The sequence below is a fragment of the Micromonospora sp. NBC_01412 genome (genome assembly GCF_045040215.1).
Lineage (GTDB): Bacteria > Actinomycetota > Actinomycetes > Mycobacteriales > Micromonosporaceae > Micromonospora > Micromonospora rubida.
Genome location: NZ_CP109528.1, coordinates 5722411 through 5836857, shown reverse-complemented (window position 1 = coordinate 5836857; position 114447 = coordinate 5722411). Strand labels below are relative to the sequence as shown.

Annotated in this window: 101 protein-coding genes, 3 rRNA genes and 1 pseudogene (1 of these 105 only partly in view); 19 read left to right on the top strand and 86 right to left on the bottom strand. The window is 72.7% G+C overall.

The genetic code is table 11. The features are described 5' to 3' along the window. From rrf to tyrS, 4 genes are all read right to left on the bottom strand, one after another. Nucleotides 1–16 (bottom strand): 5S ribosomal RNA (gene rrf, locus OG617_RS25800) (it extends 101 nt beyond the left edge of the window). Nucleotides 17–99: 83 nt separating this feature from the next. Beyond that, nucleotides 100–3207, bottom strand: a 23S ribosomal RNA gene (locus tag OG617_RS25795). Nucleotides 3208–3586: 379 nt separating this feature from the next. Then, nucleotides 3587–5103, bottom strand: a 16S ribosomal RNA gene (locus tag OG617_RS25790). The 16S, 23S and 5S rRNA genes sit together here, the layout of an rRNA operon. Before the next feature lie 625 nt (nt 5104–5728). Further along, nucleotides 5729–7036 carry a tyrosine--tRNA ligase gene (tyrS, locus tag OG617_RS25785; protein WP_405103960.1) on the bottom strand — a complete coding sequence of 436 codons (1308 nt, stop codon included), beginning with the start codon at nt 7034–7036 and terminating at the stop codon, nt 5729–5731. Between the two features lie 107 nt (nt 7037–7143). Here tyrS and OG617_RS25780 point away from each other — a divergent pair, with 107 nt between their 5' ends. The 4 genes from OG617_RS25780 (at nt 7144) to OG617_RS25765 (ending at nt 9528) form a co-directional block, all read left to right on the top strand. Further along, nucleotides 7144–7527, top strand: a complete 384-nt coding sequence (locus OG617_RS25780; RefSeq protein ID WP_405103958.1) for a PaaI family thioesterase — start codon at nt 7144–7146, stop codon at nt 7525–7527. Nucleotides 7528–7615: 88 nt separating this feature from the next. Continuing rightward, complete coding sequence (locus OG617_RS25775; RefSeq protein WP_405095526.1) at nt 7616–8842, top strand: NRAMP family divalent metal transporter; 1227 nt, start codon at nt 7616–7618, stop codon at nt 8840–8842. A 10-nt stretch (nt 8843–8852) separates the two neighbouring features. Further along, nucleotides 8853–9233 carry a hypothetical protein gene (locus OG617_RS25770; protein WP_405095525.1) on the top strand — a complete coding sequence of 127 codons (381 nt, stop codon included), beginning with the start codon at nt 8853–8855 and terminating at the stop codon, nt 9231–9233. Then, nucleotides 9220–9528, top strand: coding sequence for a PRC-barrel domain-containing protein (locus tag OG617_RS25765; RefSeq protein WP_405095524.1), 309 nt, complete (start codon nt 9220–9222; stop codon nt 9526–9528). The genes OG617_RS25770 and OG617_RS25765 overlap by 14 nt, the downstream gene beginning before the upstream one ends. 94 nt (nt 9529–9622) lie before the next feature. Here OG617_RS25765 and OG617_RS25760 read toward each other — a convergent pair whose 3' ends face one another. From OG617_RS25760 to OG617_RS25750, 3 genes are all read right to left on the bottom strand, one after another. Continuing rightward, nucleotides 9623–10960, bottom strand: coding sequence for a hemolysin family protein (locus tag OG617_RS25760; protein ID WP_396684026.1), 1338 nt, complete (start codon nt 10958–10960; stop codon nt 9623–9625). Between the two features lie 174 nt (nt 10961–11134). Next, nucleotides 11135–11776 (bottom strand): YgjV family protein, encoded by a 642-nt coding sequence (locus tag OG617_RS25755; protein ID WP_161691563.1) that lies wholly within the window; start codon nt 11774–11776, stop codon nt 11135–11137. A gap of 67 nt (nt 11777–11843) precedes the next feature. Then, nucleotides 11844–12326, bottom strand: coding sequence for a GNAT family N-acetyltransferase (locus tag OG617_RS25750; RefSeq protein WP_405095523.1), 483 nt, complete (start codon nt 12324–12326; stop codon nt 11844–11846). Nucleotides 12327–12507: 181 nt separating this feature from the next. Here OG617_RS25750 and OG617_RS25745 point away from each other — a divergent pair, with 181 nt between their 5' ends. Beyond that, the gene (locus OG617_RS25745; protein ID WP_405095522.1) at nt 12508–12813 is read left to right on the top strand and encodes a hypothetical protein; all 306 of its coding nucleotides are present in this window, start codon (nt 12508–12510) and stop codon (nt 12811–12813) included. A gap of 54 nt (nt 12814–12867) precedes the next feature. On the opposite strand, the gene OG617_RS25740 is transcribed toward OG617_RS25745, so the two are convergent. Beyond that, nucleotides 12868–13344, bottom strand: coding sequence for a cyclic nucleotide-binding domain-containing protein (locus tag OG617_RS25740; protein ID WP_405095521.1), 477 nt, complete (start codon nt 13342–13344; stop codon nt 12868–12870). A 273-nt stretch (nt 13345–13617) separates the two neighbouring features. Between OG617_RS25740 and OG617_RS25735 the strand changes: the two genes are divergently transcribed. From OG617_RS25735 to OG617_RS25725, 3 genes are all read left to right on the top strand, one after another. Then, nucleotides 13618–16401, top strand: coding sequence for a cation-translocating P-type ATPase (locus OG617_RS25735; RefSeq protein ID WP_405095520.1), 2784 nt, complete (start codon nt 13618–13620; stop codon nt 16399–16401). Continuing rightward, on the top strand, nt 16398–17294 hold the full coding sequence (locus OG617_RS25730; protein ID WP_405095519.1) for a universal stress protein: 897 nt from the start codon (nt 16398–16400) through the stop codon (nt 17292–17294). The genes OG617_RS25735 and OG617_RS25730 overlap by 4 nt, the downstream gene beginning before the upstream one ends. Nucleotides 17295–17511: 217 nt before the next feature. Beyond that, entirely contained in the window at nt 17512–18396 is an 885-nt protein-coding gene (locus OG617_RS25725; RefSeq protein ID WP_405095518.1) for a universal stress protein, read from the top strand. A gap of 118 nt (nt 18397–18514) precedes the next feature. Here the strand turns inward: OG617_RS25725 and OG617_RS25720 are convergent, their stop codons facing one another. The 8 genes from OG617_RS25720 to OG617_RS25685 all read right to left on the bottom strand — a co-directional run bounded on the left by OG617_RS25720 (nt 18515) and on the right by OG617_RS25685 (nt 24988). Further along, nucleotides 18515–19138, bottom strand: coding sequence for an FMN reductase (locus tag OG617_RS25720; RefSeq protein ID WP_405095517.1), 624 nt, complete (start codon nt 19136–19138; stop codon nt 18515–18517). Continuing rightward, the gene (locus OG617_RS25715; RefSeq protein ID WP_405095516.1) at nt 19135–20316 is read right to left on the bottom strand and encodes an LLM class flavin-dependent oxidoreductase; all 1182 of its coding nucleotides are present in this window, start codon (nt 20314–20316) and stop codon (nt 19135–19137) included. The genes OG617_RS25720 and OG617_RS25715 overlap by 4 nt, the downstream gene beginning before the upstream one ends. A 128-nt stretch (nt 20317–20444) precedes the next feature. Next, nucleotides 20445–21086, bottom strand: a complete 642-nt coding sequence (locus OG617_RS25710; protein WP_405095515.1) for a DNA-3-methyladenine glycosylase — start codon at nt 21084–21086, stop codon at nt 20445–20447. Nucleotides 21087–21340: 254 nt separating this feature from the next. Beyond that, on the bottom strand, nt 21341–22558 hold the full coding sequence (locus tag OG617_RS25705; RefSeq protein WP_405103956.1) for an MFS transporter: 1218 nt from the start codon (nt 22556–22558) through the stop codon (nt 21341–21343). A gap of 477 nt (nt 22559–23035) precedes the next feature. Then, complete coding sequence (locus OG617_RS25700) at nt 23036–23428, bottom strand: VOC family protein (protein WP_405103954.1); 393 nt, start codon at nt 23426–23428, stop codon at nt 23036–23038. Between the two features lie 158 nt (nt 23429–23586). Further along, on the bottom strand, nt 23587–23784 hold the full coding sequence (locus OG617_RS25695) for a DUF397 domain-containing protein (protein WP_405095514.1): 198 nt from the start codon (nt 23782–23784) through the stop codon (nt 23587–23589). Continuing rightward, nucleotides 23777–24091, bottom strand: coding sequence for a Scr1 family TA system antitoxin-like transcriptional regulator (locus OG617_RS25690; RefSeq protein ID WP_405095513.1), 315 nt, complete (start codon nt 24089–24091; stop codon nt 23777–23779). Before OG617_RS25690 ends, OG617_RS25695 begins: the two co-directional genes overlap by 8 nt. A 399-nt stretch (nt 24092–24490) precedes the next feature. Then, nucleotides 24491–24988, bottom strand: coding sequence for a GNAT family N-acetyltransferase (locus tag OG617_RS25685; protein ID WP_405095512.1), 498 nt, complete (start codon nt 24986–24988; stop codon nt 24491–24493). Between the two features lie 123 nt (nt 24989–25111). On the opposite strand from OG617_RS25685, the gene OG617_RS25680 reads away from it, so the two are divergent. Together OG617_RS25680 and OG617_RS25675 are read left to right on the top strand one after the other, a co-directional pair. Beyond that, complete coding sequence (locus OG617_RS25680; protein WP_405095511.1) at nt 25112–25645, top strand: DNA-binding protein; 534 nt, start codon at nt 25112–25114, stop codon at nt 25643–25645. Beyond that, a complete protein-coding gene (locus OG617_RS25675) occupies nt 25642–25998 on the top strand; it encodes an MmcQ/YjbR family DNA-binding protein (RefSeq protein ID WP_405095510.1) in 357 nt (118 codons plus the stop codon). Before OG617_RS25680 ends, OG617_RS25675 begins: the two co-directional genes overlap by 4 nt. A 90-nt stretch (nt 25999–26088) precedes the next feature. On the opposite strand, the gene argH is transcribed toward OG617_RS25675, so the two are convergent. From argH to OG617_RS25620, 11 genes are all read right to left on the bottom strand, one after another. Beyond that, a complete protein-coding gene (gene argH, locus OG617_RS25670) occupies nt 26089–27552 on the bottom strand; it encodes an argininosuccinate lyase (RefSeq protein ID WP_405095509.1) in 1464 nt (487 codons plus the stop codon). 14 nt (nt 27553–27566) lie between these two features. Next, nucleotides 27567–28772, bottom strand: a complete 1206-nt coding sequence (locus OG617_RS25665) for an argininosuccinate synthase (protein WP_405095508.1) — start codon at nt 28770–28772, stop codon at nt 27567–27569. Continuing rightward, entirely contained in the window at nt 28769–29284 is a 516-nt protein-coding gene (locus OG617_RS25660; RefSeq protein ID WP_161691541.1) for an arginine repressor, read from the bottom strand. Before OG617_RS25660 ends, OG617_RS25665 begins: the two co-directional genes overlap by 4 nt. Beyond that, nucleotides 29281–30207: an ornithine carbamoyltransferase gene (gene argF / locus OG617_RS25655; protein WP_405095507.1), complete on the bottom strand. Its 927-nt coding sequence runs from the start codon at nt 30205–30207 to the stop codon at nt 29281–29283. Before argF ends, OG617_RS25660 begins: the two co-directional genes overlap by 4 nt. After that, nucleotides 30204–31388, bottom strand: coding sequence for an acetylornithine transaminase (locus OG617_RS25650; protein WP_405095506.1), 1185 nt, complete (start codon nt 31386–31388; stop codon nt 30204–30206). Before OG617_RS25650 ends, argF begins: the two co-directional genes overlap by 4 nt. Further along, entirely contained in the window at nt 31385–32272 is an 888-nt protein-coding gene (argB, locus tag OG617_RS25645) for an acetylglutamate kinase (protein ID WP_405095505.1), read from the bottom strand. Before argB ends, OG617_RS25650 begins: the two co-directional genes overlap by 4 nt. Then, the gene (gene argJ, locus OG617_RS25640) at nt 32269–33441 is read right to left on the bottom strand and encodes a bifunctional glutamate N-acetyltransferase/amino-acid acetyltransferase ArgJ (protein WP_405095504.1); all 1173 of its coding nucleotides are present in this window, start codon (nt 33439–33441) and stop codon (nt 32269–32271) included. Before argJ ends, argB begins: the two co-directional genes overlap by 4 nt. After that, nucleotides 33438–34439, bottom strand: coding sequence for an N-acetyl-gamma-glutamyl-phosphate reductase (gene argC, locus OG617_RS25635; RefSeq protein ID WP_405095503.1), 1002 nt, complete (start codon nt 34437–34439; stop codon nt 33438–33440). The genes argJ and argC overlap by 4 nt, the downstream gene beginning before the upstream one ends. 197 nt (nt 34440–34636) lie before the next feature. After that, nucleotides 34637–35473: a hypothetical protein gene (locus tag OG617_RS25630; protein ID WP_405095502.1), complete on the bottom strand. Its 837-nt coding sequence runs from the start codon at nt 35471–35473 to the stop codon at nt 34637–34639. Further along, nucleotides 35470–37863, bottom strand: a complete 2394-nt coding sequence (locus OG617_RS25625; protein WP_405095501.1) for a hypothetical protein — start codon at nt 37861–37863, stop codon at nt 35470–35472. The genes OG617_RS25630 and OG617_RS25625 overlap by 4 nt, the downstream gene beginning before the upstream one ends. Beyond that, nucleotides 37860–38657 carry a hypothetical protein gene (locus OG617_RS25620; protein WP_405103952.1) on the bottom strand — a complete coding sequence of 266 codons (798 nt, stop codon included), beginning with the start codon at nt 38655–38657 and terminating at the stop codon, nt 37860–37862. The genes OG617_RS25625 and OG617_RS25620 overlap by 4 nt, the downstream gene beginning before the upstream one ends. 215 nt (nt 38658–38872) lie before the next feature. Here OG617_RS25620 and OG617_RS25615 point away from each other — a divergent pair, with 215 nt between their 5' ends. Further along, the gene (locus OG617_RS25615) at nt 38873–39757 is read left to right on the top strand and encodes a Crp/Fnr family transcriptional regulator (RefSeq protein ID WP_405095500.1); all 885 of its coding nucleotides are present in this window, start codon (nt 38873–38875) and stop codon (nt 39755–39757) included. Nucleotides 39758–39825: 68 nt separating this feature from the next. Here OG617_RS25615 and pheT read toward each other — a convergent pair whose 3' ends face one another. From pheT to OG617_RS25565, 10 genes are all read right to left on the bottom strand, one after another. Further along, on the bottom strand, nt 39826–42375 hold the full coding sequence (pheT, locus tag OG617_RS25610) for a phenylalanine--tRNA ligase subunit beta (protein WP_405095499.1): 2550 nt from the start codon (nt 42373–42375) through the stop codon (nt 39826–39828). 39 nt (nt 42376–42414) lie between these two features. Next, nucleotides 42415–43494, bottom strand: coding sequence for a phenylalanine--tRNA ligase subunit alpha (pheS, locus tag OG617_RS25605; protein ID WP_405095498.1), 1080 nt, complete (start codon nt 43492–43494; stop codon nt 42415–42417). 249 nt (nt 43495–43743) lie between these two features. Then, on the bottom strand, nt 43744–44541 hold the full coding sequence (locus OG617_RS25600) for a TrmH family RNA methyltransferase (protein ID WP_405095497.1): 798 nt from the start codon (nt 44539–44541) through the stop codon (nt 43744–43746). An 83-nt stretch (nt 44542–44624) separates the two neighbouring features. Then, entirely contained in the window at nt 44625–45017 is a 393-nt protein-coding gene (rplT, locus tag OG617_RS25595) for a 50S ribosomal protein L20 (protein ID WP_396683974.1), read from the bottom strand. Between the two features lie 33 nt (nt 45018–45050). Next, on the bottom strand, nt 45051–45245 hold the full coding sequence (gene rpmI, locus OG617_RS25590) for a 50S ribosomal protein L35 (RefSeq protein WP_161691510.1): 195 nt from the start codon (nt 45243–45245) through the stop codon (nt 45051–45053). An 18-nt stretch (nt 45246–45263) separates the two neighbouring features. Beyond that, nucleotides 45264–45914, bottom strand: a complete 651-nt coding sequence (gene infC, locus OG617_RS25585; protein ID WP_396683971.1) for a translation initiation factor IF-3 — start codon at nt 45912–45914, stop codon at nt 45264–45266. A 400-nt stretch (nt 45915–46314) separates the two neighbouring features. Beyond that, entirely contained in the window at nt 46315–46776 is a 462-nt protein-coding gene (locus tag OG617_RS25580) for a PH domain-containing protein (protein WP_396683969.1), read from the bottom strand. A gap of 84 nt (nt 46777–46860) precedes the next feature. Further along, entirely contained in the window at nt 46861–47970 is a 1110-nt protein-coding gene (locus OG617_RS25575; protein ID WP_405095496.1) for a DMT family transporter, read from the bottom strand. Beyond that, complete coding sequence (gene hisG / locus OG617_RS25570) at nt 47967–48812, bottom strand: ATP phosphoribosyltransferase (RefSeq protein WP_396683965.1); 846 nt, start codon at nt 48810–48812, stop codon at nt 47967–47969. Before hisG ends, OG617_RS25575 begins: the two co-directional genes overlap by 4 nt. A gap of 47 nt (nt 48813–48859) precedes the next feature. After that, a complete protein-coding gene (locus tag OG617_RS25565) occupies nt 48860–49123 on the bottom strand; it encodes a phosphoribosyl-ATP diphosphatase (RefSeq protein WP_036375234.1) in 264 nt (87 codons plus the stop codon). Nucleotides 49124–49270: 147 nt separating this feature from the next. On the opposite strand from OG617_RS25565, the gene OG617_RS25560 reads away from it, so the two are divergent. The 3 genes from OG617_RS25560 to OG617_RS25550 are packed head-to-tail and all read left to right on the top strand — an operon-like array spanning nt 49271 to nt 51733. Further along, complete coding sequence (locus OG617_RS25560) at nt 49271–50146, top strand: ABC transporter substrate-binding protein (protein WP_405095495.1); 876 nt, start codon at nt 49271–49273, stop codon at nt 50144–50146. Next, nucleotides 50143–50988, top strand: coding sequence for an amino acid ABC transporter permease (locus OG617_RS25555; protein WP_405095494.1), 846 nt, complete (start codon nt 50143–50145; stop codon nt 50986–50988). The genes OG617_RS25560 and OG617_RS25555 overlap by 4 nt, the downstream gene beginning before the upstream one ends. A gap of 1 nt (nt 50989) precedes the next feature. Next, entirely contained in the window at nt 50990–51733 is a 744-nt protein-coding gene (locus tag OG617_RS25550; protein ID WP_405095493.1) for an amino acid ABC transporter ATP-binding protein, read from the top strand. A 262-nt stretch (nt 51734–51995) separates the two neighbouring features. Here the strand turns inward: OG617_RS25550 and OG617_RS25545 are convergent, their stop codons facing one another. The 8 genes from OG617_RS25545 to rpe form a co-directional block, all read right to left on the bottom strand. Continuing rightward, nucleotides 51996–52508, bottom strand: coding sequence for a hypothetical protein (locus OG617_RS25545; RefSeq protein ID WP_405095492.1), 513 nt, complete (start codon nt 52506–52508; stop codon nt 51996–51998). A 395-nt stretch (nt 52509–52903) separates the two neighbouring features. Further along, on the bottom strand, nt 52904–53401 hold the full coding sequence (gene ribH / locus OG617_RS25540; RefSeq protein WP_396683955.1) for a 6,7-dimethyl-8-ribityllumazine synthase: 498 nt from the start codon (nt 53399–53401) through the stop codon (nt 52904–52906). Between the two features lie 2 nt (nt 53402–53403). Beyond that, nucleotides 53404–54669: a bifunctional 3,4-dihydroxy-2-butanone-4-phosphate synthase/GTP cyclohydrolase II gene (locus OG617_RS25535; protein ID WP_405095491.1), complete on the bottom strand. Its 1266-nt coding sequence runs from the start codon at nt 54667–54669 to the stop codon at nt 53404–53406. Next, a complete protein-coding gene (pnuC, locus tag OG617_RS25530) occupies nt 54666–55364 on the bottom strand; it encodes a nicotinamide riboside transporter PnuC (RefSeq protein WP_405103950.1) in 699 nt (232 codons plus the stop codon). The genes OG617_RS25535 and pnuC overlap by 4 nt, the downstream gene beginning before the upstream one ends. After that, entirely contained in the window at nt 55364–55978 is a 615-nt protein-coding gene (locus OG617_RS25525) for a riboflavin synthase (RefSeq protein WP_405095490.1), read from the bottom strand. Before OG617_RS25525 ends, pnuC begins: the two co-directional genes overlap by 1 nt. A 1-nt stretch (nt 55979) precedes the next feature. Then, a complete protein-coding gene (gene ribD, locus OG617_RS25520; protein ID WP_405095488.1) occupies nt 55980–57041 on the bottom strand; it encodes a bifunctional diaminohydroxyphosphoribosylaminopyrimidine deaminase/5-amino-6-(5-phosphoribosylamino)uracil reductase RibD in 1062 nt (353 codons plus the stop codon). A 398-nt stretch (nt 57042–57439) separates the two neighbouring features. Further along, nucleotides 57440–58396: a response regulator gene (locus tag OG617_RS25515; RefSeq protein ID WP_396683947.1), complete on the bottom strand. Its 957-nt coding sequence runs from the start codon at nt 58394–58396 to the stop codon at nt 57440–57442. A 1-nt stretch (nt 58397) separates the two neighbouring features. Then, entirely contained in the window at nt 58398–59078 is a 681-nt protein-coding gene (gene rpe, locus OG617_RS25510; RefSeq protein ID WP_405095487.1) for a ribulose-phosphate 3-epimerase, read from the bottom strand. Nucleotides 59079–59501: 423 nt separating this feature from the next. Between rpe and OG617_RS25505 the strand changes: the two genes are divergently transcribed. Further along, the gene (locus tag OG617_RS25505; RefSeq protein ID WP_405095486.1) at nt 59502–60389 is read left to right on the top strand and encodes a septum formation family protein; all 888 of its coding nucleotides are present in this window, start codon (nt 59502–59504) and stop codon (nt 60387–60389) included. Between the two features lie 79 nt (nt 60390–60468). Here the strand turns inward: OG617_RS25505 and OG617_RS25500 are convergent, their stop codons facing one another. From OG617_RS25500 to pyrR, 18 genes are all read right to left on the bottom strand, one after another. Continuing rightward, nucleotides 60469–62007, bottom strand: a complete 1539-nt coding sequence (locus OG617_RS25500; RefSeq protein ID WP_405095485.1) for an RsmB/NOP family class I SAM-dependent RNA methyltransferase — start codon at nt 62005–62007, stop codon at nt 60469–60471. Then, the gene (gene fmt / locus OG617_RS25495) at nt 62004–62930 is read right to left on the bottom strand and encodes a methionyl-tRNA formyltransferase (protein WP_396684042.1); all 927 of its coding nucleotides are present in this window, start codon (nt 62928–62930) and stop codon (nt 62004–62006) included. Before fmt ends, OG617_RS25500 begins: the two co-directional genes overlap by 4 nt. Before the next feature lie 5 nt (nt 62931–62935). Further along, nucleotides 62936–63496, bottom strand: a complete 561-nt coding sequence (gene def, locus OG617_RS25490; RefSeq protein ID WP_405095484.1) for a peptide deformylase — start codon at nt 63494–63496, stop codon at nt 62936–62938. A 199-nt stretch (nt 63497–63695) separates the two neighbouring features. Beyond that, entirely contained in the window at nt 63696–64679 is a 984-nt protein-coding gene (locus OG617_RS25485; protein ID WP_405095482.1) for an AAA family ATPase, read from the bottom strand. A 197-nt stretch (nt 64680–64876) separates the two neighbouring features. Next, on the bottom strand, nt 64877–66787 hold the full coding sequence (locus OG617_RS25480) for a primosomal protein N' (RefSeq protein WP_405095481.1): 1911 nt from the start codon (nt 66785–66787) through the stop codon (nt 64877–64879). 59 nt (nt 66788–66846) lie between these two features. After that, entirely contained in the window at nt 66847–68040 is a 1194-nt protein-coding gene (metK, locus tag OG617_RS25475; RefSeq protein ID WP_405095480.1) for a methionine adenosyltransferase, read from the bottom strand. A gap of 70 nt (nt 68041–68110) precedes the next feature. After that, nucleotides 68111–69334, bottom strand: coding sequence for a bifunctional phosphopantothenoylcysteine decarboxylase/phosphopantothenate--cysteine ligase CoaBC (gene coaBC / locus OG617_RS25470; RefSeq protein ID WP_405095479.1), 1224 nt, complete (start codon nt 69332–69334; stop codon nt 68111–68113). A 15-nt stretch (nt 69335–69349) separates the two neighbouring features. Next, nucleotides 69350–69613, bottom strand: a complete 264-nt coding sequence (gene rpoZ / locus OG617_RS25465) for a DNA-directed RNA polymerase subunit omega (RefSeq protein WP_074318577.1) — start codon at nt 69611–69613, stop codon at nt 69350–69352. Between the two features lie 46 nt (nt 69614–69659). Next, a complete protein-coding gene (locus tag OG617_RS25460; RefSeq protein WP_405095478.1) occupies nt 69660–70193 on the bottom strand; it encodes a guanylate kinase in 534 nt (177 codons plus the stop codon). 50 nt (nt 70194–70243) lie between these two features. Next, nucleotides 70244–70561 carry an integration host factor, actinobacterial type gene (mihF, locus tag OG617_RS25455; RefSeq protein ID WP_161691465.1) on the bottom strand — a complete coding sequence of 106 codons (318 nt, stop codon included), beginning with the start codon at nt 70559–70561 and terminating at the stop codon, nt 70244–70246. A gap of 179 nt (nt 70562–70740) precedes the next feature. Then, the gene (gene pyrF / locus OG617_RS25450; protein WP_405095477.1) at nt 70741–71577 is read right to left on the bottom strand and encodes an orotidine-5'-phosphate decarboxylase; all 837 of its coding nucleotides are present in this window, start codon (nt 71575–71577) and stop codon (nt 70741–70743) included. A 126-nt stretch (nt 71578–71703) separates the two neighbouring features. Continuing rightward, nucleotides 71704–72978: an adenosylmethionine--8-amino-7-oxononanoate transaminase gene (locus tag OG617_RS25445; RefSeq protein ID WP_405095476.1), complete on the bottom strand. Its 1275-nt coding sequence runs from the start codon at nt 72976–72978 to the stop codon at nt 71704–71706. Nucleotides 72979–73153: 175 nt separating this feature from the next. Beyond that, nucleotides 73154–74191: a quinone-dependent dihydroorotate dehydrogenase gene (locus tag OG617_RS25440; RefSeq protein ID WP_405095475.1), complete on the bottom strand. Its 1038-nt coding sequence runs from the start codon at nt 74189–74191 to the stop codon at nt 73154–73156. 157 nt (nt 74192–74348) lie between these two features. Beyond that, nucleotides 74349–77696, bottom strand: coding sequence for a carbamoyl-phosphate synthase large subunit (gene carB, locus OG617_RS25435; protein WP_405095474.1), 3348 nt, complete (start codon nt 77694–77696; stop codon nt 74349–74351). Then, entirely contained in the window at nt 77689–78873 is a 1185-nt protein-coding gene (gene carA / locus OG617_RS25430; RefSeq protein WP_405095473.1) for a glutamine-hydrolyzing carbamoyl-phosphate synthase small subunit, read from the bottom strand. The genes carB and carA overlap by 8 nt, the downstream gene beginning before the upstream one ends. Beyond that, nucleotides 78870–80255 carry a dihydroorotase gene (locus OG617_RS25425; protein WP_405095472.1) on the bottom strand — a complete coding sequence of 462 codons (1386 nt, stop codon included), beginning with the start codon at nt 80253–80255 and terminating at the stop codon, nt 78870–78872. Before OG617_RS25425 ends, carA begins: the two co-directional genes overlap by 4 nt. After that, complete coding sequence (locus OG617_RS25420) at nt 80252–81178, bottom strand: aspartate carbamoyltransferase catalytic subunit (RefSeq protein WP_387019148.1); 927 nt, start codon at nt 81176–81178, stop codon at nt 80252–80254. The genes OG617_RS25425 and OG617_RS25420 overlap by 4 nt, the downstream gene beginning before the upstream one ends. Then, entirely contained in the window at nt 81175–81759 is a 585-nt protein-coding gene (pyrR, locus tag OG617_RS25415) for a bifunctional pyr operon transcriptional regulator/uracil phosphoribosyltransferase PyrR (protein ID WP_405095471.1), read from the bottom strand. Before pyrR ends, OG617_RS25420 begins: the two co-directional genes overlap by 4 nt. Nucleotides 81760–82042: 283 nt before the next feature. Between pyrR and OG617_RS25410 the strand changes: the two genes are divergently transcribed. Further along, nucleotides 82043–82531, top strand: coding sequence for a transcriptional regulator (locus OG617_RS25410; protein WP_091436620.1), 489 nt, complete (start codon nt 82043–82045; stop codon nt 82529–82531). Between the two features lie 80 nt (nt 82532–82611). On the opposite strand, the gene nusB is transcribed toward OG617_RS25410, so the two are convergent. The 5 genes from nusB to OG617_RS25385 all read right to left on the bottom strand — a co-directional run bounded on the left by nusB (nt 82612) and on the right by OG617_RS25385 (nt 85473). Further along, nucleotides 82612–83022: a transcription antitermination factor NusB gene (gene nusB / locus OG617_RS25405; RefSeq protein ID WP_405103948.1), complete on the bottom strand. Its 411-nt coding sequence runs from the start codon at nt 83020–83022 to the stop codon at nt 82612–82614. Nucleotides 83023–83045: 23 nt separating this feature from the next. Further along, nucleotides 83046–83603, bottom strand: coding sequence for an elongation factor P (gene efp, locus OG617_RS25400; protein WP_387019143.1), 558 nt, complete (start codon nt 83601–83603; stop codon nt 83046–83048). Nucleotides 83604–83676: 73 nt separating this feature from the next. Continuing rightward, nucleotides 83677–84126 (bottom strand): type II 3-dehydroquinate dehydratase, encoded by a 450-nt coding sequence (aroQ, locus tag OG617_RS25395; RefSeq protein WP_405095470.1) that lies wholly within the window; start codon nt 84124–84126, stop codon nt 83677–83679. A gap of 56 nt (nt 84127–84182) precedes the next feature. Next, the gene (gene aroB / locus OG617_RS25390; RefSeq protein WP_405095469.1) at nt 84183–85259 is read right to left on the bottom strand and encodes a 3-dehydroquinate synthase; all 1077 of its coding nucleotides are present in this window, start codon (nt 85257–85259) and stop codon (nt 84183–84185) included. Between the two features lie 91 nt (nt 85260–85350). After that, entirely contained in the window at nt 85351–85473 is a 123-nt protein-coding gene (locus tag OG617_RS25385) for a hypothetical protein (protein WP_405095468.1), read from the bottom strand. A 221-nt stretch (nt 85474–85694) separates the two neighbouring features. Between OG617_RS25385 and OG617_RS25380 the strand changes: the two are divergent. The 3 genes and pseudogenes from OG617_RS25380 to OG617_RS25370 form a co-directional block, all read left to right on the top strand. Next, nucleotides 85695–86065: pseudogene (locus OG617_RS25380) on the top strand (integrase core domain-containing protein); the annotation flags it as partial. A gap of 90 nt (nt 86066–86155) precedes the next feature. Further along, nucleotides 86156–86710 (top strand): DUF2243 domain-containing protein, encoded by a 555-nt coding sequence (locus OG617_RS25375; protein WP_405095467.1) that lies wholly within the window; start codon nt 86156–86158, stop codon nt 86708–86710. Further along, nucleotides 86707–87507 carry a cytochrome c oxidase assembly protein gene (locus OG617_RS25370; protein WP_405095466.1) on the top strand — a complete coding sequence of 267 codons (801 nt, stop codon included), beginning with the start codon at nt 86707–86709 and terminating at the stop codon, nt 87505–87507. Before OG617_RS25375 ends, OG617_RS25370 begins: the two co-directional genes overlap by 4 nt. Nucleotides 87508–87534: 27 nt before the next feature. Here OG617_RS25370 and OG617_RS25365 read toward each other — a convergent pair whose 3' ends face one another. The 18 genes from OG617_RS25365 to aspS form a co-directional block, all read right to left on the bottom strand. Continuing rightward, nucleotides 87535–88047 carry a shikimate kinase gene (locus tag OG617_RS25365; protein ID WP_396684038.1) on the bottom strand — a complete coding sequence of 171 codons (513 nt, stop codon included), beginning with the start codon at nt 88045–88047 and terminating at the stop codon, nt 87535–87537. Beyond that, nucleotides 88044–89222, bottom strand: coding sequence for a chorismate synthase (gene aroC, locus OG617_RS25360; RefSeq protein ID WP_405095465.1), 1179 nt, complete (start codon nt 89220–89222; stop codon nt 88044–88046). The genes OG617_RS25365 and aroC overlap by 4 nt, the downstream gene beginning before the upstream one ends. 129 nt (nt 89223–89351) lie before the next feature. Further along, nucleotides 89352–89846, bottom strand: coding sequence for a hypothetical protein (locus tag OG617_RS25355; protein WP_405095464.1), 495 nt, complete (start codon nt 89844–89846; stop codon nt 89352–89354). 62 nt (nt 89847–89908) lie between these two features. Continuing rightward, complete coding sequence (locus OG617_RS25350; RefSeq protein WP_405095463.1) at nt 89909–95992, bottom strand: RHS repeat-associated core domain-containing protein; 6084 nt, start codon at nt 95990–95992, stop codon at nt 89909–89911. Between the two features lie 377 nt (nt 95993–96369). Continuing rightward, a complete protein-coding gene (locus OG617_RS25345) occupies nt 96370–98250 on the bottom strand; it encodes a glycerophosphodiester phosphodiesterase family protein (RefSeq protein WP_405095462.1) in 1881 nt (626 codons plus the stop codon). Between the two features lie 131 nt (nt 98251–98381). After that, the gene (locus tag OG617_RS25340) at nt 98382–99224 is read right to left on the bottom strand and encodes a shikimate dehydrogenase (protein ID WP_405095461.1); all 843 of its coding nucleotides are present in this window, start codon (nt 99222–99224) and stop codon (nt 98382–98384) included. Continuing rightward, the gene (mltG, locus tag OG617_RS25335) at nt 99224–100426 is read right to left on the bottom strand and encodes an endolytic transglycosylase MltG (protein ID WP_405095460.1); all 1203 of its coding nucleotides are present in this window, start codon (nt 100424–100426) and stop codon (nt 99224–99226) included. Before mltG ends, OG617_RS25340 begins: the two co-directional genes overlap by 1 nt. Next, nucleotides 100423–100884: a Holliday junction resolvase RuvX gene (gene ruvX, locus OG617_RS25330; RefSeq protein WP_396683894.1), complete on the bottom strand. Its 462-nt coding sequence runs from the start codon at nt 100882–100884 to the stop codon at nt 100423–100425. Before ruvX ends, mltG begins: the two co-directional genes overlap by 4 nt. A gap of 73 nt (nt 100885–100957) precedes the next feature. Next, entirely contained in the window at nt 100958–103636 is a 2679-nt protein-coding gene (gene alaS / locus OG617_RS25325) for an alanine--tRNA ligase (protein WP_405095459.1), read from the bottom strand. Beyond that, a complete protein-coding gene (locus OG617_RS25320) occupies nt 103633–103938 on the bottom strand; it encodes a hypothetical protein (protein ID WP_405095458.1) in 306 nt (101 codons plus the stop codon). Before OG617_RS25320 ends, alaS begins: the two co-directional genes overlap by 4 nt. A gap of 27 nt (nt 103939–103965) precedes the next feature. Beyond that, on the bottom strand, nt 103966–104427 hold the full coding sequence (locus tag OG617_RS25315; protein WP_161691421.1) for a DUF948 domain-containing protein: 462 nt from the start codon (nt 104425–104427) through the stop codon (nt 103966–103968). A 149-nt stretch (nt 104428–104576) separates the two neighbouring features. Beyond that, nucleotides 104577–105194, bottom strand: coding sequence for a hypothetical protein (locus OG617_RS25310; protein ID WP_405103946.1), 618 nt, complete (start codon nt 105192–105194; stop codon nt 104577–104579). Nucleotides 105195–107638: 2444 nt separating this feature from the next. Further along, nucleotides 107639–109135 (bottom strand): replication-associated recombination protein A, encoded by a 1497-nt coding sequence (locus tag OG617_RS25305; RefSeq protein ID WP_405095457.1) that lies wholly within the window; start codon nt 109133–109135, stop codon nt 107639–107641. Between the two features lie 75 nt (nt 109136–109210). Further along, entirely contained in the window at nt 109211–109435 is a 225-nt protein-coding gene (locus OG617_RS25300) for a hypothetical protein (protein WP_396683886.1), read from the bottom strand. Nucleotides 109436–109644: 209 nt separating this feature from the next. Then, on the bottom strand, nt 109645–110964 hold the full coding sequence (locus OG617_RS25295; RefSeq protein ID WP_405095456.1) for an MFS transporter: 1320 nt from the start codon (nt 110962–110964) through the stop codon (nt 109645–109647). Further along, nucleotides 110961–111554: a helix-turn-helix domain-containing protein gene (locus tag OG617_RS25290; RefSeq protein WP_405095455.1), complete on the bottom strand. Its 594-nt coding sequence runs from the start codon at nt 111552–111554 to the stop codon at nt 110961–110963. Before OG617_RS25290 ends, OG617_RS25295 begins: the two co-directional genes overlap by 4 nt. An 85-nt stretch (nt 111555–111639) precedes the next feature. Continuing rightward, nucleotides 111640–112455 (bottom strand): sugar nucleotide-binding protein, encoded by an 816-nt coding sequence (locus tag OG617_RS25285; protein WP_405095454.1) that lies wholly within the window; start codon nt 112453–112455, stop codon nt 111640–111642. Nucleotides 112456–112524: 69 nt separating this feature from the next. After that, entirely contained in the window at nt 112525–114330 is a 1806-nt protein-coding gene (gene aspS, locus OG617_RS25280; RefSeq protein WP_405095453.1) for an aspartate--tRNA ligase, read from the bottom strand. Nucleotides 114331–114447 lie beyond the last annotated feature (117 nt).

Below are 114447 nucleotides of genomic sequence, written 5' to 3'. Positions count from 1 at the left end.
CGCCATGACCGCCGTAACTCTATCGACATATCAAACAACACCAGCAACTGGTCTGTTGTTCATTTGTCGAGAGTTGCACAGTGGACGCGTAGCAGCTTAGTAGTCAAGTCCTCGGCCTATTAGTACCGGTCAACTCAACCCGTTACCGAGCTTACATTTCCGGCCTATCAACCCAGTAGTCTAGCTGGGGGCCTTACCCCACAAAAGTGGGTGGGATACCTCATCTTGAAGCAGGCTTCCCGCTTAGATGCTTTCAGCGGTTATCCCTTCCGAACGTAGCTAACCAGCCGTGCCCCTGGCGGGACAACTGGCACACCAGAGGTTCGTCCGTCCCGGTCCTCTCGTACTAGGGACAGCCCTTCTCAAGTATCCTACGCGCACGGCGGATAGGGACCGAACTGTCTCACGACGTTCTAAACCCAGCTCGCGTACCGCTTTAATGGGCGAACAGCCCAACCCTTGGGACCTGCTACAGCCCCAGGATGCGACGAGCCGACATCGAGGTGCCAAACCATCCCGTCGATATGGACTCTTGGGGAAGATCAGCCTGTTATCCCCGGGGTACCTTTTATCCGTTGAGCGACACCGCTTCCACTCGCAAGTGCCGGATCACTAGTCCCGACTTTCGTCCCTGCTCGACCTGTCAGTCTCACAGTCAAGCTCCCTTGTGTACTTGCACTCAACACCTGATTGCCAACCAGGCTGAGGGAACCTTTGGGCGCCTCCGTTACCTTTTAGGAGGCAACCGCCCCAGTTAAACTACCCACCAGACACTGTCCCTGAACCGGATAACGGCCCGAAGTTAGAAACCCAAATCAACCAGAGTGGTATTTCAAGATTGCCTCCACCCATACTGGCGTATGGACTTCACCGGCTCCCACCTATCCTACACAAGCTAATTCGGATACCAATGTCAAGCTATAGTAAAGGTCCCGGGGTCTTTCCGTCCTGCCGCGCGTAACGAGCATCTTTACTCGTAATGCAATTTCGCCGGGCCTGTGGTTGAGACAGTGGGGAAGTCGTTACGCCATTCGTGCAGGTCGGAACTTACCCGACAAGGAATTTCGCTACCTTAGGATGGTTATAGTTACCACCGCCGTTTACTGGCGCTTAAGTTCTCCGCTTCGCCCCGAAGAGCTAACAGGTCCCCTTAACGTTCCAGCACCGGGCAGGCGTCAGTCCATATACATCGAATTACTTCTTCGCATGGACCTGTGTTTTTAGTAAACAGTCGCTTCCCCCTGCTCTCTGCGGCCATACAACGCTCCACCCGCAAGGGGCTTCACGTCTCCGGCCCCCCTTCTCCCTAAGTTACGGGGGCAATTTGCCGAGTTCCTTAACCACAGTTCGCCCGATCGCCTCGGTATTCTCTACCTGACCACCTGTGTCGGTTTGGGGTACGGGCCGCTAAGAACTCGCTAGAGGCTTTTCTCGGCAGCATAGGATCACTGACTTCACCTGAATCGGCTCGGCATCACGTCTCAGCCTTAATGCACCGCGGATTTGCCTACGGTACGGCCTACACGCTTACCCCGGCACAACCACCGGCCGGGCTCAGCTACCTTCCTGCGTCACCCCATCGCTTGACTACTACCCGCCAGGTTCCCACACTCACCCAGTTAAGTCCGAAGACCGCCCCAAGATCACATGGTTAGCACAACAAGGTTCATCATGGGCGTTCTTTCGCGGGTACGGGAATATCAACCCGTTGTCCATCGACTACGCCTCTCGGCCTCGCCTTAGGTCCCGACTCACCCAGGGCGGATTAGCCTGGCCCTGGAACCCTTGGTCATCCGGCGGAAGGGTTTCTCACCCTTCTTTCGCTACTCATGCCTGCATTCTCACTCGTGCCGCGTCCACAACTGGGTCACCCCGCTGCTTCACCCCCGGCACGACGCTCCCCTACCCATCCACACACCTGCACAAGGAATCAAGTCCAAGCGAGGATAAAATATGAATGCCACAGCTTCGGCGGTGTGCTTGAGCCCCGCTACATTGTCGGCGCGGAACCACTTGACCAGTGAGCTATTACGCACTCTTTAAAGGGTGGCTGCTTCTAAGCCAACCTCCTGGTTGTCTATGCGACCCCACATCCTTTTCCACTTAGCACACGCTTAGGGGCCTTAGCTGGTGATCTGGGCTGTTTCCCTCTCGACTACGAAGCTTATCCCCCGCAGTCTCACTGCCGCGCTCTCACTTACCGGCATTCGGAGTTTGGCTGATTTCGGTAAGCTTGTGGGCCCCCTAGACCATCCAGTGCTCTACCTCCGGCAAGAAACACGCGACGCTGCACCTAAATGCATTTCGGGGAGAACCAGCTATCACGGAGTTTGATTGGCCTTTCACCCCTAACCACAGGTCATCCCCCAACTTTTCAACGTTGGTGGGTTCGGCCCTCCACGCGGTCTTACCCGCGCTTCAGCCTGCCCATGGCTAGATCACTCCGCTTCGGGTCTAGGACACGCGACTGAATCGCCCTATTCAGACTCGCTTTCGCTACGGCTCCCCCACACGGGTTAACCTCGCCACATGCCACTAACTCGCAGGCTCATTCTTCAAAAGGCACGCCGTCACCCCGCAAGGCTCCGACGGATTGTAGGCGAACGGTTTCAGGTACTATTTCACTCCCCTCCCGGGGTACTTTTCACCATTCCCTCACGGTACTTGTCCGCTATCGGTCACCAGGAAGTATTTAGGCTTACCAGGTGGTCCTGGCAGATTCACGGCAGATTACAGGGGTCCGCCGCTACTCGGGAACACCCACAGAAGACCAGCCACTTTCACCTACCGGACTCTCACCGCCTACGGTCAGCCATTCCAGACTGTTCGGCTAGCAACTGGTTTTATAACTTCTCGAACAAGTGTCAGCTCATTCAGCAAGGTCCCACAACCCCAACCACGCAACCCCTGACAGGTATCACACGCAGCCGGTTTAGCCTAGATCCGCTTTCGCTCGCCACTACTCACGGAATCACTCTTGTTTTCTCTTCCTACGGGTACTGAGATGTTTCACTTCCCCGCGTTCCCTCCACACACCCTATGTATTCAGGTGCGGGTGACATCACATGACTGATGCCAGGTTTCCCCATTCGGACACCCTGGGATCACAGCTTGGTTGACAGCTCCCCCAGGCCTATCGCGGCCTCCCACGTCCTTCATCGGCTCCTGGTGCCAAGGCATCCACCGTTCGCCCTTGACAACTTGACCACAAAGATGCTCGCGTCCACTGTGCAATTCTCAACAAACGACCAACCCACAACCCACAGCCCCACACCAAACCCGACAACCGCCGACGGTATGCGAGACCAGGCCATGCCTGGCAACCAACCCCCACCCACAGGCGAGGCAATGGCTCCGAAGAAAACAACCACAACGGTTGTTCCTTCAGGACCCAACAGGGTGCTCTCCGCCCTCCCCCAGCCGCACCAGAAGGAACCATTCCCACCACCCCAAAAGGGCAGCTGTACTAGGTCCCCCGGCCGTTGCCAGGGCAAAACTCACCAGTGTCTCCGCCATCTGAGCACCCCAACCCGACATACGCAGGTCGCGGGCTCCATACCGCCTTTCGACGGATGGTGCTCCTTAGAAAGGAGGTGATCCAGCCGCACCTTCCGGTACGGCTACCTTGTTACGACTTCGTCCCAATCGCCAGCCCCACCTTCGACGGCTCCCTCCCACAAGGGGTTGGGCCACCGGCTTCGGGTGTTGCCGACTTTCGTGACGTGACGGGCGGTGTGTACAAGGCCCGGGAACGTATTCACCGCAGCGTTGCTGATCTGCGATTACTAGCGACTCCGACTTCACGGGGTCGAGTTGCAGACCCCGATCCGAACTGAGACCGGCTTTTTGGGATTCGCTCCACCTTACGGTATCGCAGCCCATTGTACCGGCCATTGTAGCATGCGTGAAGCCCTGGACATAAGGGGCATGATGACTTGACGTCATCCCCACCTTCCTCCGAGTTGACCCCGGCAGTCTTCGATGAGTCCCCGCCATAACGCGCTGGCAACATCGAACGAGGGTTGCGCTCGTTGCGGGACTTAACCCAACATCTCACGACACGAGCTGACGACAGCCATGCACCACCTGTGACCGCCCCCGAAGGACCTCACATCTCTGCGAGTTTTGCGGCCATGTCAAACCCAGGTAAGGTTCTTCGCGTTGCATCGAATTAATCCGCATGCTCCGCCGCTTGTGCGGGCCCCCGTCAATTCCTTTGAGTTTTAGCCTTGCGGCCGTACTCCCCAGGCGGGGCGCTTAATGCGTTAGCTGCGGCACAGGAAACCGGAGAGGTCCCCCACACCTAGCGCCCAACGTTTACAGCGTGGACTACCAGGGTATCTAATCCTGTTCGCTCCCCACGCTTTCGCTCCTCAGCGTCAGTATCGGCCCAGAGACCTGCCTTCGCCATCGGTGTTCCTCCTGATATCTGCGCATTTCACCGCTACACCAGGAATTCCAGTCTCCCCTACCGAACTCTAGCCTGCCCGTATCGACTGCAGGCCCGCAGTTGAGCTGCGGGTTTTCACAGTCGACGCGACAAGCCGCCTACGAGCTCTTTACGCCCAATAATTCCGGACAACGCTCGCACCCTACGTCTTACCGCGGCTGCTGGCACGTAGTTGGCCGGTGCTTCTTCTGCAGGTACCGTCACTTTCGCTTCGTCCCTGCTGAAAGAGGTTTACAACCCGAAGGCCGTCATCCCTCACGCGGCGTCGCTGCATCAGGCTTCCGCCCATTGTGCAATATTCCCCACTGCTGCCTCCCGTAGGAGTCTGGGCCGTGTCTCAGTCCCAGTGTGGCCGGTCGCCCTCTCAGGCCGGCTACCCGTCGTCGCCTTGGTAGGCCATTACCCCACCAACAAGCTGATAGGCCGCGAGCCCATCCCAGGCCGAAAAACTTTACACCACCAGCCATGCGGCCAGCAGTCATATTCGGTATTAGCCCCCGTTTCCGAGGGTTATCCCAAAGCCTAGGGCAGGTTGCTCACGTGTTACTCACCCGTTCGCCGCTCGAGTACCCCGAAGGGCCTTTCCGCTCGACTTGCATGTGTTAAGCACGCCGCCAGCGTTCGTCCTGAGCCAGGATCAAACTCTCCAACAAAAACTTGTTGAAAAACTGTCCCGACAACAAAAAGTGTTGCCAAAGGAATCCCAACCAGCCGAAACCCTAAAGTCCGACCAGTACGGGGTATAAATCATAATTGGCACTGGCTTATCAAGCACCCTGTTGAGTTCTCAAAGAACAACCACACACCATCCGAGCACCCCCACCAGGAGGGCCCCGTCCGGGGCATTCAATCCGTACCCGCACCCGCCGCTCTCGCGCCGGGCACTTTTACTACGTTACCCGCCGATTTCCGCTGTGTCAAACCGGTGCAACCCGATCCGACCCGCTTCCACCCAATTGACGGGCACCACGCATTCGCCGGCCTGCGCCGACTCGTCCGTGATTTCCGGCAGGCCGGCCGCTGCGGTGAACCGCTGCTTGCCCGGTGCCCTACCGGCGATGAACCATACCCGGTCGGTCTCGCCTCACCAAATCCGCCCTGCGGCAGATCCGGGGCCCCGCCCGGCCCGGGCTCCGAGGATTGTCACCCTCGCGGCCCGAAGCTCACTCCCGCGCTCCGGCCTACCGGGCTTCCGCCCGTTTCGTCCGTTCCGCGCTGGCAGAGAGAAAGTTACGCCCCCGGCTGATCGCTCGTCAAATCCGCCGGGGGCGTCCCGCGTCACACTCTCGACGTACTCGGCTGGTCGAGCAGCTCGACGCCGGCGAAGGACTTCTTGCCCCGGCGCAGCACCAGGTACCGGCCATGCAGCAGATCCTCGGTCACCACCGTCGCGTCGACCTCGGTGATCCGGTTGTTGTTGACGTACGCACCGCCCTCGGCGATCACCCGCCGGGCCTCCTTCATGCTCGGCACCAGGCCCGACTCCTTGAGCAGGCCGGCGACGTCGGGCAGCTCGGTCAGGTGGACGAGCCCGGCCTCGGTCAGCGCCGCCCGCAGCGTCTCCGGGGTCAGCTCGTCCAGCGACCCCCGGCCGAACAGCGCCTGGCTGGCGGCGACCGCCTGGGCCATCTCCCGCTCGCCGTGTACCAGGGTGGTCAGCTCCTCGGCGAGGGCCCGCTGGGCGAGCCGGGCCGCCGGCCGCTCCGCCGTGTCCTTCTCCAACTGCTCGATCTCCTCGCGGGGTCGGAAGCTGAAGTAGCGCAGGTAGCGGACCACGTCCCGGTCGTCGGCGTTGAGCCAGAACTGGTAGAACGCATACGGGCTGGTCAGCTCCGGGTCGAGCCAGACGGCGCCGCCCTCGGTCTTGCCGAACTTCGTACCGTCGGCCTTGGTCACCAGCGGGGTGACGAAGGCCTGCACAGGCCCCGCCCCCCGGCGCCGGACGTAGTCCACTCCGGCGGTGATGTTGCCCCACTGGTCGGAGCCGCCGAACTGGAGCTGGCAGCCGTGCCGGCGGTGCAGCTCGTAGAAGTCGTTGGCCTGGAGCAGCTGGTAGCTGAACTCGGTGAAGCTGATGCCGCTCTCCAACCGGGCCTTGACCACCTCCCGGGCCAGCATCTTGTTCACCGGGAAGTGCTTGCCGACGTCGCGGAGGAACTCGACCACCGACATCTCGCCGGTCCAGTCCAGGTTGTTGACCAGTCGCGCCGCGTTGTCCCCGGTGTACGACACGAAGGGCGAGAGCTGGTCGCGGATGCGGCCCACCCAGCCGGCGACCACCTCGGGCGGGTTCAGGGAGCGTTCGGCGTTCTCCTTGGGGTCGCCGATCTGGCCGGTGGCCCCGCCGACGAGCAGCAGCGGCCGGTGCCCGGCGAGCTGGAGCCGGCGGGCCGTGGCGACCTGCATGAGGTGGCCCACGTGCAGGCTCGCCGCCGTCGGGTCGAAGCCCACATAGAAGGTGGCCGGCCCGCCGTCGAGCAGCGCGCGCAGCTCGTCGGGGCCGGTCGAGTCCTGGATGAGGCCTCGCCACTGCAGGTCTTCGGTCAGGGGGTCCCGCCGGGTCGGCGGGGGGCTGCTGTCGGTCACGGTCACCGATTCTCCCCCATCCCCGGGGTCGAGCCGTACCGGGTTTGCCTCTGATCACGGTTGGCTAGGCTGGCCCCTTCCGTACGCGAGGAGGAGCCGTCGTGGAGATGCCCGACCCGACCGGGGGCTTCGTGGCCCTGCTCGGCCTGGAGTTCGACGAGGTGAGCGGGGACCGGGTGGTCATCCGGTGGCGGGTCCGCCCCGAGCTGCACCAGCCCCACGGCATCCAGCACGGCGGGGTGTACTGCGCGGTGGTGGAGACGGCGGCGAGCATCGGTGGCTCGCTGTGGCTGGGCGAGCGGGGCCGGGTGGTCGGGGTGTCGAACCAGACGGACTTCCTCCGGGCGGTGCGCGGCGGCGAGCTGACGGCCGTCGGCACGCCGGTGCACCGGGGCCGCAGCCAGCAGCTCTGGCAGGTGGAGATCTCCGACGACGCCGGGCGGCTGGTCTCCCGGGGACAGGTCCGGTTGCAGAACCTGACCGCGGACTGAGCCACCCGCCGGATGCCCGGTTCGGGGCATAAGGGGCCGTACGCCCGGTTATCGTCGCGGCGATGGCACCCGCTGACCCGTACCCGAGGTGAAGAAGCTTCTCGCCGCCACGCTCGGCGTGCTCTCCGCCGTCGGTGGGTTCGTGGACATCGGCGACCTGGTGGCGGCGAGCCAGGCGGGGGCGCGCTTCGGCATGGCGCACTCCTGGGTGCTGCTGCTCGGGGTGGTCGGCATCTGCGCGTACGCGGAGATGGCCGGACGGATCGCGGCGGTCAGCGGTCGGGCGGTGTTCGACCTGGTCCGGGAGCGGCTCGGGCCGCGGGTGGCGCTGCTCAACCTGGTGGCCTCCTACCTGGTGACCGTGCTGACCCTCGCCGCCGAGCTGGGCGGCGTGGCGCTGGCTCTGCAACTCGCCTCCGGGCTGAGCTACCTGATCTGGGTGCCGGTCGCCGCCCTGGCCGTCTGGCTGGTGCTGTGGCGGATGCGGTTCCAGCTGATGGAGCGGGTGTTCGGGCTGGCCGGGCTGGCCCTGGTGGTGTTCGCGGTGGCGCTGTTCTGGCTGTCGACCGACTGGGCGGCGCTCGGCCGGGGCGCGCTGCACGGCGGGGCGGCGGGGCACGGCTGGGGGGCGTACTGGTTCGTGGCGGTGGCCCTGTTCGCCTCGACGGTCAGCCCGTACGAGGTGTTCTTCTTCTCCTCGGGCGGGGTGGAGGAGAACTGGAGCGGCGCGGACCTGGTCGACGCCCGGACCAGCGTGCTGATCGGCTTCCCGGTCGGCGGGTTCCTCGCCCTGTCGCTGATCGCCACGGCGACCGTGGTGTACCACCCGGGCGGGACGTCCCTGGACTCCCTCGGCCAGGTGGCGCAGCCGGTGGTGCTCGCGTTCGGGGGCGTGGGGCTGGCGGTGGCGGTGCTGGCGTTCTTCGCGGTGACCTTCGGCGCCGCGCTGGAGACCGGGCTGGGCGCCGCGTACGCCGCCGCGCAGTACTTCGGCTGGCAGTGGGGCAAGCGGGTGAGCCCGCGGGAGGCGGCCCGGTTCCACGGCGTGCTGCTGGTCAGCGTGCTGCTCGGGGTGCTGGTGCTGCTGACCACGGTCGACCCGGTGACGCTGACCGAGTACATGCTGATCATCAGCGCGGTGGCGCTGCCGCTGACGTACCTGCCGATCCTGATCGTCGCGAACGACCGGACGTACCTGGGCGACCGGGTGAACGGGCCGGTGCTGAACCTGCTGGGGGCGGTGTTCCTGCTGCTCATCGTCGCCGCGTCGGTGGCGGCGATCCCGCTGGCGGTGATGACGAGGATGGGGCGGTGAGGACGGGCCGATGAGGATGCAGCTCGGCCGGCAGCTGCTCGACCGGCAGATCGTCGACCGGGACGGGCGGCTGGTCGGCAAGGTCGACGACGTGGAGTTCGGGGTCGACACCGACGGGGTGCCGTACGTGGCCGCCCTGCTGAGCGGGCATGGGGCGCTCGCGCAGCGGATCGGCGGCCTGGCCGGGCGGCTCCTCCTCGCGGTGGCGGACCGGTTGGTCGACGAGCCGCCGGTGACGCCGCTGCGCGTCCCGTACCGGCTGGTGGAGCGGGTGGACAGCGCGGTCCGGCTGCGGGTCGGCCTCGACGAGCTGCCCGGTTCCCCGATGGAGCAGTGGCTGCGGCGGCACCTGATCGACCGAATCCCGGGATCGAACCGTGCGAGCGGGTGAGCTGCTCGGCCGGACCGTGTACGACCTGCGCGGGCGGCGATTGGGCCGGGTGGTGGACGTGGTGGTGCGCGGGGGCGGCCCGGACGGGCGGCTGCGGCTTACCGACGTGGTCGTCGCGAGGCGCTGGTACACCCGGGTGGTCGGCCGGTTGATCGGCCCCGAGCGGCACCCGTCGGGGCCGTGGCTGATCCGCTGGGTGGCCCGGCTGCTCAGCCGGAACAGCCAACAGGTGCCGACCGACACGATCCGGTTGGTCCCGCCGGTGCCCGGCTTCCCGTTCGGGGACCCGCCCTGAGCCCTGGTGGTGCGGGCCGGGCCCGCATGCCGAGGCGTCGAGCCCGGCCGGCACGTCGAGGTGTCGGGTCCGGCCCGCACGCCGGGGTGTCGGGTCAGCCGCGCGCCGGGTCGAGGGCGGGTTCGGCGTCCGGGGTCCCGTCGGCGTCCTGCTCGGCCGGTGCGGCCGCCCGGCGCAGCCGTACCGCGGTGATGGCCCGGTGGTCGATGTCGGCGACCTCCAGCTCCCAGCCGTCGCTGGTGACGTCCTCGCCGGCGACGGTGGGGATGTGCCCAAGCAGGGTGAGCACCAGTCCGGCGACCGTGGTGTAGTCGCCGGCCGGCCGGCCGGGCAGGTCGACTCCGATGTCGGGCAGGTCGTGCACCGGGAAGGTGCCGGGCAGCAGCATCGCGCCGTCGGCCTCGGTGCGGACGCCGTGCACGTCCCGGTCGGTCTCGTCGTAGATCTCGCCGACGATCTCCTCCAGGATGTCCTCCAGGGTGACGATCCCGTCGGCCGCGCCGCGCTCGTCGACGACCAGGGCGATGTGCTGGCGTTCGGCCTTGAACTGGCGCAACGCGTCGACCACCGACAGCGAGTCGGGCAGCAGCATCGGCGGGCGGGCGCACTCGTCGACGGGGCGGTCGTCGGGCACGCCGACCAGGTCGCGCAGGTGGATGACGCCGACCGCGTCGTCGAGGCCGCCGTGGCGCACCACCGGCGCGCGGGAGTGCCCGGTGGCGGCCAGCACCAGCCGCGCGGCCTCCGCGGTGGTCCCGCTGTCGAGCGTGAAGACCTGCAACCGGGGTACGAGCACCGCGCGCAGCCGCCGGTCGGCGATCTCCACCGCGCCGGCGATGATGGTCCGCTGCTCCTTGGTGAAGCCGTGGTTGCCGGCGACGATGTCGCGCAGCTCGTCGGGGCCGATCTCGTCCGGCTCGTGCTTCGGGTTGAGCCCGACGAGGCGTACCACCAGGTCGCTGGTGGCGCCGAGCACCCAGACGGCCGGCCGGGTGAGGGTGGCCAGCAGGTCCAGCGGGCGGGCGACCAGCAGCGCCCAGCGCTCGGCGGCCTGCATGGCGATCCGCTTGGGGGCCAGCTCGCCGAAGACCAGGGTGACGAAGGTCAGGGCCAGGGTGACCACCACGATGGCGACGGTCTCGGCGGCGCTGCCGAACATCCCGAGCAGCGGCACGAGTGGCTTGGCCAGGGAGACCGCCGCGGCGGCCGAGGCCAGGAAGCCGGCCAGGGTGATGCCGATCTGGATCGTGGCGAGGAAGCGGTTGGGGTCCTTGGCGAGGCGGGCCAGCACCCGCCCGGCCCGGCTGGTGCGCTCCAGCCGCTGGATCTGGCTGTCCCGCAGCGAGACCAGCGCCATCTCACTACCGGCGAAGATCGCGTTGAGGACGACCAGGACTCCGACCAGGGCCAGTTGGCTCCAGTAGCTCTGCACGCCCGGTTCTCTCCCTCACGAGGACGACCCGGTCGGGTAGGACCGGCGGCGCCGCCCGAGGACCCGGCCGGCGTAGGGCTGTCTGTGCCCCGTGCGAGGGTCCGCGAACCCTGCCCCCGCGAACGGGCCGGTCAGTCCGGGCCGCGCGGCTGGTCAGGGCCCGCGAGCGATGCGTCAGACCCGGTCGGCGACGGGCGGGGCGGGCAGGTCGAGCACGTACGAGCCGCCCACGGGGCGGAAGCCGAGCCGAGGGTAGTAAGGGGCGACCATGCCGGGCGGGCTGACCACCCGGCGAAATCCGCGGTCCGTGAAGAGGCTGCTGCGCCGGTAGACGAACTCCCCGGGGGTGAAGTCACGGAACCGCTGGGTGACGTAGTCCAGGTCGACCTGGGCGACGTCGTCGCCCTCGGCGTGCGACAGCACCACCCCGACCACCTCGTCGGCCCGGACCACCAGGAACGCCGAACGCCGGGCGGCGTGCCCGCCCCAGCGGAAGCCGGGGTTGAACCGGGCGATGTCGGCGGCGTGCACCCGCAGGGTGTGGGCCAGGAACTGGTCGTCGACCCCGACCTCCACCACCTGGTACGTCTGCTCGTCGTGCCGGGTGGCGAGCATCTTTCGCAGGTACCACACGTTGATCACGGTGAGCACCACGTTGAGCCCGACCATCGGCCAGACGGCGAGGGCTGCGTTGTAGCCGATCAGCACGAGGCAGCCGACGAGGTTGAGTGCGCGCAGCCGGAGGACGCGCGCCTGCAGCAGCGACCAGACCAGCAGCGCGGAGCCGATCCAGCCGATCAAGTCCAGCCAGTTCACCCTGCGAGACTAGTGGTAACCAGCTCAGCCCGCCTGCTGGGCCGCCGCCCGGTTGCCGCGCCCCGGGTCAGCCGGCGAGTTCCAGGACCCATTCCTCGACCTCGGCGCCGCGACCGTTGGCGTACCCCCGGTCCTCGCCGCTGACGACGAAGCCGCACTTGCGCAGCACGGCGAGGGAGGCGGCGTTGTCCTTGGCGGCGCGGGCGTGCACCGGTCGCTGCGGCAGCTCGGCCAGCAGCGCGGCGAGGGCCCGGGTGGCGTACCCGCGACCCCAGCGGGCCCGGTCGATCCAGTAGCTGACCTCGGTCTGCTCCTCGACGGGGAAGGCGACCACGTGACCCACGACCGCGCCGTCGACGGTGACGGTGCGATTGACGATGGCCGGGTCGGCGCGGATGCGCCGCCAGTGCGCGTCGAACGCCGCCCGGTCGGCCGGGTCGGCGGGGCCGAAGGCGGCCACCCGGTTGGCCTCCGGGTCCTGCTCGAAGGCGAAGAGGTGGGGCAGGTCGTCGTCGCGCACCGGTCGCAGGCGCAGATCCTCGGCGGTCACCGGGGCAGGCTAGCGCCCGCCGGGCCGCCCACCCACCGCCCCGCCCGCCCCGGTGATCAAGAGGTTTACGTCACGCCAAGCCCGGAATCTGACACAAACCTCTTGATCACCGGGACGAGGGCGGGGGCGGGGGCGGGGGCACGGTACGAACCGGACGCCGTGGCCGTGGCAGGATCAGGACATGAACGGATCAGGGACGTCCCGCTGGCGCCGGACCCGGGTGGCACCGGCGCACGCCACGGGCGCGGTCGCCACCGGTGCCCTCGCGGTCGGGGCGCGGGCGGTGGGCGCGGCCGCGACCGGCTCGCTCGCCGTCGCGGCGCTGGCCGGTGGGGCCGTCGCCGTGGCCGTCGTCGCGATCGGTCGGCTGACGATCCGCCGGGCGGTCATCCGGGAGCTGCGCATCGGCCGGCTGGAGGTCGACGAGCTGATCGTGCACCGGCGCGTCGACGGCGCTGCCGTCCGGGGGTCCACCCACGACGGGTGACGGAGAGTCCTCCGGGGAGCTGCCGCCCTTCGCCCCGCCCGCGGGACGGGGCGGTCAGCCCGTCGGGGGCAGGGCCGCGGGGTAGCCGTACAGGTCCAGCAGGCGCACCCGGGCCGCCTGGAGACGGTCCACCACCACGCTCATGAACCGGGCGGTGAGCTGCCGGCCGAACGCGTCGTCGGACTCCATCAGCCGGCGCACTCCGACGGCGGTGAACTCGACGGCGGTGCTGCGCCGCACGGCCACCGCCCCGAACTGCCAGCGGTACGGCGGGAAGAGCCAGGACCAGCCGAGCACCCCGCCCGGGCCGATCGCCTCGATCCCCACGTCACCGCGTCCGGGCACCGGAAAGTCCAGGGCCACCTCCCCGCCCCGGACCAGCCAGAACCGCTCGGCGGGCTGACCGGCCTGGAACAGCCGGTGGCCGGGATGCCAGACGACGGGTCGGGCGTACCCGGTCAGTCGGGTCAGCCAGGGCTCGGGGACGTCGGCCAGGAACGGGTGGTCGCGGAGCATGTCCAGCGGGGTCATGGCGCCTCTTCTCGCCTCGGCGCGAGGCCCGGCGCGTCACCCCCGAACCTCGCAACGGTGGACAGCCTCGACCTCCTGTCGATCGTCCACTCCCATCCGACTCCGCGCAAACCGCCCGCGGCAGGGCCGTTGGTCCCGGGCCGGTCGGGCGCAACGCCCCTGCCGCCGGCTGCGCGCGCGGGCGACGGTGGAGGGGGATGGCGTGCCCGGTGACGCGCCGCGGGGACAACAGGGGACCGGCGGCGGCGGGATCAGTCGGACGGGAGCGGACGGATGCACACTGAGACCAGGACCCGCCCTGGCGGGCTGGGCGAACCGGGTGGGCTGGGGTCAGCCGAGGCCGCCGCCCGGCTGCGCGCCGACGGCCCGAACAGCGTCGCCCCGCCGGCCCGCCGGCACCTGGCCGCCCGCGTCCTGCACCAGCTCACCGACCCGCTGGTGGCCCTGCTGCTGGCCGCGGCCGTGGTCACCGCCGCGCTCGGCGACTGGCCGGACACCGCGGTCATCGCCCTGGTCGTGCTGGTGAACACCGCGATCGGCGTGGTGCAGGAGGTCCGGGCGGACCGGGCGATCGCCGCGCTCGACCAGCTCGCGGCCCCGACCGCCCGGGTGGTCCGCGACGGCCAGGACATGATCGTGCCGGCCACCGAGGTGGTCCGCGACGACCTGGTACGCGTCGAGGCCGGCGACGTCGTCCCGGCGGACCTACGGCTGGTCGAGGCGAGCCGGTTGCGCCTGGACGAGTCGGCGCTGACCGGCGAGTCGGTGCCGGTCGGCCGGGACGTCGGCGACGAGGTGTCCGCCGGCACGGTGGTGACCGTCGGCCGGGCGGTGGGCACGGTGGTCCGTACCGGGACGGCGAGCGCGCTGGGCCGGATCAGCGCCCTGGTCTCCGCCACCCGGCCCGGGGCCACCCCGTTGCAGCGCCGGCTCGCCGGCCTGGGCCGGATGCTCGGGTTGGTCGCGGTGGCGCTGTCCGGGCTCGTGTTCGGCATCGGCGTTTTCAGCGGACGGCCGGTGGTGGACATGGCGGTCACCGCCGTCAGCCTCGTCGTCGCGGCGGTGCCGGAGTCGCTGCCGGCCGTGGTGACCCTGGCCTTGGCGCTCGGGGCCCGTCGGATGGCCGCGGCACGGGCCATCCCCCGGCGGCTGCACGCCGTGGAGACGCTGGGCTCGGTGACCGTGATCGCGTCCGACAAGACGGGCACCCTGACCGAGGGCCGGATGGCGGTGCAGCGGGCGGTGACCGTCGACGGGTCCGCGTACGACGTCACCGGCACGGGCTACGAGCCGCGCGGGACGGTGCGACGCGACGGCGCCGCGGTGGCCGTACCGGACGGGCTGCGCCGCCTGGCGCGGGCCGGGCTGCTCTGCAACGACGCCGCGCTCTCCCCACCGACGGACGAGCGGCCGGGCTGGGACGCGGTGGGCGACCCGCTGGAGGCGGCGCTGGTGGCCTTCGCCGCCCGGTGCGGACTGGACCCGGCGACCACCCGGGCCGCCTGGCCACGGGTCGCCGAGCACCCGTTCGACCAGGCGAACCGCCGGATGACCACGGTGCACCGATCCTGCGACGGTCGCTGGCTGGTGGTGTGCAAGGGGGCCCCGGAGAACGTCCTCACCACGCCGCTGCTCGACGCGGACGACGCGGAGGTCGCCGCGCTGACCGCCCGGGCGCACGAGCTGGCCGGCGCGGGGCTGCGGGTGCTCGCGGTCGCGACGGCGCTGGTGGAGACCCTGCCCGACCCGGCCGCGCCGACCGGGCTACGCCTCGCGGGGCTGGTCGCTGTCGGCGATCCGCTGCGGGCCGGCGCCGCCGACCTCGCGGCGAGCTTCGACGCGGCCGGGGTCCGGTTGCTGCTGGTCACCGGGGACCACCCGGCGACGGCCGCCGCGATCGGCGGTCAGCTCGGCCTCTGGCGCGACGGTGACCCGCTGGTCCGGGGCGACGACGGCGAGCTGGCCGACGCGCACCCGGCGGCCCGGGTGTACGCGCGCACCCAGCCGGAGCAGAAGCTCGACATCATCGCCGGGTTGCAGTCCCGGGGTCACGTGGTGGCGATGACCGGCGACGGGGTCAACGACGCCCCGGCGCTGCGTCGCGCCGACATCGGGGTGGCGATGGGCGGGGGCACGGAGGTGGCCCGGCAGGCCGCCGACCTGGTGCTGGTCGACGACGAGCTGTCCACCGTGGCCGCCGCGATCGGCGAGGGCCGGCGCATCTACGACAACATCCGCCGGTTCCTGCGCTACGCCCTCTCCGGCGGGCTCGCCGAGATCGCGGTGATGCTGCTCGGCCCGCTGTTCGGGCTGCCCGTACCGCTGCTGCCGGCGCAGATCCTCTGGATCAACCTGCTCACCCACGGGGTGCCGGGCGTGGCGCTCGGGGCGGAGCCCGCCGAGCCGGGGACGCTACGCCGTGGGCCGCGCTCGCCGCAGGAGTCGGTGCTGGGCGCCGGCCTGGGCCGGGACGTCCTGGTCACCGGCGGGCTGATCGCGGCCGTGGTGCTCGGCGCCGGGGTGGCCGCCGCCCGGTGGGACCGCCCCTGGCAGTCGGTGGTGTTCGTGGTCCTGGGCCTGGCGCAGCTCGGGGTGGCGCTGGCGGTCCGGGCGCCCCGGCCGGCTGGCGTGCGGGCGGGCAATCCGGCGCTGCTGGTCGCCGTGGCCGGCTCGGCGTTGCTCCAGGTCGGCGGGGTGCTGGTCGAGCCGCTGCGGATGCTGCTCGGCACCGACCCGCTCGGGGCGACCGAGCTGGCGGCGTGCGCGGCGGTCGCCGTGCTGCCAGGGCTGGCGCTGCGCCTGCTGCGCCCGCGCCTCGGCATGCCTACGAGGCGTCCCTACGACCGCCGGGCGACCCCCCGCACCGGACCGGGCCCCACGTCGGCGGAGCCTCACGCGGACCCCGACCTCGCCGCCCCGGCTCCCCGCCTCGCCGGCAACGGTGGCGTCGCCGGCAACGGTGGTTCGGGACCAACGGCCCAGGGTTCGGGTCCGGCGGCCCTGACCGGCGAGCCCGCGCCGGAGCAGGCTGAAACCGGACGAAGGAGGATGCGATGACCAACAGGTCCGGTGCCCCGGTAGTGGTGGGTGTGGACGGTTCCGCCTCAGCCCTGGACGCGGTCCGGGCGGCGACCCGGGAGGCGACGGCGCGCAACCGCCCGCTGCGGGTGGTGCACGCCTTCATCTGGCCGCTGATCGGCACCCCGCTCGGGCCGGTGCCCGGTGTTCCACCCGAGGCGGGGCTGCGCAACCTCGCGGAGGAGGTCATCGCCGAGGCGGTCGCCGAGGCGAGGAAGATCTCCGCCGAGGTGGACGTGACCGGCGAACTCGTCGACGGCTCCCCCATCCCGGTGCTGCTGCGGGAGTCCCGCGACGCGGCGCTGGTGGTGCTCGGCTCCCGCGGCCTCGGCGGCTTCGCCGAGCTGCTGGTCGGCTCGGCGGCGGTCCAGGTGTCGGCGCGGGCCGACTGCCCGGTGCTCGTGGTGCGCGGCGAGCCCCGTGCCGACGGGCCGGTGGTGGTGGGTGTCGACGGCTCGGCGCTGTCCACCGAGGCGGTCGGCTTCGCCTTCGAGGAGGCGGCGCTGCGGGGCACCGGCCTGGTGGCGGTGCACACCTGGCTCTACCCCGCGCCGGTCGGCCCCGGCGACATCCTGCCCGTGGCGTACGACCTCGACTCGCTGATCGAGGAGGAGGAGCGGGCGCTCGCCGAGACGGTCGCCGGCTGGTCGGAGCGGTACCCGCAGGTGCCGGTGCGGCAACGGCTGGTCCGGGGCGCGCCGGCCCCGGTGCTGGTCGAGGAGTCCGCGGCCGCCCAGCTGACCGTCGTCGGCGGGCACGGCCGGGGCGCGTGGGGCGGGTTGCTCCTCGGCTCGGTCAGCCACGCCGTGCTGCACCACGCCCGCTCCCCGCTGGCGATCGTGCGGCACCGCCGGGGCGCCGACCACGGCTGAGCCCGTGTCGTGCCCGTGTCGTGCCCGCGTCAGCCGCTCCCCCGGCCGGCGCGGGCACGACGGGCGTCCGGGTGCAGGCACCGGGCGGGTGCTGCCGCCCGGTGCCGCCACCGGCGTCCCTCCCCGCGAGGGGTAGCCGGCGGCGTGTCAGGGCAAATGCCGGTGACCGGCGGTGGGCCCGTCGACAATGGCCTCTGATCGAGTCCCGGGAGAGCTGATGAACCGACCTGTCGTGGTGGGCGTGGACGGATCGCCGTCGAGCCTGGTCGCCGTCGAGCACGCGGCGCGGGAGGCCGCGTGGCGGTCCCGGCCCCTGCTGCTGGTGCACGGCTACCTGCACCCGCTCGGCTACGGCGTGCCGATCAACCCGTACGACCTCGGGGTGCCCGCGCCGACCGACGAGTCCCGACGGATGCTCGACCGGATGGCGTCCGAGCTGCGCGGGCGCTGGCCCGGCGTCGACGTCGAGGTGCGGGAGGTGGCCGGCGGCCCCGCGGCGAGCCTGGTCGAGGAGTCCCGCCGGGCGGAGCTGGTGGTGGTCGGCAGCCGAGGGCTGGGCGGCTTCACCGGCCTGCTGGTCGGCTCGGTCAGCGCCCAGGTGGCCGGGCACGGGCACTGCCCGGTGCTGGTCGTCCGTCCCGAGGAGCAGCCGATCCCGGTCGACGGCCCGGTGGTCGTCGGGGTGGACGGGTCGGAGCCGGGGCGGCTCGCCGTCGCCCTCGCCGCCGCCGAGGCGGCCCACCGGGGCACCGGCCTGGTGCTGGCGCACGTCACGACGGCCGACGACGCCCGCCCGGCGCCCGACGAGGTCGCGGAGTCGGGGGCGGCGGCCCGGGCCGACTCGACAGACCTGCTCGCCGGGGCCGCCGCCGAGGTGGAGGCGGCGCACCCGGGCCTGACCGTCGAGCGACGGTCGCTGCGGGCGGCCAAGCCCGAGCAGGCGCTGATCGAGGCGAGCGGGGACGCGGCCCTGGTGGTGGTCGGCTCTCGTGGGCGCGGCGGCTTCGCCGGGCTGCTGCTCGGCTCGGTCAGCCAGACGCTGGTGCAGCACGCGCACTGCCCGGTGCTGATCGCCCACCCGTACCCGACCGACGCCGGCTGAGCGGCCCGGCGGCCAGCCCGGCCCCGGTCACGTCGGCCCCGGTCACGTCGGCTCCGATCACGTCGGCCGGGGACCGGCGCTGCCGGCGGGGTTCCGGGCCAGTGCCGGTCAGGGCCGGTCAGGGTCGGTCGCGGCCGGCGAGCAGGTCGTCGAAGCTGGTGGTGAGCGCGAACGGGTCGGGCGGGGCGCCGGTGGCCCGCCGCCGCACCTGGTCGGCCAGCTCCCCGCCCGCGCGGACGATGCGAGCGCGCAGGGCGCCCTCGGCGGTCCCCCCGGACCAGTCCTCCGGCGCGGCGAAGACCGCCGTGGGCACGACCACCGCCCGCAGGTACGCGAACATCGGCCGGAGGGCGTGCTCCAGGGCCAGGGAGTGCCGGGCCGTGCCGGCGGTGGCGGCGATCAGCACCGGCCGGTCCACCAGCGCTCCCGAGTCGAGCACGTCGAAGAACGACTTGAACAGCCCGTTGTACGACCCGTTGAAGATCGGGGTGACCGCGACGACGCCGTCGGCCCCGGCGACCGCGTCGAGGGCCTGCCGCAGCGCCGGCGACGGGAAGCCGGTGAGCAGGTTGTTCACCACGTCGTGGGCATGTTCGCGCAGGTCGACCGGGCGCAGCTCGACCTCGACGCCCGCCCGGACCAGCTCGTCGCGGGTGGCCGCAGCGAGCTGGTCGGCGAGCAGTCGGGTGGACGAGGGCTGGGAGAGCCCGGCGGACACCACGGCCAGGGTGCGGCGGCTCATCGGCCGGTCTCCGTCCCCGCACCGGCGGCGGCCGGCTCGGCGGTGTGCCCGGCGGCGGCGTGCCCGGCGGCGGCCGACTCCGGGGCCCGGGCGGCGGCCGACTCGGCGGCCCGGGCGGCGACGAGCGAGGCGTGGGTGGGAGCCTCGGGCACGTGCGCGGGACGCAGCGCGTCGAACTCCCGGCGCAACACCGGAACCACCTCCTCGCCGAGGATGTCGAGCTGCTCCAGCACGGTCTTCAGCGGCAGGCCCGCGTGGTCGAGCAGGAAGAGCTGGCGTTGGTAGTCGCCGACGTAGTCGCGGAAGCCGAGGGTCCGGTCGATGACCTGCTGCGGGCTGCCCACGGTCAGCGGGGTCTGCGCCGTGAACTCCTCCAGCGACGGCCCGTGGCCGTAGACGGGGGCGTTGTCGAAGTACGGGCGGAACTCCCGGACGGCGTCCTGCGAGTTGCGCCGCATGAACACCTGGCCACCGAGGCCGACGATCGCCTGGTCGGGTGAGCCGTGCCCGTAGTGGGCGAAGCGCTCCCGGTACAGACCGACCATCCGCTGGGTGTGCTCCTTGGGCCAGAAGATGTGGTTGGCGAAGTAGCCGTCGCCGTAGTACGCGGCCTGCTCCGCGATCTCCGGGCTGCGGATCGAGCCGTGCCAGACGAACGGCGGCACCCCGTCCAGGGGGCGTGGGGTCGACGTGAACGACTGCAACGGGGTGCGGAACTTGCCGGACCAGTCGACCACGTCCTCCCGCCACAACCGGCGCAGCAGGTCGTAGTTCTCGATGGCCAGCGGGATGCCGTTGCGGATGTCCTGGCCGAACCACGGGTAGACCGGGCCGGTGTTGCCCCGGCCGAGCATCAGGTCGACCCGTCCGTCGGCGAGGTGCTGGAGCATCGCGAAGTCCTCGGCGATCTTCACCGGGTCGTTGGTGGTGATCAGCGTGGTCGCGGTGGAGAGCAGCAGCCGCTCGGTGCGGGCCGCGATCCAGCCCAGCATGGTGGTCGGCGACGACGGCACGAACGGCGGATTGTGGTGCTCGCCGGTGGCGAAGACGTCGAGCCCGACCTCCTCGGCCTTGCGGGCGATGGTCACCATCGCCTTGATCCGCTCGTGCTCCGACGGCTCCCGCCCGCTGGTCGGGTCGACGGTGACGTCGCCGACGGTGAAGATCCCGAACTGCATGACCGCTCCTCGGCTGGCTACCGGGGCCGTTCCCGGCCCCCGGACGTAGCGCACAACCTATTTGACGAGTCAACTATTCCGGGAGTCGGGGCCCACGCGGGGGTGAGGGTCGGGGCCGGGGATCGAGTTCAGCGGCGGGAGCGGGGCACATGCCGGCGGTAATCGCTCACCGTCGGGTCGCCGGCGATCCAGAACCGCCAGGGCACGTCGTGCGCGCCGGTCACCCCGACCCGGGGGCCGGCCGCGATCGCCGCGTCGGGCACCGGCCCGGCGGCCGGGCGCAGCCGCACGGGTCCGTCGCCGAGCAGGTGGCACCCGTACGCCGCCTTGTCGATGCCGAGGGCGGCGCAGAGCCGGGCCGGCCCGCGGGCCAGGTCCACGTCCCGGCGTACGGCGGCGCGCCGGGCCCGGGCCACGTCGAGGCCGTCGACCACCTCGCCGGCCCGCAGCAGCACCGCCGACGCCTCACCGTCCGGCCCGGTCACCACGTTCACGCACCAGTGCATGCCGTAGGTGAAGTAGACGTAGGCGTGCCCGGCCGGGCCGAACATCACGGCGTTGCGCGGGGTACGGCCCCGGTACGCGTGCGAGGCCGGGTCGCCGGCCGTGCCGGCGTACGCCTCGACCTCGGTGATCCGGACGGTGACCCCGTCGGTCGAGAGCCGGCACCCGAGCAGGCCCCGGGCGGCCGGCACGACCGGCCCGGCCAGCAGCTCGGCCAGCGCGGCGAGGCCGACGTCGCGCACCAGCGCATCGGAGGGCGGCACCATGGCCCGAGCCTATCCGGGGCCGGCCCGGCGCACCCGGCGACCGTGTCGTCCGTGGTGTCGGGCTCCCGAGGGCCCGGCCGCCGGGCGGCTCAGAGACTGTCGGGTAGCCAGATGGTGGCGAGGTGTCACGCTGAGACACGTTGAGTACGGTCTCGAAAGCGTCGTCGTACGACCCCTTGACCATGAACCACCTCGGCCCCCACCACCGCCCCCACGGAGCACGTATTACCCGTGCAAGGCTGCATGACGAGGCACTAGCTAGGGGCTGCCAGCGGCTCCTCGGCAGCTTGGCCCTCGGCCACCGGCGACGACGTGGCTCGGGCGGCGGCGATCGCGGCCTGCCCGGACGGCACCATGATCGCCACGATCATCACGGCGATCGTGACCAGGCCAGCCACGATCAGCAGGGTCTGGACGCTGATCACGTCGGCCAGCGGGCCGAACACCACCATGCCGATCGGGGTGGCCAGGGCCATCACGATGCCGACGTAGCTGAACACCCGGCCGTGCTTCTCCGGCTCCACCGTCTCCTGGATCAAGGTCATGAACGGGGTGGAGAACAGGGGGACCGCGAGCCCGAACAAGAACATGAATCCGTAGAAGACCCACAGGTTGGTGCTGAGGCCCATCGCCACGGTGAGGATCGCGAAGCTGAAGGTGGAGATCAGGATGAGTCCGATCCGGCTGCGCTTGGCCAGCCAGGTGGAGATCAACGCTCCGCCGAGCAACATTCCCACGCTGAACGCGATCTCCAGTACGGCCAGCATCCACTCTTCGCTACCGAAGGTGCGGGCCACCATCAGCGGCGTGACGAACGACGGCGCGACGGTGAGCATGAAGATGATCGCGAAGACCAGCAGTAGCCAGCGGACGATCCGGTGGGTCCAGATGTACCGCATGCCCTCGACCAGGTCCTGTCGATAGGTGGTCGCAGTCTCGGTCACCCGATCCAGGGTGGGCACCGCGACCAGGGCCAGCAGCCCGATGCCGAGCACGGCGGTGATCACGTCCAGGAAGAAGACCGGCACCACTCCGAAACCGGCGTAGATGGCGGCAGCCACCGCCGGAGCCAGCAGGGCCATGGCGGAGCTGATGGTCTGGAACATGCCGTTGACCCGCATCAGCTGGTCGGCCGGCACGATCTGCGGAATGATCGCCTGCACCGCCGGTGTCTGCACCCCGGCCCCGAACGAGCGGACCGCGACCGCCAGCAGGATCACCCACAGGTCCGTGATGCCGTTCAACATCAACAGGGCCAGGACCAGGGTCGCCGCCGCAATGCCCGCGTCGGCGACGATCGTCAGCGTCTTGCGGTTCATCCGGTCGGCCAGCACCCCGCCGAAGATCGACACGACACCTTGGGGGGCGAACGCGCAGACGGCGTAGAGCGCGATCGCCAGGCCGGACTTGGTCTCCAGCGTGACGTACCACATGACCACGTACTGAACGATCATTGAACCGAACAGCGACACGGTCTGGCCGGACAGGAAGAGTGCGACGTTGCGTTTCCAGTGTGTGGGTGCCGGCGCGGGACTGCTCTCGGGGACAAGGCTTGTCTCGGGCACGGTTTCCTCAATCAGGGCAGTTCGTCAGCGGCGACGGCAGACAACCGCAGGGTGTGACGCCATCGGGGCACTGGCGAACGGCCCAGCTCGGTTCGGGAGGCCGGTTGACCCGTACGTCGGTGAGCACTCGCCCGATCAACCCAACCCGGCAACCGCCGGGCTGAGCCGGGGTTACGCCTGGTGCGGCAGTTGATTTCCGACAGCGTGAACGCTCCCGCGGCACGCCCAAGACCATACCGGTGCCAGGGTGGCCGTGGCTCGCAATTTAACCGGGAACGGCACTGGCCGCCGCCCACCTCTACACAGAGTACTTCCTCGCTCGATGACGCGATCACAGCCCTCGAACAGTGTTCTCGGCGCTGTCTCGCCTTCGCAGCCGGCTGTTCAGCCGAGCGGCTGCTGGAGGCTGACCAGGTTGCCGCAGGTGTCGTCCAGGACCGCCGAGAGGACCGGCCCGGTCGGGGCTGGCGGGGCGGTGAACGTGACGCCGAGGCCGGCGAGCCGCTCGTACTCCTGCGCCAGGTCGGCAACAGCGAAGATGATCACCGGAAGCCCCATCTCGCGAACGCCCCGCTGGTACGCCTGCGCCACCGGCGAGCCGTTCGGCTCCAGCAGCAGGTGGACGCCGTCGGGGTCGGCCGGCGAGACGACGGTGAGCCACCGGGCACCACCGCCGAGCGGGACGTCGTGCCCCACCGCGAAGCCCAGCACGTCCGTGTAGAAGCGCTTCGCCTTCTCCTGGTCGTCGACGAAGACGCTGGTCACAGCCACTCTGATCACAGGTATGCCCTTTCCTCTCGCACCGAGAACCTCGGCGACCAAGCCCATCCTCATCCACCTGTACGACAAAAAGGGCACCCTCCGCAACGGACGGGTGCCCTTTCCTTTCCCGAAGTTGTTTGCAGAACACCCAAGGATGTTCCACTCCAGTGGGGTCAGCTCAGGGCATCCACCCGCACGCCGTCCACGAAGGTCGACCAGGACGCGGGAGCGAAGACGAGAGCTGGCCCCGCCACGTCCTTGCTGTCCCGCACGCCGACCATGCCAGTCAGGTTGTCGGCCACCTCCACACAGTTACCCTGCGCACTGCTCCTCGTGCTCTTGCGCCAGGCCGCGCCGGTCAGATCAATCATGGTGCCTCTCCTTGATTTCCTGCATCCGCTGCCGGGATTCCTCAACGCTCAACGCCTGAGCGGTGAGGGCGTTCCACACCTCCGCGTACGTCCTGACCTCATCAAGCCGATCGAGGTAGAGCGCACCCGAAATGCCTTCGCTGTAAACCGTTGTGGGCTCGGCGGACCTGGCACCGTTCGTCGGGAAGTCGAGGATGACAAAGCCGCCGGACACCACCACCTGAGTGATCGTGCCGTTGAGTGGCAGCACCCTGACGGACACGTTGGGCGCGCCGCCGGCCGCTTCCGGGTCAGCAGTCCGCTCCACTCGCAGCTCGACTCGGCGTGGGTGAGAGCGGGGTGGGGTTCGCCGGTCCCGGCCCGTTCCGGGCGTTCAGGTTTGCTCCCTGCGCGGGCGGAACCCCTGACGCGTGGTCTGGGCCCGTACGAGCGCACACGAGCACGCTGGCACAGGAACAAGATCGTGCTCGATCAGGGAAGGTGTGGCCTCGTTGCGGGTAGGAGGCCACACCTTCCGGGATCGAGCACGATCTTGCGCGCCTGGCCGATCGCCGGCGGTTCCCGGTAGGCCGCCCGGCCCCGGAACGCTCCGGAACTGGTAGATCTCCGCTGATCGTCAGGGCAGCGGTCGGTCTCGGTTTGCGGCGATCGCGCTTGACTGCCGCCGGAGACGTCGCCGTGCGTCTCCCACACCTCGACACACGCCCTAACGCACCACGTCGAGGACGTACAGCTGCTCAAGCTTGCCGCTGCGCGGATGCGGCGCCGGCGCCCCCTGGACACGCCAGCCGAGGCCTTCGTACAACCGCACGGCCCGCGTGTTGTCGGTGTACACCGTCAGCACCGCCTGCTCGTACCCTGCCTTCGCCAGTACGTCCGGGACCGCCACCATCAGCTGTCGTCCGACACCTTCACCCCAGACACGCGGGCTGACCCCGACATACCGGACCTCAGCGATCACTTGATCCTCACCACCCGGCCCCCACGGCTCCATCGCCGCAAATCCGATTGTCAGCCCACCGTCGTCAGCCACGAGCAGCACCGACCGCGGTGAACCGTCCAGCACGGCCCGGATCAGCGGACGAGCCAACTCAAGCGGCGCGACGTCCTCATCACCGTCCCGCGCCGCCGTGGTCTCGGCCCAGATCTGCGCGGCAGCGTCCACGCGCTCCGGGCTAACGGTGACCGTGATCTGCAATGCCATCCCGCGAGCCTACGACCCGCGCCCAGCAACAATGATCAACAATTGGCGAAGGGCCGGGGCACGAAGCACAAGGCCTTTGAACGTTTCGTTGACAACTGTTCGTTTGCATGCTGGACTCGGCGCATGACCGCAGCGGAGCAGGATCTCTTCACCGCGCCCGATCCGGCGCACGCCCGGGCGCACCGCACCTATGCCGCGCTGACCCGGATCGCCGAGCGGCACGCGTCCGACGACGCGCGCCGCCGACGCCACACCAACCCGTACGTGCCGGACCCGTACGAGGCGGTGGCCCTGGTGACCGCGCTGGCCGCCGGCGGGGCCGAGCTGGCCGCCGATGAGGAGCCGGTCGACTCCGCCGACCTGGTGGCCGCGCTCACCCTCGTGCCGCACGTGCGGGCGGAACTGGACGCGCTGGAGGCCGGGCTGCTCCGGCTCGCCCGCGACCGGGGGCTGACCTGGCAGTCGATCGCCTACGGGCTGGGCCTCGGCACACCCCAGGCCGCCCGGCAGCGCTACGAGCGGCTCACGGGCCGGGTCGGCGCCGAGACCGGGAGTGACACCCGGGGCCAGAGCGACGAGTCAGGCCAGAGCGACACCCGGGCCGAGAACAGCGGGCGGGGCGACCGCGAGGGCCACAGCGGCGGGCGGGCGAGGTGACGGAGCGCGCGGAACTGCTGGCGTACTGCCTGGCGAAGCCGGGGGCGTGGCTGGACCGGCCGTGGGATGACAACGAGGTGGTGAAGGTGCGCGGGCGCATCTTCGCCTTCCTCGGCCCCGAGTCGGGCGAGCGGGTAGGCGTCAAGTGCGGCCCGACCCGGGACGTGGCCGACGAGTGGCTGCACCGGTTCCCCGACGACGCGGTCCCCTCCCCCTACCTCGGCCGGTCGGGGTGGAACAGCCTGCGGCTGGCCGGCGCGATCGACGGCGACGAGCTGCGCGAGGCGGTGGACGCCTCGTACGAGGCGGTGGTGGCGAAGCTGCCGAAGCGGGACCGCCCGGCGGCGGGCTGAGGCCGGGACCGCCCGGCGGCCGGCTGAGCGCGGCACGACGACCGACGCGGCGCGCGGGAAGCTCCCGCGCGCCGCGTCAGGACGGCGTCGTCAGCGGGGCACGACCTGCTCGGCGGCCCACTCCCGCCAGCCGGCGAGCTGGTCGACGGCGGCGGCGAGCTGGTCGGCGACCGGGCCGGGGCCGGTGGAGCCGGGGGTGGTCCGCGCGGCCAGGGCCGAGGAGACCGACAGCACGTCGCGCACCGACGGGTCGAGGTGCTCGCTGACCGTCGCCAGATCGGCGTCGGAGACCTCGTCGAGGGCGCAGTCGCGGACCGCGCAGAGCGCGACCAGCCTGCCGGTGATCTCGTGCGCGTCCCGGAAGGGCACGTTGCGGCGGACCAGCCAGTCGGCGACCTCGGTGGCCAGGGAGAAGCCGACGGGGGCGGCGGCCACCAGGCGGTCGACCCGGACGGTCATCGTGGAGATCATCCCGGCGAGGGCCGGCAGCAGCAGCTCCAGGGTGTCGACCGCGTCGAAGGCCGGCTCCTTGTCCTCCTGCATGTCCCGGTCGTACGCCATCGGCAGGCCCTTGAGCATGGTCAGCACGCTCACCAGGCCGCCGATGAGCCGACCGGACTTACCCCGGGCCAGCTCGGCGACGTCCGCGTTCTTCTTCTGCGGCATGATCGACGAGCCGGTGGCGAAGGCGTCGTCCAGCTCGACCCAGCCGAACTCGTGCGACGTCCACAGCACCACCTCCTCGCCGAGGCGGGACAGGTGCACCCCGATCATCGCGGTGATGAAGAGGAACTCGGCGACGAAGTCCCGGTCGGCCACGGCGTCCATCGAGTTGGCGAAGGACGTGCGGAAGCCCAGCTCCTTCGAGACCGCCACCGGGTCCAGCGGCAGGCCGGAGCCGGCGAGCGCGCCCGCGCCGAGCGGGCTGACCGAGGCCCGGTGGTCCCAGTCCCGCATCCGGTCCAGGTCGCGCAGCAGCGGCTGCACGTGGGCCAGCAGCCAGTGGCCGAAGGTGACCGGCTGGGCGTGCTGAAGGTGGGTCATCCCCGGCGCGGCCGTGTCGACGTGCCGCTCGGCCTGCTCGGCGAGGGCCTCGGCCAGCTCGACCAGCCGGGCGGCCACGCCCCGGGCGTGGTCGCGCAGGTAGAGCCGCAGGTCGGTGGCGACCTGGTCGTTGCGGGACCGGCCGGCACGCAGCTTGCCGCCGAGGCTGCCGAGGCGCTCCAGCAGCCCGCGTTCCAGGGCGGTGTGCACGTCCTCGTCGTCCACGGTGGGGCGGAACGACCCGGAGGCGCAGGCGGCCTCCAGGTCGTCCAGAGCGGCGAGAATGCGGCCCAGCTCCTCCGGGTCGAGCAGGCCCGCGCCCGCCAGGACCCGGGCGTGCGCCCGGGACCCGGCGATGTCGTACGGGGCGAGGCGCCAGTCGAACTGCACGCTGACCGACAGCCGGGCCAGGGCCTCGGAGGGGCCGCCGGCGAACCGGCCGCCCCACAGGCTCGTACGGTTGGTCGCGGCGCTGTTCTCGGTGAGGCTCTTGTCGTCCACGCCGCTCATTGTGGTTCCCACGGTCAGGAGCCGCTCAACCGGGCGTCCCGTGCGGCGGCCATCTTGCTGGGCAGGCCCCACAACTGCACGAAGCCCTTGGCGAGGGACTGGTCGAACGTGTCGCCGGTGTCGTAGGTGGCCATGCCGAAGTCGTACAGGCTGGCCTCGGAGCGCCGGCCGGTGACGGTGGCCCGGCCGCCGTGCAGGGTGAGCCGCACCTCGCCGGAGACGTGCTGCTGGGCGTCGTCGATGAAGGCGTCCAGGGCCTTCTTCAGCGGCGAGAACCAGAGGCCGTCGTAGACCAGCTCGCCCCAGCGCTGGTCGATGCCCTTCTTGAACCGGGCCAGGTCCCGCTCGACGGTGACCGCCTCCAGCTCCTGGTGGGCGGCGATCAGCGCGATCGCGCCGGGTGCCTCGTACACCTCGCGGCTCTTGATGCCGACCAGGCGGTCCTCGACCATGTCGAGCCGGCCGACGCCCTGCGCGCCCGCCCGCCGGTTCAGCTCCAGGATCGCCTGGTACGGGGTGACGGTCTCGCCGTCGATCGCGACCGGCACGCCGGCGTCGAAGGTGATGACCACCTCGTCGGCGTCGCGCTCCTGCGCCGGGTCGGACGTGTACGAGTACAGGTCCTCGATGGGGGCGTTCCAGATGTCCTCCAGGAAGCCGGTCTCCACGGCCCGGCCCCACAGGTTCTGGTCGATCGAGTACGGCGACTTGGCCGACACGTCGATCGGCAGCCCCTTCTCCTCGGCGAAGGCGATCGCCTTGTCCCGGGTCCAGGCGAAGTCCCGGGCCGGGGCGATGATCTTCAGGTCGGAGGCGAGCGCGGCCAGGCCGACCTCGAAGCGGACCTGGTCGTTGCCCTTGCCGGTGCAGCCGTGCGACACGATGGTGCCGCCGTGCTTGCGGGCCGCGGCCACCAGGTGCTTGACGATCAGCGGCCGGGACAGCGCCGAGACCAGCGGATACCGGTCCATGTAGAGGGCGTTGGCCCGCATCGCCGGCAGGCAGTACTCGGCGGCGAACTCGTCGCGCGCGTCCACCACCTCGGACTCGACGGCCCCGCAGTCCAGGGCGCGCTGCCGGATGGCGTCGAGGTCCTCACCGCCCTGCCCGACGTCCACCGCCACCGCGATGATCTCGGCGCCGGTCTGCTCGGCCAGGTACGGAATCGCGACGGAGGTGTCCAACCCCCCGGAGTACGCAAGGACGACCCGCTCGGTCATGGTGTGTTGCTCCCTTCAACGTTCTCTTCCCGGCGGGACCACGCGGCGAGCTTCTCGCCCAACGCGGCACCGCCGACGGCCTCGCGGGCCACGACGAGGATGGTGTCGTCGCCGGCGATGGTGCCGACAACCTCGGGCAGGCCCGCTCGGTCCAACGCGCTGGCCAGGTATTGGGCTGCGCCCGGCGGGGTGCGCAGCACGGCGATGTTGCCGCTGGAGTCGACCTCGTTGAGCAGCTCCCGAAGCAGCCGGATCAGCCGGGCCGGGGCGGCCTCGGCGTCGCGCAGCGGCCGGTGGCCGTCCTCGGGGATGACGTACACGGGGCGCCCGTCGCCGCCCCGGGCGGTGACCGCGCCCAGCTCCTTGAGGTCCCGCGACAGGGTGGCCTGGGTGACTCCCACGCCGTCGCCGGCAAGCAGGTCGGCCAGCTCCGTCTGCGAACGGACCGCCTTGTCGCGGATCAGCTCGACGATGCGGGCGTGCCGGGCGGCGCGGGTCAGCGGGGCGGTCATTCCCGGCTCTCCAGCAGGTACGCCAGCAGCGCCTTCTGCGCGTGCAGCCGGTTCTCCGCCTGGTCGAACACCGCGCTCTGCGGGCCGTCGAGCACCTCGTCGGTGATCTCCTCACCCCGGTGCGCGGGCAGGCAGTGCAGCACGATCGCGCCCGGCGCGGCATGCCCGAGCAGCTCCTTGTTGAGCTGGTACGGCAGGAACGGGGTGGTCCGGTCCAGCCCGTCGGACTCCTGCCCCATCGAGGTCCAGGTGTCGGTGGCCAGCACGTCGGCGTCCCGGACCGCCTCCACCGGGTCGCGCAGCACCCGCGCCGACCCGCCGGTGCCGGCGGCGATCTCCGCAGCCCGGGCGACCACCTCGGGGTCGGGGGCGAACCCGTCCGGCCCGGCGACCCGCACGTGCATCCCGGCGGTCGCCCCGGCCAGCAGGTACGAGTGCGCCATGTTGTTCGCCGCGTCCCCGACGTACGCCAGGGTGCGGCCCCGAGTGCCGCCGAACCGCTCGCGGACGGTGAGCAGGTCGGCCAGGAGCTGGCAGGGGTGGAAGCCGTCGGTGAGGGCGTTGATCACCGGCACGCTCGCCCCGGCGGCGACCTCGGCGATCCGGTCGTCGCCGTGGGTGCGCAGCACGATCGCGGCCACGTACCGGGACAGCACCCGGCCGGCGTCGGCGAGGGTCTCGCCCCGGCCGAAGTGGGTGACCTGGGTGTCCACCACGAGCGGGTGGCCGCCCAGCTCGGCGATGCCGGCGTCGAACGAGATCCGGGTGCGCAGGCTCTGCTTGTCGAACAGCACCGCCACCGACCTCGGGCCGGCCAGCGGCTTGTGGGTGTACCGCTCGGCCTTCATCCGGGCGGCCAGGTCCAGCACGGCCGACTGCTCGGCCGGCGAGAGGTCGTCGTCGCGCAGCAGGTGGCGGGTCATGCGGTGGCCTCCGGGGTGGTGGCGGCGTCGAGGGCGGCGGGCAGGGCGGCCAGGAAGGCGTCGACCTGGTCGGTGGTCAGGATCAGCGGCGGGGCGAGCCGGACCACGCCGGGCTGCACCGGGTTGGCCAGGAACCCGGCCTCCCGCAGCGCGGTCACCAGCGCGCCGGACACGTCGGCGGTGAGCACGATCCCGAGCAGCAGGCCCGCGCCGCGCACCTCGGCCACGAGGGGATGGCCGAGCGCCTCGACGCCCCGGCGCAGCCGCTCGCCGACCCGCTTGACGTGGTCGAGCAGCCCCTCGCTGGCGATGGTCGACACCACCGCGAGGGCGGCGGCGCAGCTCACCGGGTTGCCGCCGAAGGTGGTGCCGTGGGAGCCGGCCCTGAGCAGGTCGGCGGCCGGGCCGAAGGCCAGGCAGGCGCCGATGGGCAGGCCGCCGCCGAGGCCCTTGGCGAGGGTGACGATGTCGGGCTCGACGCCCTCCGCCTGGTGGGCGAACCAGTGCCCGGTGCGGCCGACACCGGTCTGCACCTCGTCGAGGACCAGCAGGGCGCCGTGCCGGGCGGTGATCCGCCGGGCCTCGGTGAGGTAGCCGGGGGGCGGGACGACGACGCCGTTCTCGCCCTGGATCGGCTCCAGGATGACCATGGCGGTCGCGTCGGTCACCGCCTCGGCGAGGGCCGCCGCGTCGCCGTACGGGACGTGGGTGACGTCGCCGGGCAGCGGGCGGAACGGGTCGGCCTTGGCGGGCTGGCCGGTGAGCGCGAGCGCGCCCATGGTCCGGCCGTGGAAGCCCCCGACGGTCGCCACCACCTGCGTACGCCCGGTGAGCCGGGACAGCTTGAACGCGGCCTCGTTGGCCTCGGCGCCCGAGTTGGCGAAGAAGACCCGGCCACGCCGGCCCGCGAGGGCCAGCAGCAGCTCGGCCAGGGCCACCGGCGGCTCGGCGACGAACAGGTTCGACACGTGCCCGAGGGTGGCGACCTGCCGGGACACGGCGGCCACCACGGCCGGGTGGGCGTGGCCGAGGGCGTTGACCGCGATGCCGCCGAGCAGGTCGACGTACTCCCGGCCGGCCTCGTCGACGACGACCGCGCCGGAGCCGGACACCAGGGCGAGCGGCGGGGTGCCGTAGTTGTCCATCAGCGACTGCCGCCAGCGGTCCACCAGCGTGCTCATGACGGAATCACCATCGTTCCGAACCCTTCCGAGGTGAAGACCTCAAGCAGCGTGGAGTGGGCGACCCGGCCGTCGACGACGTGCGCGGCGGGCACACCCTGCCGCACCGCCCGCAGGCAGGCCTCCATCTTCGGGACCATCCCCGATTCCAGGGACGGCAGCAGCTTCGCCAGGTCGTCGGTGGTGATCTCGCTGACCAGGCTGTCGGTGTCGGGCCAGTTCGCGTAGAGGCCGGGGACGTCGGTGAGGACGACCAACTTGCGGGCCTCGAGCGCGATCGCGAGCGCGGCGGCGGCGGTGTCGGCGTTGAGGTTGTGCAGCACCCCGTCGACGTCCGGCGCGACGGTGGAGATCACCGGGATGCGGCCGGCCGCGATCAGGTCGGTCACCGCCGACGGGTCGACCGACTCGACGTCGCCGACCTGACCGACGTCCACCGGCTCCCCGTCGACGTACGCCGGGCGGCGCACGGCGGTGAACAGGCCGGCGTCCTCGCCGGAGAGGCCGACGGCGTACGGGCCGTGCGCGTTGATCAGCCCGACCAGCTCCCGGCCGACCTGGCCGACCAGCACCATCCGGACGACGTCCATCGCCTCGGGGGTGGTGACCCGCAGGCCGCCCTTGAACTCGCTGTCGATGCCGAGCCGGCCGAGCATGGCGGAGATCTGCGGCCCGCCGCCGTGCACGACGACCGGCTTGAGGCCGGCGTAGCGCAGGAACACCATGTCGGCGGCGAAGGCCCGCTTGAGGTCGGGGTCGACCATCGCGTTGCCGCCGAACTTGACCACGACGGTGGCGCCGGCGAGGCGGGCCAGCCAGGGCAGCGCCTCGATCAGGGTCTCGGCCTTCGCCTGGGCCCGGGTGAGATCCGCGGAGAGACTCATGACGAGTACGCCGAGTTCTCGTGCACGTACGCGTGCGACAGGTCGTTGGTCCACACGGTGGCCTCCGCGTCGCCGGCGTGCAGGTCGATCCGGATCGTCACGTCCCGCCCGGCGAGGTCGACCTTGGAGCGGTCCTCGGCGGCGGCGCCGGAGCGGCACACCCAGATCCCGTTCACGGCGACGTCGACGGCGTCCGGCTCGAACGCGGCGGCGGTGGTGCCGACGGCGGCGAGGATCCGGCCCCAGTTCGGGTCGTTGCCGAACAGCGCCGTCTTGACCAGGTTGTTGCGGGCCACCGACCGGCCCACCTCGACCGCGTCGTCCTCGCTCGCGGCGCCGACCACGTCGATGGTGATCTGCTTGGTGGCGCCCTCGGCGTCGGCGATGAGCTGCTGGGCCAGGTCGTGGCAGGCGGCGGTGACGGCGGCGGTCAGCTCCGCCGGCGTCGGCTCGATGCCGGACGAGCCGCTGGACAGCAGCAGCACGGTGTCGTTGGTGGACATGCAGCCATCGGAGTCGATCCGGTCGAAGGTGACCCGGCAGGCGGCGCGCAGCGCGGTGTCGAGCGCCTCCGGCCCGGCCACCGCGTCGGTGGTCAGCACGCAGAGCATCGTCGCCATGGCCGGGGCGAGCATGCCGGCGCCCTTGGCCATGCCGCCGACGGTCCAGCCGCTGCCTGCGGCCACGGTGGTCTTCGGCCGGGTGTCGGTGGTCATGATCGCCTCGGCCGCGGCGGCGCCGCCGCCGCGGGACAGGCCCCGGATCGCCGCCCGCACGCCGGGCAGCAGCTTCGACATCGGCAGCCGCTCGCCGATCAGGCCGGTGGAGCAGACCGCGACGTCGGCGGCGCCGAGCCGCAGCCGAGGGCTGGACGAGGTCAGCGCGGCGGCCGTGTGCTCGGCGGTGGCATGGGTGTCCTGGAACCCGGCCGGCCCCGTGCAGGCGTTCGCGCCACCGGAGTTCAGCACCACGGCGCGGGCCACTCCGCCGCGCACCACCTGCTGGGTCCACAGCACGGGCGCGGCCTTGACCCGGTTGGCGGTGAAGACGCCGGCGACCCCGGCGTCCGGGCCGTCGTTGACGACGAGGGCCACGTCGCTGGCGCCGCTGCCCTTGAGCCCGGCGGCGACCCCGGCAGCCCGGAACCCCTTCGGTGTGGTGACACTCATGGTGCGATCCCCCAGACGGACAGGCCCATGGTCTCCGGCAGGCCGAGCATCAGGTTGGCGCACTGCACGGCCTGGCCGGCGGCGCCCTTGCCGAGGTTGTCGATCGCGCTGACCACGATCACCCGACCGGAGTCGACGTCGACACCCGCCTGGAGGTGGCAGGAGTTCGAGCCGAGGGTGGCGGCGGTGTGCGGCCAGGCCCCCTCGGGCAGCACGTGCACGAACGGCGCGTCGGCGTACGCCCGCGCGAGCACCGCCCGGGGGTCGGCGTCGCCGGTCGGCACGGCGGTGACCGTGGCGAGGATGCCGCGCGGCATCGGCGCGAGGACCGGGGTGAGGGAGAGGCTGGTCGCGCCGGTGGCCTGCTTGATCTCCGGCACGTGCTGGTGGGCCCCGACCTTGTACGGCGACAGGTCGCCCATCACCTCGCTGCCGAGCAGGTTGGTCTTGGCGGCCCGGCCGGCACCGGAGGTGCCGGAGGCGGCGACCACCACCACGTCGGCGGGGGCGACCGCGCCGGCCGCGACCAGCGGGGCGAGCGCGAGCGTGGTGGCCACCGCGTAGCAGCCGGTGTTGGCGACCCGGGTCGCGGCGGCGATCGCGGCACGCTGGCCGGGCAGTTCGGGCAGGCCATAGGTCCAGGTCCCGGCGTGCTCGCCCCCGTAGTACCGCGTCCAGGCGGCGGCGTCGCGCAGCCGGTGGTCCGCGCCCAGGTCGACCACCCGGACCGTCTCCGGCAGGGCGGCGGCCAGGGCCGCCGACTCGCCGTGCGGAAGGGCCAGGAAGACCAGGTCCGCGTCGGCCAGCGTCGCCGGCTCGGTCGCCGCGAACACCAGGTCCAGCCCGACGAGCTGCGGGTGTACGGCGGTGACCGGCGCACCGGCCTGGCGGTGCGCGGTGGCGGCGACCAGGTCGAGCTCGGGGTGGCCGGCGATCAGGCGCAGCAGCTCGCCCCCGGCGTAGCCGCTCGCCCCCGCCACCGCAACTCGGATACCCATTCCTACCTCCGCATGACTATGCAGCGAAGGCTACCCGGTCCGGACGACGCGCTGCAAGTTCATACGGACCATCGCATGGACATGACACGGTGACCGTCGTCACCTCCACACGATCGGGGCCGAACCGGGCAGGCCGCCTGGACGGACACCGCACGGCGGGTCCCTTCCCGGCGGGGAACGCCGGGAAGGGACCCGGGTCAGTTCGCCCGCGGGCCGATCCCGTTCTGCCGCTCGTACGTCCGCAGCGCCGCGTCCCACGCCTCGGTGTACTCCGACGGGCCGAGGCCGAGGTCGTTGTGCCCGCGCACCGCCTCCCGCAGCAACGTGAGCAGCTCCGGCACCGTTCCCCGGCGCTCCTCGGCGTAGCGGCGGAACACCTCGGCGAACTGCTCCCCCGTCAGCCGGGCCGCGTGTGCGGTGACCGGGTCGTCCTCCAAGGCCTGCAGCACCGCGCCCCACCTGCGAGTCAGGTCATCGGCCTGGCTGGCCCGAATCTTCTGCAGCTCGTGGTCGCACTCCAGCTTGATCCGCTCCTCCCAGTACGGCCGCAACCGCTCCCGGATCCGCTCGTCGGGGCTCACCCGCACCTGGACCGTGAAGTGCGGCCGGGTCTCGTCGCGGGGCCAGCGCTGACCGAGCAGGACGTTGTTCAGCGCCCGCTCCAGGTCGCGCGAACAGTGCGGCTCGTGCTCGCGGGCCAGATCGATCGCCTGTTCCCGGACGACCCCGCCTGCCCAACCGAGATAGCCCTCGGCACGCAGGCGCAACTCCTCGACGCTCATGTGCCGTGCGCGCCAGGTGTAGACGACGTGCAGGCGAAAGTCGAAGGCGTCCCCCTTTGCCGGCACGAGGATCGGGTGCGGCACGTCCTGGCGGTAGGTGACCACCGGGGGCAGCGGCGGCGGGGGTGGCGGCCCCACGGGGACCGGCTTTGGCGGGAAGAAGAGACGCAAGAGCAGGTGCCAGAGAGGCTGCCACCAGCGGCGACTCCGCTGGGCCAACGGCCGCGTGGTGGGGTAGTGGTGGATGCTCATGTGGGGTCCTCATCGATCAGTCGTCGTACGTCGTTCAGCAGGGCGTTGCCGGGCATCAGGGGGCCCCAGACGTACCGGAGCTGGTGGTCCAGCCGATGGCGTAGCGGTTCCCGGCCCGCCACCACCAGGTCGAGCAGACGCCGGCAATACGCGGCCACCTCGGGGTGGCCGTCGGCACGGCTGAGCCAGAAGCCGAGCGTGCGCCACGCCCGGTACGCGGTTCCGGGAAGGCAGAGCGCGGTCGCCCAGCAAGTGGCCAGGTCCCGCAGCTCCACGGTGCCGGCGCCGACCAGATCGAGCAGCTCCGGCCAGTGCTCCCGGGGCGCGGGGGCCCACCGGTCGGCGAGCACCCGCAGCGCCCGGCCGGCGTGCAGCCGCACCTCCGGGTCGTCGGCGGTGGCCCATTCGGCCAGCGCCGGCAGCACGCTCGCCGCATGGCCCGCGACGTACACCTCCTCCAGACCACGCACCACCGAGTTGTGCCACCGCTGCATGCGCGCCTCGGCCACCCGGCGCAGCTGCACCAGGGCCGTCTCCGGCCAGAGCCAGGCAAGGCCTGACGCGTACGCCCGCGCGACGGTGTCGCGCAGGTGCGCCGCGCCGCCGGCCGCCCACCCGTCCAACTCCACCCGGACGCGCCGGCGCAGCTCCGGCTGCATGGCCATGCCGACCAGTGCGATGGCGGCTGCCTGCCGGACCCCGGCGCGACGTTCCCGGGCCAACTGGTCGACCGTGCGCAGCGCGGCGTGCACCCCGTGGACGGCGGACCAACTGATCGCCCCAGCGGCGGCCTGCCTGACCCCGGGCGTGCCGTCCCGCACGAGGTCGGCCAGCCAGCCGAGCAACTGCTCCGGCAACCACCAGTCCGTCCAGGCGACCTCCAGCAGGCTCGCCCGCAGCTGGTCGTTGCCTGGGGCGAACTCGATCCGCCGCCCGCCCGGAGCCCGGTCGTCGCCGACCAGCAGCACCGCCTGCCGCAGGACCGGACCGAGCAACGTGTCGAGCACCCCACCCGCACCCGCCCCAGTCAACAGGCCGGGCGGCCCACCATCGGCGACCGGGAATCCCGGCACTCCGCCGCCGGGGGATGACAGCCCCTGCGCGGTGTCGCCGGCCGGCGACAGCCACAGCCCGGCACCGCCGAGGCCCGGCGCGGCCAGCGCTCCGGCCGCGGCGTGGATCTCGGCTACCGGCTGCCCGGCGAGCACCGCACAGGACAGCCGGAACGCGCGGCGCCGGTCGGCGCCCCAGGCGATCGCGTCGCCGCCATCGTCTGCGGCGAGGACACGGGCTGCCCGCTCGCGTAGCTGGCGGGGCAGCAACCGCTCCAGCCGTTCGGTGAGTTCGACGTCCCGCGGGACGAAGCGGGCCAGCAGTTGCGCCAGGTGGACCACCTCGCCGGGGCGGGAACTCCCGGCCAGGTGGGCCGCCAGCAGCGGGTGGACAACGCACTCCTCGTCGACGTACTCGTCGACGCAATCGCCGGCGCAGCCGGGGCCGCACGAACCGACGCAGCGGCCCCGCAGATGGCGACGCAGCTGGGCCCGGAACACGTCGGCCGCGGCGGCGCTCCGGTGTTCGACCAGGTGGCCCGCAAACTCGTGATCTCGGCGGCCGAAGTCGCCGACGAGGATCAGGGTGGCCCCGGTAGCCTCGGCGCGGGCGGCCAGACCGACCAGGGCCATGCCGTCCAGTTGCCGCACCACCGCCTCCGAGAGCGGCCACACGTAGCCATGCCCCTCACGCAGCAATGCGTCGCGGCGTAGCAGGTCGGCCGGCTGTTCCGCGTGCAGTAGAGCGACCCGGTCGAAGTCGTGCCGGCGGGCCGAGGCCAGATACGCCGCAGTGTGCCGCCCGGTGCCCTCGGCCGCCGACAGACAGACCAGGTGGCGCTGCTTGAGGTTCCGATCGAGTTCCGGATCGCTTGGTGTGTGGGCATACCCGTCGGCCAACTGCCGTACCCAGGTCCCGCTGCGCGTCTCGGTCCAGCTCAGGCCGTCCTCCGTCCGCGCCGTGGTGATGTTCAGCTGCGTACCGATCGCCGTCGCACCTGGGCCGGTGGCGTTCTGACCTCGCACCCGCACATCGCCCACGTCGATCGCGGACGCGGGTCCGAGCAGGGACGCGAGCCGGGCGAGGACGTCCTCGGGGTCCAGCGCCTCCTCCGGTTCGTCGGTCAGGTCGGCGTCGTCGGGCTCCCCGACCTCGGTCGGATCCGCCGGGAGACCCGCCGAGCCGTCCTCGACGCCGCCTCGCCACCCCTCGGCGTCGGCGAACGACGCACTGTCGCGGGCCTCACCGGCGACGTCGTCGGGAGCCGGCGACGACCCGTTCGAACCGTCTTCGTTCCCGGCCCGCCGAGGGCCCGGCCACGGCTCGGACTCGTTCACCGTTGGCCCCCACCCCTGCCGAACGCGTCGCGGCCGACCGAACCGATCGCCATCGCGCCCGGCCCCACCGCGTTCTGCCCGCGCACCCGGATGTCGCCGGTGCGGATGCCGTCACCCGGTACGGTGCGCCCGCCGGTGTCGGGACGGGACGGCCCTGGCGGCGGAACGGCCGGTGAGTCCGCCGTCCCCGCCTCCGTATCGGTCTGTGGTATTGCCGGTCCGTCCCCGTCCAGCGGCGGCACGGAGGACAGGTCCTCGTCCACCACGCAGAGCCAGGCATGCTCGTCGAAGCCCTTGTCGGGTTTGCTGACCCGCACCCGCCGGAACCGTTCCGGACGCATCTCCTCCGGGTACTCGGACACCACATCGCGGAAGATGTCGGTCGAGACGACCAACGCGACGCCCGCGTGGGGAAAGGCCGACAGCGCGCGCCGGACCGGTTCGGCGTCGCAGAGCCGGCTGACGAACACGACGGCGTTTCCGGGAAAGCCGTTCGCACCGTCGAGGTGGACGAGGCCTTGGTGGACCGCGATGCGCAGCCGGATCCTCGCCGCCGTCACCCGACTGCCGTTGTACGCCCGCAGCCGCCGATTCAGCTCCGGCACGAACCGGCCGACCACCCGCGCCTCGGGAACGTCCCGGGGCAGGATGGCCAGTTCGCCGTCCCCGGCCTGCTGGGTGCTCCAGGCCACCCGGTCCAGTCCGACGTCGCGGGCGGCCTCGTGCAGCAGACGTCGGAAGTCCTGCTGGGCCTCGTATTGCTGAAGGTTGCTGCGCCGGCTGTACCGCTCCATGTCCACGGAGACCAACAGCCTTCGCTCGGGATGGTGCATGAGCGTGCCGCCCTTTCGTCACCCGGCCCGCCCCCGTCGGGTGGGCCGCCGGAGACATCGAACCCGCGCGCGCCGACCGGGACCCCGTAGAAGTACGGCTTCCCGCGCGCTGTCGGCCACCGGTCATCCCGCCCAGGTCCGGTATCCCCAACGGCCGGCCGGGGTGTGCTGGGGACATGACGAAAGACGTGGCCGAACTGCTGCTGACCATCGGCTGGTCACCCGCGCAGGTGCTGACGGTGCTGGCCCTGCAGACGGTGGCGACCGCCCTGCTCCGGGCAGGTACGTCGCGCTACGCGCAGGGTCGGCTACGCTTCGACGGTTTCCGTGGCTTGGGGAAGGCGAGAATGTCGATGCACCGCGAGCCCTCCGGCGTCGAGTGGCCGTACGGAACCTTCCTGCGGCGGCTGGAGCCGTCGGTCCGCACGGTCCTGCTCGATCTGGGCGTGCGACGCCGGGTGCCGACCGGGCAGATCCTGATCCACGAGGGCGCCCATGAGTCGCACCTGGTGCTCCTGGAGGAGGGGCTGACGAAGGTCACGGCGAGCCTGCCCGACGGGCGTTCCGCGCTGCTGTCGCTGCGGGTGGGCGGTGACCTGGTCGGCGAGATGTCCGCCCTCAACGACAAGCCCCGCTCGGCGACGGTGACGGCCTGTGGGTCCATCCGCTACAGCGTCATCCCGCGGGAGCGGTTCAACCGGTTCCTGCGGGATCATCCACAGGCTGCGGTCGAGCTCGCGGCGATGGTGTCCGACCGGCTGCGCTGGTCGAACCGGCGCCGGATCGACTTCACCTCGTACGCGGTGAAGATCAGGGTGGCCCGGGTGGTCGCCGAGTTGTGCCGCACCCACGGCCGGCGCAGCCGGGACGGGGTGGTCATCGACGTGCGGCTCACCCAGCCGGAGCTGGCCACCATCTGCGGGGCCGCGGAGACGTCGATCCAGAAGACGCTACGCGAGCTGCGGGCCGACGGCCTGCTGGACACCGACTACCGGAGGATCACCGTTCGCGACCTGCCCCGGCTACGCGCTCTCGGCAAGCTGGACCCGCACGAGGGTTGACCGACCCAGGCGAGTTGGCAGGGCCCCTTCCCGGAGCGGAAGCGTCGGGAAGGGGCCCTGCTCGCACCTCAGGCGCCGCGCAGGGTGGCGCCGAAGCGCTCCGCCGCGCGCGCGACGGCCCCGTCGCGGGCCGCCACCGCCTCCTCGACCGTCAGCGTCCGGTCGGGGGCGCGGAAGGTCAGCTTGTACGCCAACGACCGGCGCCCCGCGCCGAGCTGCTCGGAGGCGTACACGTCGAACAGCCGGACGCCCTCCAGCAGCTCGCCGGCGCCCTCGACGAGGGCCCGCTGCACCTCGGCGGCGGGCACCCGCTCGTCCACCACCAGCGCCACGTCGATCAGCGCCGGCGGGAAGCCGGAGATCGTCGGGGCCGGGGCGACCGGGGCGGGCGGCAGCGCGTCCAGGTTCAGCTCCATGGCGCTGGTGCGCCGGGGCAGCTCCAGCGCGGCCACCACGGTCGGGTGCAGCTCACCGGCGTGGCCGACGACGGTCCCGTCGACCAGCAGCTCGGCGCAGCGGCCGGGGTGCCAGGGCGCGTACTCGGCGGCCCGCACCTCGACCAGGTCGGCGGGGATGTCGGCGGCGGCGAGCACCGCCCGGCCGGCCTCGACCGCGTCCGCCCAGCCGGCCGGCCGGCCGGCGCCCCACCAGCCGGTCGGCTCGATGTCACCGGTCAGCGCCACGGCGACGTGCCGGGGCTGGTCGGGCACGACCGCGTCGGCGGCGGCGAACTCGGCGGCGGTGGGCCGTCGGTCCACGCCCATCGCGGGCGGGGCACCGACGCCGGGGCGCGGGTGGAAGACCGTCCCGATCTCGTAGACGGCGACGTCGCGGTGGCCCCGGCCGAGGTTGCGCTTGAGGATGCCGAGCAGCGGGCCGAGCAACGCGGTGCGCAGCAGCGGCTCCTCCTCCGACAGCGGGTTGGCCACCCGCACCGCCGGCCGGCGCGAATCGTCGGCGGGCAGGCCGAGCAGGTCGGCCAGCTCACCGGCGACGAACGGGTGGGCGAGCACCTCGACGTACCCGCGCTCGGCGAGCGAGCGGGCCACGGCCCGGCGGCGACGCTGCTGCCAGGTCAGCCCCCGGCCGGGCGGCGCGGTGGGCAGCACCGACGGGACCCGGTCGTACCCGTCGAGGCGGACCACCTCCTCGACCAGGTCGGCGGGGTCGGTGAGGTCCGGACGCCAGGTCGGCGGGACGACGGTGAGCACGTCGGCGCCCCCGGCGGCCGGGACCCCGGCGGCGCCCGGGTCCTCGCCCAGCCGGTCGGCGCCCCGGGTCACGTGGCAGCCGACCTGCTCCAGCAGGGACACCACCCGCTCCGGGGAGTAGGCGACCCCGACCCGTCGGCTCGGCAGGTCCGCCGGCAGGGTGACCGGGGTACGCGGCCGGACGTGGTCCAGGTCGAGGATCTCCGCCCCGGCGGTGCCACCGGCGTGCTCGGTGAGCAGCCGGACCGCCCGCTCGACGGCGACCAGCGCCAGGGCCGGGTCGACGCCCCGCTCCCAGCGCTTCGCCGCCTCGCTGAACAGCTTGTGCCGGCGGGCGGTGCGCCCGACCATCACCGGGTCCCAGTGCGCGGCCTCGAACAGCACGTCCGTGGTGGACGCGAGGACCTCGCTGGTCTCGCCGCCCATCACCGCGGCGAGCGAGATGGGCCCGCTGTCGTCGCAGATCACCATGTCCTCGGCGGTCAGGGTGCGGGCCACCCCGTCGAGGGTGGTCAGCTTCTCCCCCGCCTCGGCCCGGCGCACCACCAGCGGCCCGGAGATCCGGTCGGCGTCGAAGGCGTGCATCGGCTGGCCCAGTTCGAGCATCACGTAGTTGGTGACGTCGACCGGCAGCGAGATGCTGCGGACGCCGGCCACGGTGAGCCGCTGCCGCATCCAGCCCGGGGTCGACACGGTCGGGTCGATCCCGCGCACCATCCGGGCGGTGAACCGGTCGCAGCCGACGGTGTCCCGCACCTCGACCGGGTACGCCGGCTCGGCCGTCCCGGCCGGGGCGGGCACCAGGCCCGGGTCGCGGAACGGCACGCCGAGGGCGTGCGCCAGCTCCCGGGCGATGCCACGGACGCTCAGGGCGTACCCCCGGTCCGGGGTGATCTCCACCTCGACGACCACGTCGTCGAGCCCGACCACCGGGCGGGCGTCGTCGCCGGGCAGCGCCTTGACGTCCTCGGGCAGCACGATGATGCCCGAGTGGTCGTCGCCCAGGCCCAGCTCCTTCGCGGAGCAGATCATGCCGTGGGAGTTGCGCCCGTACGTCTTGCGCGCGCCGATGGCGAAGCCGCCGGGCAGCACGCCGCCGGGGAGGATCACCACCACCCGGTCGCCGGGGGCGAAGTTGCGCGCCCCGCACACGATCTCCTGCGGCTCACCGGTGCCGTTGGCCGCGCCGACGTCGACCCGGCAGAACCGGATCGGCTTCTTGAAGCCGGTGAGCTCCTCGATCTCCAGGACCTCGCCGACGACCAGGGCGCCGGTGACCGTGGCCCGCAGGTCCACGATCGACTCGACCTCGATGCCGAGGTCGACAAGCGCCTGCTCCAGGTCCTCGGCGGGCAGGTCGGCCGGGAGGTCGACGCACTCCCGCAGCCAGCTGACAGAAACTCGCATGACTCAGATCACCGTTTCCGTTACTCGTGCCCGCACCGTCTACGCCCCGGCCCCGAACGCGCGGGTGAACCGCACGTCGCCCTCGGCCATGTCCCGCATGTCGCTGACCCCGTGGCGGAACATCACGGTCCGGTCGATGCCCATGCCGAAGGCGAATCCGGAGTAGGCCTCCGGGTCGATCCCGCAGGCGCGCAGCACCCGGGGGTTGACCATGCCGCAGCCGCCCCACTCGACCCAGCGCGGCCCGTCGCGGTGCTCCGGGAACCACACGTCGAACTCGGCGGACGGCTCCGTGAACGGGAAGTAGTGCGGCCGCCAGCGGGTCTTCGCGCCCTCGCCGAACATGGCCCGGGCGAAGTGGTCGAGGGTGCCGCGCAGGTGCGCCATGGTGATCCCCCTGTCCACCACCAGGCCCTCGACCTGGTGGAACACGGGGGCGTGGGTGGCGTCCAGCTCGTCGGTGCGGTACACCCGGCCGGGCACCACCACGTAGATCGGCGGCTTACGGGTCAGCATGGTGCGCGCCTGCACCGGTGAGGTGTGGGTGCGCAGCACCAGGCCGGAGCTCTCCGCGCCCGGCGGCGGTGCGATGTGGAAGGTGTCCATCAGGCCGCGCGCCGGGTGGTCGGCGGGGATGTTGAGGGCGTCGAAGTTGGTCCACTCCAGCTCGACCTCCGGCCCCTCGGCCACCTCGTAGCCCATCCCGACGAACAGGTCGCTGATCTGCTCCATCAGCGTGCTCAGCGGGTGCCGGGCGCCGCGCGGCCGACGGTCGTAGGGCAGCGTGACGTCGACCCGCTCGGTGACCAGCACCCGCTCGGCCTGCTCGCGTTCGAGGACCTCGGCGCGGGCGGCGTAGGCGGCCTCGATCGCCCGGCGGGCCTCGTTGACCCGCTTGCCGGCGTCGGACTTCGCGGCCGGCGGCAGCGCGCCGATCTCCCGGCGGGCCAGCGAGACCGGGGACCGGTCACCGAGGTGCGCGGGTCGCAGGGCGGTCAGCGTGTCCGGGTCGGCGGCGGCGGCGAACGCCTGCTCGGCGTCGGCCACGGCGCCGGCCAGGGCGTCCGGGTGGAGCAGGGCGACCTGCTTCGGGTCGTACGGATCGTTGCGATAGGTCATGGCGTACGGGCACTCCCTCACGGCGGCACCGGCCCTGCACGGGCGGCGAAGCGAGTCTACGGACGCGCGGCTGTGCCGCAGCCCGCCGGTGGGAGGTCGCGCAGGGGGAAGGGTCAGGCCCGCCGCCCGCCGACACCGGCGGGCTGGCTAAACGAACGCCGTGGCGCGTTCATCATGTGGACTACTCCCCTGTGGTGGGACCGCGCCGCCGGCCGGGCACCCGACACCGGGTGCGAACGTGCTCGGGCGTCAGCGCAGTGCTCTCGCTGAAGCGTACAGGCACACGGCGGCAGCCGCAGCCAGGTTCAGGCTCTCGGCGCGCCCGTGCAGCGGCACCCGCACCCGGGCGTCGGCGGCGGCGGCCAGTTCCTCGGGCAGCCCGTGCGCCTCCGAGCCGAACAGCCAGGCGGTCGGGGCGGACAGCCGGCCGCCGTCGGCGAGGTCGTCGAGGTCGCTGTCGCCGTACCCGGTGGTGGCGAAGATCGAGAGCCCGGCGGCACGTAACGCTTCGACCGCCTGGCCGGGGTCCGGCGCGCGGACCACGTCGACGTGGAAGAGGCTGCCGGCCGAGGCCCGCACGCACTTGCCGTTGTACGGGTCGACCGCGTCGCCGGCGAAGACCACGGCACCGGCACCGGCGGCGTCGGCGGTGCGCAGCACGGTGCCGGCGTTACCCGGGTCGCGGATCTCGGCGAGCACCGCCACCAGCCGGGGGCCGGCGGCGAGCGCGTCGTCCAGCGGCACGTCCAGGTGCCGGCAGACGGCGACCAGACCCTGCGGGGCGACGGTTTCGGCGAGCGCGGCGAGGGCGTCATCGGTGACCTCGGAGACCGGCACGTCGGCGCGGGCGGCGCGGGCGGCCAGGTCGGCGTACCGGTCGAGGGCGGCCGGGGTGCCGAACAGCTCGACGACGGTGCCGGGGCGGGCGAGGGCCTCCCGGACGGACTGCGGCCCCTCGGCGAGGAACCGGCCGGCGGCGTCGCGGTCGCGGCGCCGGTGCAGCCGACGGGCGGCGACGACCCTGGGGGTACGTGGGGTGAAGGGCATGGTGTCCGGCTCCGGAGCGCGACCGAGGCGCCCCCCGCGCGTCGTGGACGATACGGGAGGCACCTCGGTCGGGTGCTGGCGGATCAGGCGGCCTGGGCCGCCGCGCCACCGGTGCCCTCGGCCGCCACGGCGACGCGGGCGATCTCGACGATCGCGGCGAACGCGGTGGCGTCGTTGACGGCCATGTCGGCCAGGATCTTCCGGTCGACCTCGACGCCGGCCAGGCGCAGGCCCTGGATCATCCGGTTGTAGGTCATCCCGTTGGCGCGGGCACCCGCGTTGATGCGGGTGATCCACAACTGCCGGAAGTCGCCCTTGCGGTCGCGACGGTCCCGGTAGGCGTACTGCATCGAGTGCAGCACCTGCTCCTTGGCCTTGCGGTACAGCCGGGAGCGCTGACCGCGGTAGCCGCTTGCGGACTCCAGCAGGGTACGACGCTTCTTCTGGGCGTTTACAGCCCGCTTGACGCGTGCCATCTCAACTCCTTGTATCCGTGAAGGTGGCGCGCGTCAGCGGCCGAGCAGCTTCTTGATTCGCTTGACGTCAGCCTTGGCCAGCTCGACCGTGCCGGTCAGCCGCCGGGTCTGGGTGGAGGGCTTCTTCTCCAGGTTGTGGCGGAGGCCGGCCTGCTGGGCAACGATCTTGCCCCTGCCGGTCACCTTGACCCGCTTGCCCATGCCCGTGTGGCTCTTCATCTTCGGCATTGAAACGTCTCTCCCCTGTTACTCGCCGCTGTTGTCGGCGACTGCGCCGGTCTCGCCGGCTGGTGCGGTCTCGCCGACTGCCGCGGTCTCACCGGCTGCCGGAGCGGCGGACTCGTCCGCGGCCCGGTCCCGGGGTGCACCGCGGGACGCCGTCGCGGCGACCGCGGAGGCCTTGACCGCCCGGTGCGGAGCGAGAACCATGATCATGTTTCGACCGTCCTGCTTCGGAGCGGCCTCGACGTATCCCAGCTCCGTGATCTCGGATTCGAGCCGGCGCAGGAGCCGGTAGCCCAGCTCCGGGCGGCTCTGCTCGCGACCGCGGAACATGATCGTCACCTTGACCTTGTCGCCGGCCTTGAGGAACCGCACCACGTGACCCTTCTTGGTCTCGTAGTCGTGCGGGTCGATCTTCGGCCGGAGCTTCATCTCCTTGATGACGGTCTGCTGCTGGTTACGCCGCGCTTCGCGCGCCTTGAGTGCGCTCTCGTACTTGAACTTGCCGAAGTCCATGAGCTTGCACACCGGCGGGCGCGCCATCGGCGCAACCTCGACCAGGTCCAGGTCGACGTCCGCGGCCAGCTGAAGGGCGCGCTCCAGCGGGACGATGCCCACCTGCTCACCCTCGGGGCCGACCAGTCGGACCTCACGTGCCCGGATCTGCTCGTTCACGCGTGGTTCGACGCTGATGGGGCCTCCTCGAGTCGAGTCTCTCCTGCGTAGCCGACTCCGCGGCCCCCGTGGTGGAGGCCGATCCGGAAAGCAGAAGGCCCCGGCGTATGCCAGGGCCCGCTCGACCGGTCGGCACGATCACATGATCGCGCATCCGGGACCGGGGTGTGCCCGGAACCGGTGACCGGACCCGGCCACCGACTGGGGCGACTCGGGTGGGAGCAGGCGCTCCGCTTCAAGACCACCCGCACGTGGGACACGGGGGCAGTCTGGTCGACTCGGCAAGAGTACACCTCCACCCGATCCGACCCCAAACCGGGCGCGCAGGTCAGCCCCCGGGTCGGCCACCCTTGCGGCCCGGGTGGCTACCGGGCCGGCTCAGCGGACTGTCCGGGACGGCTCAGCGGGCGGCGAGGGCCGCGAGGTGGGCCTGGTGCAGCCGGCGCAGGGCGCGAACCCCCTCGACCGCCAGCTCCTTGTCGGCCGCCTGAAGGGCCACCATCGGCAGCAGGTCGTCGTCGTGCAGCTCCAGGCTCGCCCACGGCGCGCCCCGGTCGAAGCGCACCCCCCGGACGACCTCCCAGGGCAGCTCGTACGAGCCGATGACGTTGCGCACCCGCACGCCGCGCGCGTCCGCCTCCACCCGGGGCCGGGTGAACAGCAGAATGCCGAGCGCGCCGAAGACGCCAAGGCCGATCATGGCGAGCTGGTCGCCGCGCTGGAAGGTGCCGTAACCATTGCCGGTCGCGCCGGTCAGCGAGGTGGCCACCAGGCCGAACACCACCAGCAGGACGGCGGCCGACACCCAGCAGACCAGCCGGATCCGGCGGGGCCGCAGGATCACCGGTTCGGTATCGCTCACCCCACCAGTCTGCCATCCGGGCCCGCCGACTCACCCACCGCCACACGCGACCACCTGCCCGCGCCTCCGACCCGGGTCACCGGGTCACCGGGATTCGGCGGCGCCGGAACGGCCCTGGCCCCGGGAGTCCCCCGGGCGTACGGGGGCCACTGGACCCGCTGGGGGTGTCGGGGCCGCCTGGGCCATTGGGCCCGCCGGGGATGCGGGGGCCGTCCGGGCCATTGGGCCCGCCGGGGCTGCCGGGGCCGTCCGGGACGGCGGGACTACCGGACCGGCCGGAGTCGGTGGGCGGGTGCCGCGGCCGGCGACCACCACCGCCAGCAGGGTGAGCAGGGCGCCGACCAGCACCGGCCACCGGGGCCCCGCCCCGCCCGGCAGTGCGACGTCCAGCAGCAGGGCACCGCCGAGCTGGCCGGCGACCAGGGCCAGCCCGGTGCGCAGCACCCCGACCGCCCGGACCCCGAGCATCAGGGCCAGCACGATGCCGACGCCGAGCAGGCCACCGAGATACAGGTACCAGTCACCCGGCCAGGTCGGCTCGGGGCCGGTGAAGGCCCCGGCGAGCGCGGCGACCGCCACGATGACCGGGGTGCCCACGGCGAAGTTGATCGCGATGCCGGCCGTGGTGGTACCGGCGGCGGCGACCCGGCCGTTGAGCGCGGACTGGAGGGCGACCGCCACCCCACCCGCGACGGCGAGCAGGATCCCGCCGACGGCGACGCCGGCGACCGGCCGGCCGAACTGGGCCAGGGCGACGGCGAGCACACCGAGCAGCGCCCCGGTGACCCGGGGGCCGGTCAGCCGCAGCCGCCCGAGCGGGGCCAGCCCGGACCGGTCCGCCGCGAGCCCGCCGAGGCTGCCCCCGGCCACCTGGGCGATGGTGAACACCGCGATCCCGAGCACCGGGACGACGTACGTGGCGACCGTCACGATCACCGCGCCGCCCAGCCCGCCGAGGTACGACCACCACGGCAGCCGGGCCCGGCGCAGCGCGTCGAGCCCGGCCCGGGTGGACGGCAGGCCGAGCAGGCCCACGAGGACCACCAGGCACCCGCCGATGTTGTTGACCAGCGCGCCGAGCACCGGATCGCCGGCCCGCTCCCCCAGCGTGGCGTTGCCCGCCCCCTGCGCCGCGGACGCCGCCCCGCCGAGCACCACCAGGGCGAGGGCGACCGCCGGGGGCGGCGGCCTCACAGCCGGCAGGCGTGGATGTTGGTGACCAGGATGGCGCGGGCGCCCAGCTCGTACAGCTCGTCCATGATCCGGTGCACGTCGTCGTGCAGCACCATCGCCTGCACCGCGACCCAGCCCTCGCGGTGCAGCGGCGAGACGGTGGGCGACTCGATGCCGGGGGTGAGCGAGCTGGCCCGGTCGAGCAGCCCGGCCGGCACGTCGTACGCGAGCATCACGTAGCGGCGGGCCACCAGCACCCCGTGCAGCCGGCGCAGGAGCTGCGCCTCCTGGGCGTGCTCGGGCGCCTCGGCCCGACGGACCAGCACCGCCGAGGAGACCAGCAGCGGGTCGCCGATGATCTTCAGGCCGGCCTGGCGCAGGGTCGCCCCGGTGGAGACCACGTCGGCCACCACGTCGGCCACGCCGAGGCGGACGGCGTTCTCCACCGCGCCCTCGAGCCGGATCACGTCGGCGGTCAGCCCGTGGTCGTCGAGGTAGCGGCGGACCACCCCCGGGTACGCGGTGGCGATCCGGTGCCCGCCCAGCTCCTTCGGCGAGGCGATGGTGTCGGGGCGGGCGGCGAACCGGAAGGTGGCCCCGCCGAAGGCGAGGTCCACCACTTCCTCGGCCGGGGCGCCGGAGTCGACCAGCAGGTCCCGGCCGGTGATGCCGAGGTCCAGGTCGCCGGAGCCGACGTAGGTGGCGATGTCGCGGGGACGCAGGTAGAAGAATTCGACGTCGTTGGCCTCGTCCCGGCAGACCAGGTCCTTGGGGTCGCGGCGCTGCCGGTAACCGGCCTCGCGCAGCATCCCGGCGGCCGGCTCGGCCAGGGTGCCCTTGTTCGGAATGGCGACACGCAGCATGGCGGAGTGCTCCCTCGATCGGTGGAGAAGATCAGCGGACGGGGCACTCACAGATGTCGGTAGACGTCCTTGAGTTCGAGACCGGTGGCCAGCATCAGCACCTGCGCCTGGTAGAGCAGCTGGGAGATCTCCTCGGCCGCCCGCTCCGGGCCCTCGTGCTCGGCGGCCATCCACGACTCGGCCGCCTCCTCGACGACCTTCTTGCCGATGAAGTGCACCCCCTTCTCCAGCGCGGCCACCGTGCCCGAGCCGGGGGTGCCGGCGGCGGCCTTGGCCTGCAGCTCGGCGAACAACTCCTCGAACGTCTTCACGGGGGGCGATTCTTCCAGCACCGGCCCGCCGGGGCGCGCAGCGGGTCCCCGCCGGTGCGGCGGCGGCGGGCCGCCCGGCCCGAATTCCCTACCGAAACGGTGGGACAATCGTGCACGACGCCCGTCGATAGCCCTACGCTGTCCGCCATGCCCAGCAGCCCTCGCGCCCTCGCGCTCACCGCCGCCGGCACCGTCCTCGTCGCGGTCGCCGCCTGCGCGCCCCAGGACGACGCCCCCACCGCCAACGTCACCCCCGCCGCCACCGCGGGACCGGCCTGCACCAGGGACAACCTGCCGACCCGTACGCCGGGCAAGCTCACCGTGGCCACCGACGAGCCGGCGTACGAGCCGTGGTTCACCGGCAACAAGCCGGACAACGGCGAGGGCTTCGAGGCCGCCGTGGCGTACGCCGTGGCGGAGAAGCTCGGGTACGCCAAGGCCGACGTCACCTGGGCCCGGGTGAAGTTCGACACCGCCATCGCCCCCGGCCCGAAGGCGTTCGACTTCGACATCAACCAGTTCTCCATCACCGAGGAGCGCAAGAAGGCGGTCGACTTCTCCGGCCCGTACTACCTGGTCCGACAGGCCGTGGTCGCCCGGAAGTCCGCGAAGATCGCCGGGCGGACGTCCCTGGCCGACCTGCGCGGCGCGAAGCTCGGCGCCCAGGTCGGCACCACCAGCTACCAGGCGATCACCCAGGTCATCCGGCCGACGGCCGAGCCGCAGGTCTACAACAGCAACGACGACGCCAAGAAGGCCCTGCAGAACGGGCAGATCGACGGCCTCGTGGTGGACCTGCCGACCGCCTTCTACATCACCGGCGCGGAACTCACCGACACGAAGATCGTCGGGCAGCTTCCCCAGGTCGGCACCCCCGAGGCGTTCGGGCTGCTGCTGGACCGCAACTCCCCGCTCACCCCCTGCGTCAGCGGGGCGGTCGGCCAGCTCACCGCCGACGGCACGCTCAAGCAGTTGGAGCAGAAGTGGCTGGCCCAGGTCGCGGGGGCGGCCGAGCTCACGTGACCCTGGCACCCCACCTCCCCTCGCAGGCGCAGCAGCGGCGGGCCGCGTACCGCCGTCGGCAGACCGTCACCAGCGTGCTGGTCGCCGCCTCGTCCACGGCGGCGCTCGGCACGCTGCTGGTCGTCGCCGTGACCGGCGCACCCGGCTGGGACCGGGTCCGGGAGTCCTTCGCCGACCCGGCGATCGCCCGGGACGCGCTGCCGGCGGTGCTCACCGGCCTGTGGCTCAACATCCGGCTGCTGGTCTGCTGCGCGGCCGGCGCGCTGCTGCTCGGGCTGCTGGTCGCGCTCCTGCGCACGCTGCGCGGCCCGGTCTTCTTCCCGGTCCGGGCGCTCGCCGCCGGATACACGTACACCTTCCGGGGCCTGCCGCTGATCATCGTGCTGTACGTGCTCACCCTCGGCGTGCCCGGCCTGCGGTTGGCGGGCATGCCGTCGGTGCTGGTGCTCGGCGGGCTGGCGCTGGTGCTCACCTACGGCGGGTACCTGGCCGAGGTGTTCCGGGCCGGCATCGAGTCCGTCCACCCGAGCCAACTCGCCGCGGCCCGCTCGCTCGGGCTGACCTACCGGCAGACCATGCGGCACGTGGTGCTGCCGCAGGCCGTCCGCCGGGTCGCCCCGCCGCTGCTCAACGACGTGGTGGCGATGCAGAAGGACGTCGGTCTGGTCTCCCTCGCCGGCCCGATCGACGCGGTCCGCGCCGCGCAGATCGCCACCGCCGAGACGTTCAACTACACCCCCTACATCGTGGCCGGGGCGCTGTTCGTGCTGCTGGCGATCCCGCTGATCGCCATCACCGACTGGGCGACGCTGCGCGCGGCCCGGCGCCAGGCCGGAGGCTGACATGCCCGTGCTGACCTGTCGGAGCCTGCGCAAGTCCTTCGCCGGACACGTCGTGCTCGACGGCCTCGACCTGACCGTCGACGAGCACCAGGTGGTGGCGCTGATCGGGGCGTCCGGGTCGGGCAAGTCGACCCTGCTGCGCTGCGTGAACCTGCTGGAGGAGCTGGACGACGGCACCATCGAGCTGGACGGGGAGGACATCTCCGACCCCCGCGTCGACCCCGACCGGGTGCGCCGGCGAATCGGGATGGTCTTCCAGTCGTACAACCTGTTCCCGCACCTGAGCGTCCTGGAGAACATCACCCTCGCCCCGGTCCGGGTGCACCGGCGGGCCCGCGCCGAGGCGCAGGCCCAGGCCCGGGAGCTGCTCGACCGGGTCGGGCTGGGGGCGAAGGCCGACGCCTACCCCGACCGGCTCTCCGGCGGCCAGCAGCAGCGGGTGGCGATCGTCCGGGCGCTGGCCAACTCGCCCCGGCTGATGCTGCTCGACGAGGTCACCTCGGCGCTGGACCCGGAGCTGGTCGGCGAGGTGCTGGCCCTGATCCGCGACCTGAAGGCCGACGGGATGACGATGGTGCTGGCCACCCACGAGATGGGCTTCGCCCGGGAGGTAGCCGACCAGGTCTGCTTCCTCGACGGCGGTCGGGTGATCGAGTCCGGGCCGCCGGAGCGGGTCCTCGGCGAGCCGACCGAGCCCCGGACGCGTCAATTCCTGCGCCGGATCATCGAGGCCGGCCGCCTCTGACCGGCCGCCACGACGTCAACAGCAGCATCCAACGCTTCTCGATCCTGAATTCGCCCTGCCAGACAGGCTTGCTATGAGCCGCTGGCCTCAACTCACCCTGACAGACAGGGCCGCCGGTGGACGACGCGCTGGAAGCGCCACTGAACGCGTTCCAGATCGCCTTCGAGGGCTGGCTCACCCCGGCCAAACACTGATCATCTCAACAACCAAGATCAACCGTTGACTTGGCACTCCCGGTCCACGACACCGGTGTCATCGGGCTTCAGTATTGGCCTGAACGCAACGACGACCGCTCAATCGGAACCGCAGCAGACTCCCAGGTGGCAACAGTCGAACGAATTTCACTGTTGCTTGCCTCCAGGTAGTCCGGAATTATCAAGCCAATATTCGCATCCATCGCGTAGTACTCAATAGTTTCGGCTGTCCCGGCCAGCCTCGCATTTGGCGAAAGACCAATGCTCACCTCGAAACCTTCCGAGCCAGCCGCCACTGTTGCGCCCACAACGGCCCACGCAGTCAATGCGCCCGGAGACCCGGCTATTTTCCAATCAACACTGCGAATCCCGCGCATCACTATTATGCCAGTGTTACCCCTCAAATAATCAAAGGCCGCCCGTTGTTCAAGGAGCACAGCCGCCGTTGACCGAAGGGCATCAATCCGAACATCAAGCACCTGACACTCTTGCAGGAGCCAGGGAGATCGCAAAGGATCAGAATCCGGCCCGATAGCCGGCACGCCCTCCATTGGCTCCGACAAAAATTCTTGTATCAACACGGAGGCGTCCCTAACGTTTTTGCCGAAATATGTGCGAACGGATCCGCCTTTCCGACCGCAGTCTTACCGGTTACCGGATCCACCCCTTGCCCTGCCGCTTTCGATACACAACATAGCCGTTCGAGTTTTTGGCGAAGGATCCATGACTTCGAGCAGCTTTCACGTTCTTGTGCAGTCCTGCCGTATCCTCAGCAATATCGTAGCTACGCCCATAACCCCAATCCAGCGGTGATCCCGGAATTGGGCTGGCTCGAGCAACCCCAAGACGTTCACCGTTCGGCCGATCAGCCCTCCACCTTGCCAAGCGACACGGCTGCGTCATCGGATCACATGAAGTCAACACGTCCACCCTCGACCGTGCAGCCTCACCACGCGCCGAACCGAGCGGGACGGGGTCAGCGGCCGAAGCCGACCCGACGCCCGGCGGCGTCCAGCCCGCGTACGGCCAGCGCCGCGTCCAGCGCCGCCACCGTCGCCGACCAGCCCTTGTCCTCCGCCGAGCCGGGCAGCCCGGCCCGGTCCCGGGCCTGCTCGATGGTGTCCACCGTGAGCACCCCGTGCGCGACCGGCTTGCCCTCGTCGAGGGCGACCCGGGTCAGCCCGTCGGTGACCGAGCGGCAGACGTAGTCGAAGTGGGCGGTGGCGCCGCGCACCACCACGCCGAGGGCGACCACCACGTCGAAGCGGCGGGCCATCGCCTGGGCGACCACCGGCAGTTCCACCGAGCCGGCCACCCGGGCCACCACGGCGCGGGCGCCGCACGCCTCGGCTGCGGCGACCGCCCGGTCGGCCATGTGGTCGGTCAGCTCACCGTGCCAGCGCGCGGCGACGATCCCGACCGTCATCCCGGCGGCGTCCACCGCCGTCACCCCGGGCTCACCGAATCCCGCCATGGCTATGCTCCGATCTCGTCGCCGGCGACCGGGCGGCCCATCGGGGCCTCGGTCACCTCGTCCAACTCGTCCAACAGGTGGCCCATCCGGTCGCGCTTCGTGCGCAGGTAGCGGACGTTCTCCGGCTGCGGCTGCACCGGCAGCCCCTCCCGGCCGGTGACGGTCAGGCCGTACCCCTCCAGCCCGGCCCGCTTGGCCGGGTTGTTGGTCAGCAGCCGCATCGAACGCACGCCCAGGTCGTAGAGGATCTGCGCGCCCGTGCCGTAGTCCCGGGCGTCCGCCGGCAGCCCCAGGTCGAGGTTCGCGTCGACGGTGTCCCGGCCCAGGTCCTGCAACTGGTACGCCTGGAGCTTGTGCAGCAGGCCGATCCCGCGCCCCTCGTGCCCGCGCACGTAGAGCACCACCCCGCGGCCCTCCCGGGCGACCCGGGCCAGCGCGGCCTGCAACTGCGGGCCGCAGTCGCAGCGCAGCGAGCCGAACACGTCACCGGTGAGGCACTCCGAGTGCACCCGGACCAGCACGTCCTCCCCGTCGCCGAGCTCCCCGATGACGAGGGCGATGTGCTCGGCCGGGTCGTGCTCGGCGCGGTAACCCAGCGCCCGGAACACCCCGTACGGGGTGGGCATCCGGGCCGCCGCCATCTGCTCCACCTGCTTCTCGGTGCGCCGCCGGTGGGCCACCAGGTCGGCGATGGTCACCAGGGTCAGGCCGTGCTCGGCGCAGAACTTCTCCAGGTCGGGCACCCGCATCATGGTGCCGTCGTCGTTGACCAGCTCACAGAGCACACCGGCGGGACGCAGCCCGGCCAGCCGGGTCAGGTCGATCGCCGCCTCGGTGTGCCCGGCCCGGCGCAGCACCCCGCCCTCGCGGGCCCGCAGCGGCACCACGTGCCCGGGCCGGGCCAGGTCGGTCGGGTCGGTGGACGCGTCGGCCAGCAGCCGGATGGTGTACGCCCGGTCGGCCGCCGAGATGCCCGTGCTGATGCCCTCCCGGGCGTCCACGGTCACGGTGTACGCGGTGCCCCGCCGGTCCTGGTTGGTGTGGTGCATGGGCGGCAGGTCCAGCCGGTCGCACTCGCCCTCGGTCAGCGGCACGCAGATGTAGCCCGAGGTGTAGCGGACCATGAACGCGACCAGCTCCGGGGTGGCCAGTTCGGCCGCGAAGATCAGGTCGCCCTCGTTCTCCCGGTCCGCGTCGTCGACCACGACGACGGGCCGGCCGGCGGCGATGTCCGCCACCGCCTGCTCAATGCTGGCGAAAGTGCTCATGCGACGGCCTCCGAGTAGCTGGGCGGGAGCGGGACGCGGGCCGGGCGGACGGCGCGTGAGGCGCGCCACCAGGCGGCGAAGCCCCAGGCGCAGAAGGCGCCGTAGACGAGGTACATGACGGCGGACGGGTAGAACCCGCCGCGCAGCAGCAGCGGCACGCCGACCACGTCCACCGCGATCCAGATCAGCCAGAAGTCCACCCAGCCGCGGGCCATGCCGTAGGTGGCCAGCAGGCTGCCGGTGAGGATCCAGGCGTCCGGCAACGGCCCCCACGAGCCGAGCGCGGCCAGCACCGGGTACGCGACGGCGGTGCCGACGGCCGCGGCCACCAGCAGACCGAGCCGTTCCCGGCCGGTGGCCCGGCGCGGCACGACCGCGGCGTGGTCCCCGTCGGCGCCGAGGCGGCGGTTGCGCGACCAGCGCCACCAGCCGTAGAGGCTGACGGCGAAGAAGAACACCTGCCGGCCGGCCTGGCCGTAGAGGTCGTGCGCCTGCGGGGTGACGAACACCCCGCCGAGGAACACGGTCAGCAGCAACGCGTTGCCGATCATGCCGACCGGCCAGGCCCAGACCACGCGGCGCATGCCGAGCAGCGCCGAGGCCAGGCCGAAGACGTTGCCGACGATCTCCCGCACCAGCACCGGCGAGCCGGCGATGTGCAGCTGGGCGTCGAGCAGCCAGCCGAGCGGCTCCATCACCGCTGGTCCCCGCCGGCGGCCCGGTCGCCGAGCAGCCGCTCGACGTACTTGGCCAGCACGTCCACCTCCAGGTTGACCGGGTCGCCGACGGCGCGGGCGCCGAGGGTGGTCAGCTTGAGGGTGGTGGGGATCAGCCCGACGGCGAACCAGTCCGGCCCGACGTCGGCCACGGTCAGCGACACCCCGTCGACGGTGATCGAGCCCTTCTCCACCACGTACCGGGCGAGGGTGGCGGGCAGGCGGAAGCGGACCGTCTCCCACTGCTCGGCCGGCTCCCGGGACAGCACCTCGCCGACCCCGTCGACATGGCCCTGCACGATGTGCCCGCCGAGCCGGCTGTTCAGCGCGGCGGCGCGTTCCAGGTTGACCGGGGCGCCCGTGCCCAGCCCGCCGAGGGCGGAGCGACGCAGCGTCTCCCCCATCACGTCGGCGGTGAAGACGCCGGCGTCGACGTCGACCACGGTGAGACAGACTCCGTTGACCGCGATGGAGTCGCCGTGCCGGGCGTCGGCGGTGACCAGCGGCCCGCGGACGGCGACCAGCGCCGAATCACCCCCGGTCTCGGTCACTGCGACGACCTCGCCCAGCTCCTCGACGATGCCGGTGAACATGTCAGCCCTCCCTCTTCCGGGGCAGCGCGGTGATCCGCAGGTCGGTGCCGACCTGCGTAACATCGGTGAGTTCCAGGTCGATGGCGTCGGCGATGGTCGTCACACCGGCGCCGGCCAGCGCGGTCGGCCCGGCGCCGAGCAGCCTCGGCGCGACGTACCCGACGACCCGGTCGACCAGGCCGGCGGCGAGGAATGCGCCGGCCAGGCTGGGGCCGCCCTCCAGCAGCGCGGCCCGCACCCCCCGACGGTGCAGCTCCGCCAGCAGCGCCGGCAGGTCGACCCGGCCGTCCGGGTCGGTGCCGACCTGCGCGGCGGTGGCGATCCACGTCTCGGCGGCGCCGTCGCGGACCCGGGCCCCGGCGGGGGTACGCCCGAGGCTGTCCACCACCACCCGCAGCGGCTGGCGGATGGCCAGGGTGCCGTCGCGCAGGTTGCGCACGGTGAGCCGGGGGTCGTCGGCGAGGACGGTGCCGACCCCGGCGATCACCGCGTCGACCGTGCCGCGCAGCGCGTGCACGTCCGCCCGGGCGTCCTCCGAGGTGATCCACATGCTGGTGCCGTCGGCGGCGGCGGAGCGCCCGTCGAGGGTGGCGGCGAACTTCCACACCACGTACGGCCAGCCCCGGCGCACCGAGGTGAGCCAGGCGACGTTCCCGGCCTCGGCCTCGGCGGCGCGCACCCCGAACTCGACCCGTACGCCGGCGGCGCGCAGGGTGGCGGCGCCACCGGCCGCGACCGGGTCGGGGTCGGGCACGGCGACGACCACCCGGGCGACGCCTGCGGTGATGAGGGCGTGGCTGCACGGGCCGGTGCGGCCGGTGTGGTCGCAGGGTTCCAGGGTGACCACGGCGGTGCCGCCCCGGGCCCGCCGGCCGGCCTGGGCGAGCGCGACGATCTCGGCGTGCGGTCCGCCCGCGTACGCGTGGAATCCCTCTCCGACGACCTCGCCGTCCGGATCGAGCAGCACGCAGCCGACCACGGGATTGGGGCTGGCGGTGCCGAGCCCGCGGGCCGCGAGCGCGATCGCCCGCCGCATCGCCTCGTCCACGGAGCCGCTGGCCATCGCCCTGCCCTCTCGCTCGCCGGTCCGCGCGCGGGCGGGTCGGGAGGGTGCGGGCAGGCGGTGGCGGAGTCCGGGGACGGCGAGGCCGACCCGGGGAAGCCCGGACAGCGCTGAGGTCAGCGGCCGTCAGGGCCCGCCCCGTCCCGCGCGCTGTCTCCCATCCGGACTTTCTGGGGGTGGGCTGGCCCGCCCCCAACCGTCGGCCCCGGAATCTCACCAGGTCCACCGGGCGGCAGTCGCCGTCCGGGTCGCGGGCTTACCACGGTCGCACCGTGGATCACCGCCGGTTCGGAATTACACCGAGTCCCGCCAGCGCGTGGTGGGTACCTCAGAAGTGTGGCACGGCACGCGCCACGCGTCTCCCCTCGGGGGAGCTACCTCACACAGGTAGGCAATATTCAAGAAAGACTGCGTCGCCGGTCGACCGCCACGTACGAACCCGGCTGGCTCTTGGCCACGGACTTCATCTCGGAGGCGGCCGCGATCGCCTCCAGCGGGTTGATGAGCCGCTTGCCGGCGTCGGACACGGACACCCCGATCGACAGGGTGACCAGCGCCGCGCGCTGGATGTTTCCCCGGCGGTCCTTCAGCTCGACGTAGCCGCGCTCCGCGTCGGACGGGTCGTAGAGCCGGTCGGCGGCGGTCTCGAAGTCCACCACCGACCGGGAGGTCAGCGGCCGGACCTGCTCGGGGGTGCAGACGATGACGAAGTCGTCGCCGCCGACGTGACCGAGGAAGGCCGGTGGCAGCCCGATCGCGACGACCGCCCGGTGCAGGCTGCGGGCCAGTGCCGAGATGAACTCGTCGCCCCGGACGAAGCCGTACCGGTCGTTGACGCTCTTGAACCGGTCGATGTCGACGTAGCCGACCGCGTAGTCGACGCCGCTGCGCACCCGGTCGGTGATCTCCCGACGGATCCGGGAGTTGCCGGGCAGGCCGGTCAGCGGGGAGACCTCGCGGAACTCCTTGTTGCGCCGCAGGGTGGAGCTGACCCGGGCCACCAGCTCGGCCGTGTCGAAGGGCTTGACCAGGTAGTCGTCCGCGCCGGCGCTGAGCCCGTGGACCTTGTCCACGGTCATCCCCTTGGCTGTCAGCATGATCACCGGCAGGGCGGAGGTCATCGGGTCGGCGCGCAGCCGCCGGGTCAGCTCCAGCCCGTCGATGCGCGGCATCATCAGGTCGACCACCGCCAGGTCCGGCCGCTGCCGCTCGATCACCTCGAGCGCCTCCTGGCCGTCGCCGGCGTGGATCACCTCGAAGCCGTGCAGCCGCAGGTTGAACTCGACGAACCGGGCGATGTCGGCGTCGTCGTCGACGACGAGGATGACGTCGGGTCGTTCCTCGGCCGGCTCCACCTCAGACCCCGGAGGCCGCGCGCTCCGCCAGGCCCCGCAGGCGGCGGACCGCCTCGGCGGGGTCGTCAGCGCCGTAGACCGCGGTGCCGGCGACGAAGGCGTCCGCCCCGGCGGCGGCGGCCTGTTCGATGGTGTCCGCGGCGATCCCGCCGTCGACCTCGATGCGCAGCTCCAGGTGGCCCGCGTCGACGTGCCGCCTGGCGGCGCTCACCTTGTCCAGCAGCTCCGGGAGGAACCGCTGCCCGCCGAACCCGGCCTTGATCGTCATGATCAGCAACGTGTCGAAGCTGGGCAGCAGCTCCAGGTACGGCTCGATCGGGGTGTCTCGGTCGATGGCCAGCCCGGCCTTCGACCCGGCGGCGCGCAGGTCCTTCGCCAGCGCCACCGGGTTGTCGCACGCCTCGGCGTGGAACGTGACGTTGTACGCCCCCGCGTCGGCGTACCCGGGGGCCCAGCGGTGCGGGTCGGTGATCATCAGGTGCACGTCGAACGGCAGCTCGGTCGCCGCCCGCAGGCTCTGCACCACGGGCAGCCCGATGGTCAGGTTCGGCACGAAGTGGTTGTCCATGACATCGACGTGCAGCCAGTCCGCCGTACCCTCGACGGCGCGGACCTCCTCGGCCAGACGGGCGAAATCGGCGGCGAGGATGCTGGGCGCGACGATCAGCGGCGGTACGGTCACCGGGCCAGTGTACGAATGCGGTCGCCCGCCGCCCGCAGCGCGGCACCATGCGGGACGCGTTGTGATCCGGTCGTGACCGCCGGTGGGGAACCACCCGGGCCGGTCGGAAGGTCTCGATCGGCCGGGCAGCCCCCGGCCGATCGCCCGAAACGCGGCGAGAGTCCAAGCAGGACGTTCATCTGAGCCGCACGCGGGCGGGGTCCATCTGCTACCCGCCGGCACGGCGGAAATGGGAAACGGGCGACCGGCGCGTGCGCTGTCCGCACTGGAGCGACGACCGCAAACCCACCCGTTCGGTGCGGGGCGCCGGGCCGCAGGGACTACCCGCGAAGTGGGCGCTGGTGCCGTATGCTCCCGCACCGTGGCGCGATCGGCGACGGAGACCGATGACCCGCGACCATCGGCGACGGGGAGGTCGGGCGGATGCGGCGATGGTGGACGGCGGTGGCCGTGGGTGCGGGCGCGGCGGTGGCGCTGACCGGCTGCGGCACACCCGCCGGGGTGGACGGTGACCTCGCCGACGACTGGCGGGCGATGGCCGCGCCGACGCAGTTCGTGCCGGCCGCCGGGACCTGCCACACCGCGTTCTCCGACGTCGGCTACCTCAGCGGCTACAACCCGGTGGACTGCGGCACGACCCACCGGGTGGAGACCATCCACGTCGGCACGCTGACCGGCCCGGCCGCCGAGCTGAGCGCTCCCCCGCCCGCCGGGTCGGCCGGGATCAAGACCATCCGCGCCGAGTGTGACCGGGAGGTCAACAAGGCCGTCGGCGCCGACTGGCGCGGGGGCCGGCTGTTCCTGTCCACGGTCTTCCCGTCCCGGCAGGCGTGGGAGGGCGGGGCGCGGTGGTTCCGCTGCGACCTCAACGAGGTGGAGAGTGTCGACGACTCCAGCGTCGTGCCCCGCAGCGGCAGCCTCAAGGGCGCGCTGACCGGGAGCTCCACCCTGGTCTACCGCTGCTTCAACCCGAAGCTCGTCAAGGACGACATCAAGTCGATGGCCCCCACCCCGTGCACCAGCAAGCACCGGTCCGAGTTCGTCGGGGTCTACCGGGCCCCGGACGTGGCCTACAACCAGCTCGACAAGAACCGGCTGCGCATCCACCGGGGGTGCCGGTCCCTGATCGCCTCGTACGCCAAGGTGCCCGACAACAGTGACCTGCAGTACCGCGCGGGGACGATCTTCTACCACCCCAGCGAGGAGGAGTGGAAGGACGGCGGCCGGGGGGTGCAGTGCTTCCTCTGGGTCGACCGCAACCTCACCCGCTCGGTGAAGGGCGCCGGGGCCAAGCTCCTGCCGGTCCAGTGACCCGACCCGCCGGGGCGGCGGGAACTGACGTAGAAGGAGGGGGCGGCCGGTCCGGCCGCCCCCTCCTTCTACGTGTCGCTCAGCCCCGGCGCAGCACGGCGAGGAACATGGCGTCGGTGCCGTGCCGGTGCGGCCACAACTGCACCGACGGCCCGTCACCCAACCCCGGCATCCCGGCCGGCAGCAGCGGCCGGGCGTCGACGAAGTCCGCCGGCACCCCGGCACGCCGGGCCGCCTCGGTCACCGTCACGTGCGTCTCCACCGTGTGCGGGGAGCAGGTCACGTAGGCCACCAGGCCGCCCGGGCGGACCGCCCGCAGCGCCGCCACCAACAGCTCCCGCTGCAACCGGGTCAGCGGCGGCAGGTCCGACGGCTGCTTGCGCCAGCGGGCCTCCGGCCGGCGGCGCAACGCGCCCAGCCCAGTGCACGGCGCGTCGACCAGCACCCGGTCGAAGTGCCCCTCCGGCAGCTCCGGGTCGGTGCCGGCGGTGCGCCCGTCGGTGTGCAGCACGTCGACCGGCAGCCCCCGGGTGGCCTGGGTGACCAGCCGGGCCCGGTGCTCGGTGACCTCGACGGCGGTCAGCCGGGCACCGCGCTGGGCGGCGAGCGCCCCGAGCAGCGCGGCCTTCCCACCGGGCCCGGCGCACAGGTCCAGCCAGTGGCTGTCCGGGCCGTCCAACGGGGCGACCGCCAGGGCGGTGGCCACCAGCTGGGAGCCCTCGTCCTGGACGTGCGCCCGGCCCTCGACCACCGCCGGCAGGTCGCCGGGGGCACCGCCGCCGAGGTAGACCGCGTACGGGGAGAACGCCCCGGGGGCGCCCCCGGCCTCGTCGGCCAGCTCGACCGGATCGGCCAGGCCCGGCCGGGCGCACAGGTGCACCGGCGGGCGCTCGTTGTTCTCGATCAGCAGGCGGGTGGTCTCGCCCAGGTCGCCGCCGAGCGCCTCGGCGAACGACCGCACGATCCACTGCGGGTGGCTGTAGGCCAGGGCCAGGTGCCCAATCGGGTCGGTCTCGAACGACGGGGCGAGCTTCGCCACCCAGGCGTCGGCGTCCCGGCTGGACACCTCGCGCATCACCGCGTTGGCGAAGCCGGTGGCGCTGACGGCGACCGTGCGGACCAGGTCGACCGTCGAGGAGACCGCCGCGTGCGCCGGCACCCGGGTGTGCAGGAGCTGGTACGCGCCCAGCCGCAACGCGTCGCGCACCGGCGGGTCGATCCGGGCCACGTCCCGGCCGGCGGCGTCGGTGAGGATCGCGTCGAGGGTGCCGGTGTGCCGCAGCGAGCCGTAGGTCAGCTCGGTGGCGAAGGCGGCGTCCCGGCCGGTCAGCCCCTCCTCGCGCAGCATCGCCGGCAGCACCAGGTTGGCGTACGCGTCGTCCCGGTGCACCGCCGCGACGGCCTGGTACGCGACGTGCCGGGGCAGGTCCACGGCGGGCCGCACCGGCCGCCGGCCGCCCTGCCGCTCCTCGCCGCCCCGACCGCCCCGGGCCGACCGGTCACCGTAGCCGGGCCGGTCACTTCGCGGGCCGCCCGACGACCGCTCGGGACGCCGGTCGGGGCGCGGGTCACGCTGCTCGTCGTACCGGCGCGCGGGCCGTTCCGTCGGCCCGGTCATGCGAGCTCCTCCCCGCCGGAGACCCGGACGCCGCGCGCCCAGTCGCTCGCCGGCATGGCCTTCTTGCCGGCCGCCCGCACCTCACCGAGGGTCACCGGGACGGTGCCCGTGCCGGCCAGCACCCGGGACTTCTCCACCAACAGCTCGCCCGGCTTCAGCTCGGGGCCGTCCGGCACCGGGACGACCGGGCCGAGCTTGACCCGCTCGCCCCGGAACGTGGTCCACGGGCCGGGGGCCGGGGTGCACGCGCGGATCCGCCGGTCCACCGCGAACGCGGGGTCGCCCCAGCGCACCCGGGCGTCCTCGACGGTCAGCTTCGGCGCGAGCGACACCCCGTCGGCCGGCTGCGGCTCGGCCCGGCCGGTGCCCGCAGCGATCGCGTCGAGGACGGCCACCAGCAGGCCGGCACCGGAGTGGGCGAGCCGCTCCAGCAGGTCCCCGGAGGTGTCGGTGGGGCGGATCTCGTCGGTGAGGGTGCCGTACACCGGGCCGGTGTCCAGCCCCTCCTCCAGCTCGAAGACGCTCGCGCCGGTCAGCTCGTCGCCGTGCAGCACGGCGTGCTGGACCGGGGCCGCACCGCGCCACGCGGGCAGCAACGAGAAGTGCAGGTTGACCCAGCCGTGCCGGGGGATCTCCAGCGCGGCCGGGGGGACCAACGCGCCGTACGCGACCACCGGGGCGCAGTCGGGGGCCAGCTCGCGCAGCCGGTCGAGGAACTCCGGCTCGCGCGGGCGGGCCGGGGTGAGCACCTCGACGCCGTGCTCGTCGGCCCACGCGCCGACGGGCGAGCGGACTAGGCCCCGGCCGCGGCCGGCGGGGGCGTCGGGACGGGTGACGACGGCGACCAGCTCGTGGTCGGAGGCCGCGACGGCGGCCAGGGCGGGAACGGCGACGGCCGGGGTGCCGGCGAAGACGAGGCGCACCGGCGTCACCGACCCAGGCCGAAGGGGCTGCCGGCGGCGTGCGGGGTGAGCTTGACCGTCGGCGGGGTGGTCGGGTCGTACCAGTCCGCCTGGCGGATCGCCTTCATCGCCTCCTTGCGGCCGTCCGGGTCCAGCCGGTCGACGAAGAGCACGCCGTCGAGGTGGTCGGTCTCGTGCTGGACGCAGCGGGCCATCAGGCCGGTGCCGACGATCTGCACCGGGTCGCCGTAGCCGTTGAAGCCCTTGGCGATCACGTTCTGCCGGCGCTTGGTGTCGAAGTAGAGCCCGGGGATGGACAGGCAGCCCTCCGGGCCGTCCTGCTCCTCGGCGTCGGGAAACTCCAGCACCGGGTTGACCAGGTGGCCGAGCACGTCGTCGACGTCGAAGGCGAACACCCGCAGGCCCACGCCGAGCTGCGGCGCGGCCAGGCCGGCGCCGTTCTGCTCACGCATCGTGTCGGTCAGGTCGGCGACGAGCTTGCGCAGCTCGACGTCGAAGTCGACCACCGGATCGGCCGGTGTGCGCAGCACCGGGTCCCCGAACAGACGGATGGGCTGGACGGTCACTCGGGGGTGCTCCTTCGGTCGGACGACGGTCGTGCCGTACCAGTCTACGGAGTGCGCTCGGTGACGCCGGCCGGCGTACCGCGATCGGTGGCCGGGGACTCGTCGCGCAGGGTGACTGGCAGGGTGGCGTAGCCGCACGGGGTCAACCGGGCCCGGCGCTCGTACGCCGGCCCCGGGAGCCGGCTCGCGGGACCGGCCCTCAGGCGCTCGAGGCCGGGTCGCCGGCGAGCACGGTGTCCCCGGCGCGCAGGCAGTGCTCCGGAAGCGGGAGCTGGATCTTGTGGGCCGCCTCCCAGTCGTACACGATGCCGGGGCGGACCTGGGCGGCGAAGTAGTCCACCGCGCTCATCCCGCCGACCACCGGCTCCTCCACCTCGGCGACCAGCCGCGCGGGGACCAGCGGGAACCCGTTCTGCAGGGCGGCGCTGAGCCGGCGGTGGCCGTCTACGACGAAGAAGTACTCCCCGGTGAAGCCGATGGTCAGCGGCTCCAGCGCCTCGTCGCCGCCGTCTGCGACCTCACCGACGAACCCGGCGTCCCACAGCCCGCGCAGCGTGCCGATGTCCTCCGTCGGGTAGACCCGGGCCGGGTCCAGCAGCAGCAGCGGGGGGGCGTCGCGGAGCACGTCGGCGCCGATCCGGCCCTCGTACACGTCGATGATGTGGTTGATCACCTGCTCCGGGTTGGCCCGGGTGGAGTCGCAGATCAGGTCGTAGTTGCGCAGCCGGGCCTTGTCGACGCCGTAGCGGACGACGAACCGGCCCCGCTCGCTCTCGCTGCGCTCGCGCAGCTTGGTCTTCGCCTCCTCCAGGGAGGCGTAGCTCTCGGCCGGCCCGGAGGGGCGGGCCAGCACCCGGCGGGCGGCCTCGGTCGACTCGGTGATCATGTGCACCTTGAGCGCGTCGGTGAAGAAGTGCCAGGCCAGCCGGGAGTCCATCACCAGGCTCTCGCCGGAGGCTGCGATGTCCTGCTGGAGCTGGTCGACGTAGCCGTCGACGGCCTGGTCCAGCTCGGCGTGCAGGTTGAGCTGGAGCGCGGTCATGTCCCGCTCCTGCGCCATCTGGCGGTAGAGGTCGCCGACGCTCACCCGGCGCAATTCCAGCCGCTTGGCGATCTCGACGGAGACGGTGCTCTTGCCGCTGCCGAGGTCACCGTTGAAGACGATCGATTGACGAACGGTCACGACTGGTCCACCCCTGATCACCGGCTGATTGACATCATCGACATGGCGTCCTACCGACGCGCTTCCGCCATCGTCGCGCGATCCGTGCGCCCAGGCATGACGGGCGATGCTATCACGCAGGCGCCAGCACGGACCGTGACGGCGCTCGGAACCGGTCGCCGCCACCCGGGCCTCCGCCGCCGCCCGGGCGGCGGCGCTCAGAACATGGTCAGCGGGTCGACCTGGAGGCGCACCGGGTCGGCCGCCTTGCGGGCGGCGCGGACCCCGGCGGCCGAGTGCAGCGCCCCGGCCAGGGCCGCCGCCCGGGCCCGGGGCACCCGGACCAGCATCCGCTCCCGGTCGCCGTCGGCGGGGACCGGGCCGAGCAGCTCCGCCTCCTCGGGCAGCCGGGCCTCGGCCAGCAGGTCGGCCACCGCGTCGGCCAGGCCGGTGACGCTGGCCATCCGCACCGCCGGGGGGAAGCCCAGCTCGCGGCGCTCGGCAAGTTCCCGGGCGGCGAACCAGGCGGCGTCCCAGCGCAGCAGCGCCTGCACCGGGGCGAGGGCGCCGTCGGCGACCACCACCACCCGGCCGCCGGCCCCGGCGGGGCGGGCCAGCGCGGCGGCGCCCAGCCAGCGGCGCAGCGCCTCCTCACCGGCCCGCAGGTCGGCCCGGGTGAGCAGGGCCCACGAGTCGAGCAGCAGCACCGCGCCGTAGCCGCCCTCGGCGACCGGCTCGGCGCCGGGGGTGGCCACCACCAGGCCGGCTCCGCCGGGCACGGTGGTGAGCACCTCCTCCCGGCCGGAGGTGCGCACCGGCACGCCGGGGAAGGCCCGGCCCAGCTCCTCGGCGGTGCGCCGGGCGCCGGTGACGGCGGCCCGCAGCCGCCGCCCCCCACACTCCGGGCACGCATATGCGGCGGCGATCCGCCCGCACCAGCGGCAGGTGGGCGGGCCGTCGGCCGACGGCAGGGCGAGCGGCCCGGCGCAGTGCGGGCAGCGGGCCGGGGTCCGGCACTCGGCGCAGGAGATCGAGGGCAGGTAGCCGCGGCGGGGCACCTGGACCAGCACCGGCGCGTCGGCGCGGACCGCGTCGCGGGCGGCGGTCCAGGCCAGGCTGGGCAGCCGGGCCGTGGCCGCGCCGGGGTCGCGGGCCAGTTGCGGGTCGTCGCCGGTCGGCGCGACGGCGGGGATACGCGCCCGCACGGTGGCCCGGTCGGCGACCACCTCCCGGGCCCAGCCGGTCTCCACCAGCAGTTGCGCCTCGGCGCTGCGCGCGTACCCGCCGACCAGGGCCGCCGCGTCGGCGAGCTGGGCGCGGGTGAGCAGCACCTCGCGGGCGTGCGGGTAGGGCGCGCGCGGCTCGGCGTGCAGGTCGTCGCCGTCGTCGACGACGGCGACCAGGCCGAGCCGGGCCACCGGGGCGAACATGGCGGCCCGGGTGCCGATCACGACAGGTACGTCCCCGCGCCGGGCGGCCAGGAACGCGCGGTAGCGGCGGGCCGGGCCGGCTGCGGCGGCCAGGACGACGTGCCGGCCGTCACCCAGGGCGACGGTCAGCGCCGCGTCGAGGCGGTCGAGGTCCCGGGCGTCGGGGACCACGACGACGGCGCCCCGCCCGCCGGCCACGGTGGCGGCGACCGCCTCGGCGTACCGGGCTGGCCAGTCCTCCCCGGGCAGGGCGGACCAGACCGCGCGGGCGGGCCGGCCCTCGGCCAGGGCGCGCAGGAACGCCGGCCCGGCCGGGTACGCCCGCCAGCCGTCCGCCTCGGGGGGATCCAGCGGGGCCAGGGGCTCTGGCGGGGTGTGCGGCTCCTTCTCCACCCGGGCGTGCCGGGGCGGCACGGCCAGCCGGAGCACGTCGGCGAGGCTGCCGGCGTACCGGTCGGCGACGACCCGGGCCAGCCGGGCGACCTCGGGGGCCAGCACGGGCTCCGGCGAGACGACCTTCTCCAGGTACGCCAGCTTGCCGGTGTGCCCGGAGTCGTCGGCCCGCTCAAGCAGCCAGCCGTCGACGAGCTGGCCGGCGAAGCGCACCTTCACCCGCGTCCCGGGGGCCGCGGCCCCGTCCAGCTCGGCGGGGACCAGGTAGTCGAAGGGGCGGTCTAGGTGGGCCAGCGGGACGTCCACGCAGACGCGAGCGACCGGCGACCCGTCCGCGGGTCGCCGGTCGCTGCGCCTGGTGCCGGTCAGGCTCCCGCGGCCGACTTGAGGTCGGCGGCCCGGTCGGTGCTCTCCCAGGTCAGGTCGGGCAGTTCCCGGCCGAAGTGGCCGTACGCCGCAGTCTGCCGGTAGATCGGGCGGAGCAGGTTCAGGTCCCGGATGATGGCGGCCGGGCGCAGGTCGAAGACCTCGGACACGGCCTTCTCGATCGAGGCGACCGCCACCGTCTCGGTGCCGAACGTCTCGATGAACAGGCTCACCGGGTGGGCCTTGCCGATCGCGTACGCGACCTGCGCCTCGCAGCGCTCGGCGAGGCCGGCGGCCACCACGTTCTTGGCCACCCAGCGCATCGCGTACGCCGCCGAGCGGTCCACCTTCGACGGGTCCTTGCCGGAGAACGCGCCGCCACCGTGCCGGGCGTACCCGCCGTAGGTGTCGACGATGATCTTCCGGCCGGTCAGGCCGGCGTCGCCCATCGGGCCGCCGATCTCGAACCGGCCGGTCGGGTTGACCAGCAGCCGGTAGCCGTCGGTGTCGAGGCCGAGGCTGTCCAGCTCCGGGGCGATGACGTGGTCGCGCACGTCCGGGGTGAGCAGGCTGTCCAGCGAGATGTCGGCCGCGTGCTGGCTGGACACGACGACCGTGTTGAGCCGGACCGGGCGCAGCCCCTCGTACTCGATGGTGACCTGGGTCTTGCCGTCCGGCCGCAGGTACGGGATCGTGCCGTCCTTGCGCACGGCGGTCAGCCGGCGGGCCAGCCGGTGGGCCAGGGCGATCGGCAGCGGCATCAGTTCGGGCGTCTCCGAGCAGGCGAAGCCGAACATCATGCCCTGGTCGCCGGCGCCCTGGGCGTCCAGGGCGCTCTCCGACGAGCCGGTGCGCAGCTCCATCGCGTTGTCCACGCCCTGCGCGATGTCCGGGGACTGTGCCCCGATGGACACGCTGACGCCGCAGGAGGCCCCATCGAAGCCCTTCTTCGAGGAGTCGTAGCCGATCTCCAGAATCGTCTCCCGGACGATGGTGGGGATGTCGGCGTACGCCTTGGTCGTCACCTCGCCGGCCACGTGCACCTGGCCGGTGGTGATCAGGGTCTCGACGGCCACGCGACTGTGCGCGTCCTGGGCGAGCAGTGCGTCGAGAATGCCGTCGCTGATCTGGTCGGCGATCTTGTCCGGGTGGCCTTCCGTGACCGATTCGGACGTGAAGAGGCGGCGTGTCACGGCACTCCTAAGTATGTGAAAAGTCGTTCCGTGGAGTGTAGTCGCCCACACTCGCACAGCAATCGATCGGTCAGGTCGCCGTCACCATGCGGACACCTCCGGCCAGCCGCGCCACCACGAGGTCCCAGACGCCGTCGGCGAGGTCCTCCTTGGACTGTTCGGGCAGGGTGTGCACCGCGCCGTCCGCGCCGATGACGGTCGCCGCGTTGGTCTCGGCGCCGAAGACCTTGTCCGGGCCGACCTCGTTGACGACGACGAGGTCCGCCCGCTTACGGGCGAGCTTGGCCCGGCCGTTGGCCTCCGCGTCGCTGGTCTCGGCCGCGAACACCACCAGCACCTGTTCCGGTCGGCGGCGCCGGCCCAGCTCGGCGGCGATGTCCGGGTTCGTGACGAGTTCGATCGTAGGTGGCCCGGCGTCCGATTTCTTGATTTTTCCGGGCGAGTAGGTGGCGGGCCGGAAGTCGGCGGGCGCCGCCGCCATCACCACCGCGTCGGCCCCCGCGGCGGCCTTCAGGGTGGCCTCGCGCAGCTCCTCGGTGGTGCCGACCCGGACCAGGTCGACGCCGGCCGGGTCTGCGAGCGTCACGTTGGCGGAGACCAGGGTGACCCGGGCGCCGCGGGCGACCGCGGCGCGGGCGAAGGCGTACCCCTGCTTGCCGGACGAGCGGTTGCCCAGGAACCGGACCGGGTCGAGCGGCTCCCGGGTGCCGCCGGCGGTCACCACCACGTGGCGGCCGGCCAGGTCCGCCGGGGCGTCGACGCCGCGGGCCAGCGCCCGCCGGGCGACGGCGAAGATCTCGGCCGGGTCCGGCAGCCGCCCCTTGCCGCTGTCGGCGCCGGTGAGCCGGCCGACGGCGGGCTCGATGACCCGGACGCCCCGGGAGCGCAGCGTGGCGACGTTGGCCACGGTGGCCGCGTTCTCCCACATCTCGGTGTGCATCGCCGGGGCGAGCAGCACCGGGCAGCGGGCCGTGAGCAGCGTGTTGGTGAGCAGGTCGTCGGCGAGGCCGTGGGCGGCGCGGGCGAGCAGGTCGGCGGTGGCGGGGGCGACCACGACCAGGTCGGCCCGCTGCCCGAGCCGGACGTGCGGCACCTCGTGCACGTCGGACCAGACGTCGTCGGCGACCGGCTGGCCGGACAGGGCGGCCCAGGTCGGCACCCCGACGAAGCGGAGCGCCGACGCGGTCGGCACGACGCGGACCCGGTGCCCCGACTCGGTGAACAACCGCAGCAGCTCACACGCCTTGTAGGCGGCGACACCGCCGCCGACCCCGAGGACGATCTCGGCGGACATCGACGCGCGGCGGGACTACGGCTGGTCGGTGGGCTCTGCGGTGAGCAGGCCCCCGTTGATCTCGCGCATGGCGATGGAGAGGGGCTTCTCCTGGGGGGTGGTCTCCACGAGGGGGCCGACGTACTCCAGCAGGCCCTCGCCGAGCTGGCTGTAGTAGGCGTTGACCTGGCGGGCCCGCTTGGCGGCGAAGATCACCAGGGCGTACTTCGACGTCGTCTTCTCAAGGAGCTCGTCGATCGGCGGGTTGGTGATGCCTTCGGGGTTGGCGATGGATCCCACGAAATAACCTCTGCGTCTCTGTTACCGCGCGGACGCGGTGGGTCGCTCAACCACGCAGACGCGGTTGAGCCGGAGCCGGGAAAGAAGAACCGAGCAAGCCTACCAGCCCGTCGACCACCCGCCCGGTCAGGTCGTGCGCCACGACGTGCTCGGCCACGGCCGCGACGGCCGGCTCCGGCCGCCAGCCGGGCGGGGCGAGCAGGACCAGTCGGGCGTCCGGGTGCGCCGCGCGGACGGCGAGCGCGCCGCGCAGGTCGAGCGGGAGCAGCACCGGCTGGCCGGCGGCGAGCCGCGCGAGGACCGGCCCGGCCGGGGTGCCGCGGGCGTGCGGCCCGACCCGGGCCCACTCCAGCAGCTGGCCGGCGGCGACCAGCCGGTCGAACTCCGCCGGATCGAGGAACAGCCGGTCGACGCCGTCCCGCTCACCCGCCCGGCGAGGGCGGGTGGTGGCCGGCACCGGCGTCCACACCGACGGAAAACGCGCCCGGAACAGCTCGACGACACTGCCCACGCCGGCCCCGGAGGGACCGGCCAGGACGGTGAGCCGAGCCGCCGGGCGCGCCTCGTCATCCGTGCTCACGGCTCGTTTCTACACGCTGCCGTGCTCAGGTGACGGCGAACCCGCCGTGCTCAGTTGGCGGCGAACTCGCCGAGCAGCGCCTTGCGCTGCTGCTCGCCCAGGCCCCGCAGCCGGCGGCTGTCGGCGATCTTGAGCTTCTCCATGATCTGGGTGGCCCGGATCTTGCCGATACCCGGCATCGCCTGCAGGACGGCCGAAACCTTGAGCTTGCCGACGACATCGTCGCCCTCAGCCCGCGCGAGAACGGAGGCGAGGGTGGTCTTGCCCTGCTTGAGCTGCTCCTTCAGCTCAGCACGGGCCTTGCGGATCTCCGCAGCCTTTTCGAGCGCGGCTGCGCGCTGCTCGGGGGTCAGTGACGGGAGGGGCACCAGTTCTCCTCAGGTCCCTATAGCGACGGGCGGGACGCCACGCCGCAGCTGTGAAACGTGAAGTCGCCGGAAACCAAAGGGGTCCATGGTTCCCAGCGCGGGGAAAACTAGCGGTCGCGGGCGCATTCGGCAACGTGGGCGCGCGGCGACCACGGCAAAGTGACCGAGCCTTCACTCAGTCAGGCCCCGCCGAGGGTCGCCCGGCACTCGGTCAGGACCCGGTCCGCGGCGGCCCGCAGCGCGGCCACGTCGGGCCCGGCGTGCAACACCTCGCGGGAGTACGACGGGAGCACCGACGGCAGGCTGGAACCGAAGACCGTACGCAGATCGGCCGCCGTGGCGCCCTGCGCGCCGAGCCCCGGGGCGAGCAGCGGACCGTGCACGGCGGAGAGGTCGTGACCCGTGTCACCGATGGTCGCGCCGACCACCAAGCCGAAGCTGCCGAGCGGCTCGGCACCCCGGTTGAGCTGCGCAATCTCGTCGATCACCGTCTGTGCGACGGTGCGCCCGTCGGCGGTGCGGGCGCGCTGCACGGCGGCCCCCTCCGGGTTGGACGTAAGCGCCAGGACGAAGACCCCGCCGCCGTGCGTGGCGGCGAGCTCGAACATCGGGGCCAGCGACCCTACTCCCAGGTAGGGGCTCGCCGTGAGCGCGTCGACATACAGCGGGCTGGATGGGTCGAGGTACGCGGAGGCGTACGCCGCGACGGTCGAGCCGATGTCCCCACGCTTGACGTCGAGCAGAACGAGCGAGCCGGAATCCCGCAACTGTCGGATAGTTGACTCCAGAACGGACACGCCGCGGGAGCCGAAGCGCTCGAAGAACGCGGACTGTGGCTTGACGACCGCGACCCGCTCGCCAAGCGCCTCCACCACGATGCGACTGAAGCGCTCCAACCCGTTGACGTCGTCCGACAGGCCCCACCGGGCCAGCAACCCCGGATGTGGGTCGATGCCCACGCACAGCGGCCCACGCTCCGCCACCGCCCGGTGCAACCGGCCACCGAAGCTCTCCATCCGACCTCTCCCTCTCTCGATCTCTCCCCGGGGCGCGGCACCCGCCGCACCCCGATACCCGCCGCAATCGGCGCGGCTGACCGATCCGGGACATGCCACGCCGGACCGGTGGACCCGCGACGCGGATCAGCCGACCGCCACCGCGGCGGCGATCCCGGCCGCGATCCGGGCGACGTCGGCGTCGCCGGTGACGTACGGGGGCATGGTGTAAACCAGGTCGCGGAACGGCCGCAGCCAGACCCCCTGCTCCACCGCGGCGGCGGTGGCCTTCGCCAGGTCCACCTCATGGTCGAGCTGGACCACGCCGATCGCGCCGAGCACTCGCACGTCGGCCACCCCCGGCGCGCCCCGCAGCGGCTCCAGACCGGCCCGCAGGCCCGCGCCCACCCTCGACACCTCGGCGGCCCAGTCTCCGGCCCGCAGCAGCCCGATGGAGGCGTTGGCGACCGCGCAGGCGAGCGGATTTCCCATGAACGTCGGCCCGTGCGCCAGCACCCCGTCGCGGGAGATGCCCCACGCCACCTCCGCCGTGCACAGCGCGGCGGCCAGCGTCAGGTACCCGCCGGTGAGCGCCTTGCCGACGCAGAGCACGTCGGGACTCACCCCGGCGTGCTCGGCGGCGAACATCGTCCCGGTGCGGCCGAAGCCGGTGGCGATCTCGTCGAAGACCAGCAGCACGCCGTGGGCCCGGGTCACCTCGCGCAGCACCCGCAGGTACTCCGGATGGTGGAAGCGCATCCCACCGGCGCCCTGCACCACCGGCTCGACGATCACGGCGGCCAGCTCGTCGGCGTGCCGCCGCACGGCGTCCACCAGCGCCGCCACGTACGCCGGGTCGGGAGGCGTGTCGAAGCCGCCCGGCGGCACGGGCGCGAACACCTGCCGGGGCAGCACGTCGCCCCAGAGGTGGTGCATGCCGCCCTCGGGGTCGCAGACGCTCATCGGGTGGAACGTGTCGCCGTGGTAGCCGCCCCGCCAGGTGCCCAGCCGGTGCCGCTCCGGCCGCCCGACGGCCCGCTGGTACTGCAGGCACATCTTCACCGCGACCTCGACGCTCACCGAGCCGGAGTCGCACAGGAAGACCCGTTCCAGCCCCTCCGGGGCCAGCTCGACCAGCGTGCCGGCCAGCCGCACCGCCGGCTCGTGGGTCAGCCCGCCGAACATCACGTGGCTCATCCGGCCGAGCTGGTCGGTGACCGCCGCGTCCAGCACCGGGTGCCGGTAGCCGTGGATGGCCGCCCACCAGGACGACATCCCGTCCACCAGCTCCCGGCCGTCGGCCAGCCGCAGCCGCACCCCCTGCGCGCTGTCCACCACGTACGGCGCCGCGGCCGGCGGCAGCGACGCGTACGGGTGCCACACGTGCTCCCGGTCGCCGGCGAGGATCTCCTCGGGCGTCACAGGGCCCTCCTCCGTGTCCTCACGGGCGTGTCGCGCGGACCGGCCCCGACCCTCACGCCCCCCTTTGCTCTGCTGCCATGGAGGCAACACCCGCTGCCCGGGCGCGGGACGGCAGCCGTTGCGCCCGCTGCAGCAGAGCAAAGGGGGTGGGGACAGGGTGTCGCCGGTTCCTCGTTCACCGGGTGTCAGCCGGGGTTGTCGCCCTGCCGGCTGTGCTGGCCACCGACCGGACCAGGGCCGGGCCCCGGTAGATGAACCCGGTGTAGAGCTGGACCAGGGACGCGCCCGCGTCGAACATCCGGGCGGCGTCGTCGGGGTCGACGATGCCGCCCACCCCGACCACCGGGAGCCGCCCGCCGGTCTCCCGGTGGACGAAGGAGACCACCTCCCGGGCGCGGGCGGCCAACGGGCGGCCGGACAGGCCCCCCTGCTCCGCGCCCCGCGCCCGGTCGGCCGGGGCGAGCCCGTCGCGGGCCAGGGTGGTGTTGGTGGCGATCACCCCGGCCGCGCCCCGGGCCAGGCAGACCTCCAGCAGGTCGGCGATCGCCGGGTCGGTCAGGTCCGGGGCGATCTTCACCAGCACCGGCTTCTCCCCCACCAGGGCCGCCAGCAGCGCGTCCAGGTGCGACCGGTCCTGCAAGGCGCGCAGGCCCGGGGTGTTCGGCGAGGAGACGTTGACCGCGAAGTAGTCGCCGTGCCCGCGCAGCGCCCGGTAGGAGGCGAGGTAGTCCTGCACCGCCTCGTCCAGCGGGGTCACCTTGGACTTGCCCAGCGAGATCCCCAGCGGCACCCCGATCGGGCGGGGCAGCGCGGCCAGCCGGCCCGCCAGCGCCACCGCGCCGGCGTTGTTGAAGCCCATCCGGTTCACCACGGCCTCGCTGTCGCGCAGCCGGAACAGCCGGGGCCGGGGATTGCCCGGCTGGGCGTGCGCGGTGACCGTGCCGACCTCGACGAAGCCGAAGCCCAGCGCCGGCCACGCCGGCAGCGCCGCACCGTCCTTGTCCATCCCGGCGGCCAGCCCCACCGGGTTCGGGAACTCCACCCCGAACACCGTCCGGGGTGCCCGCACGGCGTACCGGGCCCGCAGCCCGGCCAGCGCCACGGGCGACCGCGACACGGCGGCCAGCCGCCGCAGCGTCCACTCATGCGCCGTCTCGGCGTCCCCGCCCCCCACCCGGAACAACCCGGCCCGCACGACCTTCTCAAACATCACCACGCCCTCCCCCGGGTCACACCGCCGCCTTGTTGATCAAGAAGTTTGCGTCCAGGAACAGGCCGCCGGGCGACCGAAACTTCTTGATCAACGCCGACTGGGCGGGGGGTTGGGGGCGGGGTGGGGGGTTGGGGTGGGGGTTGGGGTTGGGGGTGGGTCATCGGGTGGCTCGGAGGGTGGCGTGCAGGTCTTGGAGGGGGCGGACCTGCATGTCGCCGCGGATGTGGGCCTCGATGCCCATCACCGCCGCCGCCGCGCCCGGGACGGTGGTGATGCAGGGGATGTCGGCCGTCACGGCGGCGCTGCGGATCTCGTAGCCGTCGGAGCGGGCGCTCGCCCCGGAGCCCTGCGGAGTGTTGATCACCAGCGCCACCTCGCCGCCGAGGATCATCGAGACCGCGTCCTCGCCCGCGCCCGACTCGTAGTGCTTGCGGATCTGCTCGCAGGCGATGCCGTGCCGGCGCAGCACCTCGGCGGTGCCGGTGGTGGCGACGATCTCGAAGCCGAGGTCGGCCAGGCGCTTGATCGGGAAGATCATGCCGCGCTTGTCCCGGTTGGCCACCGAGACGAAGATCCTCCCGGCGGTCGGCAGCGACCCGTACGCGGCGGCCTGGCTCTTGGCGAAGGCGTGGCCGAAGTTCGTGTCGATGCCCATCACCTCGCCGGTGGACTTCATCTCCGGGCCGAGCAGCGAGTCGATGCCCTTGCCCGACGGGGTGCGGAACCGCTTGAACGGCAGCACCGCCTCCTTCACCGCGATCGGCGCGTCCGCCGGCATCGTGCCGCCGTCGCCGGTCGGCGGGAGCAGCCCCTCGGCGCGCAGCTCGGCGATGGTGGCGCCGAGGGCGATCCGGGCCGCCGCCTTGGCCAGGGGCACCGCCGTGGCCTTGGACACGAACGGGACCGTCCGGGACGCCCGCGGGTTCGCCTCCAACACGTACAGCACGTCGTCCTTGAGCGCGTACTGGACGTTGAGCAGGCCGCGCACCCCCACGCCCCGGGCGATCGCCTCGGTGTACCGGCGCACCTCCGCCAGGTGCGAGCCGGCCAGGGTGATCGGCGGCAGCGCGCAGGACGAGTCGCCGGAGTGGATGCCGGCCTCCTCGATGTGCTCCATCACCCCGCCGAGGTACACCTCGCCGTCGGCGTCGCACAACGCGTCCACGTCGATCTCGATGGCGTCGTCGAGGAACCGGTCGACCAGGACCGGGCGGTCCGGGGAGATCTCGGTGGCCCGGCCGATGTAGTCACGCAGCGTCGGATCGTCGTAGACGATCTCCATGCCCCGCCCGCCCAGCACGTACGACGGGCGGACCAGCACCGGGTAGCCGATCTCCTCGGCGATCTCCTTGGCCTCCTCGTACGAGGTGGCCATGCCGTGCGCGGGGGCGCGCAGGCCGGCCCGGGCCAGCACCGACCCGAACGCGCCGCGCTCCTCGGCCAGGTGGATCGACTCCGGCGAGGTGCCGACCACCGGCACGCCCGCGTTCTTCAGCCGCTGCGCCAGGCCCAGCGGGGTCTGCCCGCCGAGCTGCACGATCACCCCGACCACGCCCGGCCCGCCGGCCGCCCGGCCGGACGAGTCCTCGGCGTGCCAGACCTCCAGCACGTCCTCGAAGGTCAGCGGCTCGAAGTAGAGCCGGTCGGCGGTGTCGTAGTCGGTGGAGACGGTCTCCGGATTGCAGTTGACCATCACCGTCTCGTAGCCGACCGCCCTGAGTGCCATCACGGCGTGCACGCACGAGTAGTCGAACTCGATGCCCTGGCCGATCCGGTTCGGCCCGGAGCCCAGGATGAGCACCTTGGGCCGGTCCGACGGCGCGACCTCGGTCTCGGAGTCGTACGTCGAGTAGTGGTAGGGGGTGGTCGCCTCGAACTCGGCGGCGCAGGTGTCCACCGTCTTGTAGACGGGCCGGATGTCGAGGCGGTGACGCAGCGTGCGTACCCCGTCCTCGGCGGCCAGCTCCGGCCGGAGCGCGGCGAGCTGCCGGTCGGACAGGCCGGCCCGCTTGGCCCGGCGCAGCAGGTCGCCGTCGAGCACCGGGGCGTCCACGATCTCCGCCCGCAGCTCCACCAGCGCGAGGATCTGGTCCAGGAACCACGGGTCCATCCCGCCGGTCGCGGCGGCGACCTCGGCGATCGACGCGCCGAGGCGCAGCGCCCGCTCGACGGTGTACAGCCGGCCGTCGTGCGGGACGCGCAGCGCGGCGAGGGTGTCCTCCCTGCTTACCCCCTGCGGGTCGGGCACGGTCCAGAAGCCGCCCGCTTTGGTTTCCATCGAGCGCATCGCCTTGTTCAGCGCCTCGGTGAAGTTGCGCCCGAGGCTCATCGCCTCGCCCACCGACTTCATGGTGGTGGTCAGCTCCGGGTCCGCGCCGGGGAACTTCTCGAACGCGAACCGGGGAATCTTCACCACCACGTAGTCCAGGGTCGGCTCGAACGCCGCCGGGGTCTTGCGCGTGATGTCGTTGGGGATCTCGTCGAGGGTGTATCCGATGGCCAGCTTCGCGGCGATCTTCGCGATCGGGAAGCCGGTCGCCTTCGACGCCAGCGCCGAGGAGCGGGACACCCGGGGGTTCATCTCGATCACGACGATCCGGCCGTCGGCCGGGTTGACCGCGAACTGGATGTTGCAGCCGCCGGTGTCCACCCCGACCTCGCGCAGCACGGCGATGCCCAGGTCGCGCAGGCTCTGGTACTCCCGGTCGGTCAGCGTCATGGCCGGGGCCACGGTGACGCTGTCGCCGGTGTGCACGCCCATCGGGTCGATGTTCTCGATCGAGCAGACCACCACCACGTTGTCGTTGCGGTCGCGCATGAGTTCGAGCTCGTACTCCTTCCAGCCGAGCACGCTCTCCTCGATGAGCACCTCGTGCACCGGGCTGGCGGCCAGCCCCGCCCCGGCGATCCGCGCCAGGTCTGAGTCGGTGTGCGCCATGCCGGAGCCCAGGCCGCCCATGGTGAACGACGGCCGGATCACCACCGGCAGGCCCAGCTCGGCGGCGGTGGCCTCGACCTCGGCCATGGAGTGACAGACCCGGGAGCGCGGCACCAGGCCGGTCGGCTCGGCGATGCCGATCCGGGCACCGGCCTTCGCCACGACGTCCTTGAAGAGCTGCCGGTCCTCGCCCCGGTTGATGGCGTCGATGTTCGCGCCGATCAGTTCCACGCCGTACTTCTCCAGCACGCCCGAGGCGTGCAGGGCGACCGCGGTGTTCAGCGCGGTCTGCCCGCCGAGGGTGGGCAGCAGGGCGTCGGGGCGTTCCTTGGCGATGACCAGCTCGACGAACTCCGGGGTGATCGGCTCGACGTACGTGGCGTCGGCGAACTCCGGGTCGGTCATGATGGTCGCCGGGTTGGAGTTGACCAGGCTGACCCGGATCCCCTCGCTGCGCAGCACCTGGCACGCCTGGGTGCCGGAGTAGTCGAACTCGCAGGCCTGCCCGATGACGATCGGCCCGGAGCCGATCACCAGAATGTGCTTGAGATCGGTCCGCTTAGGCATTCGTGCGCCCCTCGCTGTGGGTCCGGCCCTCGATGAGCTCGGCGAAGCGGTCGAAGAGGTAGTCCGCGTCGTGCGGGCCGGCCGCCGCCTCCGGGTGGTACTGGACGGTGAAGGCGGGCACGTCCTTCGCCCGCAGCCCCTCGACCACGTTGTCATTGAGGCAGACATGCGACACCTGGACGCCGCCGAACTCGGTCTCGATCACCTGGTCGGGGACGACCGCGCCCGGGGCCTGCACGGCGCCGGGCTCCTGGTCGCGGCCCGGCCAGGCGACCGCGAAGCCGTGGTTGTGGCTGGTCACCTCGACCTTGCCGGTGACCCGGTCGAGCACCGGCTGGTTGATGCCGCGGTGGCCGTAGCCGAGCTTGTACGTGCCGAAGCCCAGCGCCCGGCCGAGGATCTGGCTGCCGAAGCAGATGCCGAACAGCGGGATCCGCCGGCGCAGCACCTCCCGGGCGAGCCCGACCGGGCCGTCGGCGGTGGCCGGGTCGCCCGGGCCGGGCGAGATGAACACGGCGTCCGCGCCCGTGGCGAGCAGGTCTTCGATGCTCGACGAGGCGGGCAGCACGTGGGTGGTGACCCCGCGCGCGGCGAGCCGGCGCGGCACGTTGCGCTTGATGCCGAGGTCCAGCGCGGCCACGGTGAACCGGTGCGCACCGTCGGCCTCGACCACGTACGGCTGCGCCGTGCTCACCTCGGCGGACAGGTCCGCGCCGACCATCTGCGGCGCCTGGCGGACCCGGGCCAGCAGGGCGCGCGGGTCGTCGTCGACGCTGGAGATGCCGACCCGCATCGCGCCGCGCTCGCGCAGGTGCCGGGTCAGCGCCCGGGTGTCCACCCCGCCGATGCCGACCACGCCCTCGGCGGCGAGCCGGTCCTCCAGCCCGCCGGTGGCCCGCCAGTTCGAGCCGATCCGGGCCGGGTCGCGGACCACGTACCCGGCGACCCAGATCCGGCCGGACTCGTCGTCCTCGCCGTTGACGCCGGTGTTGCCGATGTGCGGCGCGGTCTGCACCACGACCTGCCGGTGGTAGGACGGGTCGGTCAGGGTCTCCTGGTAGCCGGTCATGCCGGTGTTGAAGACCGCCTCGCCGAAGGTCTCCCCGACGCTGCCGTACGCCTCGCCGTGGAACGTGCGACCGTCCTCAAGGACGAGAATCGCGGGACGCCTTCTCATTTAACAGCCTTTCCGTCCAGGACCGTCGGCTCGCCGCGCAGGAAGGTCGCCACGATGCGACCCGGCAGCGTCATGCGGGCGTACGGGGTGTTGCGACTGCGGCTGGCCAGCTCGGCGGGCTCGACGACCCAGCGGGCGGCCGGGTCGACCAGGGTGAGGTTGGCCGGCACGCCGGGGGCCGGGTCGAGGCCGTGGGAGTCGAGCCCGGCGATCCGGGCCGGTGCGCGGGACATCCGCTCGGCGATCAGCTCCCACTGCGGGCCGAGCACGTCCAGGGCGATCGACAGCGCCGTCTCCAGCCCGAGCATGCCCGGCCGGGCGTACGCCCACTCGCACTCCTTGTCCTCCACGGCGTGCGGGGCGTGGTCGGTGGCGATGATGTCGATCACGCCCTCGGCGAGCGCTGCGCGCAGCGCGGCGACGTCGGTGGCGGTGCGCAGCGGCGGGTTGACCTTGTACACCGGGTCGTAGGCGCCGGCCGGACTCCAGTTGTCCGCGAGTGCGGGGCTCGCAAGCTCACTTCTCCCGCTCACCGGGCTTCCGTTGTTCGCGAGTGCGGGGCTCGCAAGCTCACTCCTCCCGCTCACGACCTCGTCGGTCAGCAGCAGGTGGTGCGGGGTGACCTCGGCGGTGACCCGGACGCCGCGGGCCTTGGCCTGGCGCAGCACCTCGACGCTGCCGGCCGTGGAGACGTGGCAGACGTGCAGCCGGCTGCCGACGTGCTCGGCGAGCAGCACGTCCCGGGCGATGATCGCCTCCTCGGCGACCGCCGGCCAGCCGGTCAGCCCGAGCCGGGTGGACACCTCGCCCTCGTGCATCTGCGCGCCCTCGGTGAGCCGGGGCTCCTCGGCGTGCTGGGCGATGATCCCGTCGAACGCCTTGACGTACTCCAGGGCCCGGCGCATCAGCAACGGGTCGGCGACGCAGTGCCCGTCGTCGGAGAAGATCCGCACCTGGGCCGCCGAGTCGGCCATCGCGCCCAGCTCGGCCAGACGCTCGCCGGCCAGGCCGACGGTGACCGCGCCGATCGGCTGCACGTCGACCAGGCCGGCCTCCCGGCCGAGCCGCCAGACCTGCTCGACCACCCCGGCGGTGTCGGCGACCGGGGAGGTGTTGGCCATCGCGCAGACCGCCGTGTACCCGCCCAGCGCCGCCGCCCGGGAGCCGGACTCGACGGTCTCGGCGTCCTCGCGGCCCGGCTCGCGCAGGTGGGTGTGCAGGTCGACCAGGCCGGGCAGGGCGACCAGCCCGGTGCCGTCGACCACCGTGGCGTCCGGCGCGCTCAGCCCCTGGCCGGTGGCGGCGACGACGCCGTCGCGGATCAGCAGGTCGGCCGGCGCGGCGCCGACGACGCTCACGTTGGTGATCAGGTACGCGGTCACAGCTTGTTCCCCCCGAGCAGGAGATAGAGGACGGCCATCCGCACGGAGACCCCGTTGGCGACCTGTTCGACGATGGTGGAGCGGGGCGAGTCGGCGACCTCGGGCGTGATCTCCATGCCCCGGTTCATCGGCCCGGGGTGCATGACGATCGCGTGCTCGGGCAGCCGGCGCATCCGCGGCCCGTCGAGCCCGTAGCGGCGGGCGTACTCGCGGGCGGAGGGGAAGTAGGAGTCCTTCATCCGCTCCCGCTGCACCCGCAGCATCATCACCACGTCCACATCGGGGAGAACGACGTCGAGGTCGTAGGAGACGTCGGTGCCGGGGGCGAGGGCCGCCGCGATGTCGACGGGGATGAGGGTGGGCGGGCCGACGAGGGTGACCTTCGCGCCGAGGGTGGACAGCAGCAGCACGTTGGAGCGGGCCACCCGGGAGTGCAGCACGTCCCCGACCACCGCGACGTGCAGGCCGGCGAGCCGGCCCAGCCGGGAGCGCATCGTGTACGCGTCGAGCAGCGCCTGGGTGGGGTGCTCGTGGGTGCCGTCGCCGGCGTTGACCACCGACCCGTCCACCCAGTCGGCCAGCCGGTGCGGCGCTCCGGAGGCGGGGTGCCGGACGACCACCGCGTCGGCCCCCATGGCCTGGAGGGTGAGCGCGGTGTCCTTCAGGCTCTCGCCCTTGGCGACGCTGGAGCCCTTGGCCGAAAAGTTGATCACGTCGGCGCTGAGTCGCTTCGCCGCCGCCTCGAAGGAGATCCGGGTCCGGGTGGAGTCCTCGTAGAACAGGTTCACCACGGTCCGGCCGCGCAGCGCGGGCAGCTTCTTGACCTCGCGCCCGGCGACGGTGGCCATCTCGGCCGCGGTGTCCAGGATCTGGGTGGCGGTGGCGGCGTCCAGGTCGGCGGCGGAGAGCAGGTGGCGGATCACGCGAGCGCCTCTCCGTACAGCCGGACCTCGTCCGCGCCGTCGGTCTCGGCGAGGGTGACCCGCACGCTCTCGGCCAGCGCGGTCGGGATGTTCTTGCCGACGTAGTCGGCGCGGATGGGCAGCTGCCGGTGGCCCCGGTCGACCAGCACGGCGAGCTGCACCGAGGCGGGGCGGCCGACGTCGCCGAGCGCGTCGAGGGCGGCCCGGACCGTGCGGCCGGAGAACAGCACGTCGTCGACGAGGACGACCCGCTTGCCGTCGATCCCGCCGGGCGGAAGCTGGGTCGGGCCGACCGCGCGGGTGGCGTTGCGGCGCAGGTCGTCGCGGTAGAGGGTGATGTCGAGCACGCCCACCGGGACGGCGACGTCCTCGAAGGTGCCGATCCGGGCGGCGAGGCGCCTCGCGAGTGGGACTCCGCGGGTGGGTATGCCGAGCAGCACGGTGTCGGCGGCGCCCTGGGTCTTCTCGAGGATCTGGTGGGCGATGCGGTCCACCACGCGCGAGACGTCCGCTGCGGTGAGGATCACCTTCACCGAGGGTTGTCGCGGTGGCGACGGATGGGCAGCCGATGGGTAGGCCACGGCGGACCTCCTTCCCCGCCTCACGGGACGGGTCGTTAAAGGATGTCTGGCACCTCCGGCGGACCGCGAACGGCCGGGACCGGGGCTCACGCCACGTTACCAGCGGTCACGGGGCCTTCCGCCGCCGGCACTGACCCCAGGATCAGGGTGGCGAATCGGGATAACTCACCCTGTGCTCCCCAACGGTAGGGTCACGACCACTTGACCAGGTGTCGCAATCCCCGTACCGTCACGCTCCGTAGCGATCGCTGGGAGAACCCCGAGCAGCACTGGGAGTGTCCGAATGCCCTCTGAATACGCCAAGTCGCTGGGCGCCCGCCTGCGCTCCATCCGCCAGCAGCAGGGCCTGTCCCTGCAGGGGGTGGAGGAGAAGTCGAACGGGCGGTGGAAGGCCGTGGTGGTCGGCTCGTACGAGCGCGGTGACCGCGCCGTCACGGTGTCCCGCCTGGCCGAGCTGGCCGACTTCTACCGGGTGCCCGTCTCTGAGCTGCTGCCCGACGGCAGCGGGGTTCGTCACGAGCCCACCAGCAAGATCGTGCTGGACCTGGAGCGGCTCTACGACGAGGCCTCCGAGGAGCTGGCCTACGTCGCCCGGTACGCCCGCGCCATCCAGCAGCAGCGCGGCGACTACAACGGCCGGGTGCTCTCCATCCGCGCCGACGATCTACGCGCCCTGGCGATCGTCTACGACGCCTCGCCGTCCGGGCTGATCGAGCGCCTCACCGAGCACGGCGTGCTCGTCGCCGACCCGCGGGCGTTCTTCGCCTCCTGATCGAGGTCGACAGACGGAAGGGCCCGTGCCGGATGGCACGGGCCCTTCCCTCGTCGTACGGGTGCGGCGACGCCGCCGGCTCAGCGGGTGGCGTACTCGGCGATCCGGCCGAGCACCCCGTTGAGGAAGCGCGGCGAGTCGTCGGTCGACATCTGGCGGGCCAGCTCGACTGCCTCGCTGATCGCCACCGGGTCGTCGAGCTCGTCGACGTAGAGCAGCTCGTACACCGCGATCCTGGCCAGGTTGCGGTCGACGACCGGCATCCGGTCCAGCGTCCAGCCCTCGGCGTAGCTGGCGATCAGCTCGTCGATCCGGTCCAGGTGCGCGGCCACCCCCTCGACGAGGCCGACCGCGTACCCGAGGTGCTCCGGGTGAGGCTTCTCGATCCGCTGGAGGTAGCCGGCGAGCACCTCCACCGGAGGCCGGTTACGCAGGTCGGCCTCGTAGAGCACGTCCAGCGCCCGCTTGCGCGCCTTGCGGCGTGCCGGCATCTGTTGCTTGGCGCCCTCGGCCATCAGGCGCGGCCGAGGTAACGGCCGTCGCGGGTGTCGACCTTGATCTTCTCGCCGGTGGTGATGAACAGCGGCACGGGCACGGTCGCGCCGGTCTCGACGGTCGCCGGCTTGGTGCCGCCGGTGGAGCGGTCGCCCTGCAGGCCCGGCTCGGTGTAGGTGACCTCCAACACGACGGAGGTCGGCAGCTCGATGTACAGCGGCACGCCCTCGTGGGTGGCGACGGTCGCCTCGGCCTCGGGGAGGAGGTAGTTGGCCGCTTCCCCGACGGTGCCGTCCGGGACGGTGATCTGGTCGAACGTCTCCAGATCCATGAAGACGTAGTCTTCACCGTCGGCGTAGAGGTACTGCATGGTGCGCTTGTCCACGGTCGCGGTCTCGACCTTGGTGCCCGCGTTGAAGGTCTTGTCGACCACCTTGCCGGACAGCACGTTCTTCAGGGTGGTACGCACGAACGCGCCACCTTTACCGGGCTTGACGTGCTGGAACTCGACGACGGCCCAGAGCTCTCCGTCGAGGTTGAGTACCAGGCCGTTCTTCAGGTCGTTGGTGGAGGCCATTTCCTGCCTTGATCATCAATTGGCGGACAGACCTGGCAAGTCTACTGCCTGCCGCCGCCGGCCGTCCCCGCCGTCAGCCGCCGGCCGTCTCCGCGCCCGGGCGGGCCGCCAGGTGGTGCAGGGCGAGACGGTAGCCGTCGAGACCCAGGCCACAGATCACCCCGGTCGCCACGGCGGAGACCACCGAGTGCCGGCGGAACTCCTCCCGGGCGTGGATGTTGGAGATGTGCACCTCGACAAGGGGGGCCCGCAGCATCGCGCAGGCGTCCCGGACCGCGATCGAGTAGTGCGACCAGGCCGCCGGGTTGAGCACCACCGCCGCGCCCTCGTCGGCCGCCTCGTGCAGCCAGCCGACCAGCTCGTGCTCGGCGTCGGTCTGCCGGACCACCACGTCCAGCCCCAGCTCCCGGCCGGTCCGCACGCACAGCGTCACCAGGTCGGCGTAGCTGGTCGCCCCGTACACGTCGACCTGGCGGGTGCCCAGCCGGCCCAGGTTCGGCCCGTTCAGCACGTACACCCTCATGCTCTACCGCCCTTCGTTCGCGACTGCGGGGCTCCGCTGCGCTGCACTCCTCGCGCTCACCGGCTGACCTCCCGGTAGGCGGCGTGCAGCAGCTCGTCGTCCGGGCCCTCCAGGATCGTCGGGCGGGCCAGGCCGTCGAGCACCACGAACCGCAGCCGCGAGCCACGGGTCTTCTTGTCCACCCGCATCGCGGCCAGCAGCTGCGGCCACGCGTCGGCCCGGTAGCCCGTCGGCAGCCCGAGCGCCGTGAGCACCGTGCGGTGCCGGGCCGCGGTCGCGGCGTCCAGCCGACCGGCCAGCCGGGCCAGCTCGGCCGCGTAGACGAGGCCGACGGCGACGGCGTGCCCGTGCCGCCAGCGGTACTCCTCCACCTTCTCGATCGCGTGGGCCAGGGTGTGGCCGTAGTTGAGCACCTCGCGCACCCCGGACTCGCGCAGGTCGCCGGAGACCACGTCGGCCTTGACCCGGATCGCCCGCTCGATCAGCTCCCGCACCACCGGCGAGGTCGGGTCGGTGGCCGCGGCCCGGTCCCGCTCGACCAGGTCGAGGATCACCGGGTCGGCGATGAACCCGCACTTGACCACCTCGGCCAGGCCGGCCGCCAGGTCGGCCGGCGGCAGGCTGTCGAGCACCGTGAGGTCGCACAGCACCCCGACCGGCGGGTGGAAGCCGCCGACCAGGTTCTTGCCGGCCGCGGTGTTGATCCCGGTCTTGCCGCCGACGGCGGCGTCGACCATGCCGAGCAGCGAGGTCGCCACCGCCACCCAGCGCACCCCGCGCAGCCAGCAGGCCGCGACGAAGCCGGCCAGGTCGGTGACCGCGCCGCCGCCCACCCCGACCACCGCGTCGGTACGGGTGAAGCCCGCCTCGCCGAGCCGGTCCCAGCACCCGGCGGCCACCTCGACGGCCTTGCCCGCCTCGGCGTCCGGCACCTCCACGGTCAGCGGGGTCATCCCGACGGCGGCCAGGCGGGCGCCGAGCGCCTCGGCCAGCCCCTTCAGCGGGGGCGCGTGCAGCACCGCCACCCGGGTCGCGTCGGGCAGCAACGTCGGGAGCGCGTCGAGCAGGTCGCGTCCCACCAGCACGTCGTACGGCCGCTCACCACCGACCGGAATACGGGTCACCTCGTCCATCGCCCGGCAGCCTAGTCCAGCCGCCGGGTGCCAGGCGGCGACTGTCCACTCCGTGGCCGACGGGCGTGACCGGACGGCACCCCTCTCTTGGTCAGGTGTACGTGTCCACACCTTCCAGGAACCAGTCCGGCTCGTCGTCCGGGTCGCCCGGGGCGGATCCCGCGCCGCGTCCGTCGAGGCGGGTGTTCACCCCGGAGTACAAACTCGCGATCATCGCCGAGTACGAGAACGCCCCGAACGGAGAGAAATGCGCGATTCTGCGTCGGGGGGCTTGTACTCCTCACATGTCATTGAATGGGCGCGGGCCCGCGACGCCGGTGTCCTCACCGTCGCGGGCGCCGAAAGGTCCGCGTCCGGGGCAGACCCGGGAGAGACGCCGTCTGGCACGCATCCGGCACGGGTAAGGCCGGAACTCGTCGCGACCGGCCCATCACAGGCGTCCTACGGTCACATTCGCGACCTCGGACATCGAACGACAACCCGTATTCGGAAGCCCAGTTCAAAACGATGAAATACGTGCCGGACTTCCCGGAACGGTTCGGATCACTGGCCAACGCCCGATCCTTCTGCGACGCCTTCTTCACCGCCACAACCACGAACCCCGCCACTCCGGGATCGGGATGCACACCCCGGCGTCGGTCCACTACGGCACCGCCGAACAGATCCGCGAGCAGCGGCAGGCCACCCTCGACGCGGCCTACACCACACACCCGCACCGGTTCACCCGCCGCCCGCGACCACCCAAACTGCCCGAGACCGCCTGGATCAACCAACCCGCCCAGCAAACACAACCCGTCTCAGTGTGACTTGACAACTACCGCCCGTCGGCATTTAGCTGGGCAGAGTGGGGGGCAGCGTTGCAGCAAGGACCGGTCGACCATGCGGAGGTTCCCCCGATGAGCACACCCACGACCAGCGGCACCGACACCCGGGTGTCCGCCACCATCCTCGGCGCCGACATCCGGTTGCCTGCCACCATCCTCGGCGTCGGCCTCGGTGGCTTCGCCGACGGCATCGTGCTGCACCAGGTGCTCCAGTGGCACCACATGCTCAGCAGCACCGGCAGCGCCAACGTGGGGATGAAGGCGTACCCGGTGGACACCGTGCCCGGGCTGGAGATCAACACTCTGTGGGACGGGATCTTCCACGTGGTGACCTGGGTGGCGGTGCTGGCCGGCCTCGCACTGCTCTACTCCCGGGTGACCCAATCACGCGGCCGGCTGTGGCGCTCCCCCGTGCTGTGGGGCTGGGCGCTGGTCGGCTGGGGGCTGTTCAACCTCGTCGAGGGGATCGCCGACCACCACCTGCTCGGCATCCACCACGTGCGCGGGGGCCCGCACCAGACCTGGTGGGACCTCGGGTTCCTGGTGTTCGGGGCGGCGCTGGTCGCCGTCGGCTGGCTGGTGCAGCGCCGCGGCACGACTGTGGACCTCTGCGCCGACCAGCGGTGACCCCGGCCCATGCCGGCCACGACGGGTTCACCCCGGGGCCGGCGCTGCTCGTACCCCTGGCGCTGTTCTGGGTCTACCTCGCCGCCGCGCTGCGGCAGCGGGGTCCGGGCGGCGTCGGGTGGCCGCACCGGCGGACGGCGGCCTTCGGCGCCGGCGCGGGTTTGCTCGCGGTCGGGCTCGGCCTGCCGGCGGGCGGCTTCGCCGGGCACGCGTGGCAGCACCTGCTGATCGGCATGCTGGCGCCGCTGGGCCTGGTACTCGGCGCGCCGGTCACCCTGCTGCTGCGCACCGTGCACCGCCGGCGCGGCCGGGCGCTGGTCCGGCTGCTGCGCCGGCCGGCCCTGGCCGTGCTCGCCCACCCGGTCACCGGGCTGGCGCTGACCGCCGGCGGGCTGTACCTGCTGTACCTGACGCCGCTGTACCGGGCCACGGTGGCGCACCCGGCGGTGCACCACCTGGTGCACCTGCACTTCCTGCTCGCCGGCTGCCTGTTCACCTGGTCGGTCGCCGGCCCCGACCCCGGCCCGCACCGCCCCCGGGTGCCGGTCCGGCTGGTGGTGCTCGGCGTCGCCGTCGCCGCCCACGCCGCCCTCGCCCAACTCCTGTACGCCGGGCTCGCCGTGGACGTGCCGGGGCCGCCCGAGCAGCTCCGGGCCGGGGCGACGGTCATGTACTACGGCGGCGATCTCGCCGAGATCGCGCTCGCCCTGGCGCTGCTCGCCACCTGGCGGCCGGTGCGGAAGGACCCGAGGCCGGCGCGTCGGGCGCGTCCGGCGCGGGAGGCGGCCCGGTCCTGACCCCTCGCCACAGGGGCCGGGCTTGGGTCAGGGCTTGAGCAGGGCCGCGATCTCGGCGGCGATCTCCTCCGGGGCCCGCCCGTCGGTCACCACGGTCGCGGTCGCCACCTCGGCGTAGAGCGGGCGGCGCTGGTCCATCAGGTACTTCAGCGTCGCCCGCGGGTTGATCGCCAGCAGCGGCCGGCCGGCGCCCAGCCCGACCCGCTTCACCGCGTCGGGAAGCTCGACGCTCAGGTGCACCACGGTGTGCCCGATCAGGGCGGCCCGGTTCTCCTCCGCGAGCACCGCGCCGCCGCCGAGGGCGAGCACCCCCGCGCAGGAGGCCAGCGCCGCCGCGGTGGCGGCCCGTTCGAGGGTACGGAAGTGCGCCTCCCCCTCGTCGATGAAGATCTCCGGGATCGGCTTGCCGGCCAGCCGCTCGATGTCGGCGTCGGTGTCCCGGAACCCCACCCCGAGCAGCGCGGCGAGCGCCGTCCCGACGGTGGTCTTGCCGGAGCCCGGCGACCCGACGAGGACGACCACCGGTCGCGTCTGGTTCACCGGATCACCAGGGATTCGAGGTAGCCGGCCAGGTTCCGGCGGATCTCGGCCACCGAGTCGCCGCCGAACTTCTCCGTGGCGGCCTCCGCGAGCACCAGGGCCACCATCGCCTCGGCCACCACTGCGGCGGCCGGCACGGCGCACACGTCGGAGCGCTGGTTGATCGCCGTCGCCGCCTCCCCCGTGGTCACGTCGACGGTGGCCAGGGCCCGGTTCAGCGAGGAGATCGGCTTCATGGCCGCCTTCACCCGCAGCGGCTCGCCGGTGGTGATGCCGCCCTCCAGGCCACCGGCCCGGTCGGTCACCCGGCGCACCCCGGTCGCGGTGGGGATGATCTCGTCGTGCGCCTCGGAGCCGCGGGAACGGGCCTGCTGCCAGCCGTCGCCGATCTCCACGCCCTTGATCGCCTGGATCGACATCAGCGCCGTGGCGAGCCGGGCGTCGAGCTTGCGGTCCCACTGCACGTGGCTGCCCAGGCCCGGCGGCACCCCGTACGCCAGCACCTCGACCACGCCGCCGAGGGTGTCGGCGGCCTTCTTCGCGGCGTCGACCTCGGCGACCATCCGGGCGCTGGCCTCCGGGTCGAGGCAGCGCAGCGGGTCGGCGTCGATGCGCTCGGCGTCGTCCGGCGTCGGGCGCAGCCCTGGCTTCGCGGCGACCGGGCCCAGCTCCACCACGTGCGAGACGATCTCGATGCCGAGGGTCTGTTTGATCAGCGCCTTCGCCACGGTGCCGACGGCGACCCGGGCGGCGGTCTCCCGCGCGCTGGCCCGCTCCAGGATCGGCCGGGCGTCGGTGTGGCCGTACTTCTGCATGCCGGCCAGGTCGGCGTGGCCCGGGCGCGGGCGGGTCAGCGGCGCGTTGCGGGCCTGCTGGGCCAGCTCGTCGGGGTCCACCGGATCGGCGGCCATCACGGTCTGCCACTTGGGCCACTCGGAGTTGCCGATCCGGATGGCCACCGGGCTGCCCAGGGTGACGCCGTGCCGGAGCCCGCCGATCACCTCGACCTCGTCCCGCTCGAACGCCATCCGGGCGCCCCGGCCGTAGCCGAGCCGGCGGCGGGCCAGCTCACCGGCGATCTCGCCGGTGGTCACCTCGATCCCGGCGGGCACGCCCTCCATCATCGCGACGAGGGCGGCACCGTGCGATTCACCTGCAGTCAGCCAGCGCAACACGTCGGCAAGTCTGTCACGACCGGGTTACGTCCCACCGCGCCGCCCGCCGTGTCCCGCCCTGCGGACACCGACGGGAGCGGTACGACGGTACGCGGTGCCACCGGCGCCACCCGCCGAGCTCCGCGCCGATCAGTCCCTCGGCGTGCCGCTGCGCACTTCGGGATTCATCGCGATCCACTGATCTGCGACCCCCTCCGGCACGTCGCGGATCGACAGGGCGCCGCCCTTGCGCTCTCGCGGGTACTGCGGGGGAATCACCCGGGCTCCCAGGTAGGAGGACACCCCCTGGAGGGCCAGCGCGGCGGACACGAACACGTACGGCAGGTACGAGAACGCCAGGTCCAGCCAGGCGCGGAGCAGAGCCGCCGCGCCGATCACGACGACGACCAGCCGTGCGGGGCCGAGCAGCAGCGTCTCCAGCCGCTGCACGGTGAGCGCCCGGCGCATCCGTTCGGCGGAGCGCGGATCAAAGGGAAGGGTGACCCTCCGCGACCGCCGGAACAGCGACGCCCGCCAGGGCCGGACAGCCAACGGCCCGGCCGGGCTGCCGTCGGCCAACGAGATCGAGGGGAACCTCAGCGAGGCAACCACCTGACGTGGAATGACGAGTTCCTTGCGGGACACCTGACCCCTCCCGGAGGGCCTGGGTGTCACGGAAGGCCCCGTGACACCCAGGCACGATCACGCTATCGGCATCCGAAGTTGTTGATGCCGGCGTACGGCACCATCCACTTCAAGGTGAATCCGTAGACGCCTGTGAACCAGAAGCCCCTGTTACTGGTGCACCTCCAGGAGTAGAGCCAGTCGACGAGAAGGCTGGCCACGAGGGCGATGGCCCAACGCCGCACCTTCGCGATATCGACCTGCTTAAGTGCCTGCCATAGTGACGCCGCGCTGCCCGACTTCGCGATGGCGACCGCCTCACCGTGCGACAGGTTGCACCGGAACTTCCACTCCCACCGGTAGGGGATGCCCCAGCGGTTCCGGTACGTCTTCTTCTTGCCGTACCGGTAGCACGAGATCTCTCCGCTGACGTCCGCGCAGTTGACCGGGTCCGCGTTGCAGTACTCGTACGCGTTCGCATTGCCTCCGTAGACCGGGTCGACCGAGAGGAAGCGGCCGGTGGCGGTGTTGTACAGCCGCGATCCCATCAGGATCATCCCGTTCGGCGTATCCGAGGCGCGTTGCTCGGAGCCGAGCCACCCGTACCGCCGCGACCCGGTGTCGGCCGAGTTGCGGGACTGCCCCAGTTCGGTCTGCTCGCTGGTGTAGGTGAGCCCCGGGAGGGACTCGGCCATCCCGGCGACGTGATCGCCGTGGAGATTGGTGATCACCCAGTCGAGGCCGGTGCTGTTGCCGAAGACGCCGATCATCCGCGACAGGCCGGCGATCGAACGGGTGAAGGTGATGCCACCCTCCTCGGTCCACGACGGGTTGTCGCCGTCGTCGCCGTAGTGGTTGCGACGGGCGACCGCCGCGCCCGAGCCGTTGTCGGTCCACGAACGGATCCGGTTGCTGACCACGTCCACGGTGTACGTCGACACGCGGGTGCCCTGCGTGATCGAACGGACCATGTCGTTGACGTAGTAGGCCATCTGGGAGTCGGCCCCGCCGGTCGGGACGTCCACCGCCGGCGCGACCGTGGCACGCCCGAGCGCGTCGTGCGTGTACCCGGTCGTCGCGCGGTCCGCGCTGTCGTACTCCCAGAGCTTGCCGGTCGCTGCCGTGCTGGTCTGACACACGCCACCGGCACCGGGCGAGTACGAGTCTGCGGCGGTGCGGTTGCCGGCCGGGTCCAGGGTGTAGACCCGCGTCGTGCACTGACCGCCGACGGTGTCCCGCACCCGCAGGAGTCGGCCCGCTTCGTCGTAGTCCATCAGTTGTGCCGACAGGGTGGACTGGCGGGAACGCTGTTCGCCGTGCGCGTTGGCGGCGACGGTTTCGCTGTAGACGGTGCAGTCGGGCTGTCCGCAGCCCGGCTGCACGTAGACGACCCCGTTGATGGCGCCCGTCTCGTCATAGGTGGAGGTGACGGAAACGCCGTTCGGCCACACCTCGCCGGTGAGGCGCTCGTCCGTGTCGTATTGGCCGGTTACCGTGCCGGCCTGCGTGTCGACGACCTGGGTCGGCAGGGCGCGCCGCTCGGCGCCCCCGTCGTACGTAAGCGTTCGGCTGCCCTTTCCGTCGTTCACCGTCACCGGCTGGGACAGCAGGTTGTAGGTCGTCGTGGAGACGGTGCCGTCCGCGTCGGTGTAGGAGGTCTGCCGGCCGAGACCGTCGTAGGCTCGGACGATCTCCGCCGTCACAACGTTCGCGGCGTTGATCGACTGGGTACGCAGGAGGTTGCCGCTGGCGGCCTCGTACACGTTGCGACGCTTCTCGAGCGGCTCACCCTGACCTGGCGCCGAGGCGGTCGACTCGTACTCCCGCCCGGCCGCATCATAGGTGATTTCCGTACGGCGAAGCTCCACCGTTCCGGATTTCTCGATCTTGGCCCTGACCTGGCCATACACGTCGTACGTCGTCAGTTCCGCCGCCAGCGGATGGCCGATCTCGGGCTGCCCACCGGCCTGCGCGCGACACACCAGGCCCGCCCACTCGGCCCGGGCCCCGCACTCGGGATAGGTCGGGTTGGCCGCCGCCGTGTAGTGCACGGTCACCCGCGTCGCCGGCGTGGAACTCACCCCACCGCCGCCGGGCGTGGTGTGCAGCGTGACCCGGCCGGCGGAGTCGTACTCGGTGCGGGTGACCATGTCGAGCCCACCCGGGTCGACGGTGACCTCCTTCGGCTGCTTGAGGGTCCAGTCGTACTGCGTCGTGGTGCTCCGGACGTCCTCGTCGACCGTCTGCCCCGCCACGACGTGGCTGACCGAGACCCGGACGGTGGTGGCCAGGCCGAAGGGAACATCGGACGCGGGCGCGCCCTCGTCGTACGTGTAGCGGGTGTGGGTGCGGCCCCGGACCACGGTGCCCGCCGCCAGTGTCACATCGTGCTCGGGTCCGAAGGTCTCGACCATCTGCTGACCGTCGGCCGAGTAGACCGAAACGTCCGACAGCTTGGCCGCAATTTGGGCCTCGATGGCGGCGCTGTCACTGCCGGAGGCGTCCAGGGCTCGCTTGCGGTTGCCTGCCGTCAACTCACCGACCAGGTTTCCGTAACCGTCGTACCAGGCGGTGGCGATGGCTCCGCCCGGCCGGGCGGTGTTCACCGTACGGGCGTTGGCGTCGACGTAGGTCACCGACGCGCGCTCGTACGAGCCGGGCAGCGTGCCGGTGGCGGGATCGCCGGTCGGCACCTGCGTGGGCGGGAAGATTGCGGTGGCGTCGGTCGGCGGCTCCGTCTGCCCCCACCGGGCGGTCTGCCCGCCGGACAGGTCGTACGGCGCGCCGCTGCCCGAGGTCGGGACCTGATAGACCACGGTCTCGACCGCCGTGCCGGCGGTGAGCGCGGACCGGGTGACCTTGTGCAGGCGGCCCTTGCCCGGGTCGTTCGGCACGGTGGTGTAGGAGAACTGCCACGTCTGCTCCGCTGGCGGGGTCAGCGAGACGATGATCCCGTCGCCGTTGTAGTAGTAGACCGTGCGCAGTTGCTGCGTGCCGCCGCTGGTGTAGTCAAGACGAGGGTCGGAGAAGGTCCGCAGCCGGCCACCGTTGTCGTAGGTGTAGCGGGCCAGCACGACGGTCCGCATCGCCGGGGTCGCCAGGTCCGGGTCCCAGGCCGTGTAGGAAATCTGCTTCACCCGGCCCGCGTAGTCGCCCCAGGTGCCGTCGGCCAGGCCGGTGGCGGTCGTGGCGGTGGCGTAGGTAAAGGTCAGCGCGCGGCACCCCTTGACCAGCGTCGTGCAGGTGACGCCCGCCGGGACCGGAGCCAGCATCCGGGTCGGCCGCATGATCTCGTTCGAGCCGACGGTGGCCTTCTCCCACGAGTACGTCGTGGTGTTGCCCGACCCCGGCGCGATGGCCGCAGTCGGGGTGTAGACGTTGGCCGGGTCGGTCGACGTCCGGGTGAAGGTGACCACGTTGCCCGCACCATCGGCGAGGGTGAAGGTGCTGGTGGCGGAGTTGAAGGTCAGGTTGTAGGACTCGGCACCGGACTGGGATTCGTAGTTCACCCCCGCGCTGTCGACCTTGGTGAATCCGATGGTCGAGTCGTTCGGCAGCTTGACCTGCACGAGGCTGCCGTACGTGGTCAGCCGGGTGAAGGGCGCATCCGCATCCGTCACGACGAGACCGGAGACCCAGCCCGGCCCGAAGAGCGGGTCCAGGCCGCCCGGCTGGCGGCTGTTGACCGTACGCGAGATGCCCAGGCCGGGCACCGACACGTCCGACTGAGAGATCTGGTAGTTGCCGGTGACCAGGTTGACCGAGCCGGGGCCGACCTGTCCCGTGTCGGCCGAGGCGAGGTTGCGGTCGAACCGGAACTTCACGTTGTCGGCCGGTGCTCCGTTGCTGCTCAGGTTGAAGTAGGCCCGCACCTGCACCGGCCCGTCCCGCGGAATGCTCGCCCCGTCGACCGAGGCGAGGGTGGCGGCCACGTCCCAGTTCAGCTTGGGGGCCATGCCGGAGGTGAGGGCGACGGGCCAGGTCACCGCCCCGCCGCCGACGGCGTACGTGACGTGGGCGGTGGGGATGGCGACCCAGGCGTCGGAGCCGGCCCGCCGCCACTGGTAGGTGGCGTTCGCGAAGGACGGCGCGGCGGTCGAGCCAAGCACCACCTTCGCCCCGCTGACGTCGCCGGCCTTCGGCGAGGTGACCGCGCCGGTGCCCACCTTGAACGGGTAGCTGCGCACGTCGGTCACGTTGTTGGCCGAGTCGCGGGTGCGCGCCCAGATGTTGTGCCAGCCCGGGGTCAGCGGGGTGATGCTGACCGTCGCGTTGGCGCCCGGGGTGGCGGTGTTGACGACCTTGTTCAGGGTCTGCACGTCGAGGCTGTACTCGTAGGCCGCCGCGTCGGCGATGCCGTTGGCCTCGAAGGTGAAGCTGCCAGCGACGTTCGCGTCACCGCCCCACTGGTTCTCCGGGTAGGTGGTGGAGCTGATGACGGGCGGGCTGCCGATCGACGTGTCGACGGTGAACTCGCAGAACGCCGACCAGGTCCCGTTGACCGTGCCGTCGTTGCCCCGCACCCGCCACTTGTACGAGGTGTTGTGGGTGAACGTCGCCGCCGGAACGGTGGTGCTGAACGTCGAGCCCGACGCTGCGGTGCCGGTGATCGCGCTGCCGAGCTTGGTGGTGTCGGTCAGCGTCCACCACTCGAACTCGGCCTTGACCGTCGACCCCTCGGCGTCGGCGACGACCGACTTGAGCTGCGGGGTCGCGGTGTTCACCGCGGGCCGGGATGCCCCGGTCGCGCAGGCGGTGGCCGGCACCGTCGAGCGGGTGCCGACGGTGGGGTACGAGTTGTAGTTCACCACCGCGTACGGGACCTGGCTGTTGTCGGCCGCGTTGCGGGAGCGGAACTGCTTGAAGCTGTTGGGGCTGGTCTCGTCGGTGCCCCGCACGCCCATGTAGGCGGTGGACTGGTTGGCGGTGGCGGCCCGCTGGAAGAAGGTCGTGCCGCTGATGCTCACCCAGCCGTCGGCACATGCGGTGCCGCCCTTGGTCTGGGTCGAGGTCGCCTCCTGCTGCAGCCAGGTCGGCTGGGTCCCCCACCGGGTCGCCGAGGAGGCGGCGCCGGTGGTCCAGATCTCCCAGGAGGTGGCGGTGCAGGTGTTCGACCAGAAGTTCCAGAAGTTCACCGTCGCCGAGGTGATCTGCTTGCCCCGCAGCGCGGAGACGCCCCAGTGCACGAAGGACCGGGCCTTGGTGTTCGGCGTGCCGGCCAGCAGGCCGAGCTGGAGGTCGTTCGCCCCGCCCCGGTCGACATTGTCGCCCTCCTTCACGTACGTGTCGAACGTCGTGTAGAGGGGGTTGATCTGTGGGTCGATGGTCACCGGGTACTGGGTGGCCGGGTCCTTGAGCCACGTCAGGTCCGGGGTCAGCCGCATGGTAAGGCCGTTGGCCTGGGCCGACTGCGCGGTGGGCCGCTCGGACTTCGCCGCCACGACCGTCCGCCGGGTCGGTTCCTCCGTGCCCGGGTTGCGCCGGGCGTCCCACATCTCCGGCGCTGGCACGGCCGCGATCGGCCGGCCCTTGGCGTCCTTGAGCAGCAGCCCGCCGGAGCTGTCCTGGCTGAACGAGGAGAGCCCCTTGCCGGTCAGCGGGAACGCCAGCGCCGGGAGTCGGTCCACCGCCTGGCGGTTCTTCACGGTCAGGAACTGCGAGAAGCCGGTCCGGGTGGCCTCGACCACCAGGTCGATGCCGGCGGCCACCTCCGGATAGGTGGCCCGGTTACCGGTGAGCACCGGAGCGGGCAGGGCGCCGGCCCAGCCCATGCTCAGCCGGCCGTCGCCGACGCTGACCGCAGCCAGTTCCCCGCCGGGCTTGCGGGCGCCGGAGATCCGAAGGTCCAGCGGGTGCGCCTGGGCCCGCACCGAGCCGTCGGCGGCGGGCTGGAGGGTGAGGTCGATCGGCACCCACCGGTTGTCGCGCCGGATCCGCACCGGGCTGGCGTGGACGGTCGCCTCCACCTGCCCGTTCGGGTGGGCGACGTATTCCGCGCTCTCGGTGGTCATGCCGGTGATCCGGACCCGCTTGCCGGTCAGCCGCGCGGTGACCAGCGCGGCCATCTCGTCGGGGCGGTCCAGGACCCGGTCCGGCGCCTTCGTCGGCGTGGCCTCCGCCGGGCGGTTGGGCACGTCGGTCAAGGTGACCGCGAGGACCGCCGCCAAGCCGGCGAGGGTGAAGCGACCCAGCCCTGTTCTGCTGAGTCTGGAGACTTGAACGATTGACGCGAATCTTGCACGCGCAGGAGCCACTGACGGCCCTCCCCTGGGGTCGACTGGGCATTGAGTGACGTGAACGCTACGGTGCGTCATAGATCTTGGTCAATCAATACTTTGAGCGACTGTCGGGCCACCCAGAGAAGGCCAGGTCAGCCGTCCGTGGAAGTTCCACCGATCACGAACAGCAACGGAGTGAGCTGGTCAAATAGGAATATATCGATCGACTTGAAAGCTAAATGAGCTGATTGATCCCGGCCCGGCCGGAGATCGAGTGAAATGGGCGGTGCGGGCCGCCTCCCCGTGACGGCCCGCACCGTGGAGGGTCAGCGCTCGGCGAGCGTACGCGCGTCGGCGGCGATCACCCGGGCCACGCCGGCGGGCAGGAGCTTGCCGGCCTGCCGGTCGGCGTACCGGGCCAGCTCGGTGTACCGGGCCTTGACCAGATGGTTGGTGAGCACGGTGAGGGCCTGGTCCTGGGCGCCGGAGGTGAGCACCAGGTGCCCGAGGCCGGCCGGGGTGACCACGACGGTGAAGGTGGCCTCGGCGGTCGCGGCGCCCTTGGGGCCGCTCGCCTCCGCGCGGAGCTGGTGCTTTCCGGGCGCCAGCCGGGTCAGGTTGAGCGGCTGACCCACCGGGACCGCCTGGCCGTCGAGGGTGACGGTCACGGCGTCGGCATCGGTGGCCGGCACGGTGAGCACGGGGCGCTGCGCCCGGTCCAGCTTCGCGCCGTCCGCCGGGGCGGCGATCGAGACGGTCGGCGCGGCGGCGCCGAGCTGGCCGGCCGCGCTCCAACCGGCCAGCTCCGCCGGCCGGTTGGTGATGATGCCGTCGGTGCCGATCCGCTCCAACCGCTGCCACTCGGCTGGCGAGTCGACCGTCCAGGCAAGCACCGCGACGCCGGCGGCGTGCAGGTCGGCCACCACAGCGGGCCGGGCCAGCAGCGCCGCCCCGGTCGGGTTGTAAGCGGTCAGGCCCAGGTCCCGGGAGACGGCGACCGGGTCGGCGTCCAGGCTGCTCCGCAGCAGGCCGAGCGGCAGCTCGGGGGCGAGTTCCCGGGTGTACCGCAGCGCGTTGACCTCGAAGCTCTGCACGAAGACCCGGCCGGTCATCCGCTCGGCGCGGATCACCTCGACGATCCGGGCCACCTCGTCGCGGGTGTGCGCGCCCTTGATCTCCAACAGCAGGTTGCCACCCCGGGTGCGCAGGTCGGTGAGCTGCTCGGCCAGCGTCGGCAGCCGGGCCCCGGCGTACTGCGGGGCGAACCAGGAGCCGGCGTCGAGGGCCTTGAGCTGGGCGGCGGTGAGGCTCCGGATCGCGCCCGTGCCGTCGGTGGTGCGGTCGACGGTGGCGTCGTGCAGCACGAACGGCACCCCGTCGCGGCTCGGCTGGACGTCGTTCTCCACGAAGTCCGCGCCGGCCCGCCGGGCGGCCTCCTGCGCGACGAGGGTGTTCTCCGGGGCGACGGCGGACGCGCCGCGGTGCGCGACCACGGCCAGCGGGGCGCCGGCCGGGCGCAGGTAGCCGTTGGGCGGCAGTTCGGTGACCCGCACGTCGTCGAAGGAGACACTGCCCCCGTTGACGACCAGCGCCTGTCCGCCGTCGGTGGACCGGGTCAGGCTGCTGGTGCGCAGCAGCTGCCGGCCGTCGAGGAACCAGCGGGCCTGGTTGCCGTGCACCTCCACGGCGACCTTCACGTCCCGCCCGGTGCCGGCGGCGTATCCGGCGGAGCCGGTGTCGGTGACGTTCCAGGCGTTGGCGGTGGTGAGCTGGGAGAACTCCAGGCCGTTGGCGGCCGTGGTGCCGCTGCGCATGGTGGCGATCCACCAGGGGGCGCTGCCGTCGGCGGGCACGTCCAGGCCGAGCGCCGTCCACCGGGTCGCCTCGGTGACGGACTCGAACCGAACGGTGGCGGAGAACCGAAAGTCGGTCAGGTGCCGGCCGAAGGTGATCTTCTTCGTGCCGCTGGTGGCGGTGCCGCGCAGCCGGCCGTCGCGCACCGTCCACTCGCCGTCGATCGCCCGCCAGCCGGCGGGCAGCGTACCGGAGGAGAAGTCCTCGGCGACGACGACGTCGCCGGGCTGGGCGGCTGCGGGGGCGGAGGTCTGGACGGCGGCGAGCACGCCGGCGGTCGTGGCGAGTGCCGCGAGGGCGGTGACGGTCCGACGCGGGCGTCGCCGCCCAGTGGGATGGGAGAACGTCAACATGACCGCAGACGCTAGGGACCGCACCGGAACGGGCGGTGTCGTCGCCGTCGACACGCGACCGAACTGCGGATGTACAGCAGATGATCTTGCTGGTCGCCGAGCGCCGGCTCGGCCGGGCCGGCGAGACCGGGCTACCGGGCCGGGCGGATCTCGATCCCGACCTCGGCGGACAGCGCCGCGGCCATCGCCGGGACCGGGGCGCGGACGCCGGTGAAGTGCTCGAACTGACCGACGGCCTGGGCGACCAGCAGGTCCAGCCCCGACACGACCCGGCAGCCCCCGGCCTCGGCCGAGGCTGCGAGGGGGGTGGGCCACGGGTCGTAGAGCGCGTCGAAGTAGACCGCGCCGGGCCGCCATCGGGCCTCGGCGGCGAGTTGGTCGGTGACGCCCTTCGGCACGGTGGAGACCACCACGTCGGCGTCGGTGTGGCGCAGGGCGTCGGCCCAGTCTGCGCCGGTCAGCCGCAGGCCGAGCGCGTCGGCGGCCGGGCGCAGCTCGTCGATCGCCGACGCTCGCCGGGCCACCACGGTCACGGTGCCGGAGCCGAGGCGGGCGGCGGCTGCCAGGGCGGCCCGTCCGGTGCCGCCCGCGCCGAGCACGGTCACCCGGGCGCCGGGCCGGACGCCGGCCGCCGCCAGCAGCTCGGCCATCCCGGCGGCGTCGGTGTTGTCCGCGTACCAGGAGCCGTCGGGCCGGTGGACCAGGGTGTTCGCCGCGCCCATCGCGGCGGCGACCGGCGACACCTCGGCCGCGAGGGCGAGGGTCGCCTCCTTGCACGGCATGGTCACCGACAGCCCGGCCCACTCGGGGCCGAGGCCGGCGACCATGGCCGGCAGCTCCGCCTCCGCGCACTCGATCGTCGTGTACGACCACCCGGCGAGGCCGGCGGCGGCGTAGCCGGCGTTGTGGATCACCGGGGAGAGGGAGTGGCTGATCGGCTTGCCGACCACCGCCGCCCGCCGAGGCGTCGTCATCAGATGATCCCGGCCTCCTTGGCCTTCTTCTGGTTGCGCAGCTGCTCCTCGTACGTCTCGGCGAACTCGGAGTGCCCCTGCTTGTCGATCGCCACGAAGTAGAGCCACTTGCCGGGCGGCGGGTCCATCGCCCCCTCCAGGGCCTGCTTGCCCGGGTTGTTGATCGGGGTGGGGATCATTCCGCGCAGCTTGCGGTTGTACGGGTTCTTCTTGTTGTCCAGCTCGGCGGCGGTCATGTCCTTCGACCGCTTGCCCTCCTGGCCGATCGACTCGAAGTAGTAGTTGACCGTGACGTCCATCTCCAGGCAGTTGCAGTCGAACTCGCCGTACACCCGGTTGTAGGCCACCCGGGCGACCTTGCCGAGGTCGTCCTTGTTGCCCGCCTCGGCCTGCGCGAGGGACGCGACGATCAGCGCCTCGTACGGGCTGATGCCGCCGCGCTCCTCCTGGACCCGGTCGGCGAACTTCATCTCGACGGTGACGGCGAGGAAGTTCTCCACCATCAGGGTGAGGATGCTCTCGGCGGTGGCCTTCGGCGGGATCTCGTACGTGTCCGGGTAGAGGAACCCCTCGATCGACCTCTTGACCGGCTTGCCGTCGGTGCGCTTGAACCACCAGTCCGGCACGCCGAGCGCCTTCGGGTCCTTCGCGGCGGCCTCGAACTCCTTGACCGGGATCTCGGTCTTCTCCGAGAGGAGCTTGTAGACGCGCTTGGCGGTCGTCCCCTCGGGGATGGTGAGCCCGTTGACGACCTTGTTCTTCAGGTCCAGCAGCATGACCAGGGCCCGCTCGCCGCTCATCTGCTTGCGAACCTTGTAGGTGCCGGGCTGAATGTTCTTGCTGCGCGAGTTCGCCTCGGCCGCCTCGATGAACGCCTTGGAGCTCTTGACCACCCCGGCGGTGTAGAGCGCGTTGGCCATGTCGGCGAGCAGCGCGCCCTGCTTGATCTCCACCGTCACCTCGCCGGTGCCGGATCCGTCGTAGTCGGGGGTGACGAAGTAGCCCTGGATCCGGTCGAAGCCGTAGAAGGCCCCGCCGCCGATGACCCCGAGCAGCACGAAGGCCATGAGCAGGGCGAGGACGGTCTTGCCGCGGCCACCGCCCGACTCGCCGTTGCGCTTGCGCACATAGCTGCGCCGGTGCTTGCCCTTGTCACCACCCCGATCCGACTCGTCGAACCCGAGGTCCAGATCGTCGATCATCGCGTCCGCCTCCGCTGCGCTTCCAGCCAGCTCTGCAGGATCTCGACCGCAGCAGCCTGGTCCACCACCGCGCGTTGACGCTTCCCCCGGACGCCACGCTCGGCCAGCCTACGAGATGCCACCACGGTCGACATCCTCTCGTCGGTGAGCGTTACCGGAACGGGCGCTATTACATCAGCCAACCGGTCAGCGTACGCCTTCACGTTCCGCGCCGCCGGGCCGAGTTGGCCGGCGAGATTGACCGGAAGGCCGACCACGACCTCGACGCACTCGTGCTCGGCGATCAGCGCGGCCACCTCGGCCATGTCGCTCGGCACAGCGTCGGGGGCGGCGGTCAGGTCCCGGGCGAGGGTGACCAGCGGGGTCGCCAGCACCCCGTGCGGGTCCGAGCGGGCCACCCCGACCCGGACCTGCCCGACGTCCACCCCCAAGCGGACTCCGTGCCACGATTCGGTCATCAGTCCTTCACCTTGCCCTGGCACGAGTCAGGGCGAACCGGGACGGTCCGCCCTGACTCGACGTGCGATGCGCTCACGCGTCGGCGATCGCCTTCTCGACGGTGGCGAGCAGCTTCGGCGCCTCGGTGGCCGGCAGGCCGCCGCCCTGGGCGAGCTCGTCGCTGCCGCCACCCCGGCCGGAGAAGGCTGCCTTGACCAGGTCCTTCGCGGCCAATCCCCGGCTCCGGGCCGCGGCGTTCACGGCCACCACCAGAGACGCCTTGCCGTTCGAACGGGCCGCCACGGCCACCACAGCCGGCCGCGCCGGGTCGATCTTGCCACGGATCTCCTGGGCCAGGGTCCGCACGTCGTTGCCGGCCGCGCCCTCGGGCGCCTCGGTGCCGACGTACGCCACCCCGCGGACGTCCTTCGCCTGCCCGGCGAGGGCCGCCGCGCCACCGAGCACGAGCTGGGCGCGCAGCTTCTCCAACTCCTTCTCCGCGTCGCGGAGCTGGGTGACGGTCTGCTCCACCCGGTCGGCGACCTGGTCGCCGGGCACCCGGAACAGCTCGGCGAGCCGGGAGACCAGCAGGTGCTCGCGGGCCAGGAAGCCGAAGGCGTCCATGCCTACCAGGGCCTCGATCCGGCGCACCCCGGAGCCGACCGACGCCTCGGAGAGGATCTTGACGAGGCCGAGCTGCGCCGAACGGGCCACGTGGGTGCCGCCGCACAGCTCGCGGGCGTAGTCGCCGACCTCGACGACCCGGACCCGCTCGCCGTACTTCTCGCCGAACAGCGCCATCGCGCCGATCCGGCGGGCCTCCTCCTGGCTGGTGATGAAGGCGTGCACCTCCAGGTCGGCCAGGAGCACCTCGTTGACCTGCTGCTCCACGTCGTGCAGCACGCTGGGCGACACCCCGGTCGGGGTATTGAAGTCGAACCGCAGCCGGCCCGGGGCGTTCAGCGAACCGGCCTGGGTCGCCGACTCGCCGAGGAAGTTGCGCATCGTCTGGTGCACCAGGTGGGTGGCCGTGTGCGAGCGGGAGATCGCCCGCCGCCGGGTCACGTCGATCTCGGCGTACCCGGTCTCGCCGGCACGCACCTCGCCCCGGACCACCCGGGCCCGGTGCACGATCAGGCCCGGCACCGGCTGTTGCACGTCGAAGACCTCGACCTGCCCGCCGCCGACGGTGATCAGGCCCTGGTCGGGCTGCTGGCCGCCGCCCTCGGCGTAGAACGGGGTGGTGTCGAGCACCAGCTCGACCGTGTCGCCCTCGACCGCCGCGCCGACCTCGCCGCCGCCGGCCAGCACCGCGCGGACCCGGGACTCCCGGTTCAGCTCGGTGTACCCGGTGAACTCCACCGGCCCGCCCGCGTCCAGCACCGACCGGTACGCCGACACGTCGGTGTGCCCGGTCTTGCGCGCCCGCGCGTCGGCCTTGGCCCGGTTGCGCTGGTCGGCCATCAGCCGGCGGAAGCCCTCGGCGTCCACCGTCAGGCCCTGCTCGCCGGCGATCTCCAGGGTCAGGTCGATCGGGAAGCCGTAGGTGTCGTGCAGCTGGAACGCCTTGTCGCCCGACAGCGCCGCCTTCCCCGCCGACCGGGTCTCGGCGATCGCCGTGTCCAGGATCGTGGTGCCGGCGCGCAGCGTGGAGAGGAAGGCGTCCTCCTCGGCGTACGCGTACTGGGAGATCCGGTCGAACTCGGCCGCCAGCTCCGGGTACGACGGGGCCATGCAGTCCCGGGCCACCGGCAGCAACTCGGGCAGCGCCCGGTCCTGGTAGCCCAGCAGCCGCACCGACCGGATCGCGCGGCGCATGATCCGGCGCAGCACGTAACCGCGCCCCTCGTTGCTCGGGGTGACCCCGTCGCCGATCAGCATCAGCGCGGTGCGGACGTGGTCGGCGATCACCCGCAGCCGCACGTCGTCGGGGTGCGACTCGCTGGCCACGGGGCCGGAGTGCGCGCCGTACCGCTTGCCGGTCAGCTCGGCGGCCCGGGCCAGGATCGGCCGGACCTCGTCGATCTCGTAGAGGTTGTCGACGCCCTGGAGGATGGAGGCCATCCGCTCCAGGCCCATGCCGGTGTCGATGTTCTTCGCCGGCAGCTCACCGACGATCCGGAAGTGCTCCTTGCTGGTGACGTCGGCGATCTCGTACTGCATGAAGACGAGGTTCCAGAACTCCATGTACCGGTCCTCGTCGACCTCCGGCCCGCCCTCGCGCCCGTACTCCGGGCCCCGGTCGTAGAACAGCTCGGAGCACGGCCCGGCCGGACCGGGGATGCCCATCGACCAGAAGTTGTCCTTCCTGCCCCGGCGGACGATCCGCTCGGCCGGCACGCCCACGGAGCGCCAGATCCGGAACGCCTCGTCGTCGTCGAGGTAGACCGTCGGCCAGACGCGCTCCGGGTCCAGCCCGAAGCCGCCCTGCGCGACCGGCTTGGTGACCAGGTCCCAGGCGAGCGGGATCGCCCCGTCCTTGAAGTAGTCACCGAAGGAGAAGTTGCCGTTCATCTGGAAGAACGTGCCGTGCCGGCTGGTCTTGCCGACCTCGTCGATGTCCGGGGTGCGAATGCACTTCTGCACGCTGACCGCCCGGGGGTGGGGCGGGGCCTGCTGCCCCAGGAAGTAGGGGACGAACTGCACCATGCCGGCGTTCACGAACAGCAGGTTCGGGTCGCTGATGGCGGGCAGCGGAGCGGACGGCACCACGGCATGGCCGTTCGCCTCGAAGTGCGCGAGGTACCGCCGCTTGATCTCCGCCGTCTTCATCGCTGGTGATCCTCCGGAAAGATCTCTCGGTCGCCGATGCGCGGGTCCTCCCGCAGCTCGGTGAACTGGTCGTCGAACGCCTCGCCCCGGGCGAAGGCCTCGTGGATCTCCTGCTCCCGCTCGGCCATCCCGATCCGGACGTCCTCCACGAAGCTACGCAGCGACTCCACCAGACCGCCAGCGGATTGTGACAGGCCCCCGGCGATGCCGGCCGGCGTGTACGCCTGCGCGGTGCGGGTCGCCTTCCGGACCACCACCACGCCGACCGCCAACCCGATGCCCAGCCAGAACAGGCGCCTCATGATCTCATCCCTCCGTCGCCGGCCGGCTCAGCCGTTGCCGCGCTTGGCCGCGCGACGCTGCTGCTTGATGGTGTCGCGCACGTCACGCTCGGTCTCGGCGTTGCGCCGGGCGGAGGCGGCCCGCCGCACGCCGTAGCCGAACGCGGCCACCTTCACCAGCGGGTTCGCCGCGGCTGCGGAGACCACGGTGGCCAGGTTCGCCACGTTCGCCGTCACGTTCTGGGCGTGGGTGGTCATGGTGTCCACCTTGGCCAGTTGGAGGTTCACCCCGTCCAGCGAGGTCTGCACCTGCTCCAGGGCGGTGTTCACGTTCTTCACCGTGGTGTTGACGTCACCGAGCAGCGGCGCGGTGCGGTCGTTGAGGTCGTTGATCATCCGGGTCGTGGCGTCCACGGTGTGCCGCAGGCGCAGGATCGGCACCGCCAGCACGAGCACCAGCATCAGGAACGCGCCGGCCGCGATCAGCGCAGCGATCTGTCCACCATCCACGCATGTCCTCCTCAAGCAGAGTTCCGGGACCCGACGTCCCGGAACGCGCGGCCGTCATGCCCGCACCAGCGCTCGGCGACCCTCGGCGGGTCAGCGGGAGCAGGCGGGCCTGCCAGCCCCAGACCCTACCGTCAGTTATGAAACCCGGCTCACGACGGTGAGGGTGTCGACTCGCCGAGCGGATCCTCGCTCAGGGTCGGGAAGGGGTCCTCGCCGGTGAGTGACGGGTCGGTGCTCGGCTGCGGCCGGGTCCGCTCGTCGTCGATCGCGTTGCGGACCTTCACCGACACCAACGAGCCGGTGCACTCCCGCGCTGCGGGCGAGGCCTGCGGCGTCGGCGCGGGCGCGCCGTCGACCGGCGGCGGGACGCAGGTCGGCTCGCGCACCCACAGGTCGAGGGTCAACTCGTCGCGCCGCCAGCACGTGTACACGCCCTTCGCCTGCTGCTCCGGGCAGCGGCTCACCTTCCACGGCCGCCAGCCGTCCCCGGCCAGGGCACGCTCGTACACCTGCGTGGTCTCCTTCACCGGCCGCTCGGACTCGACGGTGCGCTCGCGCAGCCGGCACTCCGCCAGGCACCAGCGGCTGCCGCTGACGTTGTCGACGCTCTCCGTGGCCGCCCAGCCCGGCACGTCCAGCTCGTCCAGGGTGTCGAAGACCGGGTCGTGGCTCAACGCCCGGAGACCGAAGTAGAGCGGGATCGCGCCGAGCAGCACCAGGCTGACCAGGGCGAGCAGGCCCATCCGGAGCCGGCGGCGCTCCCGCATCCGCCGGCGCAGCTCCGAACGGGCACCGCGCAGGCCGCCGGGGCCCGCGGTGGCGGGGCCGTCGGGGTCGGCGGGGTCGGCGGACCGGCGCAGCGCCACCTCGCCCACGGTCTGCCCGACGGGCTCCGGCCCGGGTCGGCCGGCGGGGGCGTCGGTGTGGGGCACCGCTGCGGCGGCCCGGGCCACCGCGGGTGGCTGCTCGGGCCCGATCGGCGGCGGGCCGGCGGCGGGATCGCCGCGACCGGGTTCGCGCTGCGGCGAGGCGGCCCGACCGGCCACCCGGTCCTCCGGCCCGCCGTCGGGCCGGCCGACGGGGGCCGCCGCCCTGGCCACGGGGGGACGGGCAGCGGGGCCGGCGGGTCCGGCAGGGGCGTCGGGCGGGGTCGCCCGACCGGCCGGTGCAGCGGGGAGAGTCGCCCGCCCTGCGGGGGCACCGGGAGGGGTCGCCCGGCTGGCGGCACCGGGGCGGGCCCCGGCCTCCGGCGGGGTTCCCGGGGCGAACTCGGCGCCCGGGCGCGGACCGGCGGCGCCGGGCCGGACACCGGGGGCCGCACCCGGGGCGGGGGCCGCGCCCGGGCGCGGGGCGAGCCCTGTCGGACCGGCCGGCGACCGGCGCTCCTCGGGGACGGCCGCCCGGCCCGGGTGCGGTGCGTCGACGGGCGCGCCGGGGCGGGCGGCGCCCCGCGCCGGACCTGACGGCCGGAGCTGGCCGGTCCCGGGGTCGCGGGGCCCACGGACCTCGCCGGTGCCCGGCTCGCCCTGGACCCGTTCCCGGGGCAGCCGGACCTCACCGGCGACGCGTTCGTGCGGCGGCCGGATCTCGCCCGTACCCGGCTCCCGGGCCGGCCCGGCCTCACCGGGGCGGGGAATCACCGGCGGGCGGGGTGGGGTGGCGGCCCGGGCGGTGGCGGGCGGGCCGGAGTTCCCCGGCCCGGCGGCGGGCGCGGCACCCGGCCGGCCCTGGCCGACGGACGCCCGGCCGGCGTCACCGACGGCCCGGCGGGCGCCGGTCGGTTCTCCGACCGGCGGCACGGCGGCCGGGGGCGCGGGCGGCACGGCGGCCCGGTTGACCATCGGCATGGCGGGGTCGGTGGGGCTGCCGCGGCCGGCCTGGCGGAGCCACTCCGCCGGGCGCTGCGGACGGTCGCCCCGACCCGGCGTCGCCCCGGCCCGCTCGTCGGGGCCCTCGTCGGCCGGCCCGGCGGGGGTGGCGCGACGGCGCGCGGCGGCCTCGTCCGGGCCCGGCTCGGGCCGGCCTCGCCACGGCCCGTTCTCGCCCTGTGCCGCGGTCGGCGACGGACCGGCCGGCACCCCGGGCACCGGGGGGGCGTTGCCGCTGAGCGGGACGACCGGCGGCGGTTCCTCGGCGGCACGCCGGTGACCGGTCGGGCGGGCGACGGGCGGGACCGGCCCGGCGGCAGCACGGCCGGTCGGCTCGTCCGGCCCGGCCACGACGGGACCGCCGGGGACCCGGCCTGGGCGCTCTCCCGGCTCGTGCCGGGGGGAGTCTGCCGGGGCCGGGTGGGGCGTGCCGGCGACGGGAGGCTGCTCCGGCGCGGCGCGGTGCGGCGGGGGGGTCGAAACCGGGACGGCGCGACGCGCGGCGGCGGTGACCGGGGCGGCGGCCCGGCCGGCGGGCGGCGGCCCACCCGGGCCGACCGGCCAGCCGCCGGTCGGGGGCTGCCCTCCGCGTCCGGCCGGGCCCGGCGGGCGGGCGGGGTGTCCGGGGATGCCGGCCGCCGGCGCGGCGCCCTGCGGCCGAGGCTGGTCCCCCGGCGGGCCGCCCACCGGCCCGGCGGGGCCGGGTGGACGAGGCTGGTCGCGGGCCGGCTCCGGGCCGGCCTGCGGGGGCCGGGGCGCGGCGTCCGCCGGATACGGCGGCCGGGGCGCGGCGTCCGCCGGGTACGGCGGCCGGGGCGCGGCGTCCGCCGGGTACGGGGGGCGGGCCGGCTGCGCCGCGGGGTACGGCGGGCGGGCCGGATCGGTCGGTGCTGTGGACGGCGGGGTCGGGCCCTGAGCCGGGCGGACCGGCGGGGCCGCCGGTGGCGGGGGCGTGCCGCGCGGCGGGCGGGGCGGCTCGGCCGAGGCGGGGCGGCGGCCAGGCTCCGGCGAACCGGGCCACGGCCCGTCGACCGGGCGGGGCCGGGCGGGACCGGGTTCACCGCCGCGCACCGGGGGCGTGGCCGGCGGCCCGGCCGGGCCGCGCCGGGCCTCCGGGTCGGGGCGGCCCGGCGGCGGGACCGCGCCGGGCGGGAGGCCGTCCGGGCCCAGCTCGGCGCGCTGCTGCTTGGCGGACCGCAGGTCGTCGATCCAGCCGAACTCCTCGCCGCTCACCGGCTCCTCGGGCTCGCTGTCGGGTCGGCCCCGCCCCCACCGGCGCCCCTTGGCGCGCTGTTCGCGCCGCTCGTCGGGGCCGTCCTCCGGTCGCTCCGAACCACGGGATCTCACTGCTGGCCCTCCCCGACGGCGTCAGCGCCGTCCTCGTCCGCCACGGTGGCGTGCCCGTTGCCCGACGGGTGGCGGCCGTTCCCGGCGAGGGCCGGCGCGTCCGGACGTGCCGGGGCGGGCAGTCCCCGGACGATCCCGCGCAGCAACGGCAGCCGGCTGGCCACCGACCGCTCGGCACCGTGTCCGCTGGGACGGTAGTAGTCGGCCCCGACGAGGTCGTCCGGAGCGTACTGCTGGGTGACGACCCCTCGGGGGTCGTCGTGCGGGTAGCGGTAGCCCACGCCGTGGCCGAGCCCTCGGGCCCCGGAGTAGTGGGCGTCGCGCAGGTTGCGGGGCACCGGCCCGCCCCGCCCGGCGCGGACGTCGGCCATGGCGGCCCCGATCGCGCTGGTCGCCGAGTTGGACTTCGGCGCGGTGGCCAGGTGGATCACCGCCTGGGCGAGGTTGAGCTGGGCCTCGGGCAGGCCGACGAACTCGACCGCGTGGGCGGCGGCGGTGGCCACGCCCAACGCGGTCGGGTCGGCCATCCCGACGTCCTCGCTGGCGAAGATGACCAGGCGGCGGACGATGAACCGGGCGTCCTCACCAGCCACCAGCATCCGGGCCAGCCAGTGCAGCGCGGCGTCCACGTCGGAGCCGCGCATGCTCTTGATCAGGGCGCTGGTGATGTCGTAGTGGGCGTCACCGGCCCGGTCGTAGCGCACTGCGGCGACGTCCACCGCCTGTTCGGCGGTGGCCAGCTCGATCCGCTCGGCGCCCAGCGCGGTCGCCGAGGCGGCGGCCGCCTCCAGCGCGGTCAGCGCCTTGCGCACGTCGCCGCCGGCGAGGCGGACGAGGTGGTCCTCGGCCTCGGTCTCAAGGGCGAGCGTGCCGGCAAGGCCGCGGGGGTCGGTGACCGCGCGGCGCAGCAGGCCGCGGACGGCGGCGTCGTCCAGTGGCTGGAGGGTGAGCAGCACGCACCGGGACAGCAGCGGCGAGATGACCGAGAAGTACGGGTTCTCGGTGGTCGCCGCGAGCAGGGTGACCGTGCGGTCCTCGACGGCGGCGAGCAGCGAGTCCTGCTGGGTCTTGCTGAACCGGTGCACCTCGTCGATGAACAGCACGGTAGGCGGGCCGCCCGAGCGGCGCTGCCGGCGGGCGGCGTCGATCACCGCGCGGACGTCCTTCACCCCGGCGGAGAGCGCCGACATCGCCACGAAGCGGCGGTCGGTGGCCCGGGCCACCAGGTGGGCGATGGTGGTCTTGCCGCTGCCCGGCGGGCCCCAGAGGATCACCGACATCGGGGTGACGCCGCCGACGAGCTGACGTAGTGGGGCGCCGGGAGCGAGGAGGTGGTCCTGCCCGACGAGCTCGTCGATGCCGGCCGGACGCATCCGGACGGGCAGGGGCGAGTCGGCCGACACCGGGGTGAAGCCGTCGACGCCGACGGAACCCGTGGGGGCGCTGGGCGCCCCGGCAGGCGCGCCGAGGGAGAAGAGGGCGTCGGACTCCATCAGAAAGACACTACCGGGCCGGGTCCGCGCCGCCGGAACTGCGGCGCGGGCCCGGCCCGGAGTGATCGATTCCGGTCAGCCTCGGCCGGGGCGCCGACCCCGGTACCAGCGGCCGCCACCACCACCGCCACCGCCGCCGCGCGGGCCGTTGCCGACGCCGGCCAGGTAGAGGGAGAGCAGCAGCAGACCGAGCATCAGCAGGGTGTGCACGTTGAACAGGTCCGGCGCGCCGAAGTTGGTGTCGAGCAGATCGATCAACAGGGCGAAGCCGAAGACGATGGCCGCGAGAATGGCGAGCATGTCGGTCCTCCGGTGGGGGGTTCACAGTAGGTCGCAGCGTGATGTACCCAACCGGTCCGGTCGCCAATCTCCACCATGGATGGGCGTCCCGCACAGGTCAGCCACCGGCCGGGCCCGGATGGCTTCCAGGCTGGCGACATGATCACCGCCGACGAGACCCTGGAGGGACGGGCCGCGATCTCGACGCCTCGATGGCTGAGGCCCCCGTGCTACCGGCCGGGGTCGGCGGCCCCGGCGGACACGGCGACCGGCCCGGCGGGATCGGGCGCGGACCCGGGGGCGCGGGGCGGGGTCGCGCGACGGGCGGCCCGCCAGGCCGGCAGGTAGAGCGGCGCGGCCAGGGCGAGCACCACCGCGCCGACCAGCAGCGCCGTGCTGACGTTGGTGCGGTCGGCCAGCACGGTCAGCGTCACCGCGCCCAGGGCTCCGGCCGGCTGGCCCATCATCGAGTTCAGCGAGAGCACGCTGGTCCGGTACGGGCCGTCGACCTGCCGGTGCAGCAGCCCCAGGTGCAGCGGGTTCGACGCGCCGTGCACGGTGTAGCAGGCCAGGTACGCCACCAGCACCCCGACGGGGCCGGCGAACAACCCCATCCCGACCACGGTCGCGCCCTGGAGGATCCGCAGCAGCGCGGCGCCGGGTGCCGCCCCCGGCCAGCGCAGCAGCAGCGGGGTCAGCGCGGCCCCGGCCGCCGAGGCGAGCCAGGCGGCGGAGCTGGCGGGGCCGAGCAGCGCGGCGGCCCGCTCGGGGTCGCCGACCACCTCGGCGAGCCGGACCGGCAGCAGCGACTCGAAGGTGACCATGCCGAAGCCCCAGAACAGCTCCACCGCGACCAGGGCGAGCAGCACCCGGGAGCGGCGCAGCAGCCCGAACGCCTGCCCGACCATCCGGGGCGCCTCGGCGACCGACGCGCGCAGCGCCCCGGATCCCCGGCCGGGCCGGGCCTCGACCACCAGCGCCAGCAGCGCGACCAGCGCCACCGCCTGCAACGCGAAGGCGGCCAGCACCGGCACGGTCAGCGCGCTCACCGGGCCGACCGGGCCGAGCGCGATCAGGCCACCGCTGAGCAGCGCGCCGCCGGCGATGGCGACGCCGGCGACCGTGCCGGCGTGGCCGAGGCCGCGCTCGTACTCCGCGTCCGGATCGGCCGCGAGGGTGGCATCGACGTACCAGGACTCCAGGGGGCCGCTGTCGAGCGCCCGGTAGGCCCCCTGCACCGCGAAGACAAGGAAGAACAGGGCGACTGAGTCGGCGACCGCGAAGAGCGCCAGGGAGACCAGGTTGAGCACCCCGGCGGCGACCAGCACCGGCTTGCGGCCCAGCGCGTCGGCCACCCCGCCGGTGGGCAGCTCCAGCGCCAGCACCACCAGGCCCTGGGCGGTGACGGCCAGGCCGATCTGGGACAGCGACAGGCCGCGCTCCTGCATCAGCAGGATCATGACCGGGATCAGCAGGCCGGTGGGCAGCCAACGCAGGCCGTAGAGGGCCAGGTAGCGGAACCGGACCTGGCGCACGGTGAGGGCGCTCACCGGGCCTTACCGATCATCGGGTACGCGGCCAGGAAGACGTGCACCGGCTGGGTGTCCGGCTCCTCGGGGACGGACTCCTCGCGGTAGCGCATGAGGACCTGCCACACCTCCGCTTCGAGCGCCTGGAGCCGTTCCGGTCCCAGGTGGAGCAGGGCGTCACTCATGCCGGCGGCGTCCCGCCACGCGGGCGACCGGTCCTGGCTGGCCGTGAACCACCGCTCGGCCTGCTCGACGAGCAACCGCACCTGGTCTCCCTGGATCCACTCGATCGCGGCCCGGGCGTCCGGGTCGTCGTCGAAGTCCGTCGACTCCCAGTCGGTCACGTCGTGCGCGGCGCGCCACCAGCGCTGCCGGCCGGTGGCCCGGTCCGGGTCCTCCACGACCAGCCCCACCTCGGCGAGCTGCCGCAGGTGGTAGCTGGTGGCGCCGGTGTTGGTGTCGAGCTTCGCGGCGAGGGTCGTGGCGGTCGCCGGGCCGTCGACCCGCAGCGCGCCGAGCAGCCGCAGCCGCAGCGGATGCGCGAGCACCCGCACCTGTCGATGATCCAGCCGGACGGCGCTGGGCGCTCCTGGCGAGGTTTCGCTGTCCATGCCTGCACAATATCCGTGCACACTTTCTATGCACAATACCTGTGCATAGAAAGTGTGCACGTTCCGACAGCGGGAGCGGGGACGGTCAGGGGGCGAGGAGTTCGGTGATCCCGCGCAGGCGGACGCGCAGCAGGCCGGCGGCGCGGGAGCTGTCGAGGCGTACCTCGATGGGGCGGACCAGGCCCGACGCCGCGCTGGTGGCGGTCCTCAGGCCGGCCGGATCGATGCCATACCGGCGGGCCACCAGCAGCCCCAACTCGGCGCGGCTGACCGCCTCCGGGCCGGCGACGTTGAGCAGGCCGGCGTGGTCGCCCTCCACCAGCTCCAGCACGGCGGCGGCCAGGTCGGACACGTCGATCGGGCAGCGGGCCTCGTCGGTGAACAGGCTCGCCCGGCCGGCCAGGGCGTCCAGGCAGAGCCGGATCTGGTTGCTCCGCTCGTCGCCCACGATCAGCGAGGTACGCACCAGCGCCGCCCCCGGGTCGACGGCCCGCACGGCGGTCTCCGCCGCCGCCTTCGCCGCCCCGTACGCGAAGACCGGGGTGGGCACCTCGTCGTCGGCGTACGGCTCGGGCCGGCCGGCGTGCAGCGCGTCGCTGGACAGGTGCACCAGCCGGGCCCCCGCCTCGGCGGCGGCGTACGCGACGTGGGCCGCGCCGTCGGCGGTGACCGTCCAGTCGTCGTACCGGTAGGGGGTGCTCACCACGGCGGCCGGCCGCACCGCCGCGACCAGCGCGCGCACGGCGGCCCGGTCGGTCACGTCGACCCGACGCGCCTCGACCCCGGCCAGCTCGACGGGGTTGGCGTGGTACGTGCCGACCACCCGCTCCCCCGCCGCGACGGCCTGCCGACACACCTCGGCGCCGAGGTACCCGCTGGCACCCACCACGAGCAGCGTCACGCGCTCCCCCTCTCACGGCGGCGGGGCGCCACCTCGGTGACGCCCCGCCGACCCTGCGGAAAGACCGCCTCAGACCGGGTCCGCCACCGGGGCGGCCGGGCCGGCGGTGCCGGTGTGCGCGGCGGCGGCCGACTTCGGCTTGGCGTCGATGCCCGCCTCGGCGCGCTGCTGCCCGGTGATCGGGGTCGGCGCGCCGGTCAGCGGGTCGAACCCGCCCCGGGTCTTCGGGAACGCGATGACCTCGCGGATCGAGTCCGCGCCGGCCAGCAGCATGCAGACCCGGTCCCAGCCGAACGCGATGCCGCCGTGCGGCGGGGCGCCGTACTTGAACGCCTCCAGCAGGAAACCGAACTTGTCCTGCGCCTCCTCGGGGGTGATGCCGAGCAGGTCGAACACCCGCTTCTGCACGCCCCCCCGGTGGATACGGATGGAGCCGCCACCGATCTCGTTGCCGTTGCAGACGATGTCGTACGCGTACGCGAGGGCCCGGTCCGGGGCCTCCTCGAACCGGTCGACCCACTCGGTGTTCGGGGAGGTGAACGGGTGGTGCACGGCCGTCCAGCCGCCCTCGTCCGTCTTCTCGAACATGGGCGCGTCGACCACCCAGCAGAACGCCCAGGCGGACTCGTCGATCAGCTTGGCCCGCTTGGCGATCTCGATCCGGGCCGCGCCGAGCAGCTCCTGCGCCTCCCGGGTGGCCGTGCTGGCGGCGAAGAAGACCGCGTCGCCCGGCTTCGCGCCGACGGCGTCGGCCAGCCCGGCCAGGTGCTCGGCGGAGAGGTTCTTCGCCACCGGGCCGCGCGCCTCACCGGTCTCGGCGTCGAGCACCACGTACGCCAGGCCCCTGGCCCCGCGCGCCTTGGCCCAGTCCTGCCAGCCGTCCAGCTCCTTGCGGCTCTGGCCGGCCCCGCCCGGCATGACGACCGCGCCGACGTACCCGCCCGCGTCGATCGCGCCGGCGAAGACCCGGAACGCGGTGCCGCGCAGGTAGTCGGTCAGCTCGGTCAGCTCGACGCCGTAGCGCAGGTCGGGCTTGTCGGAGCCGTACCGGGCCATGGCGTCGTGCCAGGTGATCCGCGGGATCGGCCGGGAGATCTCGTGGTCGGCGAGGTCCTTCCACAGTGCCGAGACGATCGCCTCGCCGAGGTCGATCACGTCGTCCTCGGTGACGAAGGACATCTCGATGTCGAGCTGGGTGAACTCCGGCTGCCGGTCGGCGCGGAAGTCCTCGTCCCGGTAGCAGCGGGCGATCTGGTAGTACCGCTCCATGCCGCCGACCATCAGCAGCTGCTTGAACAGCTGCGGGGACTGCGGCAGGGCGTACCAGCTGCCGGGCTGGAGGCGGACCGGGACCAGGAAGTCGCGGGCGCCCTCCGGGGTGGACCGGGTCAGCGTCGGGGTCTCGATCTCCAGGAAATCCCGGTCGTGCAGCACGCCCCGGGCGAGCTGGTTGGCCCGCGAGCGCAGCCGCATCGCCTTCGCCGGGCCGCCCCGGCGCAGGTCGAGGTAGCGGTACTTGAGCCGGATGTCGTCGCCGGCCTCGATCTGGTCGTCGACGGGCAGCGGCAGCGGCGCGGCCTCCGAGAGCACCTCCAGCTCGCTGGCGGTCACCTCGACCTCGCCGGTGGGCAGCTCCGGGTTCTCGTTGCCCTCGGGGCGGCGGGTCACCTCGCCGGTCACCTTCACGCAGAACTCGTTGCGCAGCGCGTGGGCGTCCTCCTCACGGAAGACCACCTGGACGATGCCGGAGCCGTCGCGCAGGTCGACGAAGATGACACCGCCGTGGTCGCGCCGGCGGGCCACCCACCCGGCGAGCGTCACCGTGGTGCCGGCGTCCGTCGCGCGCAGGCTGCCGGCGTCATGGGTACGGATCACGGCTTGCGTCTCCCTCGTCTGCTGTCGGTCTGCCCCCGCATTCTGTCAGGGCGCCCCGCCCCCCGCCGCCACCGGGCGGCCGACGGCACCCGGACGGCGCCGCCACCGGGCGAGCCC

What these genes read in the sequence shown, in the direction of transcription:
- OG617_RS25780 (WP_405103958.1), top strand. Translation starts at nt 7,144, where the DNA reads ATGCCCGACCCGACCGGGGGCTTCGTGGCCCTGCTCGGCCTGGAGTTC.
- OG617_RS25770 (WP_405095525.1), top strand. Translation starts at nt 8,853, where the DNA reads ATGAGGATGCAGCTCGGCCGGCAGCTGCTCGACCGGCAGATCGTCGAC.
- OG617_RS25745 (WP_405095522.1), top strand. Translation starts at nt 12,508, where the DNA reads ATGAACGGATCAGGGACGTCCCGCTGGCGCCGGACCCGGGTGGCACCG.
- OG617_RS25740 (WP_405095521.1), bottom strand. Translation starts at nt 13,344, where the DNA reads ATGACCCCGCTGGACATGCTCCGCGACCACCCGTTCCTGGCCGACGTC.
- OG617_RS25735 (WP_405095520.1), top strand. Translation starts at nt 13,618, where the DNA reads ATGCACACTGAGACCAGGACCCGCCCTGGCGGGCTGGGCGAACCGGGT.
- OG617_RS25730 (WP_405095519.1), top strand. Translation starts at nt 16,398, where the DNA reads ATGACCAACAGGTCCGGTGCCCCGGTAGTGGTGGGTGTGGACGGTTCC.
- OG617_RS25725 (WP_405095518.1), top strand. Translation starts at nt 17,512, where the DNA reads ATGAACCGACCTGTCGTGGTGGGCGTGGACGGATCGCCGTCGAGCCTG.
- OG617_RS25720 (WP_405095517.1), bottom strand. Translation starts at nt 19,138, where the DNA reads ATGAGCCGCCGCACCCTGGCCGTGGTGTCCGCCGGGCTCTCCCAGCCC.
- OG617_RS25715 (WP_405095516.1), bottom strand. Translation starts at nt 20,316, where the DNA reads ATGCAGTTCGGGATCTTCACCGTCGGCGACGTCACCGTCGACCCGACC.
- OG617_RS25710 (WP_405095515.1), bottom strand. Translation starts at nt 21,086, where the DNA reads ATGGTGCCGCCCTCCGATGCGCTGGTGCGCGACGTCGGCCTCGCCGCG.
- OG617_RS25695 (WP_405095514.1), bottom strand. Translation starts at nt 23,784, where the DNA reads ATGATTGATCTGACCGGCGCGGCCTGGCGCAAGAGCACGAGGAGCAGT.
- OG617_RS25685 (WP_405095512.1), bottom strand. Translation starts at nt 24,988, where the DNA reads ATGGCATTGCAGATCACGGTCACCGTTAGCCCGGAGCGCGTGGACGCT.
- OG617_RS25680 (WP_405095511.1), top strand. Translation starts at nt 25,112, where the DNA reads ATGACCGCAGCGGAGCAGGATCTCTTCACCGCGCCCGATCCGGCGCAC.
- argH (WP_405095509.1), bottom strand. Translation starts at nt 27,552, where the DNA reads ATGAGCGGCGTGGACGACAAGAGCCTCACCGAGAACAGCGCCGCGACC.
- OG617_RS25665 (WP_405095508.1), bottom strand. Translation starts at nt 28,772, where the DNA reads ATGACCGAGCGGGTCGTCCTTGCGTACTCCGGGGGGTTGGACACCTCC.
- OG617_RS25660 (WP_161691541.1), bottom strand. Translation starts at nt 29,284, where the DNA reads ATGACCGCCCCGCTGACCCGCGCCGCCCGGCACGCCCGCATCGTCGAG.
- argF (WP_405095507.1), bottom strand. Translation starts at nt 30,207, where the DNA reads ATGACCCGCCACCTGCTGCGCGACGACGACCTCTCGCCGGCCGAGCAG.
- OG617_RS25650 (WP_405095506.1), bottom strand. Translation starts at nt 31,388, where the DNA reads ATGAGCACGCTGGTGGACCGCTGGCGGCAGTCGCTGATGGACAACTAC.
- argB (WP_405095505.1), bottom strand. Translation starts at nt 32,272, where the DNA reads ATGAGTCTCTCCGCGGATCTCACCCGGGCCCAGGCGAAGGCCGAGACC.
- argJ (WP_405095504.1), bottom strand. Translation starts at nt 33,441, where the DNA reads ATGAGTGTCACCACACCGAAGGGGTTCCGGGCTGCCGGGGTCGCCGCC.
- argC (WP_405095503.1), bottom strand. Translation starts at nt 34,439, where the DNA reads ATGGGTATCCGAGTTGCGGTGGCGGGGGCGAGCGGCTACGCCGGGGGC.
- OG617_RS25630 (WP_405095502.1), bottom strand. Translation starts at nt 35,473, where the DNA reads ATGAGCATCCACCACTACCCCACCACGCGGCCGTTGGCCCAGCGGAGT.
- OG617_RS25620 (WP_405103952.1), bottom strand. Translation starts at nt 38,657, where the DNA reads ATGGAGCGGTACAGCCGGCGCAGCAACCTTCAGCAATACGAGGCCCAG.
- OG617_RS25615 (WP_405095500.1), top strand. Translation starts at nt 38,873, where the DNA reads ATGACGAAAGACGTGGCCGAACTGCTGCTGACCATCGGCTGGTCACCC.
- pheT (WP_405095499.1), bottom strand. Translation starts at nt 42,375, where the DNA reads ATGCGAGTTTCTGTCAGCTGGCTGCGGGAGTGCGTCGACCTCCCGGCC.
- pheS (WP_405095498.1), bottom strand. Translation starts at nt 43,494, where the DNA reads ATGACCTATCGCAACGATCCGTACGACCCGAAGCAGGTCGCCCTGCTC.
- OG617_RS25600 (WP_405095497.1), bottom strand. Translation starts at nt 44,541, where the DNA reads ATGCCCTTCACCCCACGTACCCCCAGGGTCGTCGCCGCCCGTCGGCTG.
- rplT (WP_396683974.1), bottom strand. Translation starts at nt 45,017, where the DNA reads ATGGCACGCGTCAAGCGGGCTGTAAACGCCCAGAAGAAGCGTCGTACC.
- rpmI (WP_161691510.1), bottom strand. Translation starts at nt 45,245, where the DNA reads ATGCCGAAGATGAAGAGCCACACGGGCATGGGCAAGCGGGTCAAGGTG.
- hisG (WP_396683965.1), bottom strand. Translation starts at nt 48,812, where the DNA reads ATGCTGCGTGTCGCCATTCCGAACAAGGGCACCCTGGCCGAGCCGGCC.
- OG617_RS25560 (WP_405095495.1), top strand. Translation starts at nt 49,271, where the DNA reads ATGCCCAGCAGCCCTCGCGCCCTCGCGCTCACCGCCGCCGGCACCGTC.
- OG617_RS25550 (WP_405095493.1), top strand. Translation starts at nt 50,990, where the DNA reads ATGCCCGTGCTGACCTGTCGGAGCCTGCGCAAGTCCTTCGCCGGACAC.
- ribH (WP_396683955.1), bottom strand. Translation starts at nt 53,401, where the DNA reads ATGGCGGGATTCGGTGAGCCCGGGGTGACGGCGGTGGACGCCGCCGGG.
- OG617_RS25535 (WP_405095491.1), bottom strand. Translation starts at nt 54,669, where the DNA reads ATGAGCACTTTCGCCAGCATTGAGCAGGCGGTGGCGGACATCGCCGCC.
- pnuC (WP_405103950.1), bottom strand. Translation starts at nt 55,364, where the DNA reads ATGGAGCCGCTCGGCTGGCTGCTCGACGCCCAGCTGCACATCGCCGGC.
- OG617_RS25525 (WP_405095490.1), bottom strand. Translation starts at nt 55,978, where the DNA reads ATGTTCACCGGCATCGTCGAGGAGCTGGGCGAGGTCGTCGCAGTGACC.
- ribD (WP_405095488.1), bottom strand. Translation starts at nt 57,041, where the DNA reads ATGGCCAGCGGCTCCGTGGACGAGGCGATGCGGCGGGCGATCGCGCTC.
- OG617_RS25505 (WP_405095486.1), top strand. Translation starts at nt 59,502, where the DNA reads ATGCGGCGATGGTGGACGGCGGTGGCCGTGGGTGCGGGCGCGGCGGTG.
- OG617_RS25500 (WP_405095485.1), bottom strand. Translation starts at nt 62,007, where the DNA reads ATGACCGGGCCGACGGAACGGCCCGCGCGCCGGTACGACGAGCAGCGT.
- coaBC (WP_405095479.1), bottom strand. Translation starts at nt 69,334, where the DNA reads ATGTCCGCCGAGATCGTCCTCGGGGTCGGCGGCGGTGTCGCCGCCTAC.
- pyrF (WP_405095477.1), bottom strand. Translation starts at nt 71,577, where the DNA reads ATGGAGAGCTTCGGTGGCCGGTTGCACCGGGCGGTGGCGGAGCGTGGG.
- carB (WP_405095474.1), bottom strand. Translation starts at nt 77,696, where the DNA reads ATGCCTAAGCGGACCGATCTCAAGCACATTCTGGTGATCGGCTCCGGG.
- carA (WP_405095473.1), bottom strand. Translation starts at nt 78,873, where the DNA reads ATGAGAAGGCGTCCCGCGATTCTCGTCCTTGAGGACGGTCGCACGTTC.
- OG617_RS25410 (WP_091436620.1), top strand. Translation starts at nt 82,043, where the DNA reads ATGCCCTCTGAATACGCCAAGTCGCTGGGCGCCCGCCTGCGCTCCATC.
- nusB (WP_405103948.1), bottom strand. Translation starts at nt 83,022, where the DNA reads ATGCCGGCACGCCGCAAGGCGCGCAAGCGGGCGCTGGACGTGCTCTAC.
- efp (WP_387019143.1), bottom strand. Translation starts at nt 83,603, where the DNA reads ATGGCCTCCACCAACGACCTGAAGAACGGCCTGGTACTCAACCTCGAC.
- aroQ (WP_405095470.1), bottom strand. Translation starts at nt 84,126, where the DNA reads ATGAGGGTGTACGTGCTGAACGGGCCGAACCTGGGCCGGCTGGGCACC.
- aroB (WP_405095469.1), bottom strand. Translation starts at nt 85,259, where the DNA reads ATGGACGAGGTGACCCGTATTCCGGTCGGTGGTGAGCGGCCGTACGAC.
- OG617_RS25385 (WP_405095468.1), bottom strand. Translation starts at nt 85,473, where the DNA reads ATGATCGCGAGTTTGTACTCCGGGGTGAACACCCGCCTCGACGGACGC.
- OG617_RS25375 (WP_405095467.1), top strand. Translation starts at nt 86,156, where the DNA reads ATGAGCACACCCACGACCAGCGGCACCGACACCCGGGTGTCCGCCACC.
- OG617_RS25345 (WP_405095462.1), bottom strand. Translation starts at nt 98,250, where the DNA reads ATGTTGACGTTCTCCCATCCCACTGGGCGGCGACGCCCGCGTCGGACC.
- OG617_RS25340 (WP_405095461.1), bottom strand. Translation starts at nt 99,224, where the DNA reads ATGACGACGCCTCGGCGGGCGGCGGTGGTCGGCAAGCCGATCAGCCAC.
- mltG (WP_405095460.1), bottom strand. Translation starts at nt 100,426, where the DNA reads ATGATCGACGATCTGGACCTCGGGTTCGACGAGTCGGATCGGGGTGGT.
- ruvX (WP_396683894.1), bottom strand. Translation starts at nt 100,884, where the DNA reads ATGACCGAATCGTGGCACGGAGTCCGCTTGGGGGTGGACGTCGGGCAG.
- alaS (WP_405095459.1), bottom strand. Translation starts at nt 103,636, where the DNA reads ATGAAGACGGCGGAGATCAAGCGGCGGTACCTCGCGCACTTCGAGGCG.
- OG617_RS25320 (WP_405095458.1), bottom strand. Translation starts at nt 103,938, where the DNA reads ATGAGGCGCCTGTTCTGGCTGGGCATCGGGTTGGCGGTCGGCGTGGTG.
- OG617_RS25310 (WP_405103946.1), bottom strand. Translation starts at nt 105,194, where the DNA reads ATGCGGGAGCGCCGCCGGCTCCGGATGGGCCTGCTCGCCCTGGTCAGC.
- OG617_RS25305 (WP_405095457.1), bottom strand. Translation starts at nt 109,135, where the DNA reads ATGGAGTCCGACGCCCTCTTCTCCCTCGGCGCGCCTGCCGGGGCGCCC.
- OG617_RS25300 (WP_396683886.1), bottom strand. Translation starts at nt 109,435, where the DNA reads ATGCTCGCCATTCTCGCGGCCATCGTCTTCGGCTTCGCCCTGTTGATC.
- OG617_RS25290 (WP_405095455.1), bottom strand. Translation starts at nt 111,554, where the DNA reads ATGGACAGCGAAACCTCGCCAGGAGCGCCCAGCGCCGTCCGGCTGGAT.